Origin of the sequence: Photobacterium nomapromontoriensis, from assembly GCF_050336815.1 — a bacterium.
GTDB lineage: Bacteria > Pseudomonadota > Gammaproteobacteria > Enterobacterales > Vibrionaceae > Photobacterium > Photobacterium nomapromontoriensis.
Genome location: NZ_JAKJSL010000019.1, coordinates 1 through 115343, shown reverse-complemented (window position 1 = coordinate 115343; position 115343 = coordinate 1). Strand labels below are relative to the sequence as shown.

Below are 115343 nucleotides of genomic sequence, written 5' to 3'. Positions count from 1 at the left end.
CCCGAAATTAACGTTTATTACTATCTAAAAGATGGCGGTCAGTGGCGACGTCTGACCCCTTGTTAATTGTTAAAATTGCGCATTCAACAATGAAATGCAACATTAAGAACGGATTCAATAAACAAATAGGCTTGTCGGTGAATGATATTCGAAATATCTAAAGATAATTAAATATTATCTTGTTCGTGGCATTTTTTGTTCAGAAAAGCAAACGGCAGCCGAAGCTGCCGTCTTATATTCAATGACCGGATGACACTGGATGGGGGTTATTTGATCTGTGGCGCTAAATGTTCACACACATGTCGGGCGAACCCCCCACCAGCTTCGTTATAAATATTAAACGCAGCATCGACGCCCAGTGCTTGCAACTCTTCCTCATCATCACTGTACTTTGCGATTGCGGCAATTTGACCTTGATAGTTGCGTTCGCGAATTTGCTCAAGCGCAAAGCGATTGGCTTGGCTGTGAGGCATGGCGAGAAGAATTAATTTAGTACTGCGTTTGGAGATCACTCTGGCCCAAAAATCTGGATCCGTGGCATCACCATGGATCACTACTCGTCCTTGTTGTTGGTGGAGGGCCACTGAATCTTCGCGGGTTTCGATCCCGATCACCTGTTCACCATAGCGCTTGACCATCTCGTCATAGGCGCCGCTGCCAATTCGGCCCATCCCGAGGATCATAATTTGCTTCTCACCAAGATCAATCAAGCGATCTGCTGGATTGAGTTTGTCAGGCTCAAATTCTTTAAGCCATTTTGAGGCATCCTTATAGAGTCGGTGACCGAGGCTATTGAGTGGTGCCGCGATAAGAAATGAGAGGGAAACAGCAATCGCGATAGCGACTAAGAAGCTCCCAGGCAGCATACCCATGTTGTAAGCTAAGCCACTAACAATCAAGCCGAATTCACTGTAATTGAATAAGGTTAGGGAGCCCAGTAGGGATGTTCGTACCCGATAGCGGAAGCGACTGAAGACCAGATAGTAGAGTATCCCTTTGAGGGGGAGCAGTAATAAGAAGAGCAGCGCCATTAACAGACCATCAAACGTGGGTTCTTCTGCAAGGCCAATATTGAGAAAAAAACAGACCAGTAGTAATTCTTTGAAGTTAAATAATGATTTTGCCATTTCTGATGATTTTGGGTGTGCAGCCAGCATCATTCCCAAGATCAGCGCGCCAAGATCAGCTTTCATCCCGACAGCTTCAAATAACCCGGCACCTGCGACCAAGGCAAGGAAGATACCATATAGTACCAGCATTTCACCGTGACCGGCTCTATCCAGTATTTTGAACAGCGAGGGACGTAGGAGTGGTAGGGCAAGTAGAGCAAACGCACTGATTTCAGGGATTTTACCGGTAGAGGCGGTTAGGAAGATGACCGCAAAGATATCCTGCATGATCAAAATGCCGATGGCAAGCGTGCCATAGGTAGCGTTTAATTCGCCTTTTTCTTGTAGGGCTTTAATGGCAAAAACGGTACTGGAAAAGGACAGGGCAAAACCCAGCAAGGCGAGTTGAGTGAGATCGAGATCAGCCAACATCCCTATCCCTAATTGTTTAAATACCAGTAGGGCGAGAGTGAATAGCCCGGTTGTCAGCAGGTTGTGCAAGGTTGCACCGCCCCAAATTTCTTTGGCAAGCAGTGTTTTAACATCCAGTTTTAAACCGATAGAAAACAGTAACAGGGTTACCCCGAGATCGGCCAGAGCGGCAAGAGTGTGAGTGGATTCATAACCGGCTGAATTAAGAGTAAAGCCAGCAAGAAGAAAACCGACCAGAGGAGGGAGCTTACAGCGAAGTGCAATAAAACCCGCTAAGAAAGCGGCAATAATATAAATAATTTCCATACCAGACTGACATTCCGTTGGTGTGTTCTCGGCGCGACAGCATCGTCATGCACCTCTTAAGTCGGCGCGAATATACCACAAAGGGCATGCTCCTGTCCGGAACATGCCCCTTAATATTTGTGACTCAATGAGTGCAGTGTGAGGTTCAGTTGCCGCGAGTGGATCGAGACTATTGCTCTTCCAGCATGCGTTGAAGCAGTACGCCATTAAGCATCGCACGCTTCACCATTGAAAATGCACCAATGGTTGGTTGGGTATATAGCTCAGATCTGACAATTGGCAGATCTTTATTAAAGGTTGATAGTGATTGAGTTTCAACACAGCGGCGGATAGCAGGAAAGATAATGTCTTGTGCAAGGGTGATATTTCCTGCGACGACTATTTTCTGTGGATTAAACAGGTTAATCGTCATTGCCAGTGCTTTACCAAGCTGTTTGCCGACTTTGATGAGGGCCTGACTTGCCAGTTCATCACCTTTGTTGGCGGCATCACAGATAGCCGGCATGGTTAAGTCTTCAAGTGCTTGTAGTGAACTCGGGTAACCTTGTGCCAATAACGTTTGAACATGTTTAATGATCGCAGGATCGGCAGCAACGGTCTCTAGGCAGCCAAAATTACCACATTGGCATTTGTCTCCGAGAGGATCAATTTGGATGTGGCCGATCTCACCGACGTTGCGGTTATAGCCAAGGAAAACTTGTCCGTTGACAATGATGCCAGCACCTGTGCCGTGGTGGACACTGATCAGAATCGAGTCTCTGCAGTCTTTGCTTGCGCCAAAGTAGTGCTCAGCCAAGGCTAAGCCACGGATATCATTGCCGACAAAACAGGCAACGCCGTATTTATCATTGATAATACTCGCAAGAGGGAAGTTATCGACTTCGATATTAGGCATGTATTCTACAATGCCTTTTTCCGGGTCAATCAGGCCTGGCAGGGTAATACCGAAGGCGACCAGCTCACGTACTGCGCTCTGGTTATCGGCAATAAATTGACGAATATGCTCAAGCAGACCATCAGTAAGCTCTTGCTGATTGGTGTAATGGAAGGCATGTGCAGTACCAGCAATAAATTTACCGCTGAGATCGTAGAGTGTAATTTCGATATAATTCCGTCCAAGACGGATGGCGATCGCATGAAAAGGTGCTGATTCTGTTGTTAGCGAAATAGCACGCCGACCCCCAGTAGATGCTTGTTGCGCGACCTCTTTAATGAGGCCGCGTTCTAGCAATTGGCGGGTAATTTTAGTGACACTTGCAGGGGCGAGCTGACTAAGATCAGCAACCTGAATTCGTGATATAGGGCCTTGCAAGTCAATGAGTCTGTAAACTGCTGCACCGTTCAGCTGTTTTACCAGATCCACATTACCAATTTGTCCGCCAGTCATAGTTAGTTCTGCTCGTATTCACCGTTAACGATAGTCGCCCGAACATGATAATCGCGATCAAAAATAGTCAGGTTTGCCACCATGCCTTTTTTGATAGCCCCCAGTTTCTTGTCGACATTAATTGCGCGAGCAGGATACAGAGTTGCCATACGAATTGCTTCATCCAGGGCGATACCTACATGTTCGACACTGTTTTGAACTGCTTCAATCATGGTAAGTGCCGAACCACCTAGCGTGCCATTTTCATCGACACACTTTCCGTCCCGGTAATATACTTTCTTACCGACAAAAATAAAGTGATCCATGTCAGCTCCTGCAGGTGCAGTAGCATCGGTGACCAAAATAAGTTTGTTGCCTTTCATGCGATGTGCCATGCGGATATTGGCATAATCAACGTGAAAACCATCGGCAATGATACCGGTATATACCTCAGGTGTATCGTAAATCGCCCCGACCATACCTGGTTCACGGCCCGCAATTGGGGTCATCGCGTTAAACAGGTGGGTAGAGAATGTGATACCAGAAGCAAAACCTTTACGGGCTTCAGCATAAGTGGCATTGGTGTGTCCAGCAGAGACAACAATACCGGCTTCAACCAATTGTTCGATATGTTCGTGTGGGTTAAGTTCAGGAGCGAGCGTTACCTTGGTTACAACATCCGCATTGGCACAGATGGTGTTGATCATCTCATCATCAGAGCGGCGGATATGCTCAACGGAGTGAATACCTTTTTTCATGACATTCAGATATGGACCTTCAAGGTGTAGGCCTAATGAATGATGCTGGTATTTACTCTGATACTCACGCTGGGCAGCAATAGCGGCTTTCATGTCTTCGTCTGAAGAGGTGATCAGCGTAGGTAAAAAACTGGTGCAGCCTGATTTCAGGTTGGCACGGTGCATGGTATGGATGGTATCAGCATTGATCTCATCATTTAGCATGACACCGCCACAGCCATTAAGCTGAAGATCAATGAATCCTGGGACCAGATTGGCACCATCAAGATCGCGAGTTTCAATATCAGATGGTAGTTCTGCCACTGGGCAAACGGCATGAATATTCACGCCATCAATGATGACGGCGTGGTTATTCAGCACATCGCTACCAGTAAAAATACGACAGTTGGTCAGCGCGTACATGAGAGATTCCTTTTTTTACAGGTGCGAAATATTATCAGCTTCAAGTTCTTGGAAGTACTTAACGGTTTTCACTTTCAGCTCTTGGGTTGATGGTTCATCACAAACAATCATTGATTTAGGGTGAAGCTGAAGGGCAGAGACTGTCCAAAGGTGATTGACAGAACCTTCTACAGCGGCTTCTAGCGCTTGTGCTTTATTGTGGCCGGTAACAAGAATGACGATTTCTTCAGAATCAAGCAGTGTACCCACACCGATAGTCAGTGCATATTTTGGTACTTGGTTGATGTCGCCATCGAAGAAACGAGAGTTAGCAATACGGGTATCAGCAGTCAGGGTTTTGATACGAGTACGAGAAGACAGTGATGAAGCTGGCTCGTTAAATGCAATATGACCGTCATTACCTACACCGCCAAGGAATAGGTTGATTTTACCGTAAGACTTGATCTTGTCTTCGTAACGCTTACATTCAACGTCGTTATCTTCGGCATTACCATTTAGCAGGTTGATATTTTCTGATTTAATATCAATGTGTTTGAAGAAGTTGTTGTGCATGAAGCTATGGTATGACTCAGGGTGATCTTCAGGCAGACCGATATACTCATCCATGTTAAAGGTTACAACATGCTGGAAACTTACTTCACCGGCTTGATAAAGCTCAATCAGGCGCTTATAAGTGGCCAGTGGAGTACCACCGGTTGGTAGACCAAGAACAAATGGACGTTCTGCTGTAGGTTTGAATTTGTTAATACGATCAGCAATATAGCGAGCTGACCACAAACCGACATCTTTAGCTTCATTGAGTGGGATTAGTCTCACGGTGATACCTCATTCAAAATTTAAATTACGATAAAATCCTAGCGTGTTCGCGCCTTTGTTTTGGATAATAAAATAAGTTTTATGATCGAGCTAGCAAATTCGCCTGTTTATTGCTCACACAGGTGATAAGGATCACAAATGAAGACCTTTTAATTTGCGGGGCGAAATTAATTTCTTAAACTGCAAATAACTTAATCGGGTAGCTAAAATAAGTTATCCAATTCGCGTCTGAGAAAACCATAGGGGGAACTAACGGTGAATATTCTTGGATATATGCAAAAAGTAGGTAAAGCACTGATGGTGCCGGTAGCAACGCTACCTGCAGCAGCTATCTTAATGGGCATCGGTTACTGGGTTGACCCGACGGGTTGGGGCGCAAATAGCGCACTGGCTGCGTTCTTGATCAAAGCGGGTTCCGCTATCATTGATAACATGTCAGTGCTCTTCGCCGTTGGTGTCGCGTACGGTATGTCTAAAGACAAAGACGGTGCAGCTGCACTATCTGGTTTCGTTGGTTTCCTTGTTGTAACAACGCTGCTAGCTCCTGCCACAGTGGCACAGATTCAAGGTGTCGACCTGAAGGAAGTACCAGCAGCATTCGGTAAAATTAATAATCAGTTTGTAGGTATCCTTGTCGGTATCGTTGCTGCTGAAATCTATAACCGTTTCTCGACTGTTGAACTACACAAAGCACTCGCATTCTTCTCTGGTAAGCGTCTTGTACCTATTTTGATGTCTTTTGCGGGTATTTTCATTGCGTTTGTACTGATGTACGTTTGGCCTGCTGTTTACGGTGGCCTAGTGACTTTCGGTGAAGGCATTCAAGGCATGGGTGAGTTTGGTGCAGGTTTGTATGCATTCTTTAACCGCCTATTGATCCCTGTTGGTCTACACCATGCACTGAACTCAGTATTCTGGTTCGACGTAGCAGGTATTAACGATATTCCTAACTTCCTTGGCGGTGCGAAATCTATTGCTGAAGGTACAGCTATCCCTGGTGTAACAGGTATGTACCAAGCTGGTTTCTTCCCAGTCATGATGTTTGGTCTACCAGGTGCAGCACTTGCGATGTACCACACTGCTAAGCCTGAGCACAAAGAGCGAGTAGCATCTTTGCTTATCGCTGCTGGTTTTGCATCATTCTTCACTGGTGTTACTGAGCCGTTAGAATTTGCATTCATGTTCCTAGCACCGGGTCTGTATGTTGTTCACGCTGCGCTAGCAGGTCTATCGGTATACATCGCTGCATCAATGCAGTGGATGGCTGGTTTCGGCTTCTCTGCTGGTTTGGTTGACTTGGTTCTATCTACTCGTAACCCACTGGCTGTTAATTGGTACATGCTGATCGTTCAGGGCATCGTGTTCTTCGCTCTGTACTACTTCATCTTCCGTACAGCTATCGTTAAGTTCAATCTGAAGACTCCAGGTCGTGAAGATGAAGATGAAGCAGTTAGCGATGTAACTGGTTCAAAAGAAACGGGTGAACTAGCTAAGCAGTACATCAAAGCGCTAGGTGGCGTATCTAACCTAGAAAACATTGATGCATGTATTACTCGTCTACGTCTGACACTAAAAGACAGCAGCCTTGCTGACGAGAAAACACTGAAAGCACTAGGTGCAATGGGTGTGGTTAAATTGGGTACAAATAACCTTCAGGTTATCCTTGGCCCACTAGCTGAAATCGTAGCGGGTGAAATGAAGAAGGTTTCTCCTTCTGAAGACCTATCTGCAGTAAAACTACCTTAATTATTTCACGCTAAATAATTAACTGTAGTACAACCGGCCTCCAGCCTGGAGGTCGGTTACTTCCCAACTGAATAATCATCTGTAACCTCTAATCTGTGTTGTCATTTAACCCGTCCAGACTGGCTTCTGAATTGAATGGGCGATGCACTGTGTCTGCGGTTTCAGATCATTATTATGTTTATTTTAAATATTATATTTTGCCCAGGAGCGGGTACCTACGTTGGGTATCACCTTGTGGTATTAGGGAAGACAGTATTCATGAAAACATTCAAGCTAAGTGTATTGGCTTCTGTTGTGGCATTAGTCGCAACAGGTTGTGCATCAAATACATCCACAATGACGGATCAGCAGGTAGCAGATACGCTAGCGGCTAATCTCGGCGTAAATTATCAAATTGTCACTAACCATGGTGCTAATGAGGGGCTGAAATGCCGTGAATTGGCAGCGGAATGGGCATCGTGTGATTTGATTAATCTGACATTGACCAATAATGGCCCTGCCGTTATGGATACTGATTGGAAAATTTATTTCCACAGTATCCGTATGATCTTGGACGTTCAAAATGAGCAGTTCAAGGTGACCCATATTACGGGTGATTTACACACTTTAGAGCCGACCGATAAGTTTAAGGGGTTTGCGGCAGGCGAAAGTGTGGTGATCCCATACATTGGTGAGTATTGGACGCTATTTGAAAACGACTACATGCCACGCGCCTATGTGGTAGCGGGCGAGTCAGAGCCGAAAACACTTGAGAGCTTGGATTATGAAGATCCGTCCGCTTATTTATCTCCTATTGATGGCAATAACTGGAAGCGGACACCAACCGATAATAATATTTTAGCCACGGCGCAATCTCGCTTTGAAAAAAATAGCGATGTAGACCTGATGGCGAAGGAAGCGTTGGTAGGGACGATTGTACCGACACCGCTGAGTACTCAGCTGACGGGCGGTTCTGTTTCATTGGCAAACGGTATTCGCATTGATAATAAGGCGATTCCAGCGTCAATGCTTAACGCAGCGACTGAGCGAATGGCGTCACTGGGTATCAATACTCAGGGTGAGTACCTGGTTAAGTTGATCCTCGATCCACAACGTTTTGATAAAGATAACAAGGTATCAGGAGCGTACCAACTTGACGTGCGTGATGGCGCAACAACGGTTGTTGGTTATGACGCTCAAGGGGTATTCTATGGCCTGCAATCTCTGATGTCATTGATGAGCACAGGCAGTGAGCAGCAGATCCCTACGCTGAAAGTCGTGGATGCACCGCGTTTTGATTACCGTGGCGTGATGGTCGATGTTGGCCGTAACTTCCATTCAAAAGATGCTATTTTGCGTACGCTTGACCAGATGGCTGCGTACAAGATGAATAAATTCCACTTCCACCTGACTGATGATGAAGGTTGGCGTATCGAGATCCCTGGGTTGCCAGAGTTAACGGAGATCGGCGGTCAGCGCTGCCATGACCTGTCTGAAACAACCTGTTTGTTGCCGCAGCTGGGCTCAGGTCCTGACAATAATAACTTCGGTTCAGGTTTTTATAGCAAGCAAGACTATCTGGATATCCTTAAATACGCCAAGGCGCGTGGAATCGAGGTGATCCCTGAAATTGATATGCCAGCACACTCGCGTGCGGCAGTGGTGGCCATGGAAGCGCGTTACAAGCGTCTGGCTGCTGCGGGCGATATGGCTGCGGCTAACGAATACCGCCTGATGGATCCACAAGATGCATCTAACGTAACAACCGTGCAGTTTTACGATAAGCGTAGCTTTATCAACCCATGCATGGATTCGTCGGTAAACTTCGTTGATAAAGTGATCACCGAGCTGCAAGCGATGCACGCTGCTGCGGGTATGCCGTTGAATACTTGGCACTTTGGTGGTGATGAAGCGAAGAATATTAAACTTGGCGCGGGCTTCCAGGATGTGAACGCGGCTGACAAAGTTGACTGGAAAGGTGATCTGGACTTGTCCAAACAAGATAAGCCGTTTGCACAGTCACCGATGTGTCAGAAGGCGATTGCCGATGGTGTAGTGTCTGACTACGCACACTTGCCAAGCTACTTCGCTGAAAAGGTAAGTAAAATTGTTGCAGATAAAGGTATCGAGAATTTCCAAGCATGGCAGGATGGCCTGAAATATTCCAAGGATGCGAAAGCGTTCGAGACTGACAATGTTCGTGTCAACTTCTGGGATACTCTGTACTGGGGCGGTGGTGCTTCAGCCTATGATTGGGCTGCTAAGGGCTACGACATGATCATCTCGAACCCTGATTACGTGTACATGGATATGCCGTACGAAGTGGATCCGGAAGAGCGTGGCTACTACTGGGCGACGCGTGCAACCGATACCCGTAAGATGTTTGGCTTTGCGCCTGAAAACTTGCCACAGAATGCGGAAACCTCCGTTGATCGTGATGGTAACGGCTTTACCAGTAAAGGTACTGCAGAGGGTAATGACTTCTACGGTCTGTCTGCTCAGTTATGGAGCGAGACGGTGCGTACTGATGAGCAGTATGAATTCATGGTATTCCCTCGCGTACTTGCGGCGGCTGAACGTGCATGGCATAAGGCTGACTGGGAGCGTGATTATCAGCCAGGCGTAGAATACTCACAAGATACCCAATTAGTGAATAAGGGCGAGCTGCACAGTGACTGGGAACGTTTTGCTAACAGCCTTGGTCAGCGTGAACTGGCTAAATTGGATGCAGCGGGTATCCAATACCGTGTACCTGTGCCGGGTGCTAAGATTGAAAATGGCGTGTTGCACATGAATATCAGCATGCCAGGTCTGGCACTGCAATATTCAACGGATGAAGGTAAGACATGGGTAATGTATGATGCTCAAGCAATGCCTGCGGTAACAGGGGCGGTTTCTGTGCGTGCGGTTAGCGCGAACGGTCAGCGTTTCAGCCGTGTAATTTCGTTGTAATTGATGTCTGGCGAGGTTGAACCCTCGCCAGTTTCTGGATGGGCAGGGGCAGCCGTGCCTATCCAGAAGCTACTCCAGTGGTTTCAAATCAGGCCTTAGACAGAGGTTCTCTTTTTTTTACCCGCTTTTGCGGGTTTTTTTTATCCATATCGGCAAACAAAGCATACTATTTGTTGAGTAGTACCCCATATTTATGGATCATAGGGGACTCAAAAATCCTGTAAGCACACGAGGTCTAATCGATGAGTGAATCTGAAGCTCGTCCAACTAACTTTATTCGCCAGATCATTGATGCGGATTTAGCAAGTGGCAAACATACAAGCGTACATACCCGATTCCCGCCAGAACCAAATGGTTATCTGCACATCGGCCATGCGAAATCTATTTGTTTGAACTTCGGTATTGCTCAGGACTATCAGGGTCAATGTAACTTACGTTTCGATGACACCAACCCTGAGAAAGAAGACATCGAGTACGTTGAGTCGATTAAGAACGATGTTAACTGGTTGGGCTTCGAGTGGAGTGGTGAGATTTGTTATTCATCAAACTACTTCGATAAGCTGCACGGGTTTGCTATTGAATTAATTAATAAAGGCTTAGCGTACGTTGATGAGCTAAGTCCAGAGCAAATGCGCGAGTACCGCGGTACGCTAACGGAAGCCGGCAAGCACAGTCCTTACCGTGATCGCAGCGTAGAAGAGAATATTGCACTGTTCGACAAAATGAAGAACGGTGAAATTGAAGAAGGCAAGATGTGCCTTCGTGCGAAAATTGACATGGCCTCGCCGTTTATGGTGATGCGAGATCCTGTGATTTATCGTGTTCGTTTCGCCACTCACCATCAGACTGGTGATAAGTGGTGCATTTACCCAATGTACGATTTTACCCATTGTATCTCGGATGCATTAGAGGGCATTACGCACTCTATCTGTACACTGGAGTTCATGGATAACCGCCGTCTGTATGACTGGGTACTAGAAAATATTACGATTGACTGCATACCTCATCAGTACGAATTCAGCCGTCTTAACCTAGAATACACCGTGATGTCGAAGCGTAAGCTGAACCAGCTAGTGACTGAGAAATTGGTTTCTGGTTGGGATGACCCACGTATGCCAACGATCTCTGGTTTACGCCGCCGTGGTTTCACGTCAGCGTCAATTCGTGAGTTCTGTAAGCGTATTGGTGTGACTAAGCAGGACAACACCATCGAGATCAGTTCGCTAGAATCATGTATCCGTGATGATTTGAATGAAAACGCACCACGTGCGATGGCTGTTCTGGATCCAGTGAAAGTGGTGATTGAGAACTTCACTGGTGAAACGGAAATGCTGGAAGTGGCTAACCACCCGAATAAACCGGAGATGGGTAGTCGCCAAGTGCCATTTACTCGCGAAGTGTACATCGAACGTGAAGATTTCCGCGAAGAAGGCAATAAAAAATACAAGCGCTTGGTATTGGGTAAAGAAGTACGTCTACGTGGCGCTTACGTGATTAAAGCAGAACGTATCGAAAAAGATGAAGCGGGTAACATTACGACCATCTTCTGTTCTTACGATAATGAGACGCTAGGTCAGAACCCAACTGATGGTCGCAAAGTGAAAGGTGTTATTCACTGGGTATCTGCAGAGCAAGGTATTTCGGCTGAAATTCGCCTGTATGATCGCCTATTCACTGTGCCAAATCCTGGTGCAGCAGAAGACTTCGTTTCAGTGATCAACCCTGAATCACTGACTGTTATGCAAGGCTTTGTTGAGCCAGCATTGGCTACGGCTGAAGCAGAAAAAGCATTCCAGTTCGAGCGTATGGGTTACTTCTGTGCTGATAGCAAAGATTCTACCGCTGAAGCGCTAGTCTTTAACCGTACTGTTGGCCTGCGTGATACTTGGGCTAAAATTGGCGACTAATTGATAGCTTAAAGCGATATCAAAATAAAAAACCAGCCTAAAGGCTGGTTTTTTTATAGGTGGTAATTATCGGGGGATGGGGTCAGGTGTTGAGCCGCCTGCCAATTCGTTTTTGTTTGTGTAACCCGATTATTTTTTATCGTGTAGCGTTTCGTCTTCGTTGCAGTTGCCTTCGATGCAATGACCGTAGAGATAAAGGCTATGGTTCGTTAGGCGAACATTGAAGTTAGCGGCAATTTCTTTCTGGCGTTGCTCGATGACTTCATCAGAAAATTCAATAACTTTGCCACAGTCGAGACAAACTAGGTGATCGTGGTGATGCTGAGTTGCGAGTTCGAAAACAGACTTACCGCCTTCAAAGTGGTGGCGGGTTACAATACCAGCATCATCAAATTGGTTAAGGACGCGGTAAACTGTCGCCAGACCAATTTCTTCACCGATATCGATGAGTTTCTTGTACAAGTCTTCAGCACTGATGTGTTGGCAGTCAGGTTGCTGGAGAACTTCCAGAATTTTAAGGCGTGGAAGCGTAACCTTTAGGCCTGCTTGTTTGAGTGCGTGATTATTATCTGACATTCGAGTTTCCTATTGGCTAGCCGCACCCACATGATGCGGTAGTCTTTCTCTGCTTTCCCCATTATAAGTGACCACAAGGTAACAATAAACCTTAAACCCGGTCAATATTGCTGATATCTAACTTTTCTTTATGTTGCGGGTTTGTTGCGCAATGGAGTGTGAGGTGACAGGTCGATAGTGCATAACTGTGGAGTATATAACGCGATAAAAAAACGCCAGAGCGGGAGGCTCTGGCGTTTATCAGTCGTTGCACTATGTCTTAGTCTGCGAGTTCAGCCAGACACATTTCGTCAAAAATCTGCTTAACCCACTGCTCAACGCGTGCTTCAGTCAGTTCTGGTTGACGATCTTCATCAATGCACAGGCCAACAAAGTGGTTATCGTCGACAAGAGCTTTAGAGGCTTCAAACTCAAAGCCGTCAGTAGGGAAGTGACCTACGATTGTTGCACCGCGGCCTTCAACGATGTCACGCACAGTGCCCATCGCATCACAGAAATATTCGGCGTAGTCTTCTTGGTCACCGCAGCCGAAAATGGCTACAAGCTTGGTGGAGAAGTCGATGTTTTCGAGTTCTGGGAAAAAATCATCCCAGTCACATTGAGGCTCACCGTAATACCAAGTTGGAATACCCAGTAATAGCAGGTCAAAATTATCGATATCTTCTTTGCTGCTCTTCGCGATATCTTTTACTTCAACCAGGTTTTTGCCTAGCTGCTTTTGGATCATTTTAGCGACAGCTTCGGTGTTACCTGTGTCGCTACCAAAGAAGAGTCCTACACTCGCCATAGTAGAAATTACCCGTATTAATTGTTGACCGTTAACTAAACTGTTAACGCGATACATAATTGATCATCAGGGAGTCCCCCTGAATACAGTAGTGATTGATAACGGCACTAGACGGTGTGCTTGGTATCTTGATCACTACAGATTGTGATATTCAATTCTAACTGATACCAGCGCCTTCCCAGCTAATCTGGATCAGCCCCTTGGTGATAAAGCCAGCACAGCCTAGAAAAAGGACCAGCCAGACAATTTTTCGACCAAATGGTGGCACATTACCTTGCTTTAGCACATCTTTAATGGCCATGCCGATAAAGAAGAAAATGGCAGCAAAGAGTAAATCCAGCCCGAGTGATTCTAGCAAGTCCATATGCTCATACAACATCGGTGTCTCCTTACCGTATTATCGTCAACGCAGTGTTAGTCGCGCACTATATCATAGACAATACCCGGCTGTTAACGTTAAGCCGTCTGTAAGAAGTTCAAAATGATGCGATTTACCGTCTCGGGCTTTTCGGCATGGAGCCAGTGGCCTGTATTGGCAACAAGGTGGGCTTTAGCCGAAGGAAATTGTCTTCCTATCGCATCACGGTGTTCCGCTAAAATGTATTCAGAGTTCTGTCCTTTGATGAACAAGGTTTTACCCTGAAAAGGCACGATCTCTTGCCAGCCCATGATGGTGTCATAGTTAGCGATTAGCCCTTCAACATTGAAACGCCAGCCATAGGTTCCATCATCTTGTTTGACAAAAGATTTAAGCAGAAACTGGCGAACCCCGGGCTCGACCACATGCATTGCAAGAAATTGTTCAGCCTCGCTACGTTTGCTGACGGTGTGCTGATTGACTTCCCGTAATCCGGCAAATACATTTTGGTGACGATGCACAAGGTAATGCACCGGGGCAATATCAAGTACGACGAGATGCTTGATCCGATTTGCAGCCAGTTCGGTGAGCGCCATGGCGACTTTACCACCCATCGAGTGGCCAATTAGAGAGAAGCTCTCAATATCAAGTTGATTGATAACAGTCAGTACATCATTGGCCATGTCGCGGTAAGAAAAGGGGATACAGTGTGGTGAAAGCCCATGATTTCGCAGATCGACACTGATCACTTTATATTTATCTTTCAACGATCTGGCAACTAAGCCGAGGTTGTCGGCACTGCCAAACAGGCCATGGATCAATACGATCGCGTCACCTTGGCCTTCTACTTGGTAATGAAGATTCACTGACTATTTTCTCTTGTTGTTAACGCTTTACCGTAGAGTATAACCTCGGTTCACGTTATAATCTCACGGTGATTTTTAAACGGAACGATAATGAACACTACGATGAAGACTATTGAGGTTGACGACGAGCTATATCGTTATATCGCTAGCCAAACCCAACACATTGGCGAGAGCGCATCGGATATCCTACGACGCTTGCTGATGGTACCAGAGCAATCGGGAGAGACATTACAGCATGCTGTAGTGATGCCTGTTCGCCCTAAAGGGATCGTGGTTAGCAAAGATGCCGGTAATGCGGTCCATACTGATCGTGTTAAAGAGATGCGTTCTCTTTTGATATCTGATGAGTTTGCGGCACAAGAAAAAGCGATTGGCCGATTTATGCTGGTTTTATCCTCGCTTTATCGTATCGATCCGCAAGGCTTTGCAGAGGCTGCTGCCATTAAGGGTCGTACACGCGTTTATTTTGCCGATAGCGAAGAGACGCTGCTGGCCAGTGGTAAAACGACCAAGCCTAAGTCAATCCCTGATACCCCATTTTGGGTGATCACAAATACGAATACTGATCGTAAACGTCAGATGATCGAACAGCTGATGATCAAAATGAGCTTCGGTTCTGACATCATTGAAAAAGTTTGCGGTGAAATTTAACAGGCATTAGGCCTCACTTCTTACAAGGATACGTTAATGGCGATTCATCCTCGTGCTGGGCAGCGTGCTCAGCAAGAAGATATGCACAATATACCGGCATTGGTTGCAAACTATTTTCTGATTGAGCCTTGTGCTCAAAATCCACAGCAGCAAGTAGCTTTTGGCACCTCGGGTCATCGAGGAACAGCCGACAAGGGGACATTTAACCAGCACCATATTTGGGCAATTGCACAAGCGGTTGCTGAAGTGCGTGCGGCAAATGGTGTAACCGGTCCATTGTTCTTGGGTAAAGATACCCATGCGTTGTCAGAGCCTGCATTTACTTCCACATTGGAAGTGCTGGTGGCGAACGGTGTGCAGGTAGTGATTCAGCAAGGCCGAGGGTATACCCCGACGCCGGGTGTATCACATGCCATCTTATGTCATAACTCGGTTAACGATGCAAAAGCGGATGGTATTGTCATCACGCCATCGCATAACCCACCTCAAGACGGTGGCATCAAGTACAACCCTGTACACGGTGGCCCGGCAGAAGGTGCGTTGACAACGGCTATCGAAAGCCGCGCTAACGAAATTATTGCCGCTGGCTTAGTGGATGTTAAACGTGTTCCGATTGAAGCGGCCTTTGCTAGTGAACTCGTTGAAGAGCGCGAGCTGGTTGCACCTTATGTTGATGATCTCGTGAATGTTGTCGACATGGCGGCGATTCAACAAGCCAACTTAAAAATTGGTGTGGATCCTCTTGGTGGTTCAGGCATTGAATACTGGCGCCAGATTGCGAGTCATTATGGCTTGGATCTAACCTTGGTTGATGACTCGATCGATCCATCTTTCCGTTTTATGTCGCTGGATAAAGACGGCGTAGTACGGATGGATTGTTCGTCACCTTACGCAATGGCGGGTCTGCTAGCGCATAAGGATAAGTATGATTTGGCGTTTGGTAATGATCCTGACTACGATCGCCACGGTATTGTTACGCCAGCTGGCTTAATGAATCCAAATCATTATCTGGCAGTGTGTATCGATTATCTCTACCGCCACCGCCCTGACTGGGGGCAGCAAGTTGCAGTGGGCAAAACGCTAGTCTCTAGTGCTTTGATTGACCGTGTAGTGGCCGATCTTGGCCGTGAGCTATGCGAAGTTCCTGTGGGCTTTAAGTGGTTTGTCGATGGCCTGTACAGCGGTGAGCTTGGCTTTGGTGGTGAAGAAAGTGCTGGGGCGTCGTTCCTACGTATGGACGGTACACCGTGGTCGACTGATAAAGATGGTATTCTGCTGTGTTTACTCGCGGCTGAAATCACCGCGGTAACGGGTAAGAATCCACAGCAGTATTATGAAGAGCTTGCCGCTAAACACGGTGCCTCTGAATATAACCGTCTGCAGGCTGTTGCTAATGGTGAGCAGAAAGCGATTCTGAGCAAACTATCACCTGAGATGGTTGCTGCAGAATCGCTGGCAGGTGATGTGATTACCGCCCGACTTACTCATGCGCCAGGCAATGGTGCCGCGATTGGCGGCCTGAAGGTGACCACAGCTAACGGTTGGTTTGCTGCGCGTCCGTCAGGTACAGAAGACATTTACAAAATTTACTGTGAAAGCTTTAAGGGTAAAGAGCACTTGGCTTTGCTTGAACAAGAAGCACAGGAAATTGTCAGTAAGGTCTTTGCTGACGCTGGACTATAAGTTGTCCTAACATGATCGCTCAATGATCAGCTTTGTGATAAAACGCCTGCTTTAACAGTGGGCGTTTTTTTATGCCTGATCGGTTGCTTTCATCGATGAGGCAGGCCAATTGTCAGGCATCACAAACCATATGGTATCGTCAGGTGCGACGGCCATGGTGGGGTGAGAAATGGTTGTTAATACTGGGGTGGCGCAGAGGGCACTATAGGGTGGTGGAGCAATCCAGTCGGTTTTGGCTATGGCCTGTAGAGTTAAGTGGGCGCTATCGGCAGCGTAACACCATTGCCCAGTACTGGCTGATGGGTTGATGGTGATATCTGAGCCGATATTGCTTTTGTTTGTCGAGAAAAATAGCCGTCCTTGCATGATCAGTCGCTTTACTGCAGGTTGCCCATAATAATGATGGAGCTGTTGCTGATAAGCCGAGTGGTGTGACAGCATGAGCTGGTGGGTTAGCATTCGATGTGCTTTTTTATCCAGGTTGTCCTGTGCGTTAGGACCGGGCCAGCTATTGCCCAAAGCCAAATAGAATTTAATCGCCACCTCCCAGTGCTCGAGTTGTCCGGTCAGGCTATTTGTGACTAAAAAATCAATGGCACCGACAGTTTTACCGTCGACATGCAGTTGGATTTCTTCTGCAACCAATTCATAGTGGGGGTGATGAATAATCAATTGTTGCCATAACCACTGGTAGAAAAAACCTAAGCGATGATTGCCCTGGTAAGTGATTGATTCAGGGACAACGGCATGACTGGCAAATTTCTCAAGCCAAAATGGATCGGCAATAAATGGGTGACCCGCAAGCAATGGTGGCAGTTGCAGTACTGCTAGGAAGTTGTTGTGAGAATGCTTATCTGCCGCAGTCCTCGTGTAAGTTAGAGTCATTTGGCTATAAAACCTTATTATTTATAATGATAAAACCTAATGGATTAACTGGTTTTAGGTAGTGTTGCCTAATTGTTTATCCTACATTAGTGAGGTATGACCAGTTTGGTTGACGTGGATGCAGGAGGCGATATGTATACCCATTACTCTAAGAAGTATATTCTTTTTCGACGTACAATGGTGGTGTTTGTTGGTGTGGCGACATTTCCGGTAATGTTCCTGACTCCGCTGTCATTGCGCGCCAAGCTATACAGTTACCTGCATCGCTATTGGTTGAAAACAAGTACCAAACCTGTCTGGCTTTTGCTCACTGAAGAGGCCGCAAAAGGCTTGTATTAAGCGATGACCAATACCGTTACAGAAGCCGCTAGTATTGCGGCTTTTTTCATGTCTGTTTCGCGTTAGAATGTATAACTAAGTTACCTTAGCCATAAGAATCAAGAAGGAAGCTGATATGAATAACACCCAATTAGAATTCGTACTCAATGACTTATTAAGCCCGCACCTTATTCACGATTATTGTCCTAATGGGCTGCAGATTGAAGGACGAAGTGAGATAAAGAAAATCGTCACAGGTGTAACGGCATGCCAAGCTTTGATCGATAGAGCAATTGAGGAAAAAGCGGATGCGTTGTTGGTTCACCATGGTTTTTTCTGGAAGGGTGAGCCAGCAGAAATTCGTGGGATGAAATACCGTCGTATCAAGGCGTTGATCGAGAATGGCATTAACCTTTATGGTTATCACCTGCCATTAGATATACATCCGACGTTGGGTAATAACGCGAAATTAGCCGAGTTGCTTGGTATTGATGTGCTAGGTGGATTAGAAGCGGGTAACCCGCATTCAGTCGCAATTTATGGTGAATTTGAGCAATCGCTAAGCGGGGAAGAGTTGGCCGCACGGATTGCGATGACTCTGCACCGTGAACCGCTGCACATTGGTGATAATGCGCCACAACAGATTAAAACGGTTGGATGGTGTACTGGCGGCGGACAGGATTATATTGAGCTGGCGGCACAAAAAGGGCTTGATGCTTTTATTTCTGGTGAAGTGTCAGAGCGGACAGTGCATATAGCCCGTGAACTGGGTATTCATTATTTTAGTGCAGGTCATCACGCAACAGAGCGATATGGTATTAAAGCGTTAGGGGAGTACCTTTCTCAAGAACATGGTTTTGATGTAGCCTTTATTGATATTGCCAATCCCGTATAAATAGCGGGATGTTTTAGTGACATCATCGATCAGATAAAATGATGATCAGAAAAAAGGGCCGAAAGGCCCTTTTTTTATTATGGGTGACTAAAACGTGAATTATTCACGTTCGTGAAGCGGGTTAAAATCACGTTGAGTATAACCAGTATAAAGCTGGCGTGGACGACCAATACGATTGCCTGGGTCATTGTGCATTTCATCCCAATGGGCAATCCAGCCGATAGTACGAGACATCGCGAAGATCACGGTAAACATCGACACTGGAATACCGATCGCCTTGAGAATAATACCTGAGTAGAAATCAACGTTAGGGTAGAGTTTTTTCTCAATAAAATACTCATCACTTAATGCGATACGCTCCAGTTCCATTGCAACATCGAGCAATGGGTCCTGAATGTTGAGTTCGTTCAGTACATCATGGCAAGCTTCACGCATGACAGTCGCACGTGGATCATAGTTTTTGTAAACACGGTGACCAAAGCCCATAAGACGGAATGGATCATCTTTATCTTTGGCGCGTTCAACAAACTCAGGGATCATGTCGACACTGCCGATCTCTTCCAGCATTTTGAGGCAAGCTTCATTCGCACCACCGTGGGCAGGTCCCCAAAGTGAAGCAATACCTGCCGCGATACAAGCAAACGGGTTAGCGCCTGATGAACCGGCCAAACGGACGGTTGAGGTTGATGCATTTTGTTCATGATCGGCGTGAAGAATGAAAATTTTATCCATGGCACGTGATACCACAGGGCTTACTTCATACTCTTCACAAGGGGTGGCGAACATCATATGCAGGAAATTTTCCGCATAATCAAGATCGTTTCGAGGGAAGATAAATGGCTGGCCGATGGAATATTTGTAACACATCGCAGCCAAAGTTGGCATTTTGGATAGCAGACGGAAGGCCGTGATTTCACGGTGTGTTTCGTTATTGATATCCAGTGAATCATGATAGAACGCCGCTAACGCACCAACCACACCACACATGACGGCCATAGGGTGCGCATCACGGCGGAAGCCGTGGAAGAAGCTTGAAATTTGCTCATGTACCATGGTGTGACGAGTCACAGTAGTGCGGAATGTCTCATACTGGGCGCGTGTAGGAACTTCCCCGTATAGCAGGATATAACAAACCTCGAGGTAATCGGCGTTGTTGGCGAGTTCATCAATCGCATAACCGCGGTGAAGAAGGATACCATTATCACCATCAATGTAGGTGATTTGAGATTCACATGATGCAGTAGCGAGAAAACCAGGGTCGTATGTAAAGTAACCGTTAGCACCCAATTTGCGTACATCAAGTACTTCAGGCCCTTCTGTGCCCCCGATAATCGGCAGTTCGACGGGTGCTTCCCCTTCAATATGAAGAGTCGCTTTCTTGTCTGCCATAACAATCTCCTTTGTATTTTTATAATCCTAATCCAAGGCGGATGTATGATTGTTGTACCGCTAGGCGGTGAAAATGTCAATTTTTGTACTTGCTTGTGTGCGCTTGTTAATAAGTTTGGATAAAAATATGCAAATATCTAAAAGCGTGTTAGCGGTCATGTAACGACATTTGTATTTGATTGTTGCGAAGCGTATACTCGCAACAGGTCTCTGGTTCTGCTATTGCCGGGTATAAATACTTAAATTATCAATTACTTCAGTGAGTTAGGTGTTGTTTGGTGCTATTTGCTCACTAAACATTTGCGCAACATGACGTTGCTCTAATGTTAATGCTGTTGTTCGGTCTAAGCGGGAACGGAGAGTTATAACAATAAAATTGCTTCAATGGAGCTGAGTGGGCAATCACCGTGAAAGTAAATAAGCCAAGACCTATCAACCTCGACCTACAGACGATTCGCTTGCCTTTAACAGCGATAGCGTCAATTTTACACCGCGTCTCAGGCGTGATCACCTTTGTTGCTGTTGCCATTTTACTGTGGCTTCTCAATCTATCCTTATCTTCCGCCGATGGTTTCGCCAGTGCTGTCAGTATTGTCGACAGTTTCTTTGTGAAATTCGTACTGTGGGGAATATTAACCGCATTGTTTTATCATCTTGTGGTGGGGATCCGTCATCTATTGATGGATATGGGATATTTTGAAGAAATGGAAACCGGTATCGTCAGTGCTAAAGTCAGTTTCGTGATTGTTGCAGTACTGTCTCTTTTTGTTGGGGGGTTAGTATGGTAAACAATGTTTCGACAATTGGCCGTAATGGCATTCATGATTTTATTTTGATCCGTGCGACCGCTGTAATTCTCACCTTTTATACCCTCTATATGGTTGGTTTTTTTGCCTTCGGGCCTGAACTGACATTTCAAACGTGGACAGCATTTTTTAGTCAATTAAGCACTAAGGTTTTTACGATGCTGGCGTTGTTGTCGATTTTGATCCATGCCTGGATTGGACTATGGCAAGTACTGACTGACTATATTAAGTCCGCCATATTGCGTGCTGGTATTCAGTTTGGTGTTGTTGTTGTTCTTTTGGCTTACCTGTTCTCGGGTTTCTTCATTGTGTGGGGTGTATAAGTGAGCATTGCAGTTCGTGAATTTGATGCCGTAGTTATTGGTGCTGGTGGTGCAGGTATGCGTGCCGCTCTGCAAATTTCAGAGCAAGGCTTGAAATGTGCTTTGCTATCAAAAGTATTCCCTACTCGATCACATACCGTGTCTGCTCAGGGTGGAATCACTGTTGCGTTGGGTAATTCTCATCCGGATAACTGGCAGTGGCACATGTACGATACCGTAAAAGGATCGGATTACATTGGGGATCAGGATGCCATTGAATATATGTGTAAGAATGGGCCGAAATCGGTCATTGAGCTAGAGAAAATGGGGTTACCATTTTCGCGGTTTGATAATGGCACCATTTACCAGCGCCCTTTTGGTGGGCAATCGAAAGAATTTGGCGGTGAGCAAGCAGCACGTACAGCTGCGGCTGCTGACCGTACTGGTCATGCGTTGCTTCATACCTTGTATCAGCAGAATATAAAACATAAAACCACGATATTCTCTGAGTGGTATGCGCTTGATTTAGTGCAAAATCAAGATGGTGCGATTTTAGGCTGTACCGCATTGTGTATGGAAACAGGCGAAATTTGTTACTTCAAGTCCAAGGCCACCATCCTCGCAACAGGCGGTGCGGGGCGGATTTATGCATCAACCACCAATGCACATATTAATACTGGTGATGGTGTGGGTATGGCACTGCGTGCAGGTGTACCGATGCAAGACATGGAAATGTGGCAGTTTCACCCAACCGGTATTGCCGGAGCCGGGGTCTTGGTCACAGAAGGTTGTCGAGGTGAAGGTGGCTATCTGCTTAATAAAGATGGTGAGCGCTTTATGGAGCGTTATGCACCGAATGCCAAAGACTTGGCAGGGCGTGATGTGGTCGCTCGCTCAATGATGGTTGAGATCCGCGAAGGTCGAGGTTGCGATGGGCCATGGGGGCCACATCTTAAGCTTAAACTTGATCATCTAGGTAAAGACGTGCTGGAATCGCGTCTGCCGGGTATCTGTGAACTCTCTCGTACCTTTGCCCATGTCGATCCCGTCAAGGAGCCGATTCCGGTGATCCCAACCTGCCATTACATGATGGGTGGGGTGCCAACGCAAGTATCAGGTCAGGCGATTAAGCAAACCGACGCGGGTAGTGATGTTGAGGTGCAAGGCCTGTTTGCGTGTGGAGAAATCGCGTCGGTATCGGTACATGGCGCTAACCGCTTGGGCGGTAACTCCCTGCTTGATCTGGTGGTATTTGGCCGCGCGACGGGCCTGCATCTTGGTGAAACGCTTTTAGCTCAAACAGAGGCACGTCCTGCAACAGACTCTGATATTGAAGCCTCTTTGGCTCGGGTTAACCGTTGGAATCGTACACAGAATGGTGAAGATCCTGTTCAAATCCGTAAAGATCTCCAAACGTGTATGCAGAATAATTTTTCTGTCTTCCGTGAAGGAGCGGCAATGGCGACTGGGCTGGAAGAGTTGAAAGTGATCCGTGAACGCCTGAAAGACGCTCGGCTCGACGACACGTCAAGTGAGTTTAATACTCAGCGTGTAGAATGCCTGGAACTGGATAACTTGATGGAAACTGCTTACGCCACTGCTGTGGCTGCCAATTATCGTACTGAGAGCCGTGGTGCCCATGCACGATTTGATTTTCCAGAACGAGATGATGCGAGTTGGTTATGCCATTCTATTTACAATCCGGATACTGAACAGATGTCAAAGCGTCAGGTTAATATGACTCCAGTACATCGGGAAGCATTTCCGCCAAAAGCGCGTACTTACTAAGGGGAGGGATAGATGATGAAGTTGAATTTCTCGATTTACCGTTATAACCCTGATGTTGATAACGCGCCACATATGAAGGGCTACACCCTTGATGTGCCAGAAGGTTCGGATATGATGGTACTCGATGCGCTTATTCTGCTTAAGGAGCAAGACCCGACGTTATCTTTTCGCCGTTCTTGCCGAGAAGGGGTGTGTGGTTCGGATGGTATCAATATGAACGGTAAAAACGGTTTAGCATGTATTACGCCGTTATCAGCCTTTATGGGGGAGACGACCATCGTTATTCGTCCATTACCGGGCTTGCCAGTGATCCGTGATCTGATCATCGATATGGAACAATTCTATACCAACTATGCGAAGGTGAAGCCGTATCTGATAGATGAAGGAAGCCAACCTCCGGCGCGTGAAAACCTGCAATCACCGGAAGAGCGAGCCCATCTTGACGGCCTATATGATTGTATTATGTGCGCATGTTGTTCGACATCGTGTCCGTCATTTTGGTGGAATCCGGATAAATTTATTGGCCCGGCAGGCCTGTTGGCTGCCTACCGTTGGCTAATTGATAGCCGTGATACTGCAACTGATGAACGTTTGGCCGATTTGGACGATGCTTTTAGTGTTTTTCGTTGCCATGGCATCATGAACTGTGTAAATGTTTGTCCTAAGGGGCTAAATCCGACGAAGGCGATTGGTCACATCAAGACAATGTTGCTTAAGCGCGCAGTCTAATATTTCGAATTATCGATATGCTGGCTTTTCGATTCGCTGTCGTGAGCCAGCTTTAAGCCCGGCTTTGAGACCGGTGCAAACGGCGATAACTAGTGGTTAAGGGAAAACAATGCAGAACGGCGTTATGAAGACTTGGCTTGAGTCTTCACACCTGGCTGGCGCCAATGCAACTTATGTAGAGGATCTCTACGAGTTGTATCTTAGCGATCCAGAATTGGTAGACGAAGAATGGCGTCATATTTTTAGTGACTTACCTGTGGTTAATGAAACGGTTGTTGAGCAGCCTCATTCACGTGTTCGTGACTATTTTCGGCGTCTCGCAAAGGAAACAACCTATCTAAGTGCTAACGTCAGTGATCCAGACGTTGATGCCAAGCAGGTGAGGGTATTGCAGCTTATTAATGCATACCGTTTCCGTGGACATCAGCACGCGAATTTGGACCCATTGGGTTTATGGCAGCAGGAGCGAGTTCCCGATCTCGCTCCTGAGTTCCATAACCTAACAGAAGATGATTTCAATGAAACGTTTAACGTGGGGTCATTTGCCATCGGGCAAGAGACCATGAAGTTATCTGAGTTGTATGATGCGCTGAAGAAAACCTATTGCGGTTCAATTGGTGCCGAGTACATGCACATCACTAACACCGAGGAAAAACGCTGGATTCAGCAGCGATTGGAGTCGGTCGTTGGTCAGGGCGCATTCAGTCAGGAAGAGAAGCTGACGTTTCTTGATGAGTTAACGGCAGCGGAAGGCCTAGAGCGATACTTAGGGGCGAAATTCCCGGGAGCGAAGCGATTCTCCTTGGAAGGTGGTGATGCCATGATCCCAATGGTGAAAGAGCTGATCCGTTACGCAGGAACAAATGGTATCCGAGAAGTTGTGGTTGGGATGGCTCACCGTGGCCGACTGAACATGCTTGTGAATGTACTTGGGAAAAAACCGCAAGATTTATTTGATGAGTTTGCGGGGAAGCATGGCGAGAGTTGGGGAACGGGTGATGTTAAATATCACCAAGGTTTCTCTGCTGATTTCGCAACCCCTGGTGGTGATGTCCATCTGGTGTTGGCATTTAACCCATCACACCTTGAAATTGTTAATCCGGTTGTCGTGGGCTCAGTACGCGCTCGTCAGGATCGCCTTAATGACCGAGATGGCTCGCAGGTACTGCCAATCACCATTCATGGTGACTCCGCGATAGCGGGGCAAGGCGTTGTTGCTGAAACATTTAATATGTCTCAGTCGCGTGGTTACCGCGTCGGTGGTACTATTCGTATTGTGGTGAATAACCAGATCGGTTTTACCACCTCCAATCCAAACGATACCCGCTCAACCCAGTACTGTACCGATATTGCCAAAATGGTACAGGCACCTATCTTCCATGTGAATGCCGATGATCCTGAAGCTGTCGCTTTTGTGACGCGTATTGCCCTTGAATACCGCAACACCTTCAAGCGTGATGTTGTTATCGATTTAGTGTGCTATCGCCGTCATGGACATAACGAAGCGGATGAGCCGAATGCCACGCAGCCGTTGATGTACCAAAAAATCAAGAAACACCCGACGCCGCGTAAGATATATGCCGATGCACTGACTGATGCAGGTACGGTGGATTTGGAAACGGCGACTGGGCTGATCAATGAATATCGCGACGCGTTAGATCGTGGTGAATGCGTGGTGAAGGAATGGCGACCAATGAAAATGCACTCTGTGGATTGGTCTCCATACCTAGGGCATGACTGGACAGTCGGCTGGGCGAATAGAGTGGATATCGCTCGTTTGCAGGATCTTGCCCTGCGAATTTGTCAGATTCCAGAAAGCCATAAGTTACAAAGCCGTGTTCAGAAGCTATATAACGATCGCTTGGCGATGGCGTCTGGTGAGAAAATGCTGGACTGGGGTATGGCTGAGACACTGGCGTATGCAACGTTGGTGGATGAAGGTAAACGTATCCGTATTACAGGCCAAGATTCAGGGCGAGGTACATTTTTCCATCGCCATGCCGTGTTGCACAATCAGGGTGACGCCAGTACCTATATCCCATTGGCTAATATTCATGATAAGCAGGGACCATTCCAAGTATTTGACTCCGTGCTATCTGAAGAAGCAGTATTGGCTTTTGAATATGGATATGCCACTGCAGAGCCGAGTGGCCTGACGGTGTGGGAAGCGCAGTTTGGCGATTTTGCCAATGGTGCCCAAGTAGTTGTCGACCAGTTTATCAGTTCAGGCGAGCAGAAGTGGGGGCGTATGTGTGGCCTAACAATGTTACTGCCTCATGGCTATGAAGGTCAGGGGCCAGAGCATTCCTCAGCTAGGTTGGAGCGTTATCTGCAACTGTGCGCTGAACAAAATATGCAGGTCGTGATCCCGTCTACCCCCGCTCAGGTTTATCACATGTTACGTCGTCAGGTCGTACGACCAATGCGTCGTCCTCTGATAGTGATGTCACCTAAATCGTTACTTCGTCACCCATTGTGTATCTCTACGATGGATGAGCTAGCAAATGGGACGTTCCAGCCTGCGATTGGTGAGATTGATCCGCTTGATCCGAAGCAGGTTAAGCGAGTTGTGTTCTGTTCGGGCAAGGTTTATTTTGATCTGCTTGAGCAGCGTCGTAAACAAGAACAGACCGATGTTGCGATTATTCGTATTGAGCAGCTATACCCGTTCCCGAAAGAAGATGTTGAAGCGGCACTAACAGATTATCAACATGTGACTGATTTTATTTGGTGTCAGGAAGAGCCACAGAATCAGGGGGCTTGGTATTCAAGCCAGCATAACTTCCGATCTGCTCTTCCTGCCGATGCTCAGTTGGACTATGCAGGACGACCAGCGTCCGCATCACCGGCTGTTGGGTATATGTCGGTTCACTTGAAACAGCAACGCGCGCTCGTTGAAGACGCATTGACAATAGCTTAATAAGAACTGGAACAATAAGGACAAAACCGCTATGACGATCGAAATTCTGGTTCCCGATTTACCTGAATCAGTTGCAGATGCGACAGTGGCTACTTGGCATAAACAGCCAGGCGATGCCGTTACACGTGATGAAGTTTTGGTTGATATCGAAACCGATAAAGTGGTGCTGGAAGTTCCGGCGCCGGAAGATGGCATTCTAGAAGCCATTTTGGAAAGTGAAGGTACCACGGTTTTGACCAAGCAATTGATTGGCAAGATCAAAGTGGGCGCGGTTGCGGGTGAGCCAACAGCCGATGTGCCTGCACAAGCTGAAGCATCACCAAACAAGCGTAATACCGCAGCGCTTGGCGAGGAAAGCAATGAGGCACTTAGCCCTGCAGTCCGTCGTCTGTTGGGGGAACACAGTATTAAAGCCTCTGACGTGAAAGGAACGGGTGTGGGTGGTCGTATCACTCGAGAGGACGTTGAAGCATTAATTAAAGACGTTAAAGCCGCTCCTGCACCTAGTGCGGTTGTTGAAGCGAAGGTCGAGGTTCCACTGGCGCACCGTAGTGAAAAACGCGTACCAATGACTCGCTTGCGTAAGCGTGTTGCTGAGCGTCTGCTCGAAGCAAAAAACAGCACGGCGATGCTAACGACGTTTAACGAAGTGAACATGAAGCCCATCATGGATCTTCGTAAGCAGTACAAAGATATTTTCGAAGAGCGTCATGGTATTCGACTGGGCTTTATGTCCTTCTATGTGAAGGCGGTTGTTGAAGCGCTGAAACGTTATCCTGAAGTGAATGCATCAATTGATGGTGATGATATTGTTTATCATAACTTCTTTGATGTGAGTATTGCCGTATCAACCCCTCGTGGGTTGGTCACTCCTGTCTTGCGTGATTGCGATAAGCTGAGTCTGGCTGAGATCGAAAAAGGGATCCGCGAACTGGCGATAAAAGGTCGTGATGGTAAGTTGACGGTCGATGATCTGACAGGAGGAAATTTCACCATTACCAATGGCGGAGTATTTGGTTCGCTGATGTCGACACCGATTATCAATCCGCCGCAGTCAGCGATTCTTGGGATGCATAAAATTCAAGATCGTCCAATGGCAGTAGAAGGTAAGGTAGAGATCTTACCAATGATGTATCTGGCTCTGTCTTATGATCACCGCTTAGTGGATGGCCGTGAGTCTGTGGGGTATTTGGTAACCATCAAGGATCTACTTGAAGATCCAACCCGTTTGCTGCTCGACGTATAATATTGCTTAAGCAGTAACACTGCATCAAGGCCGGATTGGCTCAACATCCGGCCTTGATGACAAGCAGTCAATAAGAAGAAATACCCAAGAGTATTTCATATGGATATAACACGTCCCGTAGGGATAAATTAAATGGATAGAACAAGATGAATTTGCATGAATATCAGGCGAAGCAGCTGTTCGCCGAGTACGGTCTGCCTGTTCCAGAAGGTTACGCATGTGATACCCCGCAGGAAGCAGCTGAAGCTGCGGGTAAAATTGGTGGTGAAAAATGGGTTGTAAAGTGCCAGGTTCATGCTGGTGGACGTGGTAAAGCGGGCGGTGTTGAACTGCATAATACGAAAGAAGGCATTAAAGCGTTTGCTCAAAAGTGGTTAGGTAAGAACCTTGTCACTTACCAAACAGATGCTAATGGCCAGCCCGTCACGAAAATTTTGGTTGAAGAAGCCTCTAATATCACTAATGAGCTGTATCTTGGTGCTGTGGTTGACCGTGGTACCCGCCGTATTGTATTTATGGCCTCAACAGAGGGCGGTGTGGAAATCGAGAAGGTAGCAGAAGAGACACCTGAACTTATCCATAAGGCCGCGATTGACCCCTTGGTTGGCCCCCAACCTTATCAAGGTCGCGAATTAGCTTTTAAACTGGGCCTTAAAGGCGATCAAATTAAGCAATTCACAAAAATATTCCTTGGTCTTGGCAAGATGTTCTCTGACTATGACTTAGCCCTATTGGAAATCAATCCATTGGTTATCACCGGGGATGACAGTCTACTTTGCCTTGATGGGAAAATTAATATTGATTCCAATGCATTGTATCGCCAGCCGAAACTGCGCGAAATGCATGATCCGTCGCAAGATGATGAACGTGAAGCCCACGCCGCTCAGTGGGAACTTAACTATGTTGCTCTGGATGGTAATATTGGCTGCATGGTTAATGGTGCAGGACTCGCAATGGGCACGATGGATATCGTTAACCTGCATGGTGGCCAGCCAGCTAATTTCCTTGATGTTGGCGGTGGTGCAACCAAAGAGCGGGTGACGGAAGCCTTTAAGATCATCCTGTCTGATTCCAATGTGAAAGCCGTTTTGGTGAATATTTTTGGGGGGATTGTTCGCTGTGATTTAATCGCAGAAGGGATCATCGGCGCCGTTGAAGAAGTGGGTGTAACCGTACCGGTGGTTGTGCGCCTTGAAGGGAATAACGCGGTACTAGGTGCTGAAACATTGGCAAAAAGCGGTTTGAATATCATTGCTGCGACTTCGCTCACCGAAGCAGCTGAAAAAGTCGTTGCTGCCGCGGAGGGCAAATAATGTCAGTACTAATTAATAAAGAAACCAAAGTGATCTGCCAGGGCTTTACCGGCGGTCAGGGGACATTTCATTCTGAGCAGGCGATTGAGTACGGCACACAGATGGTTGGTGGGGTATCACCAGGCAAAGGAGGAACCTCACATCTGGGGTTACCAGTGTTCAATACTGTGCGAGAAGCGGTAGAAGCCACGGGAGCAACCGCGACCGTTATTTATGTGCCTGCACCTTTCTGTAAAGATGCCATTTTGGAAGCGATTGATGCTGGTATTGAGCTTATTGTCACGATTACAGAAGGGATCCCTACCTTAGATATGCTAGATGTAAAAGTACGTCTGGATGAATCTGGTGTGCGTATGATTGGCCCGAACTGCCCAGGCGTGATCACGCCTGATGAGTGTAAGATCGGTATTATGCCGGGTCATATTCATAAAGCGGGTAAAGTCGGGATTGTATCGCGCTCAGGCACCCTGACCTATGAAGCGGTTAAGCAGACGACTGATGAGGGCTTTGGCCAGTCCACGTGTGTGGGCATTGGTGGTGATCCAATTCCGGGTTCTAACTTCATTGATATTCTGGCATTGTTTGAAAACGACCCCGCCACTGAAGCTATCGTTATGATCGGCGAAATTGGAGGCACAGCAGAAGAAGAAGCGGCTGCCTATATTAAAGACAATGTAACTAAACCTGTTGTCTCTTATATTGCTGGTGTGACCGCACCTGCCGGTAAGCGGATGGGCCATGCTGGTGCGATTATTTCTGGTGGTAAAGGGACGGCTGAAGATAAATTTCAAGCGCTGGAATCTGCGGGTGTACGAACAGTAAAGAGCTTAGCTGATATTGGTAAAGCATTACGTGATGTTACTGATTGGTAGTCTTTGCGGATGATTAACAGAATGAAAAAACCCGCATATAGCGGGTTTTTTGTTGTTTGCAGGAAATATCGCTCACACCAATAAGACGGATTAAAATACGTTATTGATCCGTTTGTCTTGTTCGTTATTAGGCGTCGGATCGCTTGAACTGGCTAAGCATAAAGATAGCGGCAGCCGAGACAACCACTGATGGACCTGCTGGCGTGTCGTAATGCCATGACATTGCCAGTCCCGCGATGACCGCTGCGATACCGATTAAAGAAGCTAAGCCTGCCATCATTTCAGGACTTGTTGAGAACCGACGAGCGGTTGCTGCTGGAATGATCAATAGCGAAGTAATAATCAAAGCACCGACAAATTTCATCGCGACGGCGATAACTAAGCCTACCATCAGCATCAGCAGCAGGCGCATGAGATCGACATTCACCCCTTCAACTTGTGCTAACTCTTCATTGATCGTCATCGACAGCAGCGGGCGCCAGAGCCAAATAAGCATAGTCATTACAACAATGCCACCGCCGTAAATCCAATAAAGATCACTGGTGGTTACGGCGAGTAAATCACCGAATAAGTACGACATTAGATCAATACGGACGTGATCAAGAAAGCTGACGGCGACAAGGCCCAGAGACAGAGCACTGTGTGCAAGGATCCCTAATAGGGTATCCGTCGCGACATACTTTTGTCGTTGCAGGCTGACGAGAATAATGGCCAGCGCCATACAGCAGATAATCAACGCGAGGTTCAGGTTAATATTAAATAAGAACCCCAGTGCGATCCCAAGTAATGAGGCGTGTGATAGCGTATCACCAAAATAGGCCATTTTCCGCCAGACGACAAATGAGCCGAGCGGGCCAGCAAGGACGGCGATACCAATGCCTGCAATGAGCGCAGGCAGTAAAAACTCAAGCATTGTGTTTCTCGTGTTGTTCTACAGAGTGGTGGTCGTGCTGGCAAGGCCCAACGGGGTTGCCAGAGAGATCATGTTCATGGTTATGATGGTGGTGATAAAGAGCCAGCTGCTCACTCTGCTGGCGACCAAACAGGGCAACATAAGAGGGGTGGTTAGTGATCATATTGGGTTCACCGGAGCAGCAGATGTGGTGGTGTAAACAAATGACATGATCCGTTTTTGCCATCACTAGATGCAGATCGTGCGATACCATCATGATTGCGCAGTTTAGCTTATCGCGTAGCGATTGGATCAGGCTATAAAGCTCCAACTGGCCATTCACATCGACGCCTTGCACCGGTTCATCAAGTACCAGCAGGTCGGGTTTCTGTAATAGGGCTCTGGCAAGGAGCACGCGTTGCATCTCACCACCGGATAGTGAATGCATATTACTGTGCTGGAGGTGTTTGCCGTTAACCATCTCTAATGCCAGCGCTCGGTCATTGGCTTGATAGTGGCCAGCAAGGCGCATAAAGCGATCAACGTTCAGCGGTAGCGAATCATTGAGCGACAATTTTTGCGGTACGTAGCCAATGCGAAGACCTTTTTGACGAATAATTTTGCCAGTAGAGGGTTTATTGAGTCCGGTAATGACTTTGACAAGAGTCGACTTGCCAGCTCCGTTAGGGCCGATCAGGGTTGTGATCTGTCCTCGCTCAAGTTTGAGCGACACTTGATCCAGGACATGCCGCTCGGCGAATGTCACTGTTACTGCCTGTAATTCAACTAAAGTTGTCATAAGTTCTTTGCTTTAGGTATTTGCCAAAGTGAGATGTTATAATATAACATCTTTGCTGTTATTGTAATCCAGAATTATTTCAGGGAACTCTATTATGCGCCGTTTACTTCTTTCTTGCTGTACGTTAAGCCTGCTATTCTCATCGTCCCTTTGGGCTGATGAGCTTAAGGTGGTAACAACAGTTAAACCGCTAAGTCTGATCGTTCAGGCGTTGACACAAGGGGCGGCCACCAACGAAACATTATTGCCAGCAGGTGTTTCACCGCATGATTATTCGCTTCGCCCTTCTGATGCAAAAAAATTACACGATGCAGATTTAGTGGTTTGGGTGGGGCCAGAGCTTGAAATGTTCTTAACCAAGATCCTTGACGGTAAATCCAATACGCTGGCTTTAACCGCACAGAAAGGAATTGATTTTCGTCATTATGACAGCAATGAAGCGACTCATGATGAGCATGAGCATGAGCATGAGCATGAGCATGAGCATGAGCATGAGCATGAGCATGAGCATGAGCATGAGCATGAAGGTATTGATCCACACCTATGGTTAGGGCCAGATCAGGCAATGCAGGCCGCCAAGGTGATCACAAATAAACTTGTTGCGCTAGATCCTGAGCATAAAGCACAATATCAAGCGAATCTGACTGATTTTATTTCAGCGGTTGAAGGGACGGTGGTTTCGCTGGAGCAACAATTAAAGCCGTTAGCAAACCAAGGTTATTTTGTTTTTCATGATGGCTATGGCTATTTTGAGAATCAATTTAAGCTGAATAATCTGGGACATTTTACGGTTGAGCCCGATCGCCGCCCTGGAGCGAAAACCTTGGCATCAATCCGAACATCATTAAAAGAGGCGCAAGCTCGTTGCGTATTCAGTGAACCACAGTTCTCTCCTGCCGTAGTTGGTAGTGTGGTGCGTGGTACGGGAGTCAATGTTGGTTCCCTTGACCCAATGGCAACGGATATTGAGGAAGGAAAAGACGGGTATGTTCAGTTTCTTCATCAATTGGCACAGCAGTTTTCAACCTGCCTGAAAGAATAGACAGCACCGAATAAGTGCGCCAGTTGACAATTGCATGTACACATTGAGTAAAAAAAACGCACACTAGTGCGTTTTTTTATGTCTGCCCCCTCAATTTAAACATGTCAGCTTATATTCAATGTACTGATATTGCATAATAAGCATACATATCTCACGGAGCGTGATGGCTTTTTTCTTAGGCTATGTTTAGACGGATCACAGTAACCCTTCTTCTTTTTATTATGTCTTTTATTTTAGGCAGTCATGCTTGCGCCTCGAACTATCTGTTTTACCCCATGCCTATCAACAAACCGGGTAATATGATAATTGCTAACAAAGTGATTAAGGATACTCAGCGAGGACTTTGGGTCGTCGACACTCGAGGGGCGTTGTATTTTTATGATGGACTTTCACTTAAACCTGCTCGTGATGGCGAGGGGCAGCCAATTAACAAGGTTGAAGATGCGGTTATGGCCGGGCGACAACTGTGGTTGCTGAAAGACAGTGAGGCTTATTATTACTCACCAGCAACAACTGAATTACTGCGTCTAAATATTAGCTCGGAACCGATTGAGTCGATAGCAAGTAATGGTGATGGTGTCTGGTTCGCTAATCGACGAGGACTGTATCAACTGACCCAGCCTGAATTACCACCTAAAATAGTACCGTTTCAGCATCCGCTTAAACTGTATGGGCTTTATGTCGTGGGCAATTCTGTTTTTGTTGCGGTGAAACAAGGTGTGTACGAATATGCCATCGAGATGGATACAAAACCTAAGTTATTATTGCCTGAGCAGCAAGTTACTTCGATCGTACAAGACCCTCAGGGGCAATATTGGTTTGGCACACTGACTGGGTTATTTCGGGGCCCGTCGGGTGAACAGGTACATCTAGATGGTGTTCGAGATAATTTGCCTATATCTGCGTTACAGATGACAGAAAACGGTCTTTGGATTGGGACCAAAAATGGGTTGTATCTATACGACTTAATAACTTTTCAGCAGCGTCATTTTTTGCCTTCAGATGATAGTGATTTTACGCTAACTGGGCGTCGTATTATTGATTTAGAGCTGGATGCCCAAGGAGCACTATGGGTTGCTACCCCGCAAGGGATCAGTTATCAGCCGCAAGTACATGGACTGCTTAAGCGTTTGCAATTTGGAAATGAATCCGGGCAAATTAATGCGCGACGGATCAATGATATTGAATATACCAGTAATGGTAGCTATTGGCTGGCGACTGATAATGGGTTAGTCGAACTCTCACCGTTTATGGATATTATTCGTCACGATACCAGTTTGGGTAATATCGAGAAAATAGATGCGTGGCAGCAGGAACTATGGATCCTCTCGGACTCGAAAGTACGGATATATTCACGGCAGAGTCATCGCTGGGAAACGCTTTCAATGCCAGCCCATATCCGTGATGGTGACATTTCTAGCCTTTTGGTTGATCACTATGGCTCGGTATGGTTGGGGATGGTCTCACAATTATACCGTTACTGGCCTGATTCGAATGAATGGGTATCATTTGGCCAGCACTGGTTGCGAGATCCGATGGGCGATGAAGCCGTGACTGTGATTTTAGAAGACAGCGAATACCAAATTTGGGTCGGTACGGATTATGGTTTGTATCAATTTGAAGCGGGCCATCTTTATTTAGTGGCTGAAACGGTTGATCAAGGTGGCGTACTGGATCTTTATGAAGATAGGATGGGGCAACTTTGGGTGGCCAATCGCTATACTTTGCAATATTCACAAACGTTGGCACCTCTTGTTTTACGGTCGATCCCCCTGTTGGGAGGGAAAGCCTACCCGCATTGCATCGTGGGTGACGGTAAAGGAATATGGGTAACAACGACGAATGGTTTAGTCAATTTGTCATATCAAGGCCACATGCATCGGCATTTTTCAAGATTAGACGGTATTATTCCGAATGAATTTTATGCTCAGGCATGTCAGCGTACTGAAATCGGTCGATTGTTATTTGGCAGCAAAGAAGGAGTGGTTGCGATTCAGCCTGAGCAATTAATGGCAACTAAGGCTAATCACCTACCGCTGGCGGTAAGTGCCGTCCGAGTGAATAATCAGCTACATCAGTTGGGAGGTGCCGGGCAGGAAAAAATGTCGGTACCTTATGGTTCAATGGTGAGCATTGAGCTGAGTGTGCCAACTGAACGCCCGCTGTCCTATCGATTGATTGCTGATGGTAATGTCTCGTCGGATTGGCAGAGCTTAAATAGTCACTATTTACAGATCGAGTCCCTTTTTCCTGGCAGTTATCAGTTAGAGGTCATATTTGATGGGCAACATAGTGGTGACGGTGACATTTTACGTTATTCATTTATTGTTGAACGTCCTTGGTACCTGTCAGTTATATTAATAAGTGCATTCGTGTTGATTGCAGTGGTGATATTTTTCGTGCACTGGTATTGGCGTAGACGAATAGGTAGTGAGCAAAATCAGCAAGTTAAGCAAGCTGTGTATAAAAAAACAGCCAAAATTGAAATGCAAAAGAAGCTGCTTAATGCCAGTAATATGCAACTACAACGGATTTTAGAAATCCGACAAAATATGATGGCGCAGCTTTCTCATGAACTTCGCACGCCATTACACCTGTCATTGAGTTTATTAGCAGCATTGCGGCAACATGATCAGTCCAGTAGTAAGCTCGATGTGGTTGAAAAAAACATAACGCATTCACTGCATGTGACGGAGCAACTATTGTCATGTGATGCGCTAGCTTTGATTGAGCCTAAAAAACGCTATGAACAGCGTGTTGGGCCGATTTTGCAGGCATGCTGTATGAGTTGGCAAGCTGAAGCAGAAAAGAAACAGATTGCATTGTGCTTAGAGGACAGTACCTCAGAGGTGAGTGTGTTTCTTGCCCCTTATCACTTGGAGGTTATGCTGGGCAATTTGCTTTCAAATGCCCTCAAATATACCGATCGTAAAGGTGGAATAACGGTTAACGTGACAGAGGTCCAAGCTCAACTGGTTATTTCTGTCAGTGATACTGGACAGGGAATGACGGACGAAACCAAGGCACATTTATTTGAAAGTTATTATCAAGAAGACCCTATTTTTAATATCGAAGCTGGTTTTGGGTTAGGGCTCAGTACGGTAAAGCAGTTAGTCGAATTGTATCACGGAGATATTTCTGTGATCAGCTACCAGGGGGTTGGTAGTGAGTTTATTGTTCGATTGCCTGTGTACCGTTCATCAATGCATAGCGCTGAGATTTTGCCTGATCAGATAGAATCGGCTGAAGAGCTGCCTAGCGTGGTGATTGCCAGTGCCAGTACTGATAGCAAGGAATGTTGGATTTCTCTGCTTCGTCCCGATTTTCAGCTGACTTTCGTTGAGGATGGGTATGAGGCTTTGATTGCGATGCAGGATCAGGCACCGGATATGTTGATCACCGATTTGGTTCTTCCGGGGCTCAATGGCACTCAATTGCTACAGCGGTTAGCGGATGAACTGCCAGCAGATTATAACCCTAGGTTGATCCTTGTGGCAGAAGAGAATGCGATAGATCATAGTGATGTATTGATGGCAGGCTGGGCGCACGCTGTACTCTCTAAGCCAGTGGATGTATATCATGCGTTTATGGTGATTTCCAAACTGCTGAATATTCATCGGGATATGCCGATAGCTGCGTGTGTCGATGAGGAGTCGACACTTTTTTGGCGTGATAGCGTTAAAGCACTGGTTACTACTCACCTGCATCTTCCAAGTTTTGGGTCTGTAGAGGCGGCTAAGGCGCTTAATATGTCGGAACGAACATTATTACGTAAATTTAAGCAGGAATTTGGCCTTACGTTTAAAGATTATATTATTCAGTATCGCTTGGCTCAGGCTGCCTTAATGTTGAAACAGGGCGATCAAATATCTGATGTGGTATTGGCTTGTGGCTTTAAGGATTTATCATCGTTCTGTGCCCGCTTTAAAAATCATACAGGGCTAACACCTGCACAGTTTGCTCATGGTGCAGTAAGCTCGACACCTGTTACTGACGCATAAAGGCTAGATAGGCCCTGCCGCTAGTCAGCAGGGCATTTACACTTCATTCGTATAATCATTCTACCCCTGTTATCTCAATACGCCGGTTTTTAGCATAGCATCACCATGCATACACAGTTACATTTTGACTAGAAGCCATACATTTTTTTCTTAAACGACTATCTTGATGTCTCTGAGGGATATATTCTCAGTAGCGATTTATCATTTTTATATGGCTTATCAATATTGCAATCATTGAATGCAATATTGCATTTTATTTATTGATTTAAAACATGACTGAGGGTGTTTTAATCGGTATTATTGATAAAAACAATGCTAATTATTCTCATTTAAGGCTGTAGTTAAGTATGAAGCTGTCAGAAATGGCGTGTGGTATCGAAGGTGTAGTAACCGGGATGTCTGGCTTACCAACGGCCACTCGCAAAAAGCTTATGGTAATGGGCGTGCTACCCAATACTCCGATCAGTGTTGTGCGTGTGGCTCCTTTAGGGGATCCGCTTCAGGTTCGAGTGCGTGGTGTGGATATTGCGCTACGTAAGCAGCTCGCTGAAAGCATTTGTGTGGAGGTGAAATAATGCAGTACAACATTCTGACAGTCGGTAATCCAAACAGTGGTAAAACAACACTGTTTAATGGCTTGACTGGTGCCAAACAACAAGTCGGTAATTGGGCTGGCGTAACGGTTGAGAAAAAGACAGGCCGCTATGAGTGTGCCGGAGATAATTTCGCGCTGACAGATTTGCCGGGTATTTATAATTTAGACAGCGCTAATGATGCCAATAGTCTGGATGAAGTCATAGCCTCGCGTGCCATCCTGACAACGCCCGCTGATGTCATCATTAACGTGGTTGATGCATCATGTCTTGAGCGTAGCTTGTATATGACGTTACAGTTGAGAGAGCTGGGTCGTCCTATGGTTGTAGTACTCAATAAGATGGATGTACTGGAACGTCAACGTCAAGTGCTCGATGTGAAAGGGCTTGAGAATGCATTGGGTTGCCCAGTATTGACCTTGTCAGCTAATAATCTTAAGCAGGTTACTGAATTTAAGACCAAGCTACATAAAATGCTGGCTCAAGGTGTCGTGGTGAGCGACATTGCACTCAACTACGGTACACCGTTTGAACTGGCAATTGCAGAGCTGGAACCTCTCGTCGTTAATCAGGATTTGAAGGCACGGGCTCAGGCGATCCGAATCCTTGAAAATGACACACTGGTTATTCATACCTTGTCAGATGCTGATAAAAATCAGGCTTGTAATATTCGTAATCAATTGATGGTTAATGTGGATCCTGATATTCAGGTTGCGGATACCCGCTACAGCTATTTGTATGAATTATGTCAAAAAGTACGTCGTCAGGAAGGTAAATTAAGTCGTAGCCTGAGTGATAAAATAGATCAGATACTACTGCACCGCGCTTTTGGTATTCCCTTCTTTTTTGTGGTGATGTATTTGATGTTCATGTTCTCCATCAATATTGGTGGGGCATTCATCGACTTTTTTGATATCAGTGTCGGCTCATTATTAGTTGGTGGGGGACATCATTTACTGGATGGGCATTTACCCGTTTGGTTAGTGACTATTATTGCCGATGGTATTGGTGGTGGTATCCAGACCGTCGCGACCTTTATTCCAGTGATCGCCTGTTTGTATATGTTCTTAGCATTGCTCGAGAGTTCTGGCTATATGGCTCGTGCAGCCTTTGTGCTGGATAAAGTGATGCAGAAGGTGGGCTTACCAGGTAAAGCATTTGTGCCATTGGTATTGGGTTTTGGCTGTAATGTACCGGCTATTATGGCAACACGTACGTTGGAGCAGGAACGCGAGCGTAAGCTGGCAGCCGCGATGGCACCGTTTATGTCATGTGGTGCGCGTTTGCCTGTTTACGCACTGTTTGCTGCAGCTTTCTTCCCTGAAAATGGCCAAAATGTCGTTTTTGCCTTGTATCTATTGGGTATTGCTGCGGCTGTGTTAACTGGGTTAATTTTGCGCCATACCATTTACCCGGGTAGCAGTGATAGTTTTATCATGGAGATGCCGGATTATGAATTGCCAACATTGCGTAATATTGGCATTAAGACCTGGCAAAAACTGAACAAGTTTGTACTGGGAGCCGGTAAGACGATTGTGGTTGTCGTTACCGTCTTAAGCTTTTTTAACTCGATGGGCACAGACGGTTCATTTGGTAATGAAGATAGTGCTAACTCGGTGCTGTCAAAAGCTGCACAGGTGGTGACACCGGTACTGGCTCCTATTGGCATTAAAGCCGATAACTGGCCGGCAACCGTGGGTATTATCACGGGTATTTTTGCCAAAGAAGCCGTTGTTGGTACGTTAAATAGTCTTTATGCCCCGTCAGATAACGGTGAGGCGGCTGACTATGATTTACTTGCGAGCCTGAAAGAAGCAGTAGAGACCATTCCTGCAAACCTAGCCGATTTAAGCTATTCCGACCCGCTTGGTATGAGCGTTGGTGAGCTGGAAGATACAGCGGCTATAGCGCAGGATCAAGAAGTTGATGCCTCTATCTTTGGTAACATCCAAGCGCATTTTGTTAGTTCTGCGGCGGCAATGGCCTATTTGATCTTTATTTTGCTGTATACGCCATGTGCCGCGGCGATGGGCGCTTATGTGCGTGAATTTGGTCAGAAGTTCTCACTGTTCATCGCGAGTTGGACCATGTTATTGGCCTATACCTTTGCCACTCTATTCTATCAGTTGGCCCATTTTATGGATCATCCGATGACGAGTATGCTATGGATTGGTTTCTTCGTTGCCCTGAATGTAGGGCTGTTTATTCTCTTTAAATATCAGGGAAGAAAACAGGATAAAGAACTGGTACTACTATGATTTTACAGCAGCTAAAACAGTATATTGAGCAACAAGGCCGTACCAGCCGTACGTCATTGGCTAACCATTTTGGGATGTCAGAAGATGGCGTGGACGCAATGCTGGAAGTCTGGATCCGTAAAGGAAAAGTCGGACGAGAACTGGTTGGCTGCGGAAGTGATGGTTGTTGCCAGAGTGCCAAAGACATTTGGTACCGTTGTTTACAAGATAACGAATTATCAGTTACGGTGATACGTAGCTAAATTGTATTGATAAACGCATAAATAAAAGGCAACCGAAAGGTTGCCTTTTTTATTTTGCTTTTTCCATTTCACGCTATTGGATTAATCTTGTGTGACAAACCCGTCAATCAAGCTTAATTCTGCTCGCAGCTCGTCGGCTAATGCTTGTTGTAGTTCATCATTACGTTGAACGCTATCGGTATTGCCCCAGACGGGACCAGGCCAAGCAATATCTGTTTTGAATCGAGCGATATGATGAACATGCAACTGGGGTACCAGATTACCCAATGCGCCAATGTTGATTTTATCGGCCTGATAATCATTCTCCAGTAGTGTTGCAACAGCACTTGATTCTCGCATAAGCTGAGATTGTTCATCTTGAGGGAGATGGTGGATTTCAGTTAAGGCCTCTTTGCGTGGCACCAAGATCAGCCATGGCCCCAGCGCTTCTTTAGAGAGTAAAACTTGGCACAGCGGAAGATCACCTAAAATGGTGGTATCTGCGGCTAGTCTCGGATGGAGTGTAAATGGCATCAAATTATTCCTTATTTGTATTGTACAGCTCACATGCTGGAATATTAACCATGCCCGCATAGATTGGCTGGGTTAGGATAAAAACGCTAGGAACTGTATGGATGTCAGTAAGATAGTAATAATAAAAAAGAGTAGCAATATTTTATAACGAATAAGTTACGTTATTCCTTTTAGCTATATTGTTGTGGTGTATCTACTTGGACAATGAATGGCTATCTTGGACGATGATGTATTCTAGGTGAGGATTGTGCTCATGGTAACAGAGTATCAAGACGTGCTGGACTTCTGGTTCGGTGAAAGCGATAACGAGGTTGTGAGCCCTGAACGTAATCAATTGTGGTTTCAAGGGGGGAAAGAGACGGATGTGATGATAGCTCAGCGCTTTCAACGATTAGTCAGCCGAGCAGGGCTTGGTGAACTCAATCATTGGACGCAAGAGCCGAAGGGGACCTTGGCTTTAATTATTTTGTTGGATCAGTTTTCACGCAATATTTACCGTGGATTAAGCGCGGCATTTCGCTATGACGCTTTAGCATTGGCCTTGTGCAAACGAGGGCTGGCTCTGAATCAGGATTTGAAACTGGATCCGATTGAACGTGTATTTTTTTACCTACCGCTAGAGCATTCAGAGGCATTGGAAGATCAAGAGGAAGCCGTGTTTAATTTTGATCGCCTGCGACAGGTTGTCACCCCCTCAGACGCCAGTACATTTGAAGGTTTTTATCAATATGCCGTCAGTCACCATGATGTGATCAAGCAGTTTGGTCGATTCCCTCACCGAAATGCGGCTAATGGCCGACTGTCGACTCAGGAGGAACTGAATTGGCTTAATGGTGGAGGACAGCGCTTTGGCCAATAATGCCTGAACGGGTTATTTTGAGTAAAATACAAGCCTTCTGAGCGTGCTCGAGAAGGCTTTTATTCTTAGATTGATTAGCAACTAGTGCTAGTCGATATTACATGCGATCTAAGGTTTCAATACCCAATAGGTCAAGGCCTTGTTTGATTGTCTTCGAGGTTAGCAGTGCCAGTTTCAGACGGCTTTGCTTCACATCGTCTGCCGCATTTAGGATTGGGCACGCTTCGTAGAAGCTAGAGAAAATACCCGCTAGTTCGAACAGGTATGCACACATTAGGTGAGGCTGACCTTCACGAGCCACTGACTGCACCGCTTCTTCAAACTGAAGCAGTTTAGACAGAAGGGCTTGTTCTTTCTCATCAGTGATAACGATAGGCTGAGTAAGTTCTGCCAGTTCAACGTTAGCACGCTTGAAGATAGACGCAACACGGGTGTAAGCATACTGCATGTACGGTGCAGTGTTGCCTTCAAACGCTAGCATGTTATCCCAATCGAAGATGTAGTCAGTTGTACGGTGCTTAGAGAGATCCGAGTATTTAACCGCAGCCATCGCAACGGTTTTTGCAATGTTTGCTTTCTCAGCGGCATCCAGCTCTGGGTTTTTCTCTTCAATAAGCTTATTCGCGCGTTCTTCTGCTTCATCCAAAAGATCCGCAAGACGGACAGTACCACCTGCACGAGTCTTGAATGGACGACCGTCTTTACCTAGCATCATACCGAATGCATGGTGCTCAAGAGAAACGCTCTCAGGTACATAACCGGCTTTACGTACGATAGACCATGCCATCATCAGGTGCTGATGCTGACGTGAATCGATGAAGTAAAGTACGCGGTCAGCGTGTAGCTGCTCATAACGGTATTTCGCACAAGCAATATCTGTTGTGGTGTATAGGAAGCCACCATCACGTTTCTTGATGATAACGCCCATAGGCTCACCATCTTTATTCTTGTACTCATCAAGGTAAACAACAACAGCGCCATCACTTTCAACAGCCAGACCTTTAGCTTCAAGATCGGCAACAATGCCAGGTAGCATATCGTTGTACATTGATTCGCCCATGACGTTCTCGTCAGTAAGCGATACATTCAAACGGTCATAGTTACGCTGGTTTTGCTTAAGTGTAATTTCGACCAGCTGTTTCCACTTTTCTAGGCAGTATTCATCACCGCTTTGTAGGCGAACTACATAGTTACGTGCAGTTTTAGCAAACTCTTCGTCTTCATCATAAAGCACTTTGGATTCACGGTAGAAGCTTTCTAGATCGCTGATGTTCATTGAAACATCGCCACCTTCTTGCTCTTTACGTTCCATGTTCGCGATAAGCATACCGAACTGTGTACCCCAGTCGCCGAGGTGGTTCGCACGGATCACGTTATGGCCGAGGAACTCAAGCGTACGTACAACGGCATCACCGATGATGGTTGAACGTAGGTGACCAACGTGCATTTCTTTAGCAACGTTAGGCGCCGAGTAGTCGACAACAATGGTTTGCTGCTTATCTTTTGCAACACCTAAGTGCTCATCTTTCAGTGCAATTTCAGCTTGCTCAGCAAGCCATTTTTTGCAAAGGAAAATATTAATGAAACCCGGGCCTGCAATTTCAACTTTTTCTGCAATGCCATCGAGGTCAAGTTGCTCGATAACTTTTTGTGCGAACTCGCGAGGGTTAGTTCCCAGTCGCTTAGCGGCACCCATGATACCGTTGGCTTGGTAATCACCGAATTGGGCTTTTGCTGACTGACGAACGGCAGCAGGGCTACCTGCGGGTGCCCCAGCGGCTTCTAATGCCTGGGATACTTTGTCATTAATGAGTGCTTGAATGTTCACACGCTTATCCTTTAAATCGTTTGTTACGCCAGTGAAGTACTGGCGAGGCAACAGCGTCAGCGTATTCAAAGAGAATAACCGTCAAAAATACTCACGACCGCTGGTATATACTGATAATCCCAGAGGAGTTTTTGATAACGTGAGTATTTTTGACGGGGCCGCCTCGGAGAAAATGAGGGACATCTTGAATACGTCGGTTGCATTACCCTAATAATACCCACAACTTTAGGTCATTTGGCAAGGTATAACCGCGATACTGCGTGATTTTTTTTCATGGCCGATTGTTGATGATAAATAATGGTAAAAACAAGACGTGATAAGGACTATACCGTAGTCCCTAAGGCTGTTGTTACGATCAAAACTGTGGATAATCATGCAAGTCATCGGCCTATATACCCAAGTTATCTCTAGATACTCGTTGAAACGAGTCGCTTGGGTAGACATGAAAAATTGGAGAAAACACATGTACCCATTAAAACAGAAGGGGCTACACCCGGTTCAAATGCTTGAGCAGTTACCGACTTTTATTGCCAAGATTGAAGGGTTAGCGTCGGAGTTAGGCCTAACTCTTGCTGATTATCAAGCCGATCACATTGCATTGCGCGTTAATGACTGGGAATTAGCCGAGCAACTTCATCTGGCCTGGTTGGCGTATGGTGACGAGTGGTCAAACAATACCATTAACGGACGTCCAATTGTGGTGATTGGTTTTCATCAGCCCTTGCAGATAGGGGCATGGACAATTGAAGCGCTAGAACTGCCTTATCCGGGGGATAAACAGTACCCGCATGAGGGGTGGGAGCATGTTGAGTTTGTGATCCCGTCACAAGTAACAGAGACCGATGCACTTAAGGTTGTGTTGAATGATACCTTTCCGGCGTTGGCCATGAAATGGGATGGATTCACAGAGCAAGGCGTGAAAGTAAAAGCAAGCTGCCCGTCAGGGGACAAAGAGCGTTTGGCTAATCCAACTTATGCGTTTAAGAAAAATGGGGTATGCATCAAGCTGCATCCTTGTTCGCTAAAAGCTGTCATAGCAAGCGAAGACGTATAATCGGCTAACAGAAGTGCTTGACCTTATTTCATTTCAAGCACTTCATCTGCTCGACCCTCGACCCTCGACCCTCGACCCTCGACCCTCGACCCTCGACCCTCGACCCTCGACCCTCGACCCTCGACCCTAGAGGATCACCGTCCGGTTGCCATAGACAAAAACTTTGTCATCAATGACCAACCCTAACGCTTTGCTTAGGACCGATTTTTCAACATCACGGCCAGCTTTAGCCATATCTTCTCCACTGAAGGTGTGATCAACAGGAATGACGTTCTGGGTAATGATTGGTCCTTCATCAAGATCGTTGGTGACGAAGTGGGCGGTTGCTCCGATGATTTTTACCCCGCGTTCGAAGGCTTGCTGATAGGGTTTTGCCCCGATAAAAGCAGGCAGAAAGCTATGGTGGATATTGATGATCTTATGGGGGAATTGAGCAACAAAATTCGGTGTTAAGATCCGCATATATTTCGCTAATACCACATAATCAGGCGTGTATTGCTGTATCGTGGCTAGAAGTTGTGTTTCATGTTCTTCGCGACTAAGCCCATCATGGCTGACATGATGGAAGGGAATATCAAACTTCTCTGCTAAATTACCGAGGGTGTCATAGTTGCCGACAATCGCTGCAATATCAAGATCCAGTGATCCGTCGAAGGCCTTGATCAAAATGTCACCCAAGCAATGTGCTTCTTTGGTCACCATGATCACAACCTTTTTGCGGTCAGAACTGATCAGGCGGCGACGACTTCCTTCCGGCAGCGCGCGGTCGAGATCATTTAAAAAAGTACTGTCATTAAAGTACCCTTCCAGTTCGGTTCGCATAAAAAATTGCTTGGTTGAATGCGCCACAAATTCTTTGTTGTGAATAATATTGAACTGGTGCTTATAGCAGATGTTGGTGATTTTGCTGATCAGTCCCATTGCATCTGGGCAGTCAGTCAGCAGTGTTTTCTTTTCCATGGTGCTCTTCCTTGATCACAAAATTGTATTTCCTTACTAGTTATTTACCTCGGATTGTTGATAGCGTCAAACGCTGGCTGAGAATTAATCATGGTCGCTTGAGGGGAATATTGGCATAATGAGTCATTAACCCACTGTATAAATAACCAGATCTGATTGCGATGATAGCGAAGTTTTTTGCCGCCGGTGGCGCGTTGGACAAGGCCATTCCTGGGTTTCAGGCCCGTCAGCCACAGATTGATATGGCCAAAGCGGTTGCCGATGCCATTTTGACTCAGGCTCAGCTGGTGGTTGAGGCCGGAACAGGAACAGGAAAGACCTTTGCCTATTTGGTTCCGGCGTTGGTGAGCGGGAAGAAGACTATTATATCGACCGGCTCTAAAAACTTGCAGGAGCAGCTCTTCCATCGTGATTTACCCTTGATGACCGCTGCTTTAGGGTTTACTGGTCGCGTATCCTTGCTAAAAGGGCGATCAAATTATCTTTGCTTTGACCGTCTAAGTCGACAGATCACCGAAAGCCATGGAATTCATACCGATCCCAAATTATTGAGTCAGCTGGTTCAAGTGCGAAGCTGGTCGTCATCAACCAAGAGTGGCGACTTAGGTGAATGTGAGGCGATTGCTGAGGATAGCCCAGTGATCCCGATGGTCACGTCGACTAATGATAACTGCCTTGGCCGGGAGTGCCCTTCGTATGAAGATTGCTTTGTGGTGAAGGCTCGCCGACGTGCAATGGATGCCGATATCGTGGTCGTTAATCATCACCTGTTTCTGGCGGATCTTGCCATCAAAGAGACTGGGTTTGGTGAGTTGATCCCAGAGGCGGAAGTGTTTATTTTCGATGAAGCTCACCAAATGCCCGATATTGCCAGTCAGTATTTTGGTCAGAGTTTTACCAGCCGTCAGGTACAAGAGTTAGCTAAAGATGTGGAAATTGGCTATCGGACCGAAGCCAAGGACATGCGGCAATTACAGAAAACCGCTGATCGTTTATACCAAGCCGCGGCAGATATGCGCATTGTACTGGGTGAACCGGGGTTTCGCGGCAATTGGCGTGAAGCCAGTACCAGCCCCACAATACAGCGTGAAATGACCCGGTTGACCGATGCGCTAGACTTGACCCATGAGGTATTGAAGTTAGCGCTGGGACGTAGCCAGTTGCTCGATACGGCGTTTGAACGGGCAACGTTATTGAAAGCCCGACTAGAACGAGTGCGGGATACCTCAATCACTGGCTATTCTTATTGGTATGAGTGTACGCCACGCCATTTTAGCTTGCATATCACCCCGCTCTCGGTGGCTGATAAGTTTCAAGAGCAGATCTCTCAACAAGGAGGGGCGTGGATTTTTACTTCTGCGACCTTGGCAGTCAATGATGACTTTAGTCATTTTAGCCAGCGGTTAGGGCTAAAACCGAAGCAGCAATTTTCGCTGGAAAGCCCTTTTGACTACGCACAACAGGCATTGCTCTGTGTGCCACGTTTTCTACCCGAACCAAATAGTTTAGGGATTGCAGACCGCTTGGTTGATATGCTGGCACCGATCATTGAAACCAATAATGGCCGTTGTTTCTTCTTATGTACCTCACACCAAATGGTACGTGAATTGGCTGAAGGGTTTAGGGCTAAGCTAGCATTACCCGTATTGGTACAAGGTGAAACAACCAAGCAGAAGCTATTGGCGGAATATCTGGAACGTGGCGATGCCTTGTTGATCGCCACCGGAGCCTTCTGGGAAGGGATAGATGTTAGAGGTCAGGCCTTAAGCTGTGTTATTATCGATAAATTACCGTTTACAGCACCGGATGATCCTTTGCTGAAAGCACGAATTGAAGATTGCCGTCTGCGTGGTGGCGATCCCTTTACGCAAGTCCAGATCCCCGATGCCGTGATCACCCTTAAGCAGGGCGTTGGACGTCTGATCCGTGATAAAAAGGATAAAGGCGTATTGGTGATTTGCGACAATCGATTGGTTACGCGCCCTTATGGCGCTGTATTTTTACGAAGTCTGCCACCTATTCCACGAACACGCAGTGTGGAAGGTGTCGGGCAGTTTTTATCTTCGGTAAATGGCCACAAAGAGCCGGATATGGCCGAAGAACAGCATTCAGAGGCTTGAATGAGCACGAAAATCCTAGCAGTAGATACTGCCACTGAAAATTGTTCCGTTGCCCTGTTAATGGGGGATGACGTGATCTCACGCTGTGAATTCGCCCCGCGTGAACATACCACGAAAATTCTGCCGATGGTTGATGCCGTATTGGCTGATGGCGGAATTTGCCTGAATCAGCTTGATGCGCTTGCGTTTGGCCGTGGGCCGGGCAGTTTCACGGGTGTTCGCATTGGCGTAGGTATCGCCCAAGGTTTAGCGTTTGGTGCTGATCTACCGATGCTGGGAATATCTACACTGGCGGCAATGGCACAAGGTACTTACCGCCAACATCAGGCTGAATATGTGTTAACCGCGATCGACGCCCGTATGGATGAAGTCTATTGGGGGCAATATATCCGTCAAACAGATGGTGACTGGTTGGTGCACGATCGCGAAATAGTGATTAAACCGGCGGTACTGGCAGAGCAGGTACAGATCAGCCAAGGCCAGTGGTATACCGCGGGTACAGGTTGGGGCAGCTATGCTGATGCCTTAGCCAAATTGCCAGTAGAGTTAATCCATGGCTCTGTCCTTTATCCGGATTCAGCCGATATGGTACATTTAGCCAAATACGCGTTGGCGCGTGGAGAAGCTGTCGCTGCAGAAGATGCGACTCCGATTTATCTACGTGATACGGTAACTTGGAAGAAATTACCAGGACGCGAGTAAAAATCATCGCGAGCTGATGAAGTCGTGAACAAGCATTATTGGCCTTATGCCGTAGATTAAATACGGCATAATTACTGTCTCAGGGAGTTCCACATGGTCTCTATTCAGCGCCTTCCCGTTACCCTTTCTCATCCCCAATCTAAGCCCCAGCCGAATAAATCGGGGACCGCCGAGATCGCACAGCCTAGCGTTGTTGCGAAAGCCGTTGCTCAGTCAGTGCGTGATCCTGACGTGATCCAACACGCTCATGCTCGGATTCAATATGATCAACCGGAAGGTAAGCATCGAGAGGCGTTAGAGTCCTATATGGGGGTTATGCATCAACAGCGGCGTGATGAGTTATCAGCCTTAGTCGGGGTTGATCTCTATGTGTAGGCGAGAGGGGTTAAGCTGTATTTAAGGGAATGAGTTGTGTGGTTATTCACCATTTACATCAGCGTTACTGATGTTTAGCAAGCAATTTGTTGGGTTGCTTGTGCTGATTATGGTAGGCTGCGCCGCTATGCTTAGGTGTGCTACTTACCGGGATCTTATGTACTGAAGGATTAAGATACCGATGTATGAGATGGAATTTCAGTTGGCAAGCTCGCGATTGGCGAGCTTGTGTTCGTTTTTGAGTCATCAATCATCTGACGGGGCACGAGTATCAGTCCCCTCAGATAAACCCGTATTGTTGATGTTGCATGGCTGGCAAGATAATGCCGCCAGTTTTACGTCTTTATTTGATACGCTTGCTATTCACTATCACGTGATTGCTATTGATTGGCCCGGTCATGGTTTATCTGCGCCAAGGGCGGCAGATAATTACTATCATTTTGTTGATTATGTAGATGATTTGGCTCAAATTATTGATTTTCTCGCATTGCCACAGGTCTCGATTTTAGGTCATTCATTAGGGGCATTAGTCGCCGTGTGTTATACCGCCGCTTTTGCTGAACGGGTGCAGTCGTTAGTCCTGATAGAAGGCCTTGCACCGCTAGCTGAGCCTGCAGCCAATGCGCCACTTCGGCTTAGGCAAGGGATCATTGGTCGACAGCGATATCGGCAACATCAGTATCAGCGTCAAACTCGTTCTATGGCGTCATTTCGGCAGGCGCTTGAGATACGCTGTTCAGTGAATGGTCTTAGTACTGCCCAACTTCGTCCGTTAGTTGAACGTGGTGTTTATCAGCAAGGGGAACGGTGGTATTGGCGCCATGATCATCGTTTACGTTGTGAGTCACTATACCGAATGGCCTTAGAGCATTCAGTTGCGATGCGCTCAGCGATTTCGTGCCCGGTATTATCAATCGTGGGTCGTAATGGCTATCCAAGCTTAAAATTGGCCCCGTTAGAGCGTGCACAGTGGCAGAATATCATCCAGCTTGAGGTTGATGGTGGTCATCACTGTCATATTGATAGTCCTCTGGTTGTGGCAGAGCAGATAATGTTGTTCAGCTCAAAAATTAAAATACTGGGTGAGTAACCCTATGTTAGTCATATGTTAATTGTGCTGTAATGTCGGGATGAATAGCTGTTGAATTCCCCGAGCAGTGCAGTATTGGCACCATGCCAGATTGAATAAGGAGAGTGCAAAGTGGATAAGGTTTGGCTTAACCGCTATCCGGAAGATGTACCGGCAGAAATTAACCCGGATCAGTATCCGTCATTGGTGGAAATGTTTGAGCAGTCAGTCCATAAATATGCGGATCAGACAGCTTTTATTAACATGGGACAGGTCATGACCTTCCGTAAGTTGGAAGAGCGCAGCCGTGCTTTTGCCGCTTACTTACAAAATGAACTTAACTTGCAAAAAGGTGACCGAGTAGCGGTCATGATGCCCAATCTGCTGCAATACCCCATTGCACTATTTGGCATTCTTCGTGCAGGTTGTGTCGTAGTGAATGTCAATCCACTTTATACTCCACGTGAGCTTGAGCATCAGCTAAATGATGCTGGGGCTAAAGCCATTGTTATTGTTTCTAATTTTGCTCATACCCTAGAGAGCATCGTTAAGAATACTTGTGTGCAGCATGTCGTGCTGACCAGCTTGGGTGATCAGCTATCACGTCCAAAAGGTACTTTGGTTAACTTCGTGGTGAAATACATCAAGAAGATGGTGCCGAAGTATCACTTACCGCATGCTACTTCAATGCGTATGGCCTTGCGCAAAGGGCGTCGCATGCAGTATGTGAAACCGTTTATGTCAGGCAGTGATACTGCTTTCTTGCAGTATACAGGGGGAACAACAGGGGTAGCAAAGGGCGCAATGCTTAGTCACCGTAACATGTTGGCTAACGTCATGCAGGCGAAAGCCGCTTATGGTCCAGTATTAACTGACGCTCGTGAATTGATCGTGACCGCGTTGCCGCTGTATCACGTGTTTGCTCTAACCGTGAACTGTTTACTGTTTATTGAGATGGGTGGCCGCAACTTGTTGATCACCAACCCTCGTGATATTCCGACGTTCATTAAGGAGCTTCAGCGCTATCCATTTACCGCTATTACAGGGGTAAATACGCTGTTTAATGCCTTAGTTAATAATAGCGATTTCAACAAGATTGACTTTAGCAATCTGCACTTATCCGTCGGCGGTGGTATGGCGGTACAGCGTGCTGTGGCTGACAAGTGGAAAACCATAACAGGTAACTACTTACTCGAAGGCTATGGTCTGACAGAGTGCTCACCATTAGTGGCTGCTTATCCATACGATTTGGTTGACTATAATGGTTCTATCGGCCTGCCTGTCCCGTCAACGGAAGTGCGTATGGTCGATGATGACGGTAACGTTGTCCCGAATGATCAAGTCGGTGAGTTGCAAGTCCGTGGTCCACAAGTTATGCAAGGGTACTGGCAGCGACCGGATGATACTAAAGATGTATTGAGTGATGACGGTTGGCTATCGACTGGCGATATCGTCCGTTTTGATGATGAAGGCTTCTTACACATTGTTGATCGTAAAAAAGACATGATTTTGGTGTCCGGTTTCAATGTTTATCCGAACGAGATTGAAGACGTCGTAGCATTGCACGGTAAAGTTTTGGAAGTCGCCGCGATCGGTGAACCCCATGAAGTATCGGGTGAAATTGTTAAGGTGTGCGTAGTCAAGCGTGATGACAGCCTGACTCGAGATGAGCTTTTGATCCATTGTCGAGAGCATTTGACCGGTTACAAGATACCGAAAATTGTTGAGTTTCGCGATGAGCTGCCGAAGACCAATGTGGGTAAGATCCTACGCCGAGCATTGCGGGAAGAGTCGAGTAAACAGACTCAGGACGTGTAAGCGACTCTCATAAGAGAATATAATCCAATGCCGGCATCAAGCCGGCATTTTGTTGGTGGATGATAGTGAAATTTGAAATTATAACCAGTACAGAGCGTCTGGAAACAATATGCCTGCAGGCTCGTAACCAAAAAACGGTGATGCTGGATACAGAATTTGTACGCACACGTACTTTGCATCCCAAGTTGGGTTTGATCCAACTCTTTGATGGCGAATCTCTAGCCCTTATTGATCCTGTTGCGATTGAAAACCTCGCGCCCCTCTGGGAGTTGCTGCGTGATCAGTCTGTCGTTAAAGTGCTGCATGCCTGTGGTGAAGATCTGGAGGTGTTTCAGCACTATGCGGGGTGCCTGCCTGTACCCATGATTGATACACAGGTTATGGCGGCATTTCTTGGCTACGGTGTCTCCGCAGGTTTTGGCACCTTGGTGAAAGATTTCCTTGGCATAGAGCTGGATAAAGGCGAAGCGCGCACCAATTGGCTAGCTCGTCCGTTAACTGAGCGTCAGCTTGATTATGCTGCTGCTGATGTTTTTTACTTAATGCCGCTATACCAGAAACTGTTGCCATTGGTTGCTGAAAAAGGTTGGCAAGATGCGCTGGAACAAGAGTGTTCCAACTTGATGTTAAAGCGGATTAAAACCATTGATCCAGATAGAGTCTACCTTGATATCAAGAATGCCTGGCAGCTTAATCCCAAGCAGTTAGCTGTACTGCAACAGGTGGCTAAGTGGCGACTACTAGAAGCCCGTAAGCGAGACTTAGCTCTGAACTTTGTGGTGAAGGAGCTACACCTTTGGAAGCTGGCTAACTACGGAATTAAGTCAAAGGCGGTGATGGCGAAAGAAGGCTTTGATAACATGGAAATTCAGCGCCATGGTAATCGGTTACTTAAGCTAGTTTATGATGTCGAAGATATGTCACCTCAACAGTACCCGGCTAAGATTGTTCGTCTGGTTGATCTGCCTGGATACAAACAGCTGGTTAAAAAGATCAAAGATGTGGTGACAGAGGTTGAAGCTCAGACAGGGTTGATGCCAGAATTTCTAGCGTCGAAAAAGCAGGTGAATCAGTTGATCTCTTGGGCTTGGAAGAAAGAGCGACCGCAGGATGCGCTGCCAGATATGCTTAAATCGTGGCGTAAGCCTTTGTTTGAGGATAAAGTGCTACCGTTACTGGAGCGCTAAGTCCTGTAACATGGGTATCGTATAAAAAGAAGCCCCATCGTAGTGATGAGGCTTTTTACTATCTCAAACGTTGTGATGAATTTTAGAGGCAAACTATCAATCACACGATCTAAACTCTTACAACCGATCTTCGTCAGGTAAAGTAACGTTGAGTTCAAGAACAGATAGGTCTTCTTCTTTTTGATCCAGGTTAACCGTGACTTGATCTGGGCTAATCGCGACATATTTGCGGATCACTTCCAGAATATCCTCTTTGAGCTGTGGGAGATAGCTAGGTGCTCCCTGACCCGCAGAGCGGCGTTCTGCAACAATAATTTGAAGTCGCTCTTTGGCAACACTGGCTGTCGTTGTTTTCTTAGGACGGAAGAACTCTAACAATGCCATGATGTTTTATCCTCCGAATAGACGTTTAAGGAAACCTTTCTTCTCTTCTTCAAGGAAGCGGAATGGACGATCTTCACCCAGTAAGCGAGCAACCGTGTCTTCATAAGCTAAACCTGCATCTGAGCCCGTGTCAAAAATAACAGGTTCGCCTTTATTCGAGGCATTGAGTACGGCTTGGCTTTCTGGGATTACGCCAAGAAGAGGGATATGGAGGATTTCTTCCACATCACCTACGCTCAGCATTTCGCCTAGAGTAACACGTGCAGGGTTGTAGCGGGTTAATAATAGATGGGTTTTAACCGGTGAGTCAGCTTGTTCAGCACGGCGTGACTTAGAATCCAGAATGCCAAGAATACGATCAGAATCACGAACGGATGAGACTTCAGGGTTGGTGGTGACAATGGCTTCATCGGCGAAATAGAGTGCCATCAGTGCACCCGTTTCTATACCTGCAGGTGAATCGCAGATAATAAACTCGAAACCCATCTCGTTCATATCATTGAGGACGCGTTCAACCCCTTCTTTACTCAAGGCATCTTTATCTCGAGTTTGTGAGGCAGGAAGCACAAACAAGTTATCGACGCGCTTATCTTTGATTAGGGCTTGATTCAGATTCGCTTCGCCGTTGATGACATTAACAAAATCATAAACAACTCGGCGTTCACAGCCCATAATCAAGTCAAGGTTACGTAGACCGATATCAAAATCAATCACCGCAGTTTTTTTTCCGCACAGGGCAAGACCCGAGGCAATCGCGGCGCTTGAAGTCGTTTTACCCACGCCTCCCTTGCCAGAGGTCACAACGATAATACGTGCCATCTTTTAATTCCTTATTAAACGTTACAGAGCCAAGTGCTCTATGTTCAAATTATTTTCAGCGAGAGATACCACGACACTCTTTTTCAAAAACTCATGTTGTATTTTATCGCTTAACCAATAGTTTCCAGCTATCGAGAGTAGTTCCGGTTGCAGATTCTGGCAAAAAATCTTTGCTTCTATTTGACCGCTGGCCCCTGCAATGGCTCGACCTCGGAGTGTTCCATAAATGTGAATACATCCGTCTGCAATAATTTCAGCACCGGCACTGACATGGTTCATGATGATCAGATCACAATTTTTTGCATAAATTTGCTGGCCTGATCGGACCGGATTACGGATGATACGAGTCGGTTCCATGCTTGGCTCAACGGCTTTAGCTTGCCGAGCGGCATTCATGATAGCGAAGCCTGCATCCTTTGCGTTTTGCTGAAGTACGCTTGATTTGCATCCGCTGATCCCAACCGGGATCATTCCGGCATCACTTACGCTGTTTTTAAGCAAGGTGAAGTCAATGTTGTCACCTGCTTGGCTCACATCGATAACGACAGGAGCGGCAGCAAAGAAATGGGGCGCTTGGTCAACCTTTTGTTTTAGGAAGTCAGCGGCTTTTGGGATGTCACCGTCCACAAGGTGGAGGGCAGAGAGGGTAAAAGAGCCTCCCTTGAGTTCTGCAGATTTTGTCATGGGCATTGACTGACTGTCGCTAAATTAGCCGTTCAGGTACGTTATCTCTAGGGTATAAGCATGTTATATTCCAAACGGTATATCAGCAAGCTATCCTTGCTCTAGCGTTGGAAATTCAGACAAGCCTCTCATCTGTTGGGCGATTGAATCCCCGAATAGAGGAATCAACGGTAAATCTTGTGGTCTGAGTTAAGAATAAATAAATGAATAGGTTAATGACAAATGTTGTGTGCAATTTACAAAAGTACTAAAAAAGACAGTACATATCTTTATATCAATAAGAAAGATGACTTTTCAGCCGTACCTGAAGCATTGCTGACAACATTTGGTAAACCACAGTTTGTCATGATACTAAAGCTACAAAATGAGCGTAAGTTGGCACAGGCGGATATTGAGACAGTAAAACAGGCGTTGAGTGATAAAGGGTATTATTTACAAATCCCGCCACCTGTAACGAATTTACTGGAACAATACAAGGCAGATAAAGCGACACAAACCCAAAGGTAAATTATGTATAAGCGATTGGTATCGGTCTTAGTGGCCTTAGGATTAGGAGCGTCTTCTGCTGTGATAGCGGCAGATGTAGGGTTTGACCAGTATGTCGACGGGCTAAAAGTTGAGGCTCGGGAAAAAGGAATTTCAGAGTCGATTATCCACTCTGCTTTTGATGGAATCACGTTTACAGAGCACGCAGTAACGGCGGATAAGAATCAGCCAGAGCGAAAGCTAACCTTAGATGAATATATTCCTCGAGCGGTACCGAACTGGAAAGTTAAGCAAGCTAAGCAACTTTATCAAAAGCATAAAGTTGAATTGGAAAAAATTGGTCAACAATATGGCGTACAGCCTCGTTATATTGTTGCGCTTTGGGGCGTAGAAAGTAATTTTGGTCGGTTAATGGGAAATTACAATGTGATTGAGGCGCTCACGACCATGGCTTATGAAGGGCGTCGCGAGGCTTTTTTCCGAGATCAAGTTATGGCTGCATTAGAAATATTGGATGCAGGACATATTGCACCAGCAGATATGAAAGGCTCTTGGGCGGGGGCGATGGGGCAGCCTCAGTTTATGCCATCCTCGTTTTTATCTTATGCAGTTGATGGAAATAACGATGGTAAGATAGACATCTGGCAGACAGACGTGGATGTTTTTGCTTCTGCCGCCAACTATCTCAATAAGGCGGGTTGGGATGATGAATATACCTGGGGGCGACAAGTTTCCGTACCCGAAGGATTGAGTGATGAGTTAATGGGGACCGATTCAGACAAAGCGCGTTCACTTGACCAATGGCAGAAGTTAGGTGTTCGTCGTCTAAATGGCAGTGCCTTACCCGATGTTGATATTGATGCATGGCTTATTCAACCAGACGATAATCATGGTCGAGCATATTTAATTTATGGCAATTATCAGTCATTGTTAAAGTGGAATCGTTCACATTATTTTGCTTTGGCAGTAAGCCATTTAGCTGACAAAATACGTTAAGTGCAATCGTCTCATTTTTGTATTGATGACCGAAAAGCCAGACCTCAATGTCTGGCTTTTTAATGCCTGACAGTTGATAAAGAATGTTGTTCGTTTGGTTTGTCAGGCAATAATAATTATAAAATTAAACCAGTGATATCGTTTTGAGGAATTTTGCTAGTTGAATTGAACCGTTGTAATGGCGGCCGTTACTCGGAAATACAATTAAAGTAAAAGTCATTACTTATCATTGAGTTAGTGTTTTAATGGGAGTTTTCCGGAAATAAAAAACCCGGCATCATAGGCCGGGTTTTTAAATTCATTATTGAAGATACGATTAGATTTCGAATTCTTCTAATGTGCTGCCTTCATCCAGTGCTTTTTTCAGTGCACTTGGAGTACGACCTTGGCCTGTCCATGTTTTTTCTTCACCGTTTTCATCGATGAACTTATATTTAGCAGGGCGTTGAGCACGCTTTGCTTTTGGTGATTTGTTTAGTGTTGCTAGAAGTTCTTCTGGGTCAATACCATCTGCTAATAGCATTTCACGGTATTGAGCTAGTTTTTCTGTGCGCTCTTTTTCTTTAGCCATATCTTCAGCTTCAGATTCTTCACGCTCACTAACAACAGTTTGCAGTTTTTCTAGTGCTTCTTGTAGTTGCTCTAGTGAATATTCACGAGAAAGAGCACGAAGGCTGCGAAGGTTCAATAGCGCTTTCATTGTATCAGACATTTTTTATTTCCTGTTGGCCTAAAACTATAAAATAATAATAGCAGTGACAATTCAATAATTGCAATATTAATACTTTCCCATAGTGATGCCAAATAAAAATTGATGTTCGCTTTTGTTTTTTTTCAAATAAGCGGGTTCAATTCGCATTTGTAATATTTTGTAATAGTAGACATACATAAATAACATCACATCGGAATGGGATAATTAGGGTCATTTTGCCACTTATTTCATATGAGTGAATTATAGTTCTTTACCTCCCGAGAAGTATGTTTTTTGACCATGTTTCAATGGTTTTCATTAATTGTGTTAAACATATCAATAGTAGTTGTTGTGATTGTATCGACAGAGCGTGGAATCGGCCTGCCTGATTAAGGAACGGGGACTTTCTCAATGAAGTATATAATTACATTATTTATGGATTGTTATGGTGAGGATTGGGTCAGGGAAATACCTGATTTTTTATGCTCAATTAGCATGAATGTTGTCACACTCATCAGTAGTCCTCTTACTTTGGACGGTTGTAGAGCTCATGAATATTGTCGATTTTTCTCATTCCTCTATGTCGTTGTTACCTCCTTTGGTTGCTCTGGGACTTGCGATCTTAACACGGCGTGTTTTAGTTTCTCTCGGGATTGGTATCGTGCTTGGTGCATTCCTGTTAACTGATTTTTCATTCTCAGGCACAGCCAGTTATATCGGCTCAATAGTGATAGGGCTGTTTGTCGCAGATGGTGCCATTAACAGCTGGAATATGAGCATTGTCGCCTTTCTCATTATTTTGGGTATGACGACGGCGCTGTTGACGCTCTCAGGCGGTACCCGTGCGTTTGCCATATGGGCTCAGAGTAAGATCAAGAGTAAGCGTGGTGCTAAGCTGTTAGCTGCCTCTCTGGGTGTTTTTATTTTTGTTGATGATTATTTTAATAGTCTTGCCGTGGGGGCAATTTCACGGCCAGTCACTGATCGCTTTTACGTCTCTCGGGCCAAATTGGCTTATATTCTTGACTCAACAGCAGCACCGATGTGTGTATTGATGCCTGCCTCCAGCTGGGGAGCTTATATTATTACTCTGATCGGAGGGTTACTGGTGACCCATGGTGTGACGGACTATTCACCATTTTCTGCTTTTATGCAGCTGGTCCCCATGAACTTTTATGCGGTATTTGCCTTACTGATGGTATTTGTCGTTGCCTGGTTCCCGCTTGATGTTGGATCAATGAAAAGGCATGAACAGGAAGCTCGGTATTGCCGTGGCTTTGATGAGGGAGACGCTGAGGACCGAGCGAAAGATTTGGATGATGAGTTGGAGATTGAAGTCAGTCAGCATGGTTGCGTGGCAGACTTAGTGGTACCGATAGTTGCACTGATTGTCGCAACGTTATTCTTTATGCAGTTCACCGGGTATCTGGCACTGGTCGCAGAGGGTAAAACGTTTAGTCTTCTTGGCGCCTTTGAAAAAACCAATGTTGGTATGTCGTTGGTTTACGGCAGTTTAGTTGGCTTTGTCGCTGCGCTGGTTTCGGTCATTCGCCAGCATCTTCAAATTGTGACGGTTGCATCGACGCTATGGATAGGGGCGAAGTCGATGTTCGGTGCAACCTTGATCCTACTGTTTGCGTGGAGTATAGGCAGTGTGATCAATGACATGGCGACGGGCAAATACCTGTCAACCTTGGTTCAAGGTACGATTAATCCCATGCTGTTACCAACCCTTTTATTCTTGCTGGCGGGAGTGATGGCATTCTCAACGGGAACATCATGGGGGACGTTTGGCATCATGCTGCCAATAGCCGGGGATTTGGCAGCTGCTACGGATATTATGCTGATGCTTCCGATGATGGCTGCTGTTCTTGCCGGTTCAGTCTTTGGCGATCACTGCTCACCGATCTCTGATACCACGATATTGTCTTCCACAGGTGCTCGTTGTCATCATATCGATCATGTTTCCACGCAATTGCCTTATGCGCTAGCGGTTGCTCTGGTATCAACGGTGGGGTTCTTGGTTTTAGGGTGGACGGATTCGTTGCCGATGGCTTTTATTGTCGCGATGGCTTTCTTTATTGTTGTCTGTTTAGGGTTGTCATGGTTATCTCGCCGGCCATGATAACAGCGTGGTTTAATCTGAGTTTCTTCGTGAGAAGTGAGCTTGCTCCTTTCAATTCACAAGGGTTTTCTGTAGCATCTCGGCAGTTTTTTCATGCACCAACTGTATTACTACTAGGGAAACTTAATGGCCCAGATGTATTTCTATTACTCGGCAATGAATGCGGGTAAGTCAACCACACTGCTGCAGTCGTCATTTAATTACCGTGAATGCGGTATGACACCGGTTATTTTTACCGCTGCCATTGATGATCGCTACGGTAAGGGCGTGGTAAGCTCTCGAATTGGGTTACAGGAAGATGCGGAATTATTCAGTGTAGAAGATGACTTGTATCATCGTCTGCAGATTATGCATGATGCCAAGAAGATTGACTGTGTCATGGTGGATGAATGCCAGTTTTTGACCAAAGATCAGGTCTATCAACTGACAGAAGTGGTCGATAAACTGCATATTCCGGTATTGTGTTATGGTTTACGCAGTGATTTTCGTGGTGAGTTATTTGAAGGCAGCCGTTACTTGTTAGCTTGGGCTGATAAGCTGGTCGAGCTGAAAACCATCTGTCACTGTGGGCGTAAGGCCAATATGGTGATCCGTCAGGATGAAACCGGTAAAGCGATTGCTGATGGTGATCAGGTTGAGATCGGCGGGAATGACCGTTATCTCTCCGTGTGTCGTAAACACTACAAAGAAGCGTTAGATCGCTAGAATAATGGAAGCCCGGCAGTAGCCGGGCTTTTTATTATCATCGTTTTTTACCGTTTAGCGATGTCGTTCTTGTAGCTTGGCAGTGACATCGGCTAATGACAGCCCTTGATCCTGTAGTAAGACCAGAAGATGGTAAATTAGGTCGGCAGATTCACAAACTAATTCCGCTTTATCACCCGACGTTGCCGCAAGCGCGACTTCAACCCCTTCTTCGCCCACTTTCTGCGAAATCCGTTTGGTGCCACGGGCATAGAGGCTGGCCGTATAGGAGGTGTCGGGATCGGCACCTTTACGAGCAGCCAGGATCTGCTCAAGTTGATGAAGAAACACCAGAGCAGGCTGTTCCACATGTCCGGCTTGAGCGGTATCACTGTCAAAACACGTGGTGGTATTAAGGTGGCAGGTTGGGCCCACCGGTTCAACTTTGATCAGTAGGGTGTCCTGATCGCAATCGAGTTTGATGCTTTTTAATTGCAGTACATTGCCTGAACTCTCACCTTTGGTCCATAACCGTGCTTTAGTGCGAGACCAAAAGGTAACGTGCTGGGTTTCAATCGTTTTAGCCAGTGCTTCGCTATTCATATAGCCCAGCATTAATACTTGGCCACTGGTGTTATTCTGGATAATAGCAGGAATCAAACCGTCTACTTTTTCCCAGTTAATGTCATGGGTGAGGCTCATAGTCGGATCTCCACGTTTTGTCGTTTCAGAAATTGTTTGAGTTTGCCGATATTAATGATTTGTTTATGAAATACCGAGGCGGCTAGTGCACCGTCTACATTGGCTTGATTAAATGCATCAGCAAAATGCACCATGTCACCGGCACCACCAGAAGCGATCAAGGGAACATGGCAGACGGCCCGCATCGTATTGAGCTGGGTAAGATCATAACCGTTCCGCACGCCATCCTGATTCATCATGTTAAGGACGACTTCTCCAGCCCCTCGACGCTGTACTTCCTGTATCCAGTCTCGGGTTTCCCAGCGAGTGGCTTGGGTGCGATTTTCATCCCCCGTAAATTGATACACTTGGTATTTGCCCGTATCAGCATCAAAGTAGGAGTCGATGCCAACCACGATGCACTGAACGCCGAATTTATCAGCGAGTTCGGTGATCAACTCAGGGTTGGCTAGCGCAGGGGAGTTAATTGAGACTTTATCCGCCCCATAGTGCAGGATGCGGCTGGCATCGTCGGCAGACTTGATACCTCCGGCCACGCAGAATGGGATGTCGATCACTTCCGCTACGCGGGCGACCCAGCTTTTGTTGACTACCCGACCATCACTAGACGCGGTGATATCATAGAACACTAACTCATCAGCCCCTTCTTCGGCATACCGTTTGGCTAAAGGGACAATATCACCGATGATTTCATGATTACGGAACTGGACGCCTTTAACGACTTGCCCATCGCGGACATCAAGGCAAGGAATAATGCGTTTTGCTAGCATAGTTGTGCCTCTCTGCCTCTATCATTCCAGCAGGAAAATGCCTGCTCTGCATTGAACTTCCCATCCAGTAATGCTCGGCCGACAATCACACCTGCGACACCAGAACCTTTGAGTGCGGCAATATCGTCCAGTGAACCAATGCCGCCGGATGACTGAAATTGTACCTGTGGATACTGGGCACAGAGGTCGACATAAAGATCGACATTTGAACCTGCCAGTGTACCGTCTCGTGAAATATCAGTGCATAGCACGTGTTTAAGACCGACGCGCAGAAAATCATCAAGTAGATCTTCAATCGTTACGCCTGAGTCTTCCTGCCAGCCCGAAACCGCAACCTTGCGGTTGCCATCAGCATCGATATTGACATCCAGCGCCAGCACAATGTGTTCCGGCCCATATTTTGTCATCCAGGCTTTCACTTGCTCTGGTTGTTTGACTGCGGTTGAGCCAATCACTACGCGTTCAGCCCCTGCAGACAGTAGGTCAGCGACATCTTGTTCGGTACGTACGCCGCCACCAATTTGAACCTTGGCGGGAGTGCTGGCAAGTAGCTCGCGGATCAATGTTAATTGGCGGGCTGAGGTATCTTTGGCACCCGTGAGGTCGACTAGGTGTAGCCAGTTCGCACCCGCATCATGATAGCGGGCAAACTGCTCTGTCGGGTTAACCTTATATTCGGTAACTTTGCCATAGTCACCTTGAAACAGGCGGACAACCTGGCCTTCAATTAAGTCTAATGCGGGAATAATCATAACAAGTCCTTGTGTTGTCCTACATTTCGAGAAAGTTTTGGATCAGTTTCGAGCCTACTTTGCTTGATCGTTCCGGGTGAAACTGGACCCCGAAGTAGTTACCATTTTGCACGGCTGCCGTAAATTGTTGGCCATAGTCACTACTCGCGATGGTGCGACCACCGGTTATCTCTTCGAATATGGGCATGGCGTAGCTGTGAACAAAGTAGAAATAACTGTCTGCTGGGATCCCGTTAAACAACGGGTGTCCAGGCTCAGGCGTAATGGTGTTCCAACCCATGTGAGGCAGGGGAAGCGTGCCGGTTTGCAGCTTTTGTACCGAGGCCTCACACAAGCCTAAACAATCGACGTGATCAGTACCATTTTGTCCTTGCTCTTGTGAGCGCTTTCCGAGCAGTTGCATGCCCAGACAAATACCCAGCAGGGGTTTTTCAACCCGTTTGATCAGGGCGATCAGGCTGCGTTCCTTAAGGTTTTTCATGGCTTCACTGGCCGTACCGACACCGGGGAGAAACAGCTTATCAGCATCAAGTACAACCTCTGGATCCTTGCTGACGATGACTGAATATCCGAGTCGTTCAATGGCAAATTGAACGGAAGACACATTGGCACAACCTGTATCTATAATGACCACTTTTTGGTTCGCTGATGCCATTACAGAACCCCCTTGCTACTTGGCAGTTCGTTGCCTTCAACCCGGATAGCTTGACGTAAGGTGCGGCCAAATGCTTTAAACAGGCTTTCAACGATATGGTGATCGTTATAGCCATCGGATGACAGGTGCAGCGTGCAGGCTAGAGTATCGGTTAGCGAGCGGAAAAAGTGCGGTACCATTTCGGTAGACAGGTCGCCTACGCGGTCACGGCTAAAGGTGGCATCAAATTTCAGGTAGGGACGGCCGGAGAGATCCAGAGCGCATTGCGCGAGGCACTCATCCATCGGCAGGCTGAAGCCAAAGCGGCCGATCCCACGTTTATCACCAAGGGCTTTCTTTAGCGCTTCACCTAAAGCGAGAGCGGCATCTTCGACGCTGTGATGATCGTCAATGTGCAAGTCACCGTTCACTGTCAGCGCCATACGGAACCCACCGTGAGTCGCGATTTGATCCAGCATGTGATCAAAAAAACCCAGCCCGGTTTCAATGTGATTACCGCCCGTCTCATCCAGATTAACCTTAACCCGAATATCCGTCTCTTTGGTGGTGCGGACTACTTCAGCAATCCGTGGTCGTGTGGTTAGATCCTTGACGATCTGCTGCCAGTTCATGGTGCCAGTATCGGTTGGATCCGGGTGGTACTGGATCCCACGAATAGCCATGTTTTCTGCCAGTTGTAGATCCGTTTGACGGTCACCAATGACCGCTGAGGTTTCAAAATCAACCCGACCTTGCTGAAGATAGTCTTTAACCAGACCGAGCTTAGGCTTGCGACAACAGCAGTTATCCTCACTGAAGTGCGGGCAGATCAGTACCTCATCAAAGATCACCCCTTGCGAGGTGAAGATATCCATCATCATGTTATGCGGGGCATCAAAATTTGCCTGAGGATAGCTGTCGGTACCCAGTCCGTCTTGATTGGTGACCATCACTAGTTTATAGCCTGCATCCTGTAATTGCAGTAGTGCCGGGATCACAAAGGGTTCCAGCTTGAGCTTATCGAGGCGATCGACCTGAAAATCAACAGGAGGTTCGACAATTAGAGTGCCGTCGCGGTCGATAAATAATATTTTTTCCTTGCTCACTATGCTTATCCTTAATTGTTAATACTGTTCTATTTGCTCACGGATGAAGGCGAGAGTCTTTTCACATTCGTCACGGTTACCGACACTAATTCGGATGCAGTTTTCAATTGGGGAGCGGCGGAGAATAATGCCGTGATCCCACAGTGAGGCAAACAGACGCTCTGCATTGGGGAATTTAACCAATAAGTAGTTGCCATATCCGTCATAAACCGTCACCCCATTTAGCATGCTAAGGCCTGCCTGCAAGTAGGCACGATTCGCGCCTATATCCAATACTTGGAATTTTGTTTTAGCCCGTCCTGCTGCAGAAAGGGCTTGCACGGCAATGTCAGTGACAGGGATAGGCACCGGATACGGGGCGATCACTTTCAATAGCAGCTCAATCACTTCAGGGCGGGCTATGGTAAAGCCACATCGCAGCCCAGCTAATGCAAACGCTTTAGACAGCGTTCTTAGTACAACGAGATTCGGATAGGTGCTGAGCAGATCGACAGTCGTCGCTTCTGGGCAAAAATCGATATAAGCCTCATCAACGACGACAAGGGCTTTACCCGCTGTCATATTGAGTAGGGCTTCAATGTCACAGCGGTTGATCAGGTTGCCTGTTGGATTATTCGGGCTACAAACAAACACCAGTTTGGTGTTGGCTAAGTTTGCCTCGATAGCCGCTAAATCGAGCTGCCATTCAGCCGTGAGTGGTACGACTTTTGTGCCGACATCAAAGATCTCGGCGCTAATCGCATACATACCATAAGTGGGAGGGCAGTAAAGAATACTGTCTTGATTGGGCTCGCAGAAAGTGCGGATCAGTAATTCAATGCCTTCATCTGCACCTCGAGAGGTCAGCACTTGATCTGTATGTACCCCGGCATAATCGGCATAAGCGGTGATCAGCTCTTCAGGCTGGCATGTACTGTAGCGATTAAGGCGATCACAATTAATATTATATTCATTGGCAAAAGGCGATTCATTGGCATTGAGCCAGATATCACCACAGCCGCCCAATCGACGAGCCGATTGGTAGGGCGTGAGTTCTCTGATGGTTTTGCGGGCCAGTTGTGTAATGCTCATATCATGCCTCTTTTTGGATGTGTTGCGCAGCCTGTATGGCTGTGAGTTTATCGACCCGGATAGTGACGGCTCGCTTGTGGGCATCGAGCCCTTCGGCCTCTGCGATAGCGACGACAGTTGGCGCGAGCTGTAGCAATCCGTTAGTCGTCAGTTCTTGTACCGTCATTCGTTTGCAGAAATCTGCCAATCCCAAACTGGAATAAGTGCGGGTATAGCCATATGTCGGTAATACGTGATTCGTCCCCGATGCATAATCACCGACTGATTCCGGTGACCAGTTACCGAGGAAAATTGACCCAGCATTATCGAGTTGGGAAACCAGATCCCGAGGGCTATGGGTTTGTACAATCAGGTGTTCAGGACCGTAGTGGTTCGAGATAGAAATGCATTGCGTCAGGCTTTCAGCAACAATTAGAATACTCGAACCGAGTGCTTGCCGAGCGATATCAGCACGAGGTAGCACTTTGAGTTGTTGTTGAATAGCATCAGCGGTGCGATCAGCAATACTCGGGTCGGGGGTTAACAGCACAACCTGCGAGTCTGGACCGTGTTCAGCCTGACTCAGTAAATCAGCGGCAATGAAGTCAGGATCCGCACTGCTGTCAGCAATGACTAATACTTCCGATGGGCCTGCTGGCATATCAATGGCTGCGCCGCGGAAATCGTTGCTGACCTGACGCTTGGCCTCTGTCACAAAGGCGTTACCCGGACCGAAAATTTTGTCTACTTTTGTGATAGTTTGGGTGCCATAAGCCATTGCGGCGATAGCTTGTGAACCTCCGACATTATAGATCTCTGAAATTCCACAGAGTTCAGCCACATAGAGAATTTCGTCGGCAATGGGTGGTGGCGAACAAAGCACAACTTGACGACAGCCTGCAATTTGCGCTGGTACTCCCAGCATCAGTACCGTCGATGGCAGCGGGGCGCTGCCGCCTGGGATATACAGCCCTACTGAGTTGATCGGGCGGGTGACTTGCTCACAGATCACGCCGGGCTGTGTTTCTACCCGTAGTGTGTTTTGCCGCTGGGCCTGGTGAAACTTAGCGATATTATGATAAGCGAGCTGGAGTGCTTGTTTCATGGTGTCGCTCAGGCGTGCTGATGCTGCCGCGACAGTATCCGCATTGACTTTGATTGAGTTTGGTCTGACCCCGTCAAATTTTTCCGTTAGCTCAAGCAGGGCGTCATCCCCTCGGCGGCGGACATTATCAATTACCTCCGCTACAATCGCCGTAATATTCGCCCCTTCGGAAATTGCCGGGCGTTCAAGCAGACTTTCTTGCTGGTCTTCACTCAAAGATTGCCATACAACCGTTTTCATGGCTTACTCCATCATCTTTTCAATCGGTAGCACAAGGATAGAACTGGCTCCCAGCTCTTTAAGCTGTTCCATGGTTTCCCAGAACAGGTTTTCTGCACTGACTAGATGAATAGCGACGCGGGTTTTATCTTGCGACAGTGGCATGACCGTTGGATCTTCCGCGCCGGGTAGCAGGGCTTTGATTTGCTCAAGACGATCAGTCGGGGCATGTAGCATAATATATTTTGATTCTTTGGCCTGAATAACCCCTTGGATACGAGTCATTAAGCGGTTTATTAAGGCTTGTTTATCGAAACAAAAATCACCAGTACGTTGGATCAAAACGGCTTTGGATCGCAGTATGACTTCTGCTTCTTTCAAGCCATTGGCCTCAAGGGTTGCCCCGGTAGAAACCAGATCACAAATGGCATCTGCCAGTCCAGCACGCGGGGCAACTTCGACCGAACCGTTAAGCATGCAGGTACTAAATTGGATATTGTGCTGATCCATATAGCGTTTAACCAGCTGCGGATAGGTAGTAGCGATCCGTTGTCCCTGAAGGTCCTGAGGACCGTTGTACTGAGCTTCTTTATTGATGGCGATAGACAGACGACAGCCACCGAAATCAAGCCGACGTAGCTTGGTGTAATTGGCGGGCTCACCACGAGCAATGCGTTCCAGAGCGACTTCTTCCAGTTCATTTTCACCAATCACCCCGAGATCAACAACACCATCCATGATCAATCCAGGAATATCATCGTCACGTACCAAAAGCAGATCGATGGGCATATTTTCGGCGTGTACGACCAGCCGTTCACCGACCATGTTGAATTTGACACCGCAGTTTTTAAGTAAGTCCTGGCACTCTTTGCTCAGGCGACCTTTTTTCTGAATTGCAATTCGTAATCGTTGTGTCTGCATTGTTCTAATCCCTGTACTTGATGTTGATCCTGAAAACGAAAAAACCCTTGGAAGATGGTTCTTCCAAGGGTCTTGAATGCTGAGTTATCACTGACCGCTGGAAGAGAGTTTTTGCGTCTTCCAGAGTGAGGCGTATCCTCCCGAAAGACTAATCAGGATGATGATGGTGGTGTAGGTTTACCATTTCGATACGCATAACTATCTACTCTATATAAGTTTTTATTAACGCTTTACTTGATATTTACACTAACGAAGCTGAGTATATTTTGCAATAGCAATTTGAAGGAAATCGTAAAATTCCTGCGGTATTTTTGTTGTAGTACTGTTTTTACTCAGCGTTATTGTTTTTGCTGATCAGACATAGATGTCGAGCAGCCCTTTGCGTGGCCGTTTTTTATCGGGTTGTTTGGGAGGTTCATCAGCAGGGGGGCTGGTTGCTGATTCGACCTTTTGTTTGCGTTCATTCATTGCTGACGCTTTGGTGACTTTGCTGAGATGTTTTTGAGCCGACAACGGCAGAGGGTTATTGGGATTGATCATGTCATTGCCTTTATATTCAGAATATATCTGATGACTAAATCGGCAATAAGGTGTGTTTTTTGAGTGTTATTTGTACTGATTTGATGGTTTTGCGATCAAGGTAGGGGTTTGGTGAAACCCCTGCCGATTATCGACAGGAGGGGGATTAGCCACAGCACTTCTTGTGCTTTTTGCCACTGCCACAAGGACAAGGATCATTGCGGCCAACTTTCTCATTAGTGCTTGGTGTGGATTCTGACGCTGAATTGGTGGACTCTGGGTATTCTCCATCAATGTAAAACCATTGCTGCTTGCCATTCACCTCTTCTTGTACGAAGCGCGAACGTTCGTGTAAGCAATAGTCGTTTTTCCCTTCACGATAATAAGCGTTAAATTCCACATAACCTTCGCCGGAGTCGACAATTTCACTATTGACGATGTCCAATTCAAGCCACTGTGAATGAACAGAATCGGCAATGGCATCACGATGCTGCTCGGCTTCGCAACTTGGATGATAGGTGGCAATGACATAGTCAACTAACCCGAGCACATGTGCACTGTAGCGAGAACGCATCAGTTGTTCTGGGTGGATCGCAAGACTCGGGTCACAATGGATAGGCTGGCAGCAGTCCGTAAGTGGACGCTGACTGCCACAAGGGCATGACGACGTTGATTTAGTCATGAATTGAATTACTCGGCAGTATGTTGTTCAAAAAGAGTCGCCCATTTTATTGAGTCGATATATAGCTCTGCAACGACAGATTCGGTTATCTGTAGGGTCTGGCTAAGCTGTTTGATCAGGGGCCAGTCAGCATTGTCGTAGGCAATCGCCAAACGCAATATGCAACCTAGTTGACCTCGATGGTAAATGAGCGCTTGATGAATAACATTGTCGAGGGATAGCTGATCAATCAGCGTCTCTATCGGCTGGTCAAGAATGGAGTCCAGTAACGAAAAAAGACCGGTCAAAAAAGCTTGGTTTCCCGTAACTTGCAGTGAAATTCGTTGACTGAAACACTCACAGAATCGAGCTCGTTGCAATGACAGGTAGTATAGCGATAACGGTTTATCTTCAGTGGCATGCGACGTGGCAACAAATGTGATAAAACGACGAAGCTTCTTCTCCCCTAGATACACCAAGGCCTGCTTGAAAGAGGAGATAGGTTTCGCTCGGGTAATCGTTAGGTTGTTGACATGGCGCAGTAGCTTATAAGACAGAGATACGTCAGTCGCAATGATCCTTTCGATCTGATCAAAATTAACTTCAGTTTTGCTGATCTCTTGATATAGGCGCAGCGTTGTTAATGCTGACGGCTTAAGTGTTTTGCGACTGAGAAGCTCTGGGCGACTGAAGAAAAAGCCTTGAAACAAGTTAAAGCCCACATCACACGCAGCTATATATTCGTCATAAGTCTCTACTTTTTCAGCAAGGAATACCAGCGTGCTGCCTTTTTCACGATGGCGACGGATAAAGAATCCCGCTTTGGCGATCGGAGTCTGGCGAATATCAAATTTGATAATGTGCACGTAGGGTAAGAAGCGTGTCCATTCTGGTGATGGAATAAAATCGTCTAATGCAAGTGTGTATCCTCGACCATGGAGTTCAACAATCGCATCGAATAATTCATCATTAGGCTCGCAGGTTTCGAGGATCTCAATAATGAAGCACTTCTTCGGAAATAGCAGAGGAGTGCGTTTGATCAGGCTACTATAGGGAAAATTGACGAACGCTTTCTTGCCAGCTGTAACTTCACTCGTGCTGGAACTTAAAAAATTATCTGCTAATAAGCGATGGGTTGCGTGTTCGTCGCCAACATCTGGGAAACAGTTGTTTGGGCCATCCCGAAACAACAGTTCATAGCCGATGGTTTCTTTGTTCCTGTTTAATACAGGTTGTCTTGCTAAATATGATTTCATGAATATCGGTTAAAATGACGGCGAAAAAAGTAATTATCAGCTAAGTACTGCAATTATGTGTTATTCATAATTACATTACAAACCCACAGCGATTGAAAAATCAAACAATATAAGCAATTTGGCGAAGATGTTGTCTATTAGCCTAAGACATAGCATTATTTTTCATCTTAATGGATAATTGCGCTCCTTTCGTAAAATAATGTGTAACTCATGACGGTATTCACAGTCATACAAGCGGGATTGCTTGTAGGTGGTTGTATTTTTATGACTATGCTACTAATGGCATGGCATAAAAATCGAAAGCAGGAAGCACAGACGAAGATTATCCCTATCGGTCTTATTGGTGGTTTTGCCAATTTTTGCGACACATTAGGTGTCGGTAGTTTTGCCATTATGACCGCGGGATATAAGCAATTTAAGCTGGTGGACGATCAGGTCTTGCCGGGTACCATGAACTGTCAGGCAACCATGGCTACAGTTGTACAGTCATTGATTTTTCTTACCGCAGTGGATGTAGATCCCATCACCTTGGTGTCCATGGTGTTAGCCGCTTGCTTTGGTGCGACTGTCGGAGCTCGCTTGGTCTCTGGGTGGGATCGCCAAGTAATACGTATTGTGATGAGTTGTGCGTTGCTGGTAGTGGCGGGGATGATGCTAGCTGGGCAGTTAGAAATATTACCACTAGGCGGCATGGCTTTAGGATTGAGTGGCTGGAAGCTGGCCGTTGCGATAGTGGGTAACTTCTTATTCGGTGCACTGATGACGGTGGGGATTGGTCTTTATGCCCCTTGCATGACCATGGTGTACTTGCTGGGGATGCACCCATTAGCTGCTTTCCCTATTATGATGTGCTCATGTGCCTTCTTGTGCTTCTTCTCAGCAGGAGGCTTTATTCTACGTAATCGCATTAACAGCCGTGCGGCATTAGTGGTTGCCATCACTGGCCCGATAGGTGTGTTGATTGCGGCTTATCTGGTGAAGTCACTCGACATGCATTTACTGTCATGGCTGGTCATTGGCGTAGTGTTGTATACCTCGCTTACGATGTATCGGTCATGGCGTAAAGCGCGATCAACAGTATCAACAACAGTAGTGGCTCAGCCTGTATCCGACTATTAATCGTAAGATTGGATGCTATCTGTCGGCATAATGTTGTGATGGCATAAATAAAAAGCCCACCGTGACGGTTATTCGGCCAGTCACGGTGGGCTTTTTACTTGTGTATTGTTCTAGCTAGCTCGTGTGTGTCACGCATTATTATGGCTGGAAATCCCGTGTGCCTAACTGGCAGCCTGACGGACTGCATACCAAAACCGAACCATGATCATACCAGTCACCCAAAACAATTCGTGTGGCAGGTTGTCCATCCAGAGAGAGCTGATGGGTGTCCGGTCGATGGGTGTGACCATGGATCATCTGCGTCACTTGGTACTGGTGCATGGCGGTTTGTACTTCCTTGGGGGTAACATCCATGACCGCTTGGCTTTTTACCTGATTATTTTGGCTGCTGCCTTGGCGAAGCTTTTGACCAATATGTTGGCGACAGCTGAGCGGTAGACATAAGAATAGCCATTGAATAAAACGGTTATGTACTTTTTTACGAAAACGCTGATAGCTTTCATCAAGTGTACATAGCGTATCACCGTGCAGCAGTAGGGTTGGAGTACCATACAGGTCTACCACGGTATGTTCTGGCAGCAGGATAACCCCTGTTTCTGCACTAAAGCGTGAGCCAATAAGAAAATCACGGTTACCATGAATGAAATAGCACGGAATACCACGGGCAGTCAGTTGGCGAAATGCCTGTTTGATTTGCTGATGGAAGATCGAGTTATCATCGTCACCAATCCACATTTCAAATAAATCCCCTAATACATAAAGGGCATCTATGCCGAGTGTTTCTTGCTCCATAAAGCGGAGAAAACACGCGGTGATATCGGGACGATCTGCACTTAAATGCAAGTCTGAAATAAAAAGTGTTTTCATAGAAAGGAAGGGTGACACAGTGGTCACCCTTTGGGAAGAATTACTCTTCGATTGTCACGCTATTGATAAGTACTTCTTCAACAGGTACATCCTGATGCACGTAGCCCCAGTTGCCTGTAGAAACGGCTTTGATCTTATTAACCACATCCATGCCTTCAACCACTTCAGCAAATACACAGTAGCCCCAGCCATCAGGTGTTTCTGATTTGAAGTCTAGGAATTTATTGTCATTCACGTTGATGAAGAACTGTGAGCTTGCAGAGTGCGGCTCCATGGTACGCGCCATTGCTAGCGTACCTACTGTGTTGCTTAGGCCGTTGTTTGCTTCATTTTTAATTGTTGCACGCGATTCCTTTTCTTCCATGCCAGAAGCCATACCACCACCCTGAATCATGAAACCGTCGATAACACGGTGGAATATTGTTCCGTTGTAGAAACCGTCACGGCAGTACTGCAGGAAGTTTTCACAGGTTACCGGTGCTTTTTCTGTATTTAGTTGGATTTTGATGTCACCAAAAGTCGTGTGAAGCGTTACCATGAGCTTATCCTTTAATGGAGATTATTGCTGTAAACGTTGGATTCTATCTTACTGGTTTTAACCGTCAATACTAACTGTAACTTGGGTATATTGACATTATAAACAGGTGAAATAATAGTCTTTTCTTGTCAGCCATGACAGTGCAATGTCAGCCATAGGTATAACTATAGAAGATGGCGGTTCAGTTGGTATAGATGTTGATGCATCCACTACCACGGAATATTTGGGTCAGATGACGGCATAGACTCAATTTTCCTTGCCATATACAGCCATTAAAGGTGTAATTACTAACTTATACAGTAACCCCACCAAATGAGTATTTAAGAGACATGTTGAAGATCTATAACTCACTAACAAGACAGAAAGAGGAATTCAAACCCATCCAGCCTGGTAAAGTAGGCATGTATGTCTGTGGGGTTACCATCTACGATTTGTGTCACATTGGTCATGGTCGTACGTTCGTTTCATTTGATGTTGTGTCACGCTACCTACGCTACGCGGGCTATGATCTAACATTCGTGCGTAATATTACCGATATCGATGACAAAATCATCAAGCGTGCGGCTGAAAACGGCGAAAGTTGTGATTCACTGACGGCTCGTCTGATCGGTGAAATGCATGCAGATTTTGATGCGCTGGGCATGAAGCGTCCGGATATTGAACCGCGTGCGACAGACTTCATCGCTGAAATCATTGCGATGTGTGAGCGCCTGATTGAGCGAGGCTTCGCTTACGTTGCTAGTAATGGCGATGTCATGTTTGAAGTGAGCAAGTTTGACGAATATGGCAAGCTGTCTAAGCAAGATTTGGATCAGCTACAAGCGGGTGCTCGTGTCGATATTGACATGGCCAAGCGTAGCCCATTAGATTTCGTATTGTGGAAGATGTCTAAACCAGGTGAGCCAATATGGGAATCACCATGGGGGCCCGGTCGTCCTGGCTGGCACATTGAATGTTCTGCGATGAACTCCGCTATTTTGGGCGATCATTTTGATATCCACGGCGGCGGTTCTGATCTGCAGTTTCCGCACCACGAAAATGAAATCGCTCAGTCATGCTGCGCAACGGGTTCTCAGTATGTGAACACCTGGATGCACAGCGGCATGGTGATGGTTGACCGTGAGAAAATGTCAAAATCACTGGGTAACTTCTTCACTATCCGTGATGTATTAGCACATTATGATCCAGAAACCGTGCGTTACTTCCTGATGTCAGGTCATTACCGTAGCCAGTTAAACTACAGCGAAGATAACCTAAAGCAGGCGCGTTCAGCCCTTGAGCGTATGTATACCGCACTGCGTGGACTTGATGAGACAGTCACCGCGGCGGGTGGTGATGAGTTTGTCGCTCGTTTCACAGAAGCGATGGATGACGATTTCAATACTCCTGAAGCGTATTCTGTCTTGTTTGATATGGTGCGTGAGATTAACCGCCTTAAGAGCGAAGATATTACAGCGGCTTCTGCACTGGGTGCACGTATGCGTGAGTTGGCAGATGTGCTTGGCTTACTATCTCAAGATCCAGAAGTCTTTTTGCAGAGCAGTGCCGATGCTGAAGATGTAGAAGCCATTGAAGCCTTGATCAAGCAGCGTTTTGATGCCCGTGCCGCGAAAGACTGGGCTGCTGCTGATGAAGCGCGTGATAAGCTTACCGAGATGGGTATCGTTCTTGAAGACGGTGCGCAAGGTACAACGTGGCGTCGTAAGTAATACAGTAACATTATGTTCGTTTGAAAAAGCCGGCGTTTTTTACTCCGGCTTTTTTTGTACTTATCATTTGAAAAATCGCAACAAGATCACCATTCGAGCATTTAATTTTCCATATCGCGCATTTTGATCACAGTTATTAATAATCACAATACTGAAATAATTCGAAAGGATTATGATGCATAGTGTACCTCGCCGGGCTGATGTAGAGGCCCTAACCAGTTGATTAGGATGATGATAATGAACAAGATATGTCTCACTGCATTGATCTCTAGTACTCTGTTAACTTCCCCCGTTTTCGCTCAAACTTCTACTGATAAAATTGTTGTTGCCCACCGCGGCGCATCGGGATATTTGCCGGAACATACATTGCCAGCCAAAGCGATGGCTTATGCTATGAAACCTGATTATATAGAGCAAGATGTGGTCATGACCAAAGATGACAAGCTGGTGGTTTTACATGATCACTTCCTTGATCGAGTGACGAATGTCGCGACGGTATTCCCCGATCGTGTCAGAGAGGATGGCCGTTATTATGCTATCGACTTTACTTTGGCGGAGATTAAGCAGCTTAGCGTGACTGAAGGTTTTAACATTGAAGACGGTAAGCAGGTACAAGGATTTCCGGAGCGATTCCCTATTTGGAAATCAGACTTTAAAGTGCCGACTCTCGAAGAAGAAATCGAGATGATCCAAGGATTAAATAAGAGTTTGGGTTATAACATCGGCATTTATCCAGAAATTAAAGCCCCTTGGTTTCATCGCCATGAAGGAAAAGACATTAGTGTCGCAGTGCTGAACGTGCTGAAGCAGTACGGTTATACTGAAAAAGACAGTAATATTTATCTTCAGACGTTTGATTTCAATGAATTAAAGCGAATTCATGATGAGCTGATGCCCGCGATGGATATGGACGTTAAATTGGTGCAGTTGATGGCTTATACCGATTGGAATGAGACCATGGTATATGGCTCAGATGGTAAAGCTGTACCATATAATTACGATTGGATGTTCCAAGATGGCGGAATGGCTACTGTCGCCAAGTATGCTGATGGTATAGGTCCGTGGAATCCAATGGTCGTTTCTGAACAGTCAACGAAAGGAAATGTGAAGGTGACTGGGCTCGTTGAGGCGGCTCATAAGCAAGGTATGCAGGTTCATCCTTATACGTTTCGTGCTGATACGGGACGAATCCCTGAATATGCGAGTGACTTTAATGATCTGTTAGATATTTTTTACCATACTGCCGATGTCGATGGTGTCTTTACTGATTTTCCCGATAAAGCAGTGAATTTTTTATCAGGGCGTAAAACGCAATAATAAAGACAACACGAAGAAAGCATAAGATAGCGGCATCAAGATATTTATATATCGGTGCCGCTTTTTTCGATGGTGAACTATAAGTGTTCTGGTAGCTCAGTACCACATTTTCGGCAGAAGCGAGCATCACTTTCATGACCGCTGGTTGAGCAGTTAGTACAGCGGATCAGTTCGCGTTGGGTTTTCATTTCCTGGCTTAACTCAGCAGTAATGATTCCTGTTGGTACCGCCAAAATTGAATAACCGAGTAGCATGGTGAATGAGGCCAGTGCCTTGCCTAAGTCAGTTTGTGGTACAACATCACCATATCCAACGGTTGTGATCGTGACAATAGCCCAATAGATGCTGGCAGGAATACTGCTAAAACCATTATAAGGGCCTTCTATAATGAAGAGTAATGACCCAAGTACTGTGACGATAATGGCGACAGAGCTGAAAAATACCAAGATTTTACGCTGTGCCATGAGCAGTGATCTCAGCAGGATATTTGAGTCTTTTAGAAAGCGCGCTAATTTTAGGATTCGAAAGATACGCATAACCCTGATTAATCGGAAGATTAACAGGTAGTTAGATCCTGGGAACAGGAAAGCGAGATAGCTGGGTAAAACCGCAATCAGATCAATAACGCCGTAGAAGCTGCGTGCATAAGCCCAAGGTTTCGGTGAGCAGTAGAGCCGCAAAAGGTATTCAATCGTAAAAAGAAGGGTAAAAACCCATTCCAGAACAAATAAGCTGTCACTAAAGCGTGTTTCTATCGCCTGCATCGACGATAAAATCAAAATTAGTTCAGAACTTAAAATGGCAATGATCAGTACAATGTCAAAATATTGTCCTGCTTTGGTCTGGGTACCAAAGATAATTTGGTAGATCTTTTGTCTACGGTTAAGTGTAACCACCGGAAAATAACCTTGCTAACATAGTGACGGGTAACAATAGGATATAAGGGATTGATGATGGGGACAATGCAAGGTGAGGTGCGAGGTGCAAAGGGTCGAGAATGAAGAGAAGTAAGATAAGGAAGGTATTATGCGTAACACCTTCCCTAATATGTTAGTGAGGCGTACTGTTAGGCTAGGCCAGGGAATAAAGCTCGCAGGCCATTAGCAATAAATTCAATTCCGAGCGCCGCTAGAATCAAACCCATAATACGAGTGATTACGTTAATACCGGTTTGGCCTAAAACGCGAACAATGAGAGGTGCTGCACGAAATAACATCCAGCAACTAAAGGCAAATAGTGCAATAGTAAGGGCGATACCTACCGTACTGATAACATCCGGGTGGCGAGATCCATAAACAATGGTTGAGCTGATCGCGCCAGGTCCTGCCATTAATGGCATAGCCAGTGGCACAATGCCAATTTGCTCACGGCTAATGGATTCTGATTTTTCTTGTTTATTCTGTTTATCTTCACCCAGTTTACCGCTCATCATTGAGAAAGCGATAGTCAGTAATAGTAAGCCACCCGCTACCCTGAATGAATCCAGTGAAATGCTGAACATATCAAGCAGCATTTGTCCTGCAAGTAGAGATACCGTCAAGATAACAGCAACTCCAAGGTTGGCTGTAAGAGCCGTTTTATTCCGCTCTTCGGGGCTCATATGGCTCGTTAGTGACACAAAGATTGGCATAATACCAATGGGGTTGACGGCTGCGATTAGACCGACAAAGAACTGTAAAAAAATGGCAAGTTCAAGTGTTTGCATGGTGATATTCTGGCTTGGATAATTACAAGGAAGACACTTCCCAACTCAACAGATGATCAGTGTTTAATGGTTGATCGGCGATACTTTAAGCTAAATGAGGAATTCATACCAATAAAAAGTAGGCATAATTTATTTAATAATAAGCTGTTTATATTATGATTCTATGTGACACGTTAATTTTTCTGTTGTCGGGTTATTAACCAGATAGGAGTAGCGTGCTACAGAGGTGTAACGGATAAGATTGATTGACGGAAAAAATTGCGTGATCTTGATCACATCTACAGTTTATTGTGATCGATTATGTAGGTTTATTACGTAAAGTATCGTTATTCATTTGGTTGTGAATCTTAGCTTGGTGGGTGCATTTCAATCGCCGAGATCACATAATGACCAGTCAAATGGGCGGCATTGCATGATAAAGCTCTTATTTTGACAAAATGTAATCCGAAATGGTTACAGGTGATCTAAATCAAGTTTTTTCGAGCTGTGAAAGAATATAATCAGTTTTGAAAGCAATTTACTAAGTATGTGTGTTATCGAATGGAATGAGCCGGATGCTCAATGATAACCCCCAAGGACGTAAGACGTATCCTTACTAAAAAGTTTTCAATATTAAGTTAGGAGTTAACTATGGCTGTTACTAATGTAGCTGAACTAGATGCAATGGTTGCACGCGTAAAAGCGGCTCAGAAAGAGTTTGCGACTTACTCTCAGGAGCAAGTTGATAAAATCTTCCGTGCTGCATCACTTGCGGCAAACAATGCACGTATTCCTCTAGCTCAACAAGCTGTTGCAGAATCAGGTATGGGTATTGTTGAAGATAAGGTTATCAAAAACCACTTCGCTTCAGAATTTATCTACAACAAATACAAAGACGAAAAAACATGCGGTATCTTGGAAGAGAACGAAGAGTTCGGCACCATGACCATCGCAGAACCAGTAGGTATTATTTGCGGTATCGTACCGACAACTAACCCAACATCTACTGCCATCTTCAAATCTCTTATCTCTCTTAAAACACGTAACGCGATCATCTTCTCGCCACACCCACGTGCTAAAAACTCAACCAACGATGCAGCAAAATTGGTACTAGAAGCGGCTGTTGCTGCTGGCGCACCAAAAGACATCATTGGCTGGATTGACCAACCATCTGTTGAGCTTTCAAATGCACTGATGAAGCACGATGACATTAACCTAATCCTTGCGACTGGTGGTCCAGGTATGGTTAAAGCAGCTTACTCTTCAGGTAAACCAGCTATCGGTGTTGGTGCAGGTAACGTGCCTGTTGTTATCGATGAAACGGCTGACATTAAGCGTGCAGTTGCTTCTGTACTAATGTCTAAAACATTCGATAACGGTGTTGTTTGTGCTTCTGAGCAAGCAGTTATCGTTATGGATGAAGTGTACGACGAAGTGAAAGCACGTTTTGCTTCTCACAATGGTTATGTACTGACTAAAGCTGAAGCGGATAAAGTTCGTAAAATCCTGCTTATTAATGGTGCACTTAACGCTGATATCGTTGGTCAGCCAGCAACTAAGATTGCTGAAATGGCAGGTGTTAAAGTACCTTCAGACACAAAGATCCTTATCGGTGAAGGTGTTGAAGTTAAGTATGACGATGAATTCGCTCATGAGAAACTATCTCCAACACTGGGTATGTTCCGTGCGTCTTCTTTCGAGAACGCTGTAGATCAAGCCGTAACAATGGTTGAAATTGGTGGTATCGGTCACACATCTGGCCTGTACACAAACCAAGACGTGAATGCTGATCGTATTAAATATTTTGGCGACAAGCTAAAAACTGCACGTATTCTTGTAAACATCCCAACTACTCACGGTGGTATCGGTGACCTTTACAACTTCAACGTTGCACCGTCTCTGACTCTTGGTTGTGGTTCATGGGGTGGTAACTCTATCTCTGAGAACGTAGGTCCTAAGCACCTTATCAACAAGAAAACAGTAGCGAAGCGAGCTGAAAATATGTTGTGGCATAAACTACCTAAATCAATTTACTTCCGTCGTGGCAGCCTTCCAATCGCACTAAGTGACCTTGAAGGTAAAAAGCGTGCGTTCCTTGTAACTGACCGTTTCCTATTCAACAACGGTTATGCTGATGAAGTTGTATCACTACTGAAAGCACAAGGTATTGAAGTTCAGACATTCTTCGACGTAGAAGCGGATCCAACACTGTCTGTTGTTGAGAAAGGCGCTGAAGCAATGAAGAGCTTCCAGCCTGACGTTATCCTTGCGCTTGGCGGTGGTTCTCCGATGGATGCTGCGAAGATCATGTGGGTAATGTACGAGCACCCAGAAACTCACTTTGAAGAACTAGCAATGCGCTTTATGGATATTCGTAAGCGTATCTACAAGTTCCCTAAAATGGGTCAGAAAGCTGAGCTTGTATGTATCACTACTACATCTGGTACGGGTTCTGAAGTGACACCTTTCGCCGTTGTTACTGATGACAAGACTGGTGCTAAGTATCCACTGGCTGACTATGAACTAACGCCAAACATGGCAATCGTTGATGCTAACTTGGTCATGAATATGCCTAAGTCACTAACAGCATTCGGTGGTTATGATGCCGTTACTCACGCACTAGAAGCTTATGTTTCTGTACTTGCTAACGAATACTCTGATGGCCAGGCACTTCAAGCTCTTAAGATGCTGAAAGAATACCTACCATCAAGCTACAAAAATGGTGCAGCAGACCCAATCGCTCGTGAGAAAGTACACAATGCGGCAACTATCGCGGGTATCGCGTTTGCCAATGCTTTCTTGGGTGTATGTCACTCAATGGCGCACAAGATTGGTGCTGAGTTCCACATTCCACATGGTTTGGCGAACGCACTATTGATTTCTAACGTTGTACGTTATAACGCGAACGATAACCCAACTAAGCAAACAGCATTCTCTCAGTACGCTAGCCCTCAAGCTCGCCGTCGTTATGCTGAAGTGGCTGATCACTTGGGTCTGTCCCATGCGGGTGACCGTACTGCTCAGAAGATTGAACGTCTACTGACTTGGTTAGAAGAGCTGAAGATTGAGCTAGATATCCCAACCTCTATCCAAGGTGCTGGTGTTAATGAAGCTGATTTCTTCGCGAAAATTGATACATTGTCAGTTGAAGCGTTTGATGACCAGTGTACTGGTGCGAACCCTCGTTACCCATTGATTAGCGAACTGAAAGAAGTACTAACAGCTGCTTACTACGGCACACCGTATGTTGAAGGTGAAACGTTTGAAGGCACCACTGTTATTAAGAAATCTGAGCAGTTAGCTGACAAACCAGCTAAAGCTAAGAAAGAGAAAGCAGAAGCTTAATCATTGTTTTAGCTAGCGCATAAAGATAAATATTTAGCCCGCCATTTTGGCGGGCTTTTTTATGTCTGGTGAAAATAGGTGCGAGTCTTAAGGGATGGGTTTTGAGGAAGAGCGTGTTAGAGCAGGGACGAGTTAGAAGGGATTAATTTTGAAAAAAGTGGTGAAAGGAAATACGAAAAAAAGCAACGGTTGAGTGGAACGCGTTGATTCTCTGCGGTGAGCATGTGTGACACCACAGAGGATCATTGGATTAGCTGACTTCGGCTTCGATCATCCTGCCATTGAAATAATCATTTGCCACAATGTATTCCGCACTACGGATCACTTCATACTGGAGTGGGAAACTGAGTAATGGGGAGCTATCTGATGGGTTATCGATATTTTCAATGATCAAAGGTACCACGCCACCTACCCGAATATTAAATTCAGCCAGTTCTTTTGCCCAGCTTTGGGTCAGTCCAGAGACGACGGCTTTTGATTCGGAGTTGATCGATTGTTGCTCGTTCCCTCCATTAATGGCGAGGTTAATGATCACCCCTTTACTGCGTTGATCCCGCATGTAGTGTGCAGTCTGTTTGCCGAAGATAAAAAAGGGTGTGACGGCGTCGGTCATAGTACGGCGAAACTGATCAACAGAGGTTGGGCTCAATAGAGAAGGTAGCGCTGAGCCAACCCAGCAGTTGAGTAGAACATCAATTCTACCGTAATGATGATGGACGCTGTTGATCATCGCTGCAATCGAGGCTTCATCGTGACATGGGATCAGATAAGACTGGCAGGGAGAGCCGGTGGTTTTACAAGCGAGTAATGTCTGTTCTAGTGCTTGTTTACGCACATCAATTAGCGCTAATTTAGCTCCAAGAGAGGCAAAATGGAGAGCAATTGCTTTACCTAGCGGGCTGCCAGCAGCAGTAATGAGTATGACTGAGTGCGCTATGTCCATGGCTTTTCCTATTGCTTGCTTGAGTATCGACGAATCAGTTGACACTCCCACTTGTTACAAATTATTAACCTGACATTACGAGGTAATCTAAAGGGGAACTGTGAAAAAGCGCCCAATCCCAAGATGTCTATTGTTAAATGTTAGTGAACTGTGAAGACTGTGCGAATTTACAGAGCCAAAGCTATGAAGGGAGTCACGAAACAGGGAAATTCCACAAGGGAATACTCAAGGGGGGTTAATGGCGGTTAATTTTCGTTGGTTATTACGACGCGCAATACATCTCCGAAAAACGCTTGGCTTGCAGGAGTGATAAGTAGAGATCTTGTGGTGAAGCTTGAATTTTAACCTCTTCTTTTGGCGGCAACATACGTCGTTCATGGCCAGACAAGTTGTGGTATAGCTCTTCTGGCATGCCTTTGGTGCCGAGTGGCGGATAAGTCAGTGCTGTTGGTTTGAGCTCATTGAGTAAACGTACATCATTTAAGCCACTATCATGAAATGCGCGGGCTTGCCGAGCGCCATTTTCATAGCATGATTCGGTGCTGCTTAGCGGGGCGGGATCTTGCAACTCAAAATAGGCACGCAGTTCAGTCTCTGTTTTACCCCGTTTAGGCAAGGCGTCAACAGGGGTGGTTTCAAGCTGATCCGGTGACAACATAGCAAGCATTAACGCAAAGTCAGCACGACGTCCACCTTCAACCGCATGGTTGAGGTGGCTGCCTAGCTGTACTTCGTGAATTAGTTGCGCTTTGTCTAAAGTATGGATCTGCATGTCAGGCCGTATATCAATAAAAAAGGGCGATATCATCGCTGCTATTTTTTATATCGGGCCGTTAGGTATTTTCTTTAGGTAAATCATGATTTTTTTGTGAGCTGTTCTATCGCAATGCGGATCCGACGTAGCGCTTCATCCAAGATTTCCGTTCGACAAGCAAAATTCAGCCTGACAAAGTTGGGGTTGCCAAAATCTGCGCCGGGTGACATACCGACCCCCGCTTGTTCGAAAAAGGCAAAAGGGGATGTAACAGGAAGATCCGTCGCATCAATCCATGCTAGATAAGTCCCTTCAATGGGATACAGCGTCAGGTAGGGCAGCGCATTAATCGCTTGCTCAAGTTTTTGTTTATGGCCCCGCAGAAAGTGCAATTGCTGATCCAGCCAAGGTTGACCGTCAGCATAAGCGGCTTCTGCTGCGGTATAAGCTAAGACATTAATGTCAGGGACAATACCAGTACGCGTTCGAATAAATTCACGGCGCAGGGTGGGGTTGGGGATGATAGCCATTGATGCGCCTAACCCAGCGATATTGAAGCTTTTACTGGGGGCAAGCAAGGTAACTGAACGCTGGGCAGCATGGGTATTCAAACTGGCAAATGGAATGTGATAGCAGTGTGGTTCGAGGATCAAATCGCAATGGATTTCATCGGAACACACCAGCAAGTCATGCTTTTCGGCGAAGGCAAGAACGGCTTCCAATTCCTCACGACGGTAAACGGTTCCTCCTGGGTTGAGCGGGTTGCAGAATAACAGTAATCGACTGTCGGTGGGAACAACCGTGTCGTCTAGGCTCATCAGCCAGCGTTGTTGTTCAAGGTTTACGGTAAGGGTTGTCAGCTTGCGATCTGCCAACTTAGCGGATGATTTGAACGGCGGGTAGATTGGACTTGGGCACAGTACGCTTTGTTGCGGTGAGGTGAATGCGCGCACCGCGAGGTTAAGTCCGCAGACTAAGCCCGGTAGATAGACAATCCACTCGGGTTCAATGTGCCAGTTGTATAGGCGGGCCATGCGATCAACCAATAGATGAGTCAGCGCTTGTGGCGCACTGCCATAGCCAAATACACCATGGTCGACATGCTGATGCAATGCGGCAGTAATGGCATCAGGGACTTTAAAGTCACTGTCAGCAACCCACATTGGCAAGATATCTGTATCCCTATATTTTATCCATTTAGTACTATTACTTTGGGTACGATCTATGGGTTGGTCGAACAGTGGATTTGAAGCCATGATTGTCATCCTTGGTGAGTGGCTGAAAGCACGATGTTTATTATTGCCATAAACAGACGCAAGAAAAAAGCCCTGACCAAAGGTCAGGGCTTAAATACCATCCATAAGCGGTGCAGCTTGTAAGCATTACCGGCAAGGCATTTTAGAACAGAGGCTTACTACCAAATTGATCCGCCGCGTAGGCCACACGCTCTTCAGGCGTTGGCTGCTGTGCAGAAACACCGAGATTTTCGATATGGTGCAAACGTGGCAGCAATCCACAGCCATTGGCTATTTGGATCGCTAAACCCGGACGTGCATTCAATTCAAGCACCATTGGCCCTTTGGTTTTGTCGAGTACCATGTCGGTGCCGATATAGCCCAGCCCAGTCATTTCCCATGCGCCAGCTGCCAGTGTGAGTAGCTTATGCCAGTTCGGCACGCATAGTTCACTGAGCAGACGGTCAGTATCAGGGTGGCGCTCAATAGGTTGATTGAACTGTACCGCACGAACTGCTTTACCTGTTGCGATATCAAGACCTACACCCACTGCGCCTTGGTGAAGGTTGGCTTTGCCATCTGAGGCCGCGGTAGAGCAGCGCATCATCGCCATCACGGGATAGCCTTTAAAGACAATCACTCGGACATCTGGCACGCCTTCATAGCTGAAGCCATCAAACACATTGTCGAATTGGATTAAGTTCTCAACCATGGCCACATCGTTCTTTCCCCCGAGCGAGAACAGTCCCGCGAGGGTATTAGTGATGTGGCGTTCGACATCTTGCTTGTTGATTTCAGCCCCTGATGGTTTAACGTAAATCCCGTCCTTGTGGCGGATGATCACCAATATACCTTTGCCACCTGATCCTTGTGCTGGTTTGATAACAAACCCTGGCCACTTTTCAACCATGGCATGGATTGTCTTCACATCCACCTGACTACCAATGACCCCAATCAGTTCAGGTACGGTTGCGCCAGCTTGTTGAGCGATTAGCTTGGTTTTGAGCTTGTCATCCACTAAAGGGTACAAACTACGATTGTTATAACGGCCAATATAACTGTGATTTCGCTTGTTCATCCCCATAATGCCGCGCTCACGCAGCTTGAAGGGGGACGTAAACTTTGACAGGAAAGACATGGGCTTAGTCCTCCGTCAATGGCTTAAAGCGACGCAGCTCACTTAGACGGTAGCCCGTGTAGTTACCCAGCATGAGGATCAGCGCCAAAATGATTAACTGAATACCAATAAAGTTAAAGGTTAGGTGACGCACCATTGGGTTAGTCATCGCGAGGTAAACCAAGATCGCGGTAAGCAGAGAACCGCCGCCCTGGATCAATACTTCTTTCGCGCCTTCTTCTTCCCATAGGATAGACATACGTTCAATGGTCCAAGACAAGATAATCATCGGGAAGAAGGTAATGCTGAGGCCTTCCACCAAACCAATCTTAAAGGCCACAACGGTGAAGATCGAAATAATCATAATGACCGTAATAATTACGGCGGATATTCGGGCGACCAGTAATAGATTAAGCTTTGACAGGTAGCTGCGGATAATTAAGCCCGTGCCAACAATTAGCAGGAAGCCAATGACCCCGGTGACCAGTTGTGTTTGGACAAAGGCGACGGCGATCAGTACCGGCATGAAGGTACCAGAGGTTTTGAGGCCGACAATGATCCTTAGGAAAACCACCACCAGTGCACCAATTGGTACCAGCATGATGGTTTTAAACATAGCTTGTTCTTCAATCGGCAAGCTATGGATGGAAAAGTTCAGCAGATCTTCTGCTTGTACTTTCTCGCGGGTCGCCTGCTGTGGGGTGATGTCCTGAGCTATGATAGAGAAGCTGATATTGGAATTGCGACCACCAATCACATCAAGCAGTGAATGGCCTTGCTGGTTCCAAAGTAAAATATTATCCGGCTTGCCTTCCTGACCTGTTTTCAGGTTGAATAATTCCCAGAGTTTCCCGTTCCATACTTCAAGCATAGGGGTAATGCTTTGGCGTCGGCGTCCATCTTCGAGCTGAAGCCCCCCGACGATACGGGCATGGATTTTTTCCAGAGACAACAAATTGATGATAGCTTGTTCGCGACTCAAGCTGTTGAGTAGCAGCGCAGCATTCTGGTTATTATTGTCATTAAACTGCTTGATAAGCTCACGTGTCAGAGTGATGTTGTCAGAAGAGAGACTGCGGGCTTGCTCAAGCAGGGCATTAGCTGCGGTTTGCTGAGGATTATCGAGGCTAACAGCGACCGTATCACCTTTTGGGGGGATTTCTTTAAAGCGTGCTTGAGCGTCAACCAGCATTTGGGTCTTATAGTATAAAATCTGCTTGCCAGTGGCTTTGCGGATAGACCATTCTGCGCGACGCCCTTTGTCGGTATCGATCAATGCGACACCGTAACCTGGTGATGAGGTGCTTTCATCAATCAGGGTGAAGCCCGGTTGGGTTTCTGGAGCGGCCATTGATACCTTGACGGGTTCGCCAATGGCATCAAATTCAATGCGGGCTTCTAGCTCCCAGAGTGTACGCTCTACACCGGGTGTCCATGGCACGCCATAGACATCGTGCCGATACAGACTGAGTGCCGTCCCTGCGATGATCAGCAGGGTAATAAGAAAATAAAATGGAATTCGTGATGTCATGACATCCTCAACATATTGTTATTTGTTTTTCTGCACTTGCTGTTCATTTACACCCTGGACGAATTTTTTACCGACATCAACAAGTGCTATGTCTTTGAAAAATTCACGGCCTAATAATACTGGATAGGTCATTTGGGTTCGATCTGCCAAGGTAAACTGGGTTTTTTCATGGAGCTGACCAAGTTTTACCCACGCTTCAATAACAGGCCGGCGAGTTGGAACATCGGTACTGACTTGGCGAATTTTTACCCAACGCACAACTGGAGCTTCAATAATAGCAGCATCTGCCGGGGTTTCGCCTGAGGTATGGCTGAGATGAAAGCGAGCCCACTCCTTGCCTTCGCGTTCGAAAACTTGAATATCGGTAGCACTCAGTGACGATGTGGTTGCCCCGGTATCCACACGAGCTTTAAAACTGGACTTCACAGCATCCAACCAGATCCATTCTTCTTCGCCGAGAATAACCTTGCCATGCGCTACTCGAGGGTCGCTATCGGCTTGAGCGGGGATAGGTGGCATCTGTTCTTCTTTGGCTTGTGAGTATGCCAATGCTGAATAAGCATTGTTTTGAGCCATTTCCTCTGATAGCGAAGCCAGTCCTTTTTCGAGTTTCGCTATCGAGACGTTTTGATCATCGATCTGCTTGATCATGGTGGCCAGCTGAAAATTGACACGATCTTCCATCGTATTAATGGCCAGCATGGTTTTTGAATGCTCTGGCTGAGATTGCAACATGGTACAGCCAGACAGAATGGCAAGGGTAAGTAGTGGTACACCGCGGCGAAGCATTATATCTCCCAAAAGTACGTTTTTTTCTTAGGCAGCAATATTTTACCGTACAAAAAGGGATGCGAACAGCATCCCTTGTCAGTACTTAGTCAGGATTTCGTGCAATCAGCACCGCACGTTTCGGTGCTGGGTAACCTTCGACTGTTTTAGACGGGTCTGTCGGGTCAAGGTACTCAGGTAGTGAATTATTGGTCATCCAGTCAGTAGAGCGCTGCTCATCGATGCTGGTGACACATTCATCGACAATACGGACATCAACCAAGCCACATTTTTCCATCCACACTTTGAGCGCTTTAGCGGATGGGAAGAAGTAAACATTGTGCATTTGAGCATAACGATGTGTGGGTACTAGTACCGCATTTTCATCACCGTCTATGACCAAGGTTTCGAGGATCAGCTCACCATCTTTACGTAATTGATTCTTAAGTTGGATGATGTGATCAAGCGGTGAGCGGCGATGGTACAGTACACCCATACTGAACACGGTATCAAAGGCTTTCAGTTCCGGTAACTGCTCAATTCCAAGCGGCAGTAGGAAGGCGCGTTCATCCTGTCCCATCAGGCGTTTGATGGCTTCAAACTGGATCAGGAATAGGTTAGATGGGTCGATACCCACGGTTAGCTTGGCTCCTTCACCCAGCATTCGCCACATGTGGTAACCATTACCACAGCCCACATCCAAGACGGAACGGCCTTTCAGCGGAGAAATGTGCGGCAGTACGCGATCCCATTTCCAGTCTGAACGCCACTCAGTATCAATATGGATACCGTGCATGTTATACGGGCCCTTACGCCATGGGTGCAATAAGCGCAATAAGCTCTCCAGACGTTTTTGCTCGCCATCGGCAATAGGGGGGGTGTTGCACACGCTGACATCGTTCTTGATATCAATTACATCAGGCTTGTCAGTCGGGAACTTGTTCAGGGCACGCATCCAACGAGCCATATCGCCGTGTGCGTCAGATTCCCAGTCACTCAATTGTTGAGGTAGGGTATTTAGCCATGGACGAAGGGTATCGTGCTGGGCGATGAGCTTATAAAACTCAGAAAAACTAAACATAGACAACGAATAACCTTATTTGATCGCAAACATCGAGCCGAAGTTAAAACACTGGAACCAGACTTCTGAACTACTAAAACCAATAGATTGGAAACGCTGTTTATGGGTGTCGATGCTGTCTGGACGCATGACATTTTCAATAGCACTGCGTTTTTGGCTGATTTCCAGCTCGCTATAACCGTTGGCGCGTTTGAAGTCGTGGTGAAGATCGATAAGCAGCTCATGAGCTCGCTCATCATCAAAAATATATTTTTCTGACAGGATCAGTATTCCGCCAGGGCGAAGACCTGCATAGATTTTTTTCAGCAGTTTCTGGCGGTCTTCCGGCGCGAGAAATTGCAGGGTGAAGTTCAGTACCACCACAGAGGCATCTTCAATGTCGATATGACGAATATCAGCCTCAATGACCTGCACTGGCGTGTCTGAGCGGTAAGCGTCAATATGCAAGCGGCATCGCTCCACCATTGCACTGGAATTATCGACCGCGATAATTTCACAACCTTCCTGATTGATATGACGTCGCATCGACAGGGTCGCTGCGCCTAGAGAGCAACCAAGATCGTAGACTTTAGAGTGCGGCTTGGCAAAACGCTCGGCTAGCATGCCAATGGCGGAGATGATGTTGCTATAACCCGGCACAGAGCGCTGGATCATGTCCGGGAACACTTCAGCCACACGCGCGTCAAAGGTGAAATCACCCAACTTTTCGATAGGCGCTGCAAAAATATTGTCGTGACCTGCCATTCTCACGAACCTCACAAATAGATAAAGAACTGGGATCCAACTACAGGTATGAAAGCTCATGTTACGCGTACAGTTGGTACGAACTTATACGGTAAACCAGGCTTCATACCGGGTGTTCCATCACCGCGGAAAGGTCGCGTATTGTAGTGAAAATGCGGCCATTTGTCTTTAATGATTTTGTCGGCGTTGCGCATGAATGCTTATAGTATTAAAGCAATTCGAATTGTGGACTTTGTTCAGCGCGTGGCAAGCATACATCGGGTAGCGGATGCTGCTTGATATGTTGCTGTAGCTGTTGGTAAAGCCGAACCGCAAGTTCTGGCGCGAGGTTGTTATCTGGAGTGTGGATAAACAAGTAAGGTTGCTTACCCTCATCGAGCCACTGGGGCAGCTGAGTCAGCCAATTATTAAAAAAAGCATCATTACTTGCCTCGTCAGGATGGCCAATAAATCGGATCATCGGATGGGATGCCGTCGCAATCGCATGTACGGGAACATGGGGTTTGTTACGGTGGGCTTCGATCACTGCTTCGGTTGTTGGCGGCGCAGAGAAGACGGGCCGACTGTCCATGATGATCCGGTTCGCGCCATGTTCAACCAATAGTCGATTGAGCATTTGCTCATCATGACCTTTGGCAAAAAAAGCAGGATGCCGAACCTCAACCCCAACCGGGTAATGCGGTGGTAAGCGGGCGAGAAATTTAGCTAAGGCTGGCAAGGCCATCGGGCTAAACTGGGCGGGTAACTGGATCTTCCATAATCCGATTTTATGTTCCAGTGGTGCCATGGTGGAAAAGAAATTCGCTAGAAGTTGATCGCAGTGCATCAGTTGCTGCTGGTGGGTAATTGCTTGAGGCAATTTAAAGGTGAAGCGGAAATGGTCATCGGTAGCATCATGCCATTTTTGTACCGTACTGATGCTGGGAGTGGCGTAAAAAGTGGTATTGCCCTCAACCGTATGGAATATCTCTGCATATTTGGCGAGTCGTTCCCCGCTTTTGCAGCCGCTGCCGTAGAGACTATCCCGCCAATGGTTGTGCGACCACATTGCAAGGCCGAGTCGAACTGGTGGCTGAGGAGCATGAGAAGGCATGAAGAATTCCTACTGTTGGCGGCATTTTTCCTGATTGTGAAGCGTTTGTTTGCGCTTGGTCAATATTTCTTGCTGATGTAAGTGGATTATTGCTTGATCTTCGCCTGTGGTTTTTCCTACAGTGGACAGTCTTATCCTGAGTAAGCTGAATATGTAAGATTCATCTTGAGCCTACTTGGGTATATAATAGTTCGTTATTTTTGTCTCTCGGCGACGGTAAATACCCTGTTTGTGTGTTATTTAACCAAAGTGGCCGGGAAGGATTCAGCCTGTGCGTGGTACGGGGCCATATGCTCCCCATGGACTCAGGAAAGTTAGTAAATAGATCGGGAATTTCATATGCGCACCCAATATTGTGGTCACCTGAACAAGTCCCTAGCAGGGCAAACAGTAGAGTTATGCGGCTGGGTTAATCGTCGCCGTGATTTAGGCGGTCTTATCTTTATCGATATGCGAGATCGTGAAGGTATTGTTCAGGTAGTTGTCGATCCGGATATGAAAGATGTATTCGAAGTCGCCAATCAACTGCGCAACGAATTCTGTATCCGTTTGGTCGGTGAAGTGCGTGAGCGTCCAGAGACCCAAATCAACAAAGACATGGCAACCGGTGAAGTTGAAATCTTGGCGACAGGCCTGGAAATTATCAACCGTTCTGACGTACTACCACTAGACTTCAACCAGAAGAACTCGGAAGAGCAGCGTCTTAAGTATCGTTACCTTGACCTACGTCGTCCAGAAATGAGCGATCGTATTAAGCTGCGTGCAAAAGCGTCAAGTTTTGTACGTCGTTTCCTTGATGATAACGCGTTCCTAGACATCGAAACACCAGTACTGACCAAAGCGACACCAGAAGGCGCTCGTGACTACTTGGTACCAAGCCGTGTTCACAAAGGCAGCTTCTACGCATTACCACAGTCACCACAGTTGTTCAAGCAGCTACTGATGATGTCTGGTTTTGACCGTTACTACCAGATCGTAAAATGCTTCCGTGACGAAGATCTACGTGCTGACCGTCAGCCTGAATTTACCCAGATCGATATCGAAACGTCATTCATGTCTGCTGAGCAGGTCCGTGAAGTGACTGAGCGTATGATCACCGAAATGTGGAAAGAGCTACTTAACGTCGATCTGGGTACGTTCCCAATCATGTCATTTGAAGAAGCGGCGCGCCGTTTCGGCTCTGACAAGCCAGACTTACGTAACCCACTTGAATTGGTTGATGTGGCTGACATCCTAAAAGACGTGGATTTCAAAGTGTTCTCGGGTCCAGCGAACGACGAAAAAGGCCGCGTAGCAGTAATTCGCGTACCAGGCGGTGCGGCATTGTCACGTAAGCAAATTGACGAGTACACCAACTTCGTGGGCATCTACGGCGCAAAAGGCCTAGCATGGATGAAAGTGAACGATCGTGCTGCGGGTTTTGGAGGTGTACAGTCTCCAGTGGCTAAGTTCCTCAATGAAGACGTTGTAGCTCAGCTACTTGAGCGTACTCAAGCAGAAACGGGCGATATTATCCTATTCGGTGCTGACAGCAAGCGTGTTGTAACTGAAGCGATGGGTGCACTTCGTCTTAAACTGGGTGAAGATCTAGAGTTGACTGACAAGTCTGCATGGAAACCACTATGGGTTATCGACTTCCCAATGTTTGAAGAAGACGGTGAAGGTAACCTAAGCGCAATGCACCACCCGTTCACATCGCCTCTTGGCCTAACGCCAGAAGAGCTTGTTGCGAACCCTGCATCTGCTAACTCAAACGCTTACGACATGGTAATCAATGGCTATGAAGTGGGTGGTGGTTCTGTTCGTATTCACAATGCAGAGATGCAGTCAGCGGTATTCAATATCTTGGGTATTGAGGCTGATGAGCAGAGACTGAAGTTTGGTTTCCTATTGGACGCACTAAAGTTCGGTACACCACCACATGCTGGTCTTGCATTCGGTCTCGATCGCCTAGTGATGCTACTGTGTGGCACAGACAACATCCGTGACGTTATCGCCTTCCCGAAAACAACAGCAGCAGCGTGTCTGATGACCAACGCACCAAGTGTGGCTAACCCTGCCGCTCTTGAAGAATTGTCAATTGCTGTAGCGATTGCAAAAAAAGATAAAGACGCAGAATAAGCCCCTTATTCTGTTTACTGGCTGGCCCAAGGTACCATTGCGTACTGGCAGGCTGGCCAGCTTTTCATTTGTGAAACATTTGCCGATTCAGGCTAATACCCCGCCTCATTGTTATTTTTGTTATGCCTTTTCCCCGATGAATTGTATGTTTGAATAATAATGCAGATGGGTATCAACTAACCGGAGTATGTCATGGCAGGCCATAGTAAATTCGCTAATATTAAGCACCGTAAAGCGGCACAGGATGCAAAGCGCGGAAAAATTTTCACTAAATTGATCCGTGAAATTGTTGTTGCTGCAAAAGAAGGCGGTGCAGAAGTAGAGAATAACCCACGGCTACGCGCTGCGGTTGATAAAGCACTCTCGAATAACATGACCCGCGACACCATTAATCGTGCAGTTAGTCGCGGTGCTGGTGGTGACGGTGATGACGGTGTAGAAACTGTCATCTATGAAGGTTACGGTCCTGCGGGCACGGCTGTGATGGTGGAATGCATGACAGACAATCGTAACCGTACCGTTTCTGGTGTACGTCATGCGTTTTCAAAAGCGGGTGGCAACTTAGGGACAGACGGCAGTGTAAGCTACTTGTTCGACAAGAAAGGGGTTATTTCTTATGCCCCTGGTTTGGATGAAGATACAGTGATGGAAGCCGCGTTAGAAGGTGGCGCAGATGATGTTGAAATCAATGATGATGGCTCCATTGATGTGTATACCACCCCTGCTGAATTTGGCGCGGTAAAAGATGCACTGGATGCCGCAGGTTTCGATGCTGAAAATGCTGAAGTGACCTTGGTGCCGTCAACCAAAGCTGACTTGGATCTGGATACTGCACCGAAGTTATTGCGCTTGATTGATGCGTTGGAAGATCTGGATGATGTACAAGAAGTTTACCATAACGGTGACATCACTGATGAAGTAGCAGAACAGCTGTAATCTATGTCTATTATTTTAGGGATTGACCCAGGTTCACGGATCACTGGTTATGGCGTGATCCGCCAGGTTGGCCGCCACCTTGAATATTTGGGGAGCGGTTGTATTCGTACCAGCGAAGCGGGTATTCCTGGACGCCTAAAACAAATTTATGCGGGTGTCTCTGAAGTGATCACCCAGTTTCAGCCGAATGTGTTTGCCATTGAAGAGGTCTTCATGGGGAAGAATGCCAGTTCGGCGATTAAACTGGGGCAAGCACGTGGTAGTGCCATTGTCGCGGCGGTAAATGCTGATTTGCCCGTGCATGAGTACGCGGCCCGTTTAATTAAACAGGCTGTTGTGGGTAACGGTGGGGCAGATAAAGCCCAAGTACAGCATATGGTATGCTCAGTACTTAAATTACCGGGGAAACCTCAGGCCGATGCGGCCGACGCCTTGGCCATTGCGATTTGTCATGCTCATACTCATAAAACCTTGATCGCGATGGCGGGTAAGGCGAGCGGAGCTCGACGAGGACGCTATCGATAACCTCTTCTAATACAAGGTGTTAAAAGGCATCATTGAATATGCCATATAATGCGCACTCGATCAAAAAAGCAGCCTCGCGCTGCTTTTTTGTTTTGTGATTGTATGTTTTTCAGGCATATACTGCGCGCAGGTCATATGATGATAAAGGAATATAATGAATGAGTCCGGTCGCCCTTTGGCGGGCATTCTGTCTGCCAGCTGCGTTTTCCGTTCAGGGAGAGCGAGCACGTTATGTTGATACATTACTCTTTTTTACCTTTCTCGCCCTGTTGGTCGGCCTCTACAGCTTGCTGAAGTGGAGCCGTTATGATCACGCTGATTTGATTTTGACATCATGTGTTTTGGTTGGCTGTCAGTTGTTCGCGGGATTGGTACTGAGGGTAAGCCGTTACCCTGAATTAGCCTTAAACATTGGCTTAATGGGGATGGTTATACATGCCTTGAATCTTGTTTATCAGAGCGGCGGGGTTATTGATTCAACCCAAGTGTTTTGGATGCCGCTAATGGTTGTCGCATTTTTTCTGACAGCCCGATTAATGATGGCATCGCTGTGGAGCTTGGTGATTGTTATCGCCTGTGTCTGGATGATTAGTCAACATTTCGCGGGGGGACACTTTCCCCAGTTAGCACTTAGCACCTCAGCCGAACGTAGTGAGATTTGGTCCGGTATTATGTTACCGCTGGTGATGATTTGTGTGGCGCAGGCCTTTACGGTTAAGCAGCGTCAGCAAGCGATTGATGCCGCAGAACAGGCTCGTGAAATTAGCCAAAATATTGCCCAGCAAGCAAAAGACGGTGAGCAACAATTAAGCCAAATGTTGACACTGGCCAGTGATAATGCCAGTCAACTTGCAGAGGTAGCAACAGGGCTTGAACGGCAATCTACTAGTCTGCATCAGCAGGTGAGCCATCTTAACCTTAATTGTGACTCTCAAGCCAGTGCTGCAGAGCAGATGAGCCAACAGGTCACGCAATTAACAATTGGAATTGATGAATCAGACCGTTTTGTCTCGGAATTGAAAGGGCGTAGTGACACAATCCAGCGTCAGGCTGAAAAAAGCTCTGAATCATTACGCGCTTCCACTGACGCGATAGAGCAGATCCTTAGTAGTAATGCGAAAATCATGTCGGTTGCAGATGTGATCACGTCTGTTGCAGAACAAACTAACTTGTTAGCGTTGAATGCTGCCATTGAAGCCGCCCGGGCTGGAGTGCATGGACGGGGATTTGCGGTCGTGGCCGATCAAGTCAGGGAATTATCTGCAAAAAGTAACAGTTCGGCCGTTGATATTCGCGCACTGCTGGATAGCAGTCACCGTGAAGTTGAGCATGGTCAGCAGGTTATTGAATCGAGTACGTCAGAACTGACAGGGATCATTGAGCAGGTAAGCCGTATTTCAAGCGATGTTACCCAACTTGCCGATACCATTAACCATCAAGTTGAAGCACTTCGTGAGCTCAATACTGCCAGTGCTGCGGTGGCAAGCAGTGTGGTTGAAACCAATCAAGTCTCAGATAGCGTTGCTTCTCAGGGCAAGCTGCTGGCTGAGCAGGTCGAACGTCTAAAAGGGTTGGCGGGAAGTTTGAATGAGGTTGTCCGTCAGCGACAGGATTAGGTGAAACTTCGATGTACCAATAAAAAGAGCTGGATATACATCCAGCTCTTTACTATTCTAGAGCCAATTTTGTAAATCAATAAAGAGATGTTGCTGTGATAGGCCGACTACGTGGAACGATTATCGAGAAACAACCGCCAGAAGTCTTAATAGAGGTCGGTGGAATTGGCTATGAAGTCCAGATGCCAATGAGTTGTTTCTATGAACTACCGGACGTTGGTCAGGAGGCCGTGATCTCAACCCATTTTGTAGTTCGGGAAGATGCACAACTGCTTTATGGATTTAACAAGAAAAGTGAACGCGAGCTGTTCCGCGAAGTTATTAAAGCCAATGGTGTCGGACCAAAGCTGGGTTTGGCTATTTTGTCTGCGATGACCGCCAGTCAGTTTGTATTAAGTGTAGAAAACGGTGATATTACCACCTTGGTCAAGATCCCTGGGGTGGGTAAGAAAACCGCAGAGCGACTCGTGGTTGAAATGAAAGATCGTCTGAAAGGCTGGGGTGAAGGAGATCTATTCACGCCAGCACTGGATACTGCAGCCTCCAATGCGCCTATCCAAGATACCGCAGCTGCTGCTCGAGCAGAAGATGAAGCCGTAAGTGCATTGATATCGCTGGGCTATAAGCCGCTGCAAGCGACTAAACTGGTGTCTCAGGTTGCCAAACCAGAGATGACCAGCGAAGCGATCATCCGTGACGCATTGCGTTCAATGGCATAGGTAAACACAGATGATTGAAGCTGACCGCTTGGTAGCGAACGATTTTCCAACCAGCCGAGAAGAAGACATTATTGATCGCGCGATCCGTCCCAAGATGCTTGAAGATTACAAAGGGCAGGATCATGTGCGTAGTCAGATGGAGATTTTCATCAAGGCCGCCAAGTTACGTGATGAAGCCTTGGATCACCTGCTGATTTTTGGTCCTCCCGGGCTGGGTAAAACCACGTTGGCGAATATCGTCGCCAATGAAATGGGAGTGAGCATTCGCACCACTTCAGGTCCAGTGTTAGAAAAAGCCGGCGATCTGGCCGCCTTACTGACCAATCTTGAAGAAAACGATGTGCTGTTCATTGACGAGATCCACCGCTTAAGCCCACAGGTCGAAGAGGTGCTGTATCCGGCGATGGAAGATTACCAGCTCGATATCATGATCGGTGAAGGTCCAGCTGCCCGTTCGATCAAGATCGATCTGCCACCGTTTACCCTGATCGGTGCAACGACCCGCGCAGGATCGCTGACGTCACCTTTACGTGATCGTTTTGGTATTACTCAGCGTCTTGAGTATTACAAAGTTGAAGACTTACGCGGCATTGTCCAGCGCAGTGCCGGTTGTTTAGGGTTGTCGATGGACGAAGCCGGTGCCATGGAAATGGCCATGCGCGCACGAGGTACGCCGCGTATCGCTAACCGCTTGTTACGACGTGTACGTGATTATGCTGAGGTTGTCGGTAATGGTCATATTTGCCCTGAAACCGCAGCGAAGGCACTCGATATGCTAGACGTGGATAGTAGCGGTTTTGATTACATGGACCGTAAATTACTGATGGCCATTATCGAAAAATTCATGGGTGGTCCAGTCGGACTCGATAACTTAGCCGCAGCCATTGGTGAAGAGAAAGACACCATTGAAGATGTGCTTGAGCCGTACCTGATCCAACAAGGTTACTTGCAGCGCACCCCTCGCGGACGAATTGCTACTCATCGAGCTTATCTGCACTTTGGACTGGACGTGCCAGAGTTAAAATAGCGATGGATGATAACTGTAAATAAAAAACGAGGCAGAAATGCCTCGTTTTTTGTATGTTGTGTTTTTACTTCATTATTTTATTAAACGTATTCAATTATGTGCCATTCATTATTTTTATTAACGGATAGTATAAATAATCGGAGATTAAAGTAACTTCCATCATTTAAACTATCACGAACTATGATGATAAGATCTTCAATATTATCATGATTGATATCACCTCGACCGACTATTTCGACTTCTTGATAGCCATTGTCGAAATGGTAAATCGCTTTACTATCAGAGATATATTCGAAATTAATAATGGGGAGAATATCTTGCCAAAACGTCAAATTTATATTTTCTATTGTTCTTTTATGTGCATTTGTTGATGTTTGAAGCGCTAATTCTTTTGGTAAGTAGAGAGGTAAATATTTATCTAAGATGGATATAGGTAAATAGCTTTGCTGAGAGGGTTTAGCATCAAGCAGATATTTTGCTGCCTCACACATCATTATAATATTAAGAAAAGGATTGATATCAAAGGCATTTACTGGGGTGATGTTTTTATGACTAAAATAATCTTGACATGAGTAGATGTCAAATTTTTCATTATTTCTGTTTTTAACAGAAAAGTAGTCATACCAGTTCGCAGTTATAAGATTTGGAATATCATTAATGCTATGTAAAGAAACTGGAGATATTAATAGCTTTGGAAGAGTAAAGCCGGTACTCCATGTGACAGGTATTTTACTTATATCATCATTAGTTGGGGTAAAAGTACAACCTTGTAAGGTTAAGAGTAAAGAGAAAGCAAAGAAGTATTTTTTTTTAATGTTCATGATAGGGTGCCTTTATTTTTTATTTGCGTTACTTTCAGCTTTGTTTAGTAGATCTTTAACATATTTGTTTCTTTCTGCTTGTATTGGTGATTTTCTATTTGATTCTTTTGCTGCGGTAGCCCAGTCATTATCCTTTATTGCTTTTTTAAATTTTGGCCATTTAGTATTAAGATCCGTCATACCAACATTAAAAATTATATCAAATAATGCAAGCCTAACTTCTGTTGGGTATATTTTGAACTCTGGGAATAATCTTTTTAATTCGCCTTCAAAAGTGATAATATGTTTATTGGTAAGAAAATCAATATCTGCTTCAGATAATGTTAGTTTAACAAATCTTTTATAATAACTAGCTTTGTAGCCTTTACTTTGTTTTTTTAAAGTGTCGAAGTCAGATTTTATTTCATCTCTCTTTGCATGCTCATTACTTATTCTTTTAAAATTTAGGTTTATAGCACTTTCTATATTTTTTATTAGATGGCCTACACCAATTGTCACATATCCATTTGAATCAAGATACATATGGTTGTATCGACCTTCGTATTCTTCTAGCTTTTTGATTAATTTCGACTTCTCAGATGCTGTGATCATATTTATAAATCCATTTATAAAATCCCGCTTCATCGCTGAAGCATATATCCTATTATTGAAGGTTTTTAATCAGCCTATTGCAACTTAAAATATACTTATATTTTTAATTTTGGATTTGATGTTGATTTTTCTGCAATCGATAATGGATTGATACACAATCTTAGGTGCGACATATGTATCTCTTTGTGCACATTGAATGTAATCAAGAGACTCAGGCTTTTGTACTTGATTACCCTGTATTCTAGGCTCGATTGTATCTAGGATGCATAAAAAGTTGTAACTTATACTAGGGCAAGGAAAACACCAGTTAGCTTAACCGTTACGTCGTATTAGCATTGTGTATTACGCTGTGTGAGATAGAAGTAATTTGGTGGGAAAGTCCGCGAAGTGGCAAATGTTATGAGCAACGCTGTGGATGATTTGAACTGCGGCTGCGTTGGTTGTGCTGTTGAATGTTGCGTAGAGGCAAATGACGCTGTTCAAAATGCATGTATATAGATGATGGGTGATGAACAATAATAAAAAACGAGGCAGAAATGCCTCGTTTTTTGTGCTTGTCGAGCAGGGAGAACCGCTATTAGTGTTACCGTTATTGTGTTTTATTTACAACATGATAACAATTGGTGAGCTCAACATGCCAGAAGGCAATGATTGAGAGGGCAAAATTTAGTCATATGACAATTTTGCCTGCATTTTTTAGCAGTTGCTTTTGAACATTTCTGCAAAGCTAGGTTGATAAAGTGCAATAATCTTTTCAAAAATACGAGTCATAACTACTTCCTTACTGATCCAAATCTATGCTTGAGAAACAGTATATAACCCGCGAAAAGACGTTGTTTCTTGTCTGAAGGATCACTCTGTTTCTGGTGGGGATTATAGGAAATTATCAGGTGATAAAAAGCGATTTAAACTCACAATAAGAATTAGAAAAACTAATGCATAATTATTGAATGTTTTTCAAATATACACGGTGTTTAGTGAGGTTATCGTTCATCAACGGGAGTGAAATGTCATTGTCAAAGAAATAAGGACTCTTTTTTCTAAGCGTAAAACGTCATAAATATGGCGTTTTAAAAAAGATTATTAAGATGCTTGAATAAAGCAATTCAGAATGTAACAGAGATGCCATTATTCCAGAGATCTACAGAGTATGATGGGGCATAGATTTGCTGATCTAAATCAAAAAAAGTGTGACAGGTTAAAAAATGAGCAATGTTTTTTGATATTTATCAAAGCAAATTGTGAGATAAATCCATTGAGCCAAGTGGCGAATGTCAGTAATATTAGCAATGACTTTATTAGCTGTAGCTTAACAATAAATTAACTAATTTAAAACATCGCCGCAACACACAAGGGCGCCATAGGGGAATATTCTAATGGTAACCCGGACGGTGGTAACACCGCGGTTATGTTTGGCTACTCGTCGCTAAACCTAACTATAAGTACACCTTGTTGTACTGTCGTCAGTCAGCCTGGCGAAAAAAGGAGTTCTCAATGTTTACTGATATCGTCGAACTATCGAGGTTACAGTTCGCATTAACTGCGATGTATCACTTTTTGTTCGTCCCACTTACTCTGGGTATGGCATTCTTGCTTGCCATCATGGAGTCGGTCTATGTAATGACCGGAAAGCAAATCTACAAGGACATGACCAAGTTCTGGGGTAAGCTTTTTGCCATTAACTTCGCCCTAGGTGTCTCTACGGGCCTTACCATGGAGTTCCAGTTCGGCACTAACTGGGCATATTACTCTCATTATGTAGGTGATATTTTTGGTGCACCACTGGCTATCGAAGCATTGATGGCTTTCTTCCTTGAATCTACCCTTGTCGGCATGTTCTTTTTTGGCTGGGATCGCCTGTCTAAGCGTCAGCACTTGACGGTGACTTGGCTGGTGGCTCTTGGTTCCAATTTTTCGGCGTTGTGGATCTTGGTAGCAAATGGTTGGATGCAAAACCCAGTGGGTGCCGCGTTTAACTTTGAAACCATGCGTATGGAAATGGTGAGCTTTGCGGATGTGGTACTTAACCCTGTTGCGCAGGTGAAATTTGTTCACACTGTAGCGTCTGGTTATGTTGCTGGCGCAATGTTTGTACTGGGTATTAGCTCATACTACCTATTGAAAGGCCGTGATATTCCATTTGCTCGTCGTTCATTTGCGATTGCAGCAGCGTTCGGTATGGCTTCAATTGTCTCTGTTATCATTCTTGGTGATGAATCTGGTTACGAGCTAGGTGATGTTCAGAAGACTAAACTCGCGGCGATTGAAGCTGAATGGCATACAGAAGAAGCTCCAGCTGCGTTTACGCTGTTTGGTATACCAAATCAGGAAACGATGGAAACGGATTACGCGATTAAGATCCCTTATGTTATGGGTATTATCGCGACACGTTCGCTTGATACCGAAGTAACTGGTTTGCGTGATCTAAAAGCGGAACACACCGTACGTATTCGTAATGGTATGATCGCCTATGGTTTGCTTGAAAAGCTACGTGCGGGCGATAAAACTCCTGAAAATATTGCGGCGTTCGATGCGGTTAAGCACGATCTTGGTTATGGTTTCTTGGTTAAACCGTATGCTAACAACGTTGTTGATGCAACCGAAGCTGATATTGCAAAAGCGGCAGATGACTCGATTCCAACAGTATGGCCGTTATTCTGGAGCTTCCGCATTATGGTCGGCTGTGGCTTCCTGATGATGGCAGTGATTGGTGCGGCATTCATTCAGTCTTGTCGTCATAAGATCACGGCGAAACCGTGGATCTTGAAAGCGGCACTATACAGCATGCCATTACCGTGGATTGCCATTGAAGCGGGTTGGTTTGTTGCTGAATACGGTCGTCAGCCATGGGCTGTCGGTGAGGTGTTACCGGTTTCTATGGCGGTATCGAGTCTCACACCATCAGATGTCATTGCATCACTGCTGGCTATCATCGCACTGTACACCGTGTTCCTGATTGCTGAAATGTACCTGATGATCAAGTTTGCTCGTTTAGGTCCAAGCAGCCTGAAAACAGGCCGCTACCACTTTGAAACGAATGATGCACCACAGAACGTGGTATCGCGTCAGGTTGAAGTTTAATCAGGGAGAACTGAGCAATGTTTGAATATGAAGTATTGCGTTTTATCTGGTGGGTGTTAATCGGTGTGCTTTGCATCGGTTTTGCCATCACAGATGGTTTTGATATGGGCGTTGGTGTTCTATCAAAAATCATTGGTAAGACGGACAACGAACGTCGCGTTATGATCAACTCTATCGCCCCCCATTGGGATGGTAACCAAGTATGGTTGATCACCGCAGGTGGTGCACTGTTTGCGGCATGGCCGTTGGTGTACGCCACTGCGTTCTCTGGTTTCTATTTCGCGATGATCATTACCTTAGCCGCGCTATGGTTACGTCCAATCGGTTTTGATTACCGTTCGAAAATTGCTAATCCACAATGGCGTGAAATGTGGGACAGAGCGATTTTTGTCGGTAGTTTTGTACCGCCAGTGATTTTTGGTGTCGCGTTCGGTAACTTGCTACAAGGCGTACCGTTTGAATTGAATGAGTTCTTGATCCCTACCTATAAGGGCTCATTCATCGGCTTGCTTAATCCGTTTGCATTACTGTGTGGTATCGTCAGTATTCTGATGATCACAACACAAGGTGCTGCGTACCTGCAGATGAAAACAACAGATGTGATCCGCGAACGTGCTCGTAACGTGGCGATGATGACCTCTATTGCTACGGCAGTCTGCTTTGTGATTGCGGGTGTTTGGGCTCATGGCCTTCAAGGTTATGTGATCACTTCTGAGATCATAACCAACGCACCGTCAAATCCATTGACGAAAGAAGTGATTCGCCAGTCAGGTGCTTTGTTTACTAACTTTGAAACTCATCCACTGATGTGGATTGCACCAGCACTTGCTGTCGTTATGCCACTACTTACTCTTTTGGCATCACGAGCGAACCGTGCAGCAACTGCGTTTATTACCTCAAGCCTGACTATGGCCGGTATTATTCTGACATTCGGTTTTTCATTGTTCCCATTCATCATGCCATCAAGCTTGGTGCCAAACCACAGCTTGACCATGTGGGATGCGACATCCTCTGAACTAACCATGCAGATCATGACAGGGGTAGCAGCAGTGATGGTGCCAATTATTCTGGCGTACACCTCATGGTGTTATTACAAGATGTTTGGCCGTCTTGATACTAACTATATCGAAGACAATAAGAACTCACTGTACTAAGGAGACAGACTATGTGGTATTTCGCTTGGATTCTGGGTGTGCTACTTGCTTGCTCATTCGGTATTATTAATGCGCTGTGGCTAGAAGCGACAGAAGATATGGATAAAGAGAGCGGTGAATAATCTGGATCGCTGGGTAAAGCGTGTTCACCTGTGGCTAGATCATAGCTTGCTTCGTATTATTGCCATCGTACTCTCGATGGTGACTGCGGGACTGGTGATGTGGGATCCAACACACTTTGCTCTGGCGATTGGCGGATTTGGACCTGTTGTCTCGCCAGTTTTGATATGGGCAACATGTGCGACAATGGTGTACGGTGTCGGTTTTGTACCGCAGCGTTGGTATTGGCAAGTACTTTTCACGCCTTACCTATCATTGCTCGTGTTGCTAAATGTCTTAAGCTTGCGTCTGCTGTGATAATGCGACATTGTTATTAGAGACAGATTGAAAAATGGAACAGCTCATAGCGATTGCGCTATGAGCTGTTTTTTTATGTGATTAAATGTGATGAGAGTCACCCGCAGTGACAAACTCGTCAAAAAAACACAAGTCTGGACGGTGGAAGTGATTGTATGATTCCATTCTGGTGGTCAAGTTAGGTATAGTAAGCCCTTCAGAATATGGTGGTATTTTGCTATCACCGTTGATTATATAGCTTGGGTATACCATGACTGAAGAAAATGCCTTTGAGTGGCCTATCACCATTTACTATGAAGATACTGATGTCGGCGGTGTGGTTTATCATGCTAATTACATGAAGTTTTTCGAGCGAGCGAGAACGGAACTCTTTCGTAGCGTTGGGGTCAGTCTTAACGAGATGATGACACAAAAAGTGAGTTTTGTCGTGCGCCATATGGATGTGGATTTCCTTAAAGGTGCCCGATTAGATGATCAATTAATTGTGAAAACCTGGCCAGAGGCCTTGCGCCGGGCTTCCATCGATTTTTGTCAGGTTTTAGTAAACAGTCAGGGGCAAACCTTGTGTAAGGCTCTGATTAAGGTAGCCTGTGTTCACCCTGATACAATGAAACCCATTAAGATCCCAGAAAATATTATGTCGGAGATAAATTAAGTGACTGCTGAACTGTCGATTTTAGATCTATTCCTACAGGCAAGCCTGCTGGTGAAGATCGTTATGTTGATTTTGCTGGGAATGTCGGTTGCATCGTGGACGATGATCATCAAACGTTCGCAAGTATTGTCTCAGGCGAAGGCCAAGGCAACCCGTTTTGAAGACCGTTTCTGGTCTGGTATCGATTTGTCACAGCTTTTCCAAGAGGTACAAGCGCGTAAAGACAACCTGACCGGTACTGAACAAATTTTTTATGCCGGCTTTAAAGAGTTTGCTCGTTTGCATCGTAACAATGGTAAAGCGCCAGAGGCGGTGATGGAAGGTTCGGGTAGAGCCATGCGCGTCGCGCTATCGCGTGAAGTGGAAGAGCTTGAAACCAACCTGCCATTTTTGGCAACGGTGGGTTCCATTACGCCTTATATTGGCCTGTTTGGTACCGTGTGGGGCATTATGCACGCCTTTATTGCTCTGGGTGCGGTAAAGCAAGCGACATTAGCCATGGTGGCGCCGGGTATTGCAGAGGCTTTGGTGGCAACTGCCATGGGTCTGTTTGCGGCTATCCCTGCGGTAATGTTCTATAACAAGCTTACTAATCAAGTGGCTAAGCTAGAGCATAATTACGCGACATTCATGGAAGAGTTTTCAAGCATTCTGCACCGTCAGGCATTTGCTTCTAATCAGGAGTAGAACTGATGGCGTACCAACCAAAGAAACGTAAATTAACCGCTGAAATTAATGTCGTGCCGTACATTGATGTGATGCTGGTGTTATTGATCATCTTCATGGTCACAGCCCCGTTCGTCACTCAAGGGGTCGATGTTGATTTACCGTCAACCGTGAGTGCAAAAACGGCAGCAGAGATGAATGGTGAGAGTGATCGTGCGCCCATCATTGTTGAAGTCAACCAAGATGGTCAGCTTGGCTTAAGCGTTGATAATCAAGATATGATGCGAGGGTTAGTGCTCAATGATTTGCTGACGCGTGTGCGGGCAGAGTTGCAGCTTAATCCTGATTCCGCGGTATTAGTCGGTGGAGACGGTCGGGCACCGTATTCCTATATCATTGAGACGCTGGATGCTTTGAATCAGGCTGGTGTTAGCTCTGTCGGCTTGATGACAGAGCCTCTAGAGCAGTAGGCGGACCAGCTGGATGAACAACAAAAATTACAGCGTAGCCGTTCTTATTTCAATCTTGCTTCATAGTTTGTTGGTGGCCGCCCTGTTATGGGGGACGGATTTTTCCATGGATAAGCCCAAGCCCGCAGGTAGTACGATCAAAGCGGTGGTGGTTGATCCGGCTTTGGTTCATCAACAGGCACAACGAATTCGTCAGCAACGTGAAGCGGCCAAAACCGCAGAGCAAGATCGCCTGCGTCGACTCGAGCAGCAATCAGAAGCGCTGGAAAAGCAGCGCCAGGAAGAAGAGCGTCGTCTGCGACAGCTAAAAGCGGATAAGCTCAAAGCTGAAAAAGCGGCCCGTCAAGCTGAGCAAGAGCGTAAGCAGGCTGCGGTAGCGCGCGCTAAAGCAGCAGAAGAAAAGCGCCAAGCGGATAAAGCGGCAAAGATTGCCCGTGAGCAGGCAGCAAAAGCTGAGGTTGAGCGCAAAGCCAAGCAAGAAGCAGCCCGTCAAGCAGAAGCTGAGCGTCAAAAGCAGGTTGCACAGCAGCGTAAAGCGGAAGAGGCCAAGCGTCAGGCAGAGCAAGCCCAGCGCAAGGCTGAGGCGGAAGCGAAGAGAGCAGAAGAAGAACGTTTAGCAAAAGTCGCAGCAAAGAAAAAAGCGGAAGCTGCGCGTAAAGAAGCGGAACGTAAAGCCGCAGAAGCTCGAGAGTTACAGCGTCAGCAAGAAGCGGCATTGAATGATATGTTTGCCGGGCTGGAGGCTGAAACTGTGCAACGAGATGATTCAAAAGGTCAATTTGTAGCCGATGAAACTGCACGTTATGGTGCGATTTTCAAAGGTATGATTGAACAGAACTTACTTGTTGAACAAAGCTTTATTGGAAAACAATGTCAGATCCGTATGCGCTTGTCGAGCAATGGCTTAGTGCTTGATGCTTTTGAGGACGGGGGAGACCCGAATCTCTGTCGCGCCGCGAAATCGGCAGTGGTAAAGGTCAGCCAGTTCCCGATGCCGGAAGATCCGGCAGTGGTTGAGAAACTACGTGATATTCGACTGATCGTAAACCCGCAATAAATAAGGAGTGATAATGAAACGTTGGTTAATGGGTTTGTGTATTGCTCTGTTGAGTTTTAGTCAGCTAGTACAAGCAGAGCTGGAGCTGGTGATCACTGAAGGGGTCAATTCAGCCCGTCCAATTGGCGTGGTGCCGTTTAAGTGGGAAGGGGAGGGCAAAATGCCGACCGATATTGCAGCGGTGATCGCCTCAGATCTCCGTCGCAGCGGTAAATTCTCCCCCGTTCCTGCGAGCAAGATGCCACAGACGCCGTTTAGTGAAGAAGAGGTGGATTACAACGCCTGGACCTCATTGGGAGTGGACGCCTTGGTGACCGGCAGTGTGGCCAAAAATGCCGATGGCAATTATGTGATCCACTACCAGTTAGTGGATGTGGTTCGTGGTCAGCTTACTAGCGGTCAAAGCCGCGGGCTTGAGAATGGTGAGTTAGTTCTCACACAAGATCACCTGCTAATCAATAACCGAGCCACGGTTAAAGAATCACGCTTACGTCAGTATGCGCACCGTATTTCTGATGTGGTGTATGAGAAGCTGACCGGTGAAAAAGGCGCATTTCTGACCCGGATTGCTTATGTCGTTATTGATGATAAAGGTAAATATCCCTATCAGCTGCGTGTCGCAGATTACGATGGTTACAACGAGCGTTTAGTGTTGAAGTCACAGCAGCCTCTGATGTCACCGTCTTGGTCACCAGATGGCAGCAAACTGGCTTATGTTAGTTTTGAAAATCGGCAAGCGCAGATCTTTATCATGGATATTTATAACGGTACCCGTGAGATGGTATCGTCATTTCCACGCCATAACGGCAGCCCACGATTCTCGCCAGATGGAAAGAAACTGGCGATGGTACTGTCGAAAACAGGCAGCCTGCAAATTTACATAAAAGACTTAGAAACGAAGAAACTGACCCAAATTACGCGTGGACGTTCAAATAATACAGAAGCGTTTTGGGATCCTAACGGTGACTCTTTGATCTTTACCTCAGACAGAGGTGGTAAACCACAGATATATCGAGTAAATTTAGCTGACGGTTCAACGAGTCGCCTGACATGGCAGGGAAGTCAGAACCTCGGTGGTCAATTAACACCAGATGGACGTTTTCTGGTGATGGTTAATAAATCCGAGTCTGGTTATAACATTGCCAAGCAGGATCTAAAAACCGGCGCAGTACAGATTTTGACGAAGACATTTCTGGATGAATCGCCAAGTATCGCACCCAACGGTAGCATGGTGATTTACAGCTCAGTAAATAATACAGAAAATGAGTTGTCGTTAGTGTCGATTGATGGGCGCTTTAAAGCACGATTACCTGCAACTAACGGGCGGGTTAGAGCTCCTTCTTGGGGTCCTTTCCTATAACGTAACTGCAATTAGCGATAATAAAGGAAAAAATAATGCAACTTAACAAAATTTTAAAGGGGCTGGCAATTGCGCTGCCAATGTTTACTCTTGCGGCATGTAGTTCAAGCGACAGCACAGACAGCTCTGCTGCGTCTCAAACTAACACCGGTTCAACAACTGAGCAAACAACAGTTGTAACACCTGTTGAGCCATCAGCACCAGCACTGACAGAGCAGGAACTGCGTAACCAGCAGCTTCGTCAAGAGCAAACCGTTTACTTCCAGTTTGACAACGCTGAAATTCAACCTGATTACCAAGACATGCTAGCAGCACACGCTGAATACCTACGTGATAACGCCAATGTTGACGTAGTTGTTGAAGGCCATGCTGATGAGCGCGGTACGCCAGAGTACAACATTGCACTGGGCGAGCGTCGTGCTAATGCCGTTGCTAAGTACCTTCAGGCACTGGGTGTTTCTGCAAGCCAAATTTCCATTGTTAGCTACGGTGAAGAGAAGCCTCTAGTGCTTGGTCACTCCGCCGCTGACTATGCTAAGAACCGTCGTTCGGTTCTTGTTTACTAAGTAAATAGGTAAACATTATGAGCAGTAACACAATGCGCAAGCTCGCATTAACGTTGCTGGTTGGTGCGGCGACCCAAGTGGTCGCCGCACCTGCTCCTGTTACTGACTTAAATAGTAGCAGCGCGCAGGGCGATAGCCTCAATCGTCTGGAAAGAATGATCGAGGCTCGCAACCAGGTGCAGCTGGATATGCAGCAACAACTGGATCAGCTGGCAACCGAAATGGATGAGCTACGTGGAATTGTTGAGCGTAATAGCTACGATCTCCGCCAAATGCTGGAGCGCCAGCGTGAGCTATACCGTGAAGTTGATGCTTTGAGCCGCCAGCCACAAGCGACACCGAAAGCGGCTACCGAATCGGCAGGATCAACACCGACCGAAACGTACACCAGCAATGTGGGTGAAAACGAGGCCTATGAGTCAGCCGTGAACCTGATCTTAAAGGATAAGGATTATGCGGGGGCGATCACTGCCTTTAAAGGTTTCTTAACGACCTATCCACAGTCAGCCTATAATTCCAATGCGCATTATTGGCTGGGGCAGTTGTATTTCACTCAGAATCAACTTGCAGATGCTGCCGAGCATTTCAAGGCGGTGGCGAGCGTTAAAGACTCCAATAAGCGGGCAGATGCCTTGTTGAAATTGGGGATCATTGCAGAGCGCAGTAAAAATGTCGCAGAGGCGAAGCAATATTACCAAGAGGTGATTGCCGGTTACCCTGATTCGACCAGTGCGATACAGGCTCAGAAAAATCTGAAGCAACTGTAAGCTACCCCTATAATAAAAATGCCGCTTCTCTTCGTCGAGATGCGGCATTTTTATTTGTGTCATGGCAATGGTTGGGTTTGGCTATATCTTCTTTCTTCCAGCTCACGTGTATCTTGCTGTTTAGCAAAATTAGCCAGAAGTTGGAAATACTCGACCGTCCATATCTTTTGCGTTTTGATTCCGTTCGGCAGTTGATCAAAAGCGTTATCTTTCCCCGCCGAATGCAGTTCGAGTTGTACCCACTGCGCTATAGGCTGATCATTGACTGATCGCTCGGAGAGGGATAACGGGTGATCCGCACCGGGGTAATTGGGGGATAATTGTAAACCGAAACGATAATCCCGAAAAATCACGACCCATTTGTCGGGTAAGCGTTGTGAACTGTCCCACCACACACCATCAAGTTGTTCCATTTTCTCATTGGTTATGGCTACAGGTTGTACACCTAATGCTTTCATCTGTTTAGCAAAAATGACATCCATTTCGCGATTAAAATCACTGATCTGAATATCGGGATGAGCTAATAAAATTGTTTTAGCCAGATTAGCGCCAAGCATGTTGGAATAGAGATCTTCGGCGGAAAAGGCTGATGCGTATTCTTTAAATCCTCTGACCGATACCATCCCAAACCATTGCGCAATTTCATGCCACTGGGCCAGCCGAAAAGCTAATAGCGCGGCAGCATCAGCGCTGAGCTGGTTTTTCTCTGCAGCCGATAGCGGTGTCTTATTGTCGACCCATTGAATACGGCGGACTTTTAATTCAGCGGGTAAATTGAGGGCATGGGATGTCCCTAATGATCCCTGCATATTCTGGAACAAATAATAGGTGTAGTCAGCGGTGTCGCGCACATGAGCCGTATCAATGAACCCACCTTGGGTACTAAAAAGCAGGCCATTTTTTTCCTTGCTTAACCCCAATAAGTTAACGGCAACAGAGCTGGAACCATCGTTATAGCGATGGCTGCCGATGTCATTGATACCAAGTACATTATTGAGAGAGAGAAATGGTACTGGTACCGCCCCGACCTTGGCTTTTAGATCTTTACCGAAGGCACAACAGGGGCGTACGCCCAGCGGCGCTTTCACTGTGCTGGCGTGGGCGGAAAGTGTAGAGATAACACTGAGAGAGAGTACAAATATCAATGAGCGAGTGTGAATCTTCATGTGCGTAATTAAAATGCTTCATTTACGTGGAAATAGAAACCGGTGCTATCTTTGCCTACGCCTAAATCCACACGAACGTTGATCCGGGCTTTAAATGCAAAGCGATAGCCAATACCCACAGTGGGTAACCAGTTCTCGTCGAAAAGTGCATCCACTGCTGGGGCTAAATTACCCGCTCCGATCCATGTCACCATACCATGACGGTGGTTAAAGCTATGTCTGACTTCAAGTTGAGTGGAGAGTTGCGCTCTGTCACGGTATTGGCCTTCATAATAACCTCGCATACGTTGCGCACTGCCCATTTCTGAATACCCGTACCATGGAATATCGCCGTCTACCGCTTGACCGTAGCCTTCAACCGCGATGATGGTGTGAGTACTGATCTGCCAGTAGTGACGGGCATTAATGGTCCAGCGGTTGAAATCAAAATCGCTGCCAAAGTGAGGTCGATAGGTCGTCCACTCCACACTGAGCAGGTTGCCTGACCGAGGGTTGGGCTCAAAATCACGACTGTCATATTCCAACGCGGTGACAATCCCACTCAATTGACTATCTTTAAGATCATGATTGGTAAATACACCGAGATCCGGATCTAAACGAGTTACAGACTGATAACTCCAGCCTGAAGTTAAATAGGTATTGTCGATAATCTGTAACGCAATCTTCGGTTCAAGTCGGATGATCTGTGCATCATACTGGGTCTTGTTTTGATCCGTTTCAGCCGCTTCTTTCCCAACCCCCCAATAATAACCTGGCGAGTGACTGAACCACGCATCGGCTAGTAGCCGTAATCTATCTTGTGCAAGATAGGTTCGATTCTCGATGCCTACGCCAAATGAACCCGATGTTGATGCATAGGACGTCAGGGTTACAGTGGAATAATGATCGCCAGCTGCCCAATCATACGGGGTATATAAACCCACGGCGGCGATGCCGATTCCCAACCCTTGCTCGGGGTTCACAAAAGGACCCGGTAGTACGCCCCAGTCGATCAGCTTGCTGTTATCAACCGTATCACTTGAGCCCAATTGTTTAAGCAGATGATCAACCCAGCTAGCTTTGCTGACTTCTGCGATCTCTTCTGCAAAGGCATAAGGCACAACCAGCGAGCTGCATATCAACGTGAGTATGACAGTATGAATGTGTAGCATTATCTCACCTTAAAAACGGCGTTCTAATGAGATAAACAGGCTCTGGCGATCACCAAATCCGGCCTCACCAAGAACGTTCCAGTCTTTGTTCACCTGATATTGCACCCCAAGTAACGGATTCCACGGTGTGGTGAGGTGCTGCTCGACATGAAAGCCGGCATCTTTAGGTGCAATGTTGCCCAATTTACCGGGTAGCCCTAAATCAGACAGTTTGCCCGACAAGGATTGTTCAACTTCCTGATACATTGCCCCAACCCAGACTCGAGCTGGAACGCCATGGGGGGTGAAGTCATACCCGACCCGAGGCGATATAACAAGGGCATCAATTTCACCATCAATCACGGTTAAGGTACTCTGGGAAAAACTGGCATCAACCAGACCGAACCAGTTGCCATGGCCGCCCGCTAATACAATCCCCACACCTTTGGTGTAACCATCGAGATCTAACGTGAAATCTTTAATGGTTGCCTTATAGGTTTTATCAATCGAAGGCAGAGGCTTTGGTAACGGAATATGAATAGATAAAGACGCATCCACATCGGTTTTTGAGTATCCCTCAAGCATACCAAACATGGCATATACATTGAGGAACGGCAGTAGCCATACATCAGTGCGGAATGACAGCACATCGGTTTTTTGCGTGCCGGCATTGGCTTCCAGGTTCAAGCCTGGGATATTTAGACCTTGTAGCTTAATTGAATCCACATTGATCCCTTGCTCCATGCTCAAATAGCTGATGCTAAAACCGATAGGCTTGGGGAGGGTGTAGCCAAGCGCTTCGGCTTTTTCTTTCCAGATCGGTAATGAGAATGAGCTGGCATTGGCGGCAGAAGAAAATAATAGTGCTGGTAAGAGATAATGTTTCATTAAGCTGTATGAGGCCGAAAAATTGGAGAAAATAAGGGAGTTGGCGCCATCATACACGGGCTTTTAAAAAAGTAAACTTACGAGTGTACTTGTGCTTGTAGTTGCGGTGGTGAGTTTCTTGGCATCTAGAGGTCGCTTGGGTATATACCCAAGCAGCCTCTAGATACAGGATTCAGAGTGCGCCAGTGCGCTCAATTCAAGAAAAATAAACGCAGTAATGGTATTCCCTTACAAGTTTTTTTGACATAGAAGTGAGTGTGCTGGCTCACTCCCGAAGGGCGAGTTTTATCGCCATCTACTCTACGTTGCTGATTATTAACGTAGAATAACTATGTCCGTAAATCAGCGCCTTGATTAGAGGGCAATAAATTCTCGCTGAAACGCGCATCTAGAGGTCGCTTGGGTATATAATGCGCAATATTACAAGGACAGCAATAGAGCAATCGAGATGAGTCTAACATTTGACCCTTCAGAGATGGTGTACCCATTTCCACCTAAGCCGACCCCATTAACTGTCGAGCAACAACTCGCTTATAAAGCCAAGATCAAGGTACTGCTAAAGGAAAAAAATGCAGTGCTGGTGGCTCATTATTATACCGATCCGGAAATTCAGGCTTTAGCCGAAGAAACGGGCGGTTTCATCGGTGACTCGTTGGAAATGGCCAAGTTTGGTAATCAGCATTCAGCGCAAACCTTGGTGATTTGCGGTGTGCGCTTCATGGGGGAGTCAGCGAAGATCCTGACCCCAGAAAAGCGCGTGTTGATGCCAACACTTGAGGCAGAATGTTCGCTTGATCTGGGTTGTCCTGCCGATAAATTTACCGAATTTTGCGATGCCCACCCTGATCACACTGTGGTGGTGTATGCGAACACGTCTGTAGCGGTAAAAGCCCGTGCAGATTGGGTGGTCACATCCAGCATTGCATTGGAAATTGTTGAGCACCTTGATAGTGACGGTAAAAAAATCATCTGGGGACCGGATCGTCATCTAGGTGGCTATATTCAGAAGCAAACGGGGGCAGAGATGCTCTTGTGGCAGGGCGAGTGCATTGTTCACGATGAGTTTTCAGCTCAAGCCTTACGCCAGATGAAACACCTGCATCCTGATGCGGCCATTTTAGTTCATCCGGAATCACCTGCCAGTGTGGTGGCTCTCGCCGATGCCGTAGGTTCAACCAGCCAGTTGATCAAGGCCGCGAAAACATTGCCGCAGCAAACCCTGATCGTCGCGACCGATAAAGGCATTTTCTTCAAAATGCAGCAAATGGTGCCGGATAAAACGCTCATTGAAGCGCCTACTGCGGGGGCGGGGGCGACATGCCGCAGCTGTGCCCATTGCCCGTGGATGGCAATGAACGGCTTGAAAGCGATTGAAGCGGCATTATCTGAAGGTGGTGAAAACCACGACATTTTTGTTGATGATGAACTGCGAAAAAAATCACTGATCCCACTCAATCGGATGTTGGATTTTGCGGCAGCGTTACAGTTGTCTGTCAAAGGTAACGCGTAAGATAACTGGGCGGTGATGCTCGATATCATTGCCTTAATACCTGAATAAAAGTTAGAAAGGCGGCCTGAGCGTCGCTTTTTTTATGCCAAAATGAAAGGAGTTATGATGGGTCAGACCATGTTGACGGTTGCTCTCCCTGTTGCTTTAGCCTGGATGATGTTTACGGTGGGATTAACCCTAAAAGTGGCTGATTTTTCGCGTGTTGGCCGTTATCCGGTGCAAGTTATTGCGGGGTTGGCTGCACAGCTGATTGGTTTACCGTTGCTGGCCTATGGCTTGGTGCATGCGTTTAATCTACCGGACGTGGTCGCTATTGGGTTGTGGATCTTAGCACTGTCGCCCGGCGGTGCATCGTCTAATGCGATCACCCACCTATGTGGCGGCAATACCGCATTGTCCGTTACCATGACTGCGATTAGTAGCGTCATTGTCCCGTTTAGTTTGCCACTGCTATTGCCATTGGTCTTTCCTTCGGCACAGTTAGTTTTGCCATTGAAAACGGCTATTTTACAACTGGTCGCCGTCACTATTTTCCCTATCGGAATCGGGATGCTGGTTCGCCATTATGGTTCAGGCCTGCGTTTTCAGCGGTTTTCTCAGTGGGCGGGGCGCTCATCGTTATGGGCATTGTTTTTTACCGTGGCTGTAACGTTAGCTGCGAACACCAATGTATTTAATCAGCTATTTTCGGTAGCGTCGTTGGTCGCCATTGTTTTATGTCTCGGTGGTATGGGGCTTGGGGCCGCAGTTGCGCGTGGTGTGTTGTGCAGTCGAGGTGATAACCGTGATGGGCAGCGCTTGACCCGGACATTAGCGATAGAGGTTGGGGTGCAAAATGCGGGCACGGCTATTTTTGTTGCTGTGGTGCAACTGCAACAGCCTGAGTTGGCGCTGACACCCTTGCTTTACGGGGTATTGATGAATATCCCGGTGCTGCTGATGATTTATTGGCATCAACGCGATACGAAGGCATGCCCAGTGCGCTAATCAATAGTACGATGTGGCGAGATAGTCGTATAAAGAAAGGGTGACCATGAATGTATGGTCACCCTTATTGATCATGCACAATGTAAACGCGTGATAATTATTCTGCATCCGCCAATTCATGGGCACGCATTGTCAGGCCACATAGCATCATTGGTACAGAGGCAAAGATCTCTTCAAATTGCGCCAGCCCATTTGCCCCTTCCTGAGTCAGAGTTTCAATTGCACTTTCCGGATCGAAAAGCAGGCTGAAACACAGTAATACGCCGCCAAGCAGGGCGTTGTTCTCGCTCTCTTCCGGCATGATGGTTTCCCAGTCATCACGAGCCAGCTGCCAGCCTTGCAGTAGCCCTTCCGCAAACTCACGGGTAGCGGTAGTCACTAACTCTTTATCATCCAAAGCACACTCTTCTGGCCACTGCCACGTGCCAGCAAGAAGCTGCTCTCGGCTTTCATTCCACAGGTTGACGATCTCATTGGCATAGGCTTCCAGCTCTTCTTGGCTGGCAAACGGTGAGGTTTCTTCGCCACCCCAAAGGAAAGCCAACCATTCAATCGGGTCAATCAGGTAAGGTGCAGCCGCCATCGCGGTGACAAAACCACGGGTTTGTGCTTCTGATAGTAGCTGTTCAGCCAGTTGTGGGTTAGACAGCAGCGTACGTAAAGATGAAGACATAGAACTCTCACTAAAAAATAGGGGGCTCATGCTAGCTGGTCCCGCCAAATAATAAATGGGTATGTACCCTATATGGGCAATATTGTAACAGGGTCAGGCGGGTAGTGTTAGTGACAGACAGCGGATTGAGCAGGATGGGTGACGTTTAGGCATTCCATTCGGATCATGTTGTTTTGTATTGACCTTGGCTGGAACACCCACTATAGTAGCGACCCTGTTACGGCGACAAGCCGAACAGACAAAATTAGGTGAGTTGTCCGAGTGGCTGAAGGAGCACGCCTGGAAAGTGTGTATACGGCAACGTATCGAGAGTTCGAATCTCTCACTCACCGCCACATTCTAAAGCCCGCTTTTATAGCGGGCTTTTTCATATCTGACATACTTCAAAATCAATAAGCAACAGTTAACGATCCTCCCGAAGCATCGATTAGAACCCATAGCTTTAAGTCATACCACGAACTAGCTGCTTTTGCTGGTGGAATACCATCGTTGTAACAATGTGGCTATTTTCCATTCTATTTTCACACTGCAGATTTAGTGGATATGACAAAACGGTCGCCGAAGTAACCTTTGGGTTTTGTTTTTTAGTGAAATATATTACTGATCTTATGTTGAATATAAGTGTCAGCGATACATTAGAACAGAATCAAAACGTCATGTGCGTTAATTAAAGTGAAAGGCAGGTTTCTTTAGTAACAATATCTGTAACGAATCAGCCACTTCCTGTATACCAATAACGAACACCAAGTCCATTATTTATTTCATAACCTAGTTGATCACAAATATATGGGAAATTGTATTTTTCAGCATCAGTTTTATATATAGACCAACGCCACCTGGTACTTTGAAGTTGATAGATAATTGTTAAAAGAGATTTTGAACGGTCAAACTGTAAGTAGGATATAGCCCCTCTCATAGGAGTTATAGGCATATTTTCAAATGTCTCTGAAAGATCCACCTTTAAATTTTCTGGTAGACTCCCTCTCCATCGTCAAAACTACCAAAGAGTAAATAGTAATTCATTTTGTCTCCAATGTGGCGGCGACAGTGCCGGAATAAGCTATGCGTGTAGGTTGATCTGCTTGTGTGGTTTTAAAATCATGATGTTGGCTACTGTCTGATTTTGCTTATTCAAAGTGTCTTTGAGTCAAAATTATTGATTAGTTTAAGAGTGCGCTTACTTAATTTTTTCATTTCCTTACATATCTGCTCTGCCGCCAGATGATCTTGTTTGTCACAGAATTCAGCGGCAGTTCATAAAAACACGCCAGTTCCGATATGGTTGGCAGCACCACAATTTTCTTCTAATGCAACCGAATATTGGCCTTGCTCATTTTTCCCGACATAACAAACAGGATACGAATATCATTAGCATGAACGCACGTACCGTTGGGTAAATGGTATAAAACATCCGGCATCGGCGAGATACCGGATGGCCGCGGGCTTACATCAAACTATGCGAATGTTCGATGATGCTTGGGGATTGGGTCGCAAGCGCTTCAATCAACTCTGGTTCGAAATGAAGCGTATTTTCCGAGTATGCTAACCCTGTGCCTTGATAG

Annotated in this window: 104 protein-coding genes, 1 tRNA gene and 1 other annotated feature; of the genes, 56 read left to right on the top strand and 49 right to left on the bottom strand. The window is 46.2% G+C overall.

What is annotated here, in order from left to right:
* Window positions 1-266: 266 nt before the first annotated feature.
* From L4D12_RS05665 to nagB, 4 genes are all read right to left on the bottom strand, one after another.
* Window positions 267-1847, bottom strand: coding sequence for a cation:proton antiporter domain-containing protein (locus tag L4D12_RS05665; RefSeq protein ID WP_428446852.1), 1581 nt, complete (start codon window positions 1845-1847; stop codon window positions 267-269).
* A 169-nt stretch (window positions 1848-2016) separates the two neighbouring features.
* Window positions 2017-3234, bottom strand: a complete 1218-nt coding sequence (gene nagC / locus L4D12_RS05660; protein WP_428446851.1) for a DNA-binding transcriptional regulator NagC — start codon at window positions 3232-3234, stop codon at window positions 2017-2019.
* 2 nt (window positions 3235-3236) lie between these two features.
* On the bottom strand, window positions 3237-4373 hold the full coding sequence (gene nagA / locus L4D12_RS05655) for an N-acetylglucosamine-6-phosphate deacetylase (RefSeq protein WP_428446850.1): 1137 nt from the start codon (window positions 4371-4373) through the stop codon (window positions 3237-3239).
* A 15-nt stretch (window positions 4374-4388) separates the two neighbouring features.
* The gene (gene nagB, locus L4D12_RS05650; protein ID WP_428446849.1) at window positions 4389-5189 is read right to left on the bottom strand and encodes a glucosamine-6-phosphate deaminase; all 801 of its coding nucleotides are present in this window, start codon (window positions 5187-5189) and stop codon (window positions 4389-4391) included.
* 255 nt (window positions 5190-5444) lie between these two features.
* Here nagB and nagE point away from each other — a divergent pair, with 255 nt between their 5' ends.
* The 3 genes from nagE (at window position 5445) to glnS (ending at window position 11773) form a co-directional block, all read left to right on the top strand.
* Window positions 5445-6935, top strand: a complete 1491-nt coding sequence (nagE, locus tag L4D12_RS05645) for an N-acetylglucosamine-specific PTS transporter subunit IIBC (RefSeq protein ID WP_428446848.1) — start codon at window positions 5445-5447, stop codon at window positions 6933-6935.
* A gap of 258 nt (window positions 6936-7193) precedes the next feature.
* Entirely contained in the window at window positions 7194-9866 is a 2673-nt protein-coding gene (locus tag L4D12_RS05640) for a beta-N-acetylhexosaminidase (RefSeq protein WP_428446847.1), read from the top strand.
* Between the two features lie 242 nt (window positions 9867-10108).
* Window positions 10109-11773: a glutamine--tRNA ligase gene (gene glnS / locus L4D12_RS05635; protein WP_428446846.1), complete on the top strand. Its 1665-nt coding sequence runs from the start codon at window positions 10109-10111 to the stop codon at window positions 11771-11773.
* 129 nt (window positions 11774-11902) lie between these two features.
* Here the strand turns inward: glnS and fur are convergent, their stop codons facing one another.
* The 4 genes from fur to L4D12_RS05615 all read right to left on the bottom strand — a co-directional run bounded on the left by fur (window position 11903) and on the right by L4D12_RS05615 (window position 14360).
* On the bottom strand, window positions 11903-12349 hold the full coding sequence (gene fur, locus L4D12_RS05630; protein WP_428446845.1) for a ferric iron uptake transcriptional regulator: 447 nt from the start codon (window positions 12347-12349) through the stop codon (window positions 11903-11905).
* Window positions 12350-12608: 259 nt separating this feature from the next.
* Window positions 12609-13136: a flavodoxin FldA gene (gene fldA / locus L4D12_RS05625; protein ID WP_428446844.1), complete on the bottom strand. Its 528-nt coding sequence runs from the start codon at window positions 13134-13136 to the stop codon at window positions 12609-12611.
* A 157-nt stretch (window positions 13137-13293) separates the two neighbouring features.
* Window positions 13294-13515: a DUF2788 domain-containing protein gene (locus L4D12_RS05620; protein ID WP_428446843.1), complete on the bottom strand. Its 222-nt coding sequence runs from the start codon at window positions 13513-13515 to the stop codon at window positions 13294-13296.
* Between the two features lie 77 nt (window positions 13516-13592).
* Window positions 13593-14360 (bottom strand): alpha/beta fold hydrolase, encoded by a 768-nt coding sequence (locus tag L4D12_RS05615; protein WP_428446842.1) that lies wholly within the window; start codon window positions 14358-14360, stop codon window positions 13593-13595.
* A 102-nt stretch (window positions 14361-14462) separates the two neighbouring features.
* On the opposite strand from L4D12_RS05615, the gene seqA reads away from it, so the two are divergent.
* Window positions 14463-15011 carry a replication initiation negative regulator SeqA gene (seqA, locus tag L4D12_RS05610; protein WP_428446937.1) on the top strand — a complete coding sequence of 183 codons (549 nt, stop codon included), beginning with the start codon at window positions 14463-14465 and terminating at the stop codon, window positions 15009-15011.
* 36 nt (window positions 15012-15047) lie between these two features.
* Window positions 15048-16694: a phosphoglucomutase (alpha-D-glucose-1,6-bisphosphate-dependent) gene (pgm, locus tag L4D12_RS05605; protein ID WP_428446841.1), complete on the top strand. Its 1647-nt coding sequence runs from the start codon at window positions 15048-15050 to the stop codon at window positions 16692-16694.
* 69 nt (window positions 16695-16763) lie between these two features.
* Here pgm and L4D12_RS05600 read toward each other — a convergent pair whose 3' ends face one another.
* Window positions 16764-17579 (bottom strand): DUF1853 family protein, encoded by an 816-nt coding sequence (locus tag L4D12_RS05600; protein WP_428446840.1) that lies wholly within the window; start codon window positions 17577-17579, stop codon window positions 16764-16766.
* Between the two features lie 132 nt (window positions 17580-17711).
* On the opposite strand from L4D12_RS05600, the gene L4D12_RS05595 reads away from it, so the two are divergent.
* Window positions 17712-17918 (top strand): DUF2517 family protein, encoded by a 207-nt coding sequence (locus L4D12_RS05595; protein ID WP_428446839.1) that lies wholly within the window; start codon window positions 17712-17714, stop codon window positions 17916-17918.
* Between the two features lie 115 nt (window positions 17919-18033).
* Entirely contained in the window at window positions 18034-18792 is a 759-nt protein-coding gene (locus tag L4D12_RS05590) for a Nif3-like dinuclear metal center hexameric protein (RefSeq protein ID WP_428446838.1), read from the top strand.
* Window positions 18793-18891: 99 nt separating this feature from the next.
* Here the strand turns inward: L4D12_RS05590 and L4D12_RS05585 are convergent, their stop codons facing one another.
* Window positions 18892-20181: a citrate synthase gene (locus L4D12_RS05585; RefSeq protein ID WP_428446837.1), complete on the bottom strand. Its 1290-nt coding sequence runs from the start codon at window positions 20179-20181 to the stop codon at window positions 18892-18894.
* 407 nt (window positions 20182-20588) lie between these two features.
* Between L4D12_RS05585 and sdhC the strand changes: the two genes are divergently transcribed.
* From sdhC to sucD, 8 genes are all read left to right on the top strand, one after another.
* A complete protein-coding gene (sdhC, locus tag L4D12_RS05580; protein WP_428446836.1) occupies window positions 20589-20969 on the top strand; it encodes a succinate dehydrogenase cytochrome b556 subunit in 381 nt (126 codons plus the stop codon).
* Window positions 20963-21310, top strand: coding sequence for a succinate dehydrogenase, hydrophobic membrane anchor protein (sdhD, locus tag L4D12_RS05575; RefSeq protein WP_428446835.1), 348 nt, complete (start codon window positions 20963-20965; stop codon window positions 21308-21310). Before sdhC ends, sdhD begins: the two co-directional genes overlap by 7 nt.
* A complete protein-coding gene (sdhA, locus tag L4D12_RS05570; protein WP_428446834.1) occupies window positions 21311-23077 on the top strand; it encodes a succinate dehydrogenase flavoprotein subunit in 1767 nt (588 codons plus the stop codon).
* A gap of 15 nt (window positions 23078-23092) precedes the next feature.
* The gene (locus tag L4D12_RS05565) at window positions 23093-23806 is read left to right on the top strand and encodes a succinate dehydrogenase iron-sulfur subunit (RefSeq protein ID WP_428446936.1); all 714 of its coding nucleotides are present in this window, start codon (window positions 23093-23095) and stop codon (window positions 23804-23806) included.
* Window positions 23807-23915: 109 nt separating this feature from the next.
* Window positions 23916-26726, top strand: a complete 2811-nt coding sequence (gene sucA, locus L4D12_RS05560) for a 2-oxoglutarate dehydrogenase E1 component (protein ID WP_428446833.1) — start codon at window positions 23916-23918, stop codon at window positions 26724-26726.
* A 31-nt stretch (window positions 26727-26757) separates the two neighbouring features.
* Window positions 26758-27972 carry a 2-oxoglutarate dehydrogenase complex dihydrolipoyllysine-residue succinyltransferase gene (gene odhB / locus L4D12_RS05555; protein WP_428446832.1) on the top strand — a complete coding sequence of 405 codons (1215 nt, stop codon included), beginning with the start codon at window positions 26758-26760 and terminating at the stop codon, window positions 27970-27972.
* Window positions 27973-28118: 146 nt separating this feature from the next.
* Window positions 28119-29285 carry an ADP-forming succinate--CoA ligase subunit beta gene (sucC, locus tag L4D12_RS05550; RefSeq protein WP_428446831.1) on the top strand — a complete coding sequence of 389 codons (1167 nt, stop codon included), beginning with the start codon at window positions 28119-28121 and terminating at the stop codon, window positions 29283-29285.
* Window positions 29285-30157, top strand: coding sequence for a succinate--CoA ligase subunit alpha (gene sucD / locus L4D12_RS05545; protein ID WP_428446830.1), 873 nt, complete (start codon window positions 29285-29287; stop codon window positions 30155-30157). The genes sucC and sucD overlap by 1 nt, the downstream gene beginning before the upstream one ends.
* Window positions 30158-30284: 127 nt before the next feature.
* Here sucD and znuB read toward each other — a convergent pair whose 3' ends face one another.
* Both znuB and znuC read right to left on the bottom strand, forming a co-directional pair.
* Window positions 30285-31070 carry a zinc ABC transporter permease subunit ZnuB gene (znuB, locus tag L4D12_RS05540; protein WP_428446829.1) on the bottom strand — a complete coding sequence of 262 codons (786 nt, stop codon included), beginning with the start codon at window positions 31068-31070 and terminating at the stop codon, window positions 30285-30287.
* On the bottom strand, window positions 31063-31848 hold the full coding sequence (znuC, locus tag L4D12_RS05535; RefSeq protein WP_428446828.1) for a zinc ABC transporter ATP-binding protein ZnuC: 786 nt from the start codon (window positions 31846-31848) through the stop codon (window positions 31063-31065). The genes znuB and znuC overlap by 8 nt, the downstream gene beginning before the upstream one ends.
* 94 nt (window positions 31849-31942) lie before the next feature.
* On the opposite strand from znuC, the gene znuA reads away from it, so the two are divergent.
* The 5 genes from znuA (at window position 31943) to L4D12_RS05510 (ending at window position 39984) form a co-directional block, all read left to right on the top strand.
* A complete protein-coding gene (znuA, locus tag L4D12_RS05530) occupies window positions 31943-32890 on the top strand; it encodes a zinc ABC transporter substrate-binding protein ZnuA (protein WP_428446827.1) in 948 nt (315 codons plus the stop codon).
* Between the two features lie 275 nt (window positions 32891-33165).
* Window positions 33166-36891 (top strand): hybrid sensor histidine kinase/response regulator transcription factor, encoded by a 3726-nt coding sequence (locus tag L4D12_RS05525; RefSeq protein ID WP_428446826.1) that lies wholly within the window; start codon window positions 33166-33168, stop codon window positions 36889-36891.
* A gap of 347 nt (window positions 36892-37238) precedes the next feature.
* Complete coding sequence (locus tag L4D12_RS05520; RefSeq protein WP_428446825.1) at window positions 37239-37466, top strand: FeoA family protein; 228 nt, start codon at window positions 37239-37241, stop codon at window positions 37464-37466.
* Window positions 37466-39742: a Fe(2+) transporter permease subunit FeoB gene (gene feoB, locus L4D12_RS05515; protein WP_428446824.1), complete on the top strand. Its 2277-nt coding sequence runs from the start codon at window positions 37466-37468 to the stop codon at window positions 39740-39742. The genes L4D12_RS05520 and feoB overlap by 1 nt, the downstream gene beginning before the upstream one ends.
* On the top strand, window positions 39739-39984 hold the full coding sequence (locus tag L4D12_RS05510; protein WP_428446823.1) for a FeoC-like transcriptional regulator: 246 nt from the start codon (window positions 39739-39741) through the stop codon (window positions 39982-39984). The genes feoB and L4D12_RS05510 overlap by 4 nt, the downstream gene beginning before the upstream one ends.
* A gap of 81 nt (window positions 39985-40065) precedes the next feature.
* On the opposite strand, the gene L4D12_RS05505 is transcribed toward L4D12_RS05510, so the two are convergent.
* Complete coding sequence (locus L4D12_RS05505; protein WP_428446822.1) at window positions 40066-40497, bottom strand: HIT domain-containing protein; 432 nt, start codon at window positions 40495-40497, stop codon at window positions 40066-40068.
* A 253-nt stretch (window positions 40498-40750) separates the two neighbouring features.
* Here L4D12_RS05505 and L4D12_RS05500 point away from each other — a divergent pair, with 253 nt between their 5' ends.
* Complete coding sequence (locus L4D12_RS05500; protein ID WP_428446821.1) at window positions 40751-41356, top strand: DUF924 family protein; 606 nt, start codon at window positions 40751-40753, stop codon at window positions 41354-41356.
* Window positions 41357-41453: 97 nt separating this feature from the next.
* Here L4D12_RS05500 and argS read toward each other — a convergent pair whose 3' ends face one another.
* Window positions 41454-43184, bottom strand: a complete 1731-nt coding sequence (argS, locus tag L4D12_RS05495; RefSeq protein WP_428446820.1) for an arginine--tRNA ligase — start codon at window positions 43182-43184, stop codon at window positions 41454-41456.
* A 463-nt stretch (window positions 43185-43647) separates the two neighbouring features.
* On the opposite strand from argS, the gene L4D12_RS05490 reads away from it, so the two are divergent.
* Window positions 43648-44238: a VOC family protein gene (locus tag L4D12_RS05490; RefSeq protein WP_428446819.1), complete on the top strand. Its 591-nt coding sequence runs from the start codon at window positions 43648-43650 to the stop codon at window positions 44236-44238.
* Window positions 44239-44364: 126 nt separating this feature from the next.
* On the opposite strand, the gene purU is transcribed toward L4D12_RS05490, so the two are convergent.
* The gene (gene purU / locus L4D12_RS05485) at window positions 44365-45198 is read right to left on the bottom strand and encodes a formyltetrahydrofolate deformylase (RefSeq protein ID WP_428446818.1); all 834 of its coding nucleotides are present in this window, start codon (window positions 45196-45198) and stop codon (window positions 44365-44367) included.
* 161 nt (window positions 45199-45359) lie between these two features.
* Between purU and yoaA the strand changes: the two genes are divergently transcribed.
* From yoaA to rnd, 6 genes are all read left to right on the top strand, one after another.
* A complete protein-coding gene (gene yoaA / locus L4D12_RS05480) occupies window positions 45360-47318 on the top strand; it encodes a DNA repair helicase YoaA (RefSeq protein ID WP_428446817.1) in 1959 nt (652 codons plus the stop codon).
* Window positions 47319-48020 (top strand): tRNA (adenosine(37)-N6)-threonylcarbamoyltransferase complex dimerization subunit type 1 TsaB, encoded by a 702-nt coding sequence (gene tsaB, locus L4D12_RS05475; protein WP_428446816.1) that lies wholly within the window; start codon window positions 47319-47321, stop codon window positions 48018-48020. It abuts the gene before it with no gap.
* Between the two features lie 93 nt (window positions 48021-48113).
* Window positions 48114-48395, top strand: coding sequence for a hypothetical protein (locus tag L4D12_RS05470; protein WP_428446815.1), 282 nt, complete (start codon window positions 48114-48116; stop codon window positions 48393-48395).
* A gap of 181 nt (window positions 48396-48576) precedes the next feature.
* On the top strand, window positions 48577-49485 hold the full coding sequence (locus L4D12_RS05465; protein ID WP_428446814.1) for an alpha/beta hydrolase: 909 nt from the start codon (window positions 48577-48579) through the stop codon (window positions 49483-49485).
* A 111-nt stretch (window positions 49486-49596) separates the two neighbouring features.
* On the top strand, window positions 49597-51282 hold the full coding sequence (gene fadD, locus L4D12_RS05460) for a long-chain-fatty-acid--CoA ligase FadD (protein ID WP_428446813.1): 1686 nt from the start codon (window positions 49597-49599) through the stop codon (window positions 51280-51282).
* A 65-nt stretch (window positions 51283-51347) separates the two neighbouring features.
* The gene (rnd, locus tag L4D12_RS05455) at window positions 51348-52469 is read left to right on the top strand and encodes a ribonuclease D (protein WP_428446812.1); all 1122 of its coding nucleotides are present in this window, start codon (window positions 51348-51350) and stop codon (window positions 52467-52469) included.
* Window positions 52470-52586: 117 nt separating this feature from the next.
* Here rnd and minE read toward each other — a convergent pair whose 3' ends face one another.
* Genes minE through minC form a run of 3 tightly spaced genes read right to left on the bottom strand, consistent with a single transcriptional unit; the run spans window position 52587 to window position 54356 of the window.
* The gene (minE, locus tag L4D12_RS05450; RefSeq protein ID WP_428446811.1) at window positions 52587-52853 is read right to left on the bottom strand and encodes a cell division topological specificity factor MinE; all 267 of its coding nucleotides are present in this window, start codon (window positions 52851-52853) and stop codon (window positions 52587-52589) included.
* A 6-nt stretch (window positions 52854-52859) separates the two neighbouring features.
* A complete protein-coding gene (gene minD, locus L4D12_RS05445) occupies window positions 52860-53672 on the bottom strand; it encodes a septum site-determining protein MinD (protein ID WP_428446810.1) in 813 nt (270 codons plus the stop codon).
* Window positions 53673-53693: 21 nt separating this feature from the next.
* Window positions 53694-54356: a septum site-determining protein MinC gene (minC, locus tag L4D12_RS05440; protein ID WP_428446809.1), complete on the bottom strand. Its 663-nt coding sequence runs from the start codon at window positions 54354-54356 to the stop codon at window positions 53694-53696.
* Between the two features lie 222 nt (window positions 54357-54578).
* On the opposite strand from minC, the gene L4D12_RS05435 reads away from it, so the two are divergent.
* Together L4D12_RS05435 and L4D12_RS05430 are read left to right on the top strand one after the other, a co-directional pair.
* Entirely contained in the window at window positions 54579-54863 is a 285-nt protein-coding gene (locus tag L4D12_RS05435; RefSeq protein ID WP_428446808.1) for a YcgL domain-containing protein, read from the top strand.
* A gap of 3 nt (window positions 54864-54866) precedes the next feature.
* Window positions 54867-55838: a lytic murein transglycosylase gene (locus L4D12_RS05430; RefSeq protein ID WP_428446807.1), complete on the top strand. Its 972-nt coding sequence runs from the start codon at window positions 54867-54869 to the stop codon at window positions 55836-55838.
* A gap of 316 nt (window positions 55839-56154) precedes the next feature.
* Here the strand turns inward: L4D12_RS05430 and L4D12_RS05425 are convergent, their stop codons facing one another.
* A complete protein-coding gene (locus tag L4D12_RS05425) occupies window positions 56155-56550 on the bottom strand; it encodes an H-NS family histone-like protein (RefSeq protein ID WP_428446806.1) in 396 nt (131 codons plus the stop codon).
* A gap of 529 nt (window positions 56551-57079) precedes the next feature.
* Between L4D12_RS05425 and L4D12_RS05420 the strand changes: the two genes are divergently transcribed.
* On the top strand, window positions 57080-58654 hold the full coding sequence (locus tag L4D12_RS05420) for a Na+/H+ antiporter NhaC family protein (protein WP_428446805.1): 1575 nt from the start codon (window positions 57080-57082) through the stop codon (window positions 58652-58654).
* Window positions 58655-58780: 126 nt separating this feature from the next.
* A complete protein-coding gene (locus tag L4D12_RS05415; protein WP_428446804.1) occupies window positions 58781-59359 on the top strand; it encodes a thymidine kinase in 579 nt (192 codons plus the stop codon).
* A 54-nt stretch (window positions 59360-59413) separates the two neighbouring features.
* On the opposite strand, the gene hisIE is transcribed toward L4D12_RS05415, so the two are convergent.
* The 11 genes from hisIE to L4D12_RS05360 all read right to left on the bottom strand — a co-directional run bounded on the left by hisIE (window position 59414) and on the right by L4D12_RS05360 (window position 69033).
* On the bottom strand, window positions 59414-60040 hold the full coding sequence (gene hisIE, locus L4D12_RS05410; protein ID WP_428446803.1) for a bifunctional phosphoribosyl-AMP cyclohydrolase/phosphoribosyl-ATP diphosphatase HisIE: 627 nt from the start codon (window positions 60038-60040) through the stop codon (window positions 59414-59416).
* Window positions 60037-60810 carry an imidazole glycerol phosphate synthase subunit HisF gene (hisF, locus tag L4D12_RS05405; protein ID WP_428446802.1) on the bottom strand — a complete coding sequence of 258 codons (774 nt, stop codon included), beginning with the start codon at window positions 60808-60810 and terminating at the stop codon, window positions 60037-60039. Before hisF ends, hisIE begins: the two co-directional genes overlap by 4 nt.
* The gene (gene hisA, locus L4D12_RS05400) at window positions 60804-61562 is read right to left on the bottom strand and encodes a 1-(5-phosphoribosyl)-5-[(5-phosphoribosylamino)methylideneamino]imidazole-4-carboxamide isomerase (RefSeq protein WP_428446801.1); all 759 of its coding nucleotides are present in this window, start codon (window positions 61560-61562) and stop codon (window positions 60804-60806) included. The genes hisF and hisA overlap by 7 nt, the downstream gene beginning before the upstream one ends.
* A 19-nt stretch (window positions 61563-61581) precedes the next feature.
* Window positions 61582-62217, bottom strand: coding sequence for an imidazole glycerol phosphate synthase subunit HisH (gene hisH, locus L4D12_RS05395; RefSeq protein ID WP_428446800.1), 636 nt, complete (start codon window positions 62215-62217; stop codon window positions 61582-61584).
* Window positions 62217-63302: a bifunctional histidinol-phosphatase/imidazoleglycerol-phosphate dehydratase HisB gene (hisB, locus tag L4D12_RS05390; RefSeq protein ID WP_428446799.1), complete on the bottom strand. Its 1086-nt coding sequence runs from the start codon at window positions 63300-63302 to the stop codon at window positions 62217-62219. Before hisB ends, hisH begins: the two co-directional genes overlap by 1 nt.
* 18 nt (window positions 63303-63320) lie before the next feature.
* Complete coding sequence (hisC, locus tag L4D12_RS05385; RefSeq protein WP_428446935.1) at window positions 63321-64367, bottom strand: histidinol-phosphate transaminase; 1047 nt, start codon at window positions 64365-64367, stop codon at window positions 63321-63323.
* A gap of 7 nt (window positions 64368-64374) precedes the next feature.
* A complete protein-coding gene (gene hisD, locus L4D12_RS05380) occupies window positions 64375-65697 on the bottom strand; it encodes a histidinol dehydrogenase (RefSeq protein WP_428446798.1) in 1323 nt (440 codons plus the stop codon).
* Between the two features lie 3 nt (window positions 65698-65700).
* Window positions 65701-66597 (bottom strand): ATP phosphoribosyltransferase, encoded by an 897-nt coding sequence (hisG, locus tag L4D12_RS05375; RefSeq protein ID WP_428446797.1) that lies wholly within the window; start codon window positions 66595-66597, stop codon window positions 65701-65703.
* 35 nt (window positions 66598-66632) lie between these two features.
* Window positions 66633-66770, bottom strand: a sequence feature (His leader region).
* Window positions 66771-66951: 181 nt separating this feature from the next.
* Window positions 66952-67137 carry a hypothetical protein gene (locus L4D12_RS05370; RefSeq protein WP_428446796.1) on the bottom strand — a complete coding sequence of 62 codons (186 nt, stop codon included), beginning with the start codon at window positions 67135-67137 and terminating at the stop codon, window positions 66952-66954.
* Window positions 67138-67282: 145 nt separating this feature from the next.
* The gene (locus L4D12_RS05365) at window positions 67283-67798 is read right to left on the bottom strand and encodes a YchJ family metal-binding protein (RefSeq protein WP_428446795.1); all 516 of its coding nucleotides are present in this window, start codon (window positions 67796-67798) and stop codon (window positions 67283-67285) included.
* A gap of 8 nt (window positions 67799-67806) precedes the next feature.
* A complete protein-coding gene (locus tag L4D12_RS05360) occupies window positions 67807-69033 on the bottom strand; it encodes an EAL and HDOD domain-containing protein (protein WP_428446794.1) in 1227 nt (408 codons plus the stop codon).
* 210 nt (window positions 69034-69243) lie between these two features.
* Between L4D12_RS05360 and L4D12_RS05355 the strand changes: the two genes are divergently transcribed.
* Complete coding sequence (locus L4D12_RS05355; RefSeq protein WP_428446793.1) at window positions 69244-70152, top strand: sulfite exporter TauE/SafE family protein; 909 nt, start codon at window positions 69244-69246, stop codon at window positions 70150-70152.
* A gap of 138 nt (window positions 70153-70290) precedes the next feature.
* On the opposite strand, the gene lpxH is transcribed toward L4D12_RS05355, so the two are convergent.
* Both lpxH and L4D12_RS05345 read right to left on the bottom strand, forming a co-directional pair.
* On the bottom strand, window positions 70291-71019 hold the full coding sequence (gene lpxH / locus L4D12_RS05350) for a UDP-2,3-diacylglucosamine diphosphatase (RefSeq protein ID WP_428446934.1): 729 nt from the start codon (window positions 71017-71019) through the stop codon (window positions 70291-70293).
* 40 nt (window positions 71020-71059) lie between these two features.
* A complete protein-coding gene (locus L4D12_RS05345; protein WP_428446792.1) occupies window positions 71060-71557 on the bottom strand; it encodes a peptidylprolyl isomerase in 498 nt (165 codons plus the stop codon).
* Between the two features lie 329 nt (window positions 71558-71886).
* Here L4D12_RS05345 and cysS point away from each other — a divergent pair, with 329 nt between their 5' ends.
* Window positions 71887-73266 carry a cysteine--tRNA ligase gene (gene cysS, locus L4D12_RS05340; RefSeq protein WP_428446791.1) on the top strand — a complete coding sequence of 460 codons (1380 nt, stop codon included), beginning with the start codon at window positions 71887-71889 and terminating at the stop codon, window positions 73264-73266.
* A 237-nt stretch (window positions 73267-73503) separates the two neighbouring features.
* On the top strand, window positions 73504-74583 hold the full coding sequence (gene glpQ, locus L4D12_RS05335) for a glycerophosphodiester phosphodiesterase (protein WP_428446790.1): 1080 nt from the start codon (window positions 73504-73506) through the stop codon (window positions 74581-74583).
* Window positions 74584-74660: 77 nt separating this feature from the next.
* Here glpQ and L4D12_RS05330 read toward each other — a convergent pair whose 3' ends face one another.
* Complete coding sequence (locus L4D12_RS05330) at window positions 74661-75479, bottom strand: ion transporter (RefSeq protein ID WP_428446789.1); 819 nt, start codon at window positions 75477-75479, stop codon at window positions 74661-74663.
* A gap of 170 nt (window positions 75480-75649) precedes the next feature.
* Complete coding sequence (locus L4D12_RS05325; RefSeq protein ID WP_428446788.1) at window positions 75650-76288, bottom strand: YchE family NAAT transporter; 639 nt, start codon at window positions 76286-76288, stop codon at window positions 75650-75652.
* 630 nt (window positions 76289-76918) lie between these two features.
* Here L4D12_RS05325 and adhE point away from each other — a divergent pair.
* Window positions 76919-79612 carry a bifunctional acetaldehyde-CoA/alcohol dehydrogenase gene (adhE, locus tag L4D12_RS05320; protein ID WP_428446787.1) on the top strand — a complete coding sequence of 898 codons (2694 nt, stop codon included), beginning with the start codon at window positions 76919-76921 and terminating at the stop codon, window positions 79610-79612.
* 250 nt (window positions 79613-79862) lie between these two features.
* Here the strand turns inward: adhE and L4D12_RS05315 are convergent, their stop codons facing one another.
* The 9 genes from L4D12_RS05315 to L4D12_RS05275 all read right to left on the bottom strand — a co-directional run bounded on the left by L4D12_RS05315 (window position 79863) and on the right by L4D12_RS05275 (window position 88878).
* Complete coding sequence (locus L4D12_RS05315) at window positions 79863-80555, bottom strand: SDR family oxidoreductase (RefSeq protein WP_428446786.1); 693 nt, start codon at window positions 80553-80555, stop codon at window positions 79863-79865.
* A gap of 262 nt (window positions 80556-80817) precedes the next feature.
* On the bottom strand, window positions 80818-81327 hold the full coding sequence (locus L4D12_RS05310; RefSeq protein ID WP_428446785.1) for a VC2046/SO_2500 family protein: 510 nt from the start codon (window positions 81325-81327) through the stop codon (window positions 80818-80820).
* A gap of 83 nt (window positions 81328-81410) precedes the next feature.
* A complete protein-coding gene (locus L4D12_RS05305; RefSeq protein ID WP_428446784.1) occupies window positions 81411-82565 on the bottom strand; it encodes a MalY/PatB family protein in 1155 nt (384 codons plus the stop codon).
* A 142-nt stretch (window positions 82566-82707) separates the two neighbouring features.
* Window positions 82708-83682, bottom strand: coding sequence for an alpha-L-glutamate ligase-like protein (locus L4D12_RS05300; protein WP_428446783.1), 975 nt, complete (start codon window positions 83680-83682; stop codon window positions 82708-82710).
* A 4-nt stretch (window positions 83683-83686) separates the two neighbouring features.
* Window positions 83687-85192 (bottom strand): inactive transglutaminase family protein, encoded by a 1506-nt coding sequence (locus L4D12_RS05295; protein WP_428446782.1) that lies wholly within the window; start codon window positions 85190-85192, stop codon window positions 83687-83689.
* Window positions 85193-85210: 18 nt separating this feature from the next.
* Window positions 85211-85981 carry an ATP-dependent zinc protease family protein gene (locus tag L4D12_RS05290; RefSeq protein ID WP_428446781.1) on the bottom strand — a complete coding sequence of 257 codons (771 nt, stop codon included), beginning with the start codon at window positions 85979-85981 and terminating at the stop codon, window positions 85211-85213.
* Window positions 85982-86066: 85 nt separating this feature from the next.
* Entirely contained in the window at window positions 86067-87041 is a 975-nt protein-coding gene (gene cmoB, locus L4D12_RS05285; RefSeq protein WP_428446780.1) for a tRNA 5-methoxyuridine(34)/uridine 5-oxyacetic acid(34) synthase CmoB, read from the bottom strand.
* A gap of 15 nt (window positions 87042-87056) precedes the next feature.
* Complete coding sequence (gene cmoA / locus L4D12_RS05280) at window positions 87057-87785, bottom strand: carboxy-S-adenosyl-L-methionine synthase CmoA (RefSeq protein WP_428446779.1); 729 nt, start codon at window positions 87783-87785, stop codon at window positions 87057-87059.
* Window positions 87786-87993: 208 nt separating this feature from the next.
* On the bottom strand, window positions 87994-88878 hold the full coding sequence (locus L4D12_RS05275; RefSeq protein ID WP_428446778.1) for a DUF72 domain-containing protein: 885 nt from the start codon (window positions 88876-88878) through the stop codon (window positions 87994-87996).
* A 339-nt stretch (window positions 88879-89217) separates the two neighbouring features.
* On the opposite strand from L4D12_RS05275, the gene aspS reads away from it, so the two are divergent.
* The 6 genes from aspS (at window position 89218) to ruvB (ending at window position 95822) form a co-directional block, all read left to right on the top strand.
* The gene (aspS, locus tag L4D12_RS05270; RefSeq protein WP_428446777.1) at window positions 89218-90999 is read left to right on the top strand and encodes an aspartate--tRNA ligase; all 1782 of its coding nucleotides are present in this window, start codon (window positions 89218-89220) and stop codon (window positions 90997-90999) included.
* Window positions 91000-91191: 192 nt separating this feature from the next.
* On the top strand, window positions 91192-91935 hold the full coding sequence (locus tag L4D12_RS05265) for a YebC/PmpR family DNA-binding transcriptional regulator (RefSeq protein WP_428446776.1): 744 nt from the start codon (window positions 91192-91194) through the stop codon (window positions 91933-91935).
* 3 nt (window positions 91936-91938) lie between these two features.
* A complete protein-coding gene (gene ruvC / locus L4D12_RS05260; protein WP_428446775.1) occupies window positions 91939-92460 on the top strand; it encodes a crossover junction endodeoxyribonuclease RuvC in 522 nt (173 codons plus the stop codon).
* Window positions 92461-92618: 158 nt separating this feature from the next.
* Window positions 92619-94076, top strand: coding sequence for a methyl-accepting chemotaxis protein (locus L4D12_RS05255; RefSeq protein WP_428446774.1), 1458 nt, complete (start codon window positions 92619-92621; stop codon window positions 94074-94076).
* A gap of 95 nt (window positions 94077-94171) precedes the next feature.
* Window positions 94172-94795 carry a Holliday junction branch migration protein RuvA gene (gene ruvA / locus L4D12_RS05250; RefSeq protein WP_428446773.1) on the top strand — a complete coding sequence of 208 codons (624 nt, stop codon included), beginning with the start codon at window positions 94172-94174 and terminating at the stop codon, window positions 94793-94795.
* Between the two features lie 10 nt (window positions 94796-94805).
* Window positions 94806-95822 (top strand): Holliday junction branch migration DNA helicase RuvB, encoded by a 1017-nt coding sequence (gene ruvB / locus L4D12_RS05245; RefSeq protein ID WP_428446772.1) that lies wholly within the window; start codon window positions 94806-94808, stop codon window positions 95820-95822.
* Between the two features lie 80 nt (window positions 95823-95902).
* On the opposite strand, the gene L4D12_RS05240 is transcribed toward ruvB, so the two are convergent.
* Both L4D12_RS05240 and L4D12_RS05235 read right to left on the bottom strand, forming a co-directional pair.
* Complete coding sequence (locus L4D12_RS05240) at window positions 95903-96643, bottom strand: hypothetical protein (RefSeq protein WP_428446771.1); 741 nt, start codon at window positions 96641-96643, stop codon at window positions 95903-95905.
* 12 nt (window positions 96644-96655) lie between these two features.
* Complete coding sequence (locus tag L4D12_RS05235) at window positions 96656-97234, bottom strand: glycoside hydrolase family protein (RefSeq protein WP_428446770.1); 579 nt, start codon at window positions 97232-97234, stop codon at window positions 96656-96658.
* A 1494-nt stretch (window positions 97235-98728) separates the two neighbouring features.
* Here L4D12_RS05235 and cydA point away from each other — a divergent pair.
* The 11 genes from cydA (at window position 98729) to ybgF (ending at window position 107427) form a co-directional block, all read left to right on the top strand.
* A complete protein-coding gene (gene cydA, locus L4D12_RS05230; RefSeq protein WP_428446769.1) occupies window positions 98729-100315 on the top strand; it encodes a cytochrome ubiquinol oxidase subunit I in 1587 nt (528 codons plus the stop codon).
* 17 nt (window positions 100316-100332) lie between these two features.
* Entirely contained in the window at window positions 100333-101469 is a 1137-nt protein-coding gene (gene cydB, locus L4D12_RS05225; protein WP_428446768.1) for a cytochrome d ubiquinol oxidase subunit II, read from the top strand.
* 11 nt (window positions 101470-101480) lie between these two features.
* Window positions 101481-101591, top strand: a complete 111-nt coding sequence (gene cydX / locus L4D12_RS05220) for a cytochrome bd-I oxidase subunit CydX (RefSeq protein ID WP_428446767.1) — start codon at window positions 101481-101483, stop codon at window positions 101589-101591.
* Window positions 101584-101886: a cyd operon protein YbgE gene (ybgE, locus tag L4D12_RS05215; RefSeq protein ID WP_428446766.1), complete on the top strand. Its 303-nt coding sequence runs from the start codon at window positions 101584-101586 to the stop codon at window positions 101884-101886. The genes cydX and ybgE overlap by 8 nt, the downstream gene beginning before the upstream one ends.
* Before the next feature lie 250 nt (window positions 101887-102136).
* Complete coding sequence (gene ybgC, locus L4D12_RS05210) at window positions 102137-102541, top strand: tol-pal system-associated acyl-CoA thioesterase (protein ID WP_428446765.1); 405 nt, start codon at window positions 102137-102139, stop codon at window positions 102539-102541.
* Complete coding sequence (tolQ, locus tag L4D12_RS05205; RefSeq protein ID WP_428446764.1) at window positions 102542-103228, top strand: protein TolQ; 687 nt, start codon at window positions 102542-102544, stop codon at window positions 103226-103228.
* A gap of 5 nt (window positions 103229-103233) precedes the next feature.
* Complete coding sequence (gene tolR / locus L4D12_RS05200; protein ID WP_428446763.1) at window positions 103234-103677, top strand: protein TolR; 444 nt, start codon at window positions 103234-103236, stop codon at window positions 103675-103677.
* 13 nt (window positions 103678-103690) lie between these two features.
* Entirely contained in the window at window positions 103691-104734 is a 1044-nt protein-coding gene (gene tolA, locus L4D12_RS05195; RefSeq protein ID WP_428446762.1) for a cell envelope integrity protein TolA, read from the top strand.
* A gap of 10 nt (window positions 104735-104744) precedes the next feature.
* Window positions 104745-106094, top strand: coding sequence for a Tol-Pal system beta propeller repeat protein TolB (gene tolB / locus L4D12_RS05190; protein ID WP_428446933.1), 1350 nt, complete (start codon window positions 104745-104747; stop codon window positions 106092-106094).
* A gap of 35 nt (window positions 106095-106129) precedes the next feature.
* Window positions 106130-106660: a peptidoglycan-associated lipoprotein Pal gene (gene pal / locus L4D12_RS05185; RefSeq protein WP_428446761.1), complete on the top strand. Its 531-nt coding sequence runs from the start codon at window positions 106130-106132 to the stop codon at window positions 106658-106660.
* Between the two features lie 17 nt (window positions 106661-106677).
* Entirely contained in the window at window positions 106678-107427 is a 750-nt protein-coding gene (gene ybgF, locus L4D12_RS05180) for a tol-pal system protein YbgF (RefSeq protein ID WP_428446760.1), read from the top strand.
* A 59-nt stretch (window positions 107428-107486) separates the two neighbouring features.
* Here ybgF and L4D12_RS05175 read toward each other — a convergent pair whose 3' ends face one another.
* From L4D12_RS05175 to L4D12_RS05165, 3 genes are read right to left on the bottom strand one after another with little or no spacing between them, the layout of a single operon-like run.
* On the bottom strand, window positions 107487-108593 hold the full coding sequence (locus tag L4D12_RS05175; protein WP_428446759.1) for a DUF4056 domain-containing protein: 1107 nt from the start codon (window positions 108591-108593) through the stop codon (window positions 107487-107489).
* Window positions 108594-108601: 8 nt separating this feature from the next.
* On the bottom strand, window positions 108602-109744 hold the full coding sequence (locus L4D12_RS05170; RefSeq protein WP_428446758.1) for a BamA/TamA family outer membrane protein: 1143 nt from the start codon (window positions 109742-109744) through the stop codon (window positions 108602-108604).
* 9 nt (window positions 109745-109753) lie between these two features.
* Entirely contained in the window at window positions 109754-110611 is an 858-nt protein-coding gene (locus tag L4D12_RS05165) for a TonB-dependent receptor (protein ID WP_428446757.1), read from the bottom strand.
* 448 nt (window positions 110612-111059) lie between these two features.
* Here L4D12_RS05165 and nadA point away from each other — a divergent pair, with 448 nt between their 5' ends.
* On the top strand, window positions 111060-112121 hold the full coding sequence (gene nadA, locus L4D12_RS05160) for a quinolinate synthase NadA (protein ID WP_428446756.1): 1062 nt from the start codon (window positions 111060-111062) through the stop codon (window positions 112119-112121).
* Window positions 112122-112226: 105 nt separating this feature from the next.
* Window positions 112227-113108: a bile acid:sodium symporter family protein gene (locus tag L4D12_RS05155; protein WP_428446932.1), complete on the top strand. Its 882-nt coding sequence runs from the start codon at window positions 112227-112229 to the stop codon at window positions 113106-113108.
* Window positions 113109-113205: 97 nt separating this feature from the next.
* Here L4D12_RS05155 and L4D12_RS05150 read toward each other — a convergent pair whose 3' ends face one another.
* Window positions 113206-113781: a UPF0149 family protein gene (locus tag L4D12_RS05150; RefSeq protein ID WP_428446755.1), complete on the bottom strand. Its 576-nt coding sequence runs from the start codon at window positions 113779-113781 to the stop codon at window positions 113206-113208.
* A 247-nt stretch (window positions 113782-114028) separates the two neighbouring features.
* Here L4D12_RS05150 and L4D12_RS05145 point away from each other — a divergent pair.
* Window positions 114029-114116, top strand: a tRNA-Ser gene (locus L4D12_RS05145).
* The last annotated feature ends 1227 nt before the right edge of the window (window positions 114117-115343 follow it).

Excerpts from the sequence above, each read along its gene's own strand:
- L4D12_RS05665 (WP_428446852.1), bottom strand. The coding sequence starts at position 1,847 with ATGGAAATTATTTATATTATTGCCGCTTTCTTAGCGGGTTTTATTGCA.
- nagC (WP_428446851.1), bottom strand. The coding sequence starts at position 3,234 with ATGACTGGCGGACAAATTGGTAATGTGGATCTGGTAAAACAGCTGAAC.
- nagA (WP_428446850.1), bottom strand. The coding sequence starts at position 4,373 with ATGTACGCGCTGACCAACTGTCGTATTTTTACTGGTAGCGATGTGCTG.
- L4D12_RS05640 (WP_428446847.1), top strand. The coding sequence starts at position 7,194 with ATGAAAACATTCAAGCTAAGTGTATTGGCTTCTGTTGTGGCATTAGTC.
- glnS (WP_428446846.1), top strand. The coding sequence starts at position 10,109 with ATGAGTGAATCTGAAGCTCGTCCAACTAACTTTATTCGCCAGATCATT.
- fur (WP_428446845.1), bottom strand. The coding sequence starts at position 12,349 with ATGTCAGATAATAATCACGCACTCAAACAAGCAGGCCTAAAGGTTACG.
- fldA (WP_428446844.1), bottom strand. The coding sequence starts at position 13,136 with ATGGCGAGTGTAGGACTCTTCTTTGGTAGCGACACAGGTAACACCGAA.
- L4D12_RS05620 (WP_428446843.1), bottom strand. The coding sequence starts at position 13,515 with ATGTTGTATGAGCATATGGACTTGCTAGAATCACTCGGGCTGGATTTA.
- seqA (WP_428446937.1), top strand. The coding sequence starts at position 14,463 with ATGAAGACTATTGAGGTTGACGACGAGCTATATCGTTATATCGCTAGC.
- pgm (WP_428446841.1), top strand. The coding sequence starts at position 15,048 with ATGGCGATTCATCCTCGTGCTGGGCAGCGTGCTCAGCAAGAAGATATG.
- L4D12_RS05600 (WP_428446840.1), bottom strand. The coding sequence starts at position 17,579 with ATGACTCTAACTTACACGAGGACTGCGGCAGATAAGCATTCTCACAAC.
- L4D12_RS05595 (WP_428446839.1), top strand. The coding sequence starts at position 17,712 with ATGTATACCCATTACTCTAAGAAGTATATTCTTTTTCGACGTACAATG.
- L4D12_RS05590 (WP_428446838.1), top strand. The coding sequence starts at position 18,034 with ATGAATAACACCCAATTAGAATTCGTACTCAATGACTTATTAAGCCCG.
- L4D12_RS05585 (WP_428446837.1), bottom strand. The coding sequence starts at position 20,181 with ATGGCAGACAAGAAAGCGACTCTTCATATTGAAGGGGAAGCACCCGTC.
- sdhD (WP_428446835.1), top strand. The coding sequence starts at position 20,963 with ATGGTAAACAATGTTTCGACAATTGGCCGTAATGGCATTCATGATTTT.
- L4D12_RS05565 (WP_428446936.1), top strand. The coding sequence starts at position 23,093 with ATGAAGTTGAATTTCTCGATTTACCGTTATAACCCTGATGTTGATAAC.
- sucA (WP_428446833.1), top strand. The coding sequence starts at position 23,916 with ATGCAGAACGGCGTTATGAAGACTTGGCTTGAGTCTTCACACCTGGCT.
- odhB (WP_428446832.1), top strand. The coding sequence starts at position 26,758 with ATGACGATCGAAATTCTGGTTCCCGATTTACCTGAATCAGTTGCAGAT.
- sucC (WP_428446831.1), top strand. The coding sequence starts at position 28,119 with ATGAATTTGCATGAATATCAGGCGAAGCAGCTGTTCGCCGAGTACGGT.
- sucD (WP_428446830.1), top strand. The coding sequence starts at position 29,285 with ATGTCAGTACTAATTAATAAAGAAACCAAAGTGATCTGCCAGGGCTTT.
- znuB (WP_428446829.1), bottom strand. The coding sequence starts at position 31,070 with ATGCTTGAGTTTTTACTGCCTGCGCTCATTGCAGGCATTGGTATCGCC.
- znuC (WP_428446828.1), bottom strand. The coding sequence starts at position 31,848 with ATGACAACTTTAGTTGAATTACAGGCAGTAACAGTGACATTCGCCGAG.
- znuA (WP_428446827.1), top strand. The coding sequence starts at position 31,943 with ATGCGCCGTTTACTTCTTTCTTGCTGTACGTTAAGCCTGCTATTCTCA.
- L4D12_RS05525 (WP_428446826.1), top strand. The coding sequence starts at position 33,166 with ATGCCTATCAACAAACCGGGTAATATGATAATTGCTAACAAAGTGATT.
- L4D12_RS05520 (WP_428446825.1), top strand. The coding sequence starts at position 37,239 with ATGAAGCTGTCAGAAATGGCGTGTGGTATCGAAGGTGTAGTAACCGGG.
- feoB (WP_428446824.1), top strand. The coding sequence starts at position 37,466 with ATGCAGTACAACATTCTGACAGTCGGTAATCCAAACAGTGGTAAAACA.
- L4D12_RS05510 (WP_428446823.1), top strand. The coding sequence starts at position 39,739 with ATGATTTTACAGCAGCTAAAACAGTATATTGAGCAACAAGGCCGTACC.
- L4D12_RS05505 (WP_428446822.1), bottom strand. The coding sequence starts at position 40,497 with ATGCCATTTACACTCCATCCGAGACTAGCCGCAGATACCACCATTTTA.
- L4D12_RS05500 (WP_428446821.1), top strand. The coding sequence starts at position 40,751 with ATGGTAACAGAGTATCAAGACGTGCTGGACTTCTGGTTCGGTGAAAGC.
- L4D12_RS05490 (WP_428446819.1), top strand. The coding sequence starts at position 43,648 with ATGTACCCATTAAAACAGAAGGGGCTACACCCGGTTCAAATGCTTGAG.
- purU (WP_428446818.1), bottom strand. The coding sequence starts at position 45,198 with ATGGAAAAGAAAACACTGCTGACTGACTGCCCAGATGCAATGGGACTG.
- yoaA (WP_428446817.1), top strand. The coding sequence starts at position 45,360 with ATGATAGCGAAGTTTTTTGCCGCCGGTGGCGCGTTGGACAAGGCCATT.
- tsaB (WP_428446816.1), top strand. The coding sequence starts at position 47,319 with ATGAGCACGAAAATCCTAGCAGTAGATACTGCCACTGAAAATTGTTCC.
- L4D12_RS05470 (WP_428446815.1), top strand. The coding sequence starts at position 48,114 with ATGGTCTCTATTCAGCGCCTTCCCGTTACCCTTTCTCATCCCCAATCT.
- L4D12_RS05465 (WP_428446814.1), top strand. The coding sequence starts at position 48,577 with ATGTATGAGATGGAATTTCAGTTGGCAAGCTCGCGATTGGCGAGCTTG.
- minE (WP_428446811.1), bottom strand. The coding sequence starts at position 52,853 with ATGGCATTGTTAGAGTTCTTCCGTCCTAAGAAAACAACGACAGCCAGT.
- minD (WP_428446810.1), bottom strand. The coding sequence starts at position 53,672 with ATGGCACGTATTATCGTTGTGACCTCTGGCAAGGGAGGCGTGGGTAAA.
- minC (WP_428446809.1), bottom strand. The coding sequence starts at position 54,356 with ATGACAAAATCTGCAGAACTCAAGGGAGGCTCTTTTACCCTCTCTGCC.
- L4D12_RS05435 (WP_428446808.1), top strand. The coding sequence starts at position 54,579 with ATGTTGTGTGCAATTTACAAAAGTACTAAAAAAGACAGTACATATCTT.
- L4D12_RS05430 (WP_428446807.1), top strand. The coding sequence starts at position 54,867 with ATGTATAAGCGATTGGTATCGGTCTTAGTGGCCTTAGGATTAGGAGCG.
- L4D12_RS05425 (WP_428446806.1), bottom strand. The coding sequence starts at position 56,550 with ATGTCTGATACAATGAAAGCGCTATTGAACCTTCGCAGCCTTCGTGCT.
- L4D12_RS05420 (WP_428446805.1), top strand. The coding sequence starts at position 57,080 with ATGAATATTGTCGATTTTTCTCATTCCTCTATGTCGTTGTTACCTCCT.
- L4D12_RS05415 (WP_428446804.1), top strand. The coding sequence starts at position 58,781 with ATGGCCCAGATGTATTTCTATTACTCGGCAATGAATGCGGGTAAGTCA.
- hisIE (WP_428446803.1), bottom strand. The coding sequence starts at position 60,040 with ATGAGCCTCACCCATGACATTAACTGGGAAAAAGTAGACGGTTTGATT.
- hisF (WP_428446802.1), bottom strand. The coding sequence starts at position 60,810 with ATGCTAGCAAAACGCATTATTCCTTGCCTTGATGTCCGCGATGGGCAA.
- hisA (WP_428446801.1), bottom strand. The coding sequence starts at position 61,562 with ATGATTATTCCCGCATTAGACTTAATTGAAGGCCAGGTTGTCCGCCTG.
- hisH (WP_428446800.1), bottom strand. The coding sequence starts at position 62,217 with ATGGCATCAGCGAACCAAAAAGTGGTCATTATAGATACAGGTTGTGCC.
- hisD (WP_428446798.1), bottom strand. The coding sequence starts at position 65,697 with ATGAAAACGGTTGTATGGCAATCTTTGAGTGAAGACCAGCAAGAAAGT.
- hisG (WP_428446797.1), bottom strand. The coding sequence starts at position 66,597 with ATGCAGACACAACGATTACGAATTGCAATTCAGAAAAAAGGTCGCCTG.
- L4D12_RS05370 (WP_428446796.1), bottom strand. The coding sequence starts at position 67,137 with ATGATCAATCCCAATAACCCTCTGCCGTTGTCGGCTCAAAAACATCTC.
- L4D12_RS05365 (WP_428446795.1), bottom strand. The coding sequence starts at position 67,798 with ATGACTAAATCAACGTCGTCATGCCCTTGTGGCAGTCAGCGTCCACTT.
- L4D12_RS05360 (WP_428446794.1), bottom strand. The coding sequence starts at position 69,033 with ATGAAATCATATTTAGCAAGACAACCTGTATTAAACAGGAACAAAGAA.
- L4D12_RS05355 (WP_428446793.1), top strand. The coding sequence starts at position 69,244 with ATGACGGTATTCACAGTCATACAAGCGGGATTGCTTGTAGGTGGTTGT.
- lpxH (WP_428446934.1), bottom strand. The coding sequence starts at position 71,019 with ATGAAAACACTTTTTATTTCAGACTTGCATTTAAGTGCAGATCGTCCC.
- L4D12_RS05345 (WP_428446792.1), bottom strand. The coding sequence starts at position 71,557 with ATGGTAACGCTTCACACGACTTTTGGTGACATCAAAATCCAACTAAAT.
- cysS (WP_428446791.1), top strand. The coding sequence starts at position 71,887 with ATGTTGAAGATCTATAACTCACTAACAAGACAGAAAGAGGAATTCAAA.
- glpQ (WP_428446790.1), top strand. The coding sequence starts at position 73,504 with ATGAACAAGATATGTCTCACTGCATTGATCTCTAGTACTCTGTTAACT.
- L4D12_RS05325 (WP_428446788.1), bottom strand. The coding sequence starts at position 76,288 with ATGCAAACACTTGAACTTGCCATTTTTTTACAGTTCTTTGTCGGTCTA.
- adhE (WP_428446787.1), top strand. The coding sequence starts at position 76,919 with ATGGCTGTTACTAATGTAGCTGAACTAGATGCAATGGTTGCACGCGTA.
- L4D12_RS05315 (WP_428446786.1), bottom strand. The coding sequence starts at position 80,555 with ATGGACATAGCGCACTCAGTCATACTCATTACTGCTGCTGGCAGCCCG.
- L4D12_RS05310 (WP_428446785.1), bottom strand. The coding sequence starts at position 81,327 with ATGCAGATCCATACTTTAGACAAAGCGCAACTAATTCACGAAGTACAG.
- L4D12_RS05305 (WP_428446784.1), bottom strand. The coding sequence starts at position 82,565 with ATGGCTTCAAATCCACTGTTCGACCAACCCATAGATCGTACCCAAAGT.
- L4D12_RS05300 (WP_428446783.1), bottom strand. The coding sequence starts at position 83,682 with ATGTCTTTCCTGTCAAAGTTTACGTCCCCCTTCAAGCTGCGTGAGCGC.
- L4D12_RS05295 (WP_428446782.1), bottom strand. The coding sequence starts at position 85,192 with ATGACATCACGAATTCCATTTTATTTTCTTATTACCCTGCTGATCATC.
- L4D12_RS05290 (WP_428446781.1), bottom strand. The coding sequence starts at position 85,981 with ATGCTTCGCCGCGGTGTACCACTACTTACCCTTGCCATTCTGTCTGGC.
- cmoB (WP_428446780.1), bottom strand. The coding sequence starts at position 87,041 with ATGTTTAGTTTTTCTGAGTTTTATAAGCTCATCGCCCAGCACGATACC.
- cmoA (WP_428446779.1), bottom strand. The coding sequence starts at position 87,785 with ATGGCAGGTCACGACAATATTTTTGCAGCGCCTATCGAAAAGTTGGGT.
- L4D12_RS05275 (WP_428446778.1), bottom strand. The coding sequence starts at position 88,878 with ATGCCTTCTCATGCTCCTCAGCCACCAGTTCGACTCGGCCTTGCAATG.
- aspS (WP_428446777.1), top strand. The coding sequence starts at position 89,218 with ATGCGCACCCAATATTGTGGTCACCTGAACAAGTCCCTAGCAGGGCAA.
- L4D12_RS05265 (WP_428446776.1), top strand. The coding sequence starts at position 91,192 with ATGGCAGGCCATAGTAAATTCGCTAATATTAAGCACCGTAAAGCGGCA.
- ruvC (WP_428446775.1), top strand. The coding sequence starts at position 91,939 with ATGTCTATTATTTTAGGGATTGACCCAGGTTCACGGATCACTGGTTAT.
- L4D12_RS05255 (WP_428446774.1), top strand. The coding sequence starts at position 92,619 with ATGAGTCCGGTCGCCCTTTGGCGGGCATTCTGTCTGCCAGCTGCGTTT.
- ruvB (WP_428446772.1), top strand. The coding sequence starts at position 94,806 with ATGATTGAAGCTGACCGCTTGGTAGCGAACGATTTTCCAACCAGCCGA.
- L4D12_RS05240 (WP_428446771.1), bottom strand. The coding sequence starts at position 96,643 with ATGAACATTAAAAAAAAATACTTCTTTGCTTTCTCTTTACTCTTAACC.
- L4D12_RS05235 (WP_428446770.1), bottom strand. The coding sequence starts at position 97,234 with ATGATCACAGCATCTGAGAAGTCGAAATTAATCAAAAAGCTAGAAGAA.
- cydA (WP_428446769.1), top strand. The coding sequence starts at position 98,729 with ATGTTTACTGATATCGTCGAACTATCGAGGTTACAGTTCGCATTAACT.
- cydB (WP_428446768.1), top strand. The coding sequence starts at position 100,333 with ATGTTTGAATATGAAGTATTGCGTTTTATCTGGTGGGTGTTAATCGGT.
- cydX (WP_428446767.1), top strand. The coding sequence starts at position 101,481 with ATGTGGTATTTCGCTTGGATTCTGGGTGTGCTACTTGCTTGCTCATTC.
- ybgC (WP_428446765.1), top strand. The coding sequence starts at position 102,137 with ATGACTGAAGAAAATGCCTTTGAGTGGCCTATCACCATTTACTATGAA.
- tolR (WP_428446763.1), top strand. The coding sequence starts at position 103,234 with ATGGCGTACCAACCAAAGAAACGTAAATTAACCGCTGAAATTAATGTC.
- tolA (WP_428446762.1), top strand. The coding sequence starts at position 103,691 with ATGAACAACAAAAATTACAGCGTAGCCGTTCTTATTTCAATCTTGCTT.
- pal (WP_428446761.1), top strand. The coding sequence starts at position 106,130 with ATGCAACTTAACAAAATTTTAAAGGGGCTGGCAATTGCGCTGCCAATG.
- ybgF (WP_428446760.1), top strand. The coding sequence starts at position 106,678 with ATGAGCAGTAACACAATGCGCAAGCTCGCATTAACGTTGCTGGTTGGT.
- L4D12_RS05175 (WP_428446759.1), bottom strand. The coding sequence starts at position 108,593 with ATGAAGATTCACACTCGCTCATTGATATTTGTACTCTCTCTCAGTGTT.
- L4D12_RS05170 (WP_428446758.1), bottom strand. The coding sequence starts at position 109,744 with ATGCTACACATTCATACTGTCATACTCACGTTGATATGCAGCTCGCTG.
- L4D12_RS05165 (WP_428446757.1), bottom strand. The coding sequence starts at position 110,611 with ATGAAACATTATCTCTTACCAGCACTATTATTTTCTTCTGCCGCCAAT.
- nadA (WP_428446756.1), top strand. The coding sequence starts at position 111,060 with ATGAGTCTAACATTTGACCCTTCAGAGATGGTGTACCCATTTCCACCT.
- L4D12_RS05155 (WP_428446932.1), top strand. The coding sequence starts at position 112,227 with ATGGGTCAGACCATGTTGACGGTTGCTCTCCCTGTTGCTTTAGCCTGG.
- L4D12_RS05150 (WP_428446755.1), bottom strand. The coding sequence starts at position 113,781 with ATGTCTTCATCTTTACGTACGCTGCTGTCTAACCCACAACTGGCTGAA.